At 74.0% G+C, this 112,103-nt stretch carries 111 protein-coding genes, 2 tRNA genes and 1 pseudogene (1 of these 114 only partly in view); 49 read left to right on the top strand and 65 right to left on the bottom strand.

The features are described from left to right. The first annotated feature begins 36 nt into the window (after positions 1-36). Positions 37-110 (top strand) — tRNA-Gly (locus AB0I11_RS13845). Positions 111-216: 106 nt separating this feature from the next. On the opposite strand, the gene AB0I11_RS13840 is transcribed toward AB0I11_RS13845, so the two are convergent. Further along, complete coding sequence (locus AB0I11_RS13840) at positions 217-630, bottom strand: contact-dependent growth inhibition system immunity protein (RefSeq protein WP_357318693.1); 414 nt, start codon at positions 628-630, stop codon at positions 217-219. Positions 631-906: 276 nt separating this feature from the next. On the opposite strand from AB0I11_RS13840, the gene AB0I11_RS13835 reads away from it, so the two are divergent. Further along, entirely contained in the window at positions 907-4,338 is a 3,432-nt protein-coding gene (locus AB0I11_RS13835; protein ID WP_357318690.1) for an Hsp70 family protein, read from the top strand. Between the two features lie 31 nt (positions 4,339-4,369). Here the strand turns inward: AB0I11_RS13835 and AB0I11_RS13830 are convergent, their stop codons facing one another. Continuing rightward, a complete protein-coding gene (locus tag AB0I11_RS13830; protein ID WP_357318687.1) occupies positions 4,370-6,256 on the bottom strand; it encodes a propionyl-CoA synthetase in 1,887 nt (628 codons plus the stop codon). A 548-nt stretch (positions 6,257-6,804) separates the two neighbouring features. Further along, complete coding sequence (locus tag AB0I11_RS13825; RefSeq protein WP_357318684.1) at positions 6,805-7,341, bottom strand: hypothetical protein; 537 nt, start codon at positions 7,339-7,341, stop codon at positions 6,805-6,807. Between the two features lie 98 nt (positions 7,342-7,439). On the opposite strand from AB0I11_RS13825, the gene AB0I11_RS13820 reads away from it, so the two are divergent. Together AB0I11_RS13820 and AB0I11_RS13815 are read left to right on the top strand one after the other, a co-directional pair. Further along, complete coding sequence (locus AB0I11_RS13820; protein WP_357318681.1) at positions 7,440-8,660, top strand: GNAT family N-acetyltransferase; 1,221 nt, start codon at positions 7,440-7,442, stop codon at positions 8,658-8,660. 176 nt (positions 8,661-8,836) lie between these two features. Beyond that, the gene (locus AB0I11_RS13815; protein WP_357318678.1) at positions 8,837-9,265 is read left to right on the top strand and encodes a hypothetical protein; all 429 of its coding nucleotides are present in this window, start codon (positions 8,837-8,839) and stop codon (positions 9,263-9,265) included. Between the two features lie 297 nt (positions 9,266-9,562). Here AB0I11_RS13815 and AB0I11_RS13810 read toward each other — a convergent pair whose 3' ends face one another. The 4 genes from AB0I11_RS13810 to AB0I11_RS13795 all read right to left on the bottom strand — a co-directional run bounded on the left by AB0I11_RS13810 (position 9,563) and on the right by AB0I11_RS13795 (position 12,583). Then, positions 9,563-10,033 (bottom strand): ribose-5-phosphate isomerase, encoded by a 471-nt coding sequence (locus AB0I11_RS13810; RefSeq protein WP_357318675.1) that lies wholly within the window; start codon positions 10,031-10,033, stop codon positions 9,563-9,565. A 64-nt stretch (positions 10,034-10,097) separates the two neighbouring features. Then, positions 10,098-11,306, bottom strand: a complete 1,209-nt coding sequence (locus tag AB0I11_RS13805; protein WP_357318672.1) for a DUF1015 family protein — start codon at positions 11,304-11,306, stop codon at positions 10,098-10,100. A gap of 115 nt (positions 11,307-11,421) precedes the next feature. Further along, complete coding sequence (locus tag AB0I11_RS13800) at positions 11,422-11,796, bottom strand: hypothetical protein (RefSeq protein WP_357318669.1); 375 nt, start codon at positions 11,794-11,796, stop codon at positions 11,422-11,424. Positions 11,797-11,959: 163 nt separating this feature from the next. After that, positions 11,960-12,583: a DsbA family protein gene (locus AB0I11_RS13795; RefSeq protein ID WP_357318666.1), complete on the bottom strand. Its 624-nt coding sequence runs from the start codon at positions 12,581-12,583 to the stop codon at positions 11,960-11,962. 224 nt (positions 12,584-12,807) lie between these two features. Here AB0I11_RS13795 and pepN point away from each other — a divergent pair, with 224 nt between their 5' ends. Further along, entirely contained in the window at positions 12,808-15,354 is a 2,547-nt protein-coding gene (gene pepN, locus AB0I11_RS13790; RefSeq protein WP_357318664.1) for an aminopeptidase N, read from the top strand. A 192-nt stretch (positions 15,355-15,546) separates the two neighbouring features. Here pepN and AB0I11_RS13785 read toward each other — a convergent pair whose 3' ends face one another. The 14 genes from AB0I11_RS13785 to AB0I11_RS13720 form a co-directional block, all read right to left on the bottom strand. Then, entirely contained in the window at positions 15,547-15,960 is a 414-nt protein-coding gene (locus tag AB0I11_RS13785) for a DUF5130 family protein (protein ID WP_357318659.1), read from the bottom strand. Continuing rightward, a complete protein-coding gene (locus AB0I11_RS13780) occupies positions 15,947-16,234 on the bottom strand; it encodes a hypothetical protein (RefSeq protein WP_357318772.1) in 288 nt (95 codons plus the stop codon). The genes AB0I11_RS13785 and AB0I11_RS13780 overlap by 14 nt, the downstream gene beginning before the upstream one ends. Positions 16,235-16,308: 74 nt before the next feature. Then, positions 16,309-17,772: an amidase gene (locus AB0I11_RS13775; RefSeq protein WP_357318656.1), complete on the bottom strand. Its 1,464-nt coding sequence runs from the start codon at positions 17,770-17,772 to the stop codon at positions 16,309-16,311. 98 nt (positions 17,773-17,870) lie between these two features. Continuing rightward, a complete protein-coding gene (locus tag AB0I11_RS13770; RefSeq protein WP_357318653.1) occupies positions 17,871-18,887 on the bottom strand; it encodes an amidohydrolase family protein in 1,017 nt (338 codons plus the stop codon). Continuing rightward, entirely contained in the window at positions 18,887-19,411 is a 525-nt protein-coding gene (locus tag AB0I11_RS13765; protein WP_357318650.1) for a 3-hydroxyanthranilate 3,4-dioxygenase, read from the bottom strand. The genes AB0I11_RS13770 and AB0I11_RS13765 overlap by 1 nt, the downstream gene beginning before the upstream one ends. Continuing rightward, positions 19,408-19,830, bottom strand: coding sequence for a RidA family protein (locus tag AB0I11_RS13760; protein WP_357318647.1), 423 nt, complete (start codon positions 19,828-19,830; stop codon positions 19,408-19,410). The genes AB0I11_RS13765 and AB0I11_RS13760 overlap by 4 nt, the downstream gene beginning before the upstream one ends. Then, positions 19,827-20,600 carry a fumarylacetoacetate hydrolase family protein gene (locus AB0I11_RS13755; RefSeq protein WP_357318643.1) on the bottom strand — a complete coding sequence of 258 codons (774 nt, stop codon included), beginning with the start codon at positions 20,598-20,600 and terminating at the stop codon, positions 19,827-19,829. Before AB0I11_RS13755 ends, AB0I11_RS13760 begins: the two co-directional genes overlap by 4 nt. Further along, positions 20,597-21,712: a 4-hydroxy-2-oxovalerate aldolase gene (gene dmpG / locus AB0I11_RS13750; protein WP_357318640.1), complete on the bottom strand. Its 1,116-nt coding sequence runs from the start codon at positions 21,710-21,712 to the stop codon at positions 20,597-20,599. Before dmpG ends, AB0I11_RS13755 begins: the two co-directional genes overlap by 4 nt. Continuing rightward, entirely contained in the window at positions 21,709-22,695 is a 987-nt protein-coding gene (locus AB0I11_RS13745) for an acetaldehyde dehydrogenase (acetylating) (RefSeq protein ID WP_357318637.1), read from the bottom strand. Before AB0I11_RS13745 ends, dmpG begins: the two co-directional genes overlap by 4 nt. 76 nt (positions 22,696-22,771) lie before the next feature. Then, entirely contained in the window at positions 22,772-23,566 is a 795-nt protein-coding gene (locus AB0I11_RS13740; RefSeq protein ID WP_357318634.1) for a fumarylacetoacetate hydrolase family protein, read from the bottom strand. Positions 23,567-23,685: 119 nt separating this feature from the next. Further along, a complete protein-coding gene (locus AB0I11_RS13735) occupies positions 23,686-25,167 on the bottom strand; it encodes a 2-hydroxymuconic semialdehyde dehydrogenase (protein ID WP_357318769.1) in 1,482 nt (493 codons plus the stop codon). Positions 25,168-25,187: 20 nt separating this feature from the next. Further along, entirely contained in the window at positions 25,188-26,528 is a 1,341-nt protein-coding gene (locus AB0I11_RS13730; RefSeq protein ID WP_357318631.1) for an NAD(P)/FAD-dependent oxidoreductase, read from the bottom strand. A gap of 61 nt (positions 26,529-26,589) precedes the next feature. Further along, positions 26,590-27,882: a kynureninase gene (gene kynU, locus AB0I11_RS13725; protein ID WP_357318628.1), complete on the bottom strand. Its 1,293-nt coding sequence runs from the start codon at positions 27,880-27,882 to the stop codon at positions 26,590-26,592. Between the two features lie 14 nt (positions 27,883-27,896). Further along, entirely contained in the window at positions 27,897-28,775 is an 879-nt protein-coding gene (locus AB0I11_RS13720; protein WP_357318625.1) for a tryptophan 2,3-dioxygenase family protein, read from the bottom strand. A 148-nt stretch (positions 28,776-28,923) separates the two neighbouring features. Here AB0I11_RS13720 and AB0I11_RS13715 point away from each other — a divergent pair, with 148 nt between their 5' ends. The 3 genes from AB0I11_RS13715 to AB0I11_RS13705 all read left to right on the top strand — a co-directional run bounded on the left by AB0I11_RS13715 (position 28,924) and on the right by AB0I11_RS13705 (position 30,899). Next, positions 28,924-29,394 carry an Lrp/AsnC family transcriptional regulator gene (locus AB0I11_RS13715; protein ID WP_357318621.1) on the top strand — a complete coding sequence of 157 codons (471 nt, stop codon included), beginning with the start codon at positions 28,924-28,926 and terminating at the stop codon, positions 29,392-29,394. Between the two features lie 125 nt (positions 29,395-29,519). Further along, complete coding sequence (locus tag AB0I11_RS13710; protein WP_357318618.1) at positions 29,520-30,029, top strand: hypothetical protein; 510 nt, start codon at positions 29,520-29,522, stop codon at positions 30,027-30,029. A gap of 12 nt (positions 30,030-30,041) precedes the next feature. Further along, on the top strand, positions 30,042-30,899 hold the full coding sequence (locus AB0I11_RS13705) for a class F sortase (RefSeq protein ID WP_357318615.1): 858 nt from the start codon (positions 30,042-30,044) through the stop codon (positions 30,897-30,899). A gap of 14 nt (positions 30,900-30,913) precedes the next feature. Here AB0I11_RS13705 and AB0I11_RS13700 read toward each other — a convergent pair whose 3' ends face one another. Then, positions 30,914-31,453: an HNH endonuclease gene (locus tag AB0I11_RS13700; protein WP_357318612.1), complete on the bottom strand. Its 540-nt coding sequence runs from the start codon at positions 31,451-31,453 to the stop codon at positions 30,914-30,916. A 445-nt stretch (positions 31,454-31,898) separates the two neighbouring features. Here AB0I11_RS13700 and AB0I11_RS13695 point away from each other — a divergent pair, with 445 nt between their 5' ends. From AB0I11_RS13695 to AB0I11_RS13680, 4 genes are all read left to right on the top strand, one after another. Then, positions 31,899-33,050, top strand: a complete 1,152-nt coding sequence (locus AB0I11_RS13695; RefSeq protein ID WP_357318609.1) for an epoxide hydrolase family protein — start codon at positions 31,899-31,901, stop codon at positions 33,048-33,050. A 184-nt stretch (positions 33,051-33,234) separates the two neighbouring features. After that, on the top strand, positions 33,235-34,254 hold the full coding sequence (locus AB0I11_RS13690) for a mechanosensitive ion channel family protein (protein WP_357318766.1): 1,020 nt from the start codon (positions 33,235-33,237) through the stop codon (positions 34,252-34,254). 243 nt (positions 34,255-34,497) lie between these two features. Beyond that, on the top strand, positions 34,498-35,859 hold the full coding sequence (locus AB0I11_RS13685) for an MFS transporter (RefSeq protein WP_357318606.1): 1,362 nt from the start codon (positions 34,498-34,500) through the stop codon (positions 35,857-35,859). 76 nt (positions 35,860-35,935) lie between these two features. Next, positions 35,936-36,325, top strand: a complete 390-nt coding sequence (locus AB0I11_RS13680; protein ID WP_357318763.1) for a globin — start codon at positions 35,936-35,938, stop codon at positions 36,323-36,325. 27 nt (positions 36,326-36,352) lie between these two features. Here AB0I11_RS13680 and AB0I11_RS13675 read toward each other — a convergent pair whose 3' ends face one another. The 4 genes from AB0I11_RS13675 to ettA all read right to left on the bottom strand — a co-directional run bounded on the left by AB0I11_RS13675 (position 36,353) and on the right by ettA (position 39,885). Continuing rightward, positions 36,353-36,937 carry a YbjN domain-containing protein gene (locus AB0I11_RS13675; RefSeq protein WP_357318603.1) on the bottom strand — a complete coding sequence of 195 codons (585 nt, stop codon included), beginning with the start codon at positions 36,935-36,937 and terminating at the stop codon, positions 36,353-36,355. A gap of 131 nt (positions 36,938-37,068) precedes the next feature. Then, the gene (locus AB0I11_RS13670) at positions 37,069-37,734 is read right to left on the bottom strand and encodes a hypothetical protein (protein ID WP_357318760.1); all 666 of its coding nucleotides are present in this window, start codon (positions 37,732-37,734) and stop codon (positions 37,069-37,071) included. Positions 37,735-37,751: 17 nt separating this feature from the next. Further along, a complete protein-coding gene (locus AB0I11_RS13665; protein ID WP_357318600.1) occupies positions 37,752-38,195 on the bottom strand; it encodes a thioesterase family protein in 444 nt (147 codons plus the stop codon). A gap of 13 nt (positions 38,196-38,208) precedes the next feature. Beyond that, positions 38,209-39,885, bottom strand: a complete 1,677-nt coding sequence (gene ettA, locus AB0I11_RS13660; protein WP_357318597.1) for an energy-dependent translational throttle protein EttA — start codon at positions 39,883-39,885, stop codon at positions 38,209-38,211. 318 nt (positions 39,886-40,203) lie between these two features. Here ettA and AB0I11_RS13655 point away from each other — a divergent pair, with 318 nt between their 5' ends. Together AB0I11_RS13655 and otsB are read left to right on the top strand one after the other, a co-directional pair. Then, on the top strand, positions 40,204-41,604 hold the full coding sequence (locus AB0I11_RS13655) for a trehalose-6-phosphate synthase (RefSeq protein ID WP_357318594.1): 1,401 nt from the start codon (positions 40,204-40,206) through the stop codon (positions 41,602-41,604). A 209-nt stretch (positions 41,605-41,813) separates the two neighbouring features. Beyond that, positions 41,814-44,378, top strand: coding sequence for a trehalose-phosphatase (gene otsB, locus AB0I11_RS13650; RefSeq protein ID WP_357318757.1), 2,565 nt, complete (start codon positions 41,814-41,816; stop codon positions 44,376-44,378). An 80-nt stretch (positions 44,379-44,458) separates the two neighbouring features. Here otsB and cobA read toward each other — a convergent pair whose 3' ends face one another. The 3 genes from cobA to cobC all read right to left on the bottom strand — a co-directional run bounded on the left by cobA (position 44,459) and on the right by cobC (position 48,088). After that, positions 44,459-45,811 carry a uroporphyrinogen-III C-methyltransferase gene (gene cobA, locus AB0I11_RS13645; RefSeq protein ID WP_357318590.1) on the bottom strand — a complete coding sequence of 451 codons (1,353 nt, stop codon included), beginning with the start codon at positions 45,809-45,811 and terminating at the stop codon, positions 44,459-44,461. 76 nt (positions 45,812-45,887) lie between these two features. After that, positions 45,888-46,961 (bottom strand): nicotinate-nucleotide--dimethylbenzimidazole phosphoribosyltransferase, encoded by a 1,074-nt coding sequence (cobT, locus tag AB0I11_RS13640; RefSeq protein ID WP_357318754.1) that lies wholly within the window; start codon positions 46,959-46,961, stop codon positions 45,888-45,890. Next, positions 46,961-48,088, bottom strand: coding sequence for an Rv2231c family pyridoxal phosphate-dependent protein CobC (cobC, locus tag AB0I11_RS13635; RefSeq protein WP_357318587.1), 1,128 nt, complete (start codon positions 48,086-48,088; stop codon positions 46,961-46,963). The genes cobT and cobC overlap by 1 nt, the downstream gene beginning before the upstream one ends. A gap of 133 nt (positions 48,089-48,221) precedes the next feature. On the opposite strand from cobC, the gene AB0I11_RS13630 reads away from it, so the two are divergent. Then, a complete protein-coding gene (locus tag AB0I11_RS13630; protein WP_357318584.1) occupies positions 48,222-50,354 on the top strand; it encodes a transglycosylase domain-containing protein in 2,133 nt (710 codons plus the stop codon). A 141-nt stretch (positions 50,355-50,495) separates the two neighbouring features. Here AB0I11_RS13630 and AB0I11_RS13625 read toward each other — a convergent pair whose 3' ends face one another. Both AB0I11_RS13625 and AB0I11_RS13620 read right to left on the bottom strand, forming a co-directional pair. Next, positions 50,496-51,065: a GNAT family protein gene (locus AB0I11_RS13625; protein ID WP_357318580.1), complete on the bottom strand. Its 570-nt coding sequence runs from the start codon at positions 51,063-51,065 to the stop codon at positions 50,496-50,498. Beyond that, complete coding sequence (locus tag AB0I11_RS13620; protein WP_357318577.1) at positions 51,062-52,624, bottom strand: cobyrinate a,c-diamide synthase; 1,563 nt, start codon at positions 52,622-52,624, stop codon at positions 51,062-51,064. The genes AB0I11_RS13625 and AB0I11_RS13620 overlap by 4 nt, the downstream gene beginning before the upstream one ends. Before the next feature lie 134 nt (positions 52,625-52,758). Between AB0I11_RS13620 and AB0I11_RS13615 the strand changes: the two genes are divergently transcribed. After that, on the top strand, positions 52,759-53,580 hold the full coding sequence (locus AB0I11_RS13615; protein ID WP_357318574.1) for an SURF1 family protein: 822 nt from the start codon (positions 52,759-52,761) through the stop codon (positions 53,578-53,580). Positions 53,581-53,660: 80 nt separating this feature from the next. Here the strand turns inward: AB0I11_RS13615 and AB0I11_RS13610 are convergent, their stop codons facing one another. The 4 genes from AB0I11_RS13610 to AB0I11_RS13595 form a co-directional block, all read right to left on the bottom strand. Then, complete coding sequence (locus AB0I11_RS13610; RefSeq protein WP_357318569.1) at positions 53,661-55,250, bottom strand: ATP-dependent DNA ligase; 1,590 nt, start codon at positions 55,248-55,250, stop codon at positions 53,661-53,663. Positions 55,251-55,383: 133 nt separating this feature from the next. Beyond that, complete coding sequence (locus AB0I11_RS13605) at positions 55,384-55,590, bottom strand: hypothetical protein (protein ID WP_357318566.1); 207 nt, start codon at positions 55,588-55,590, stop codon at positions 55,384-55,386. Positions 55,591-55,718: 128 nt separating this feature from the next. Continuing rightward, positions 55,719-57,083, bottom strand: coding sequence for a dipeptidase (locus AB0I11_RS13600; RefSeq protein WP_357318563.1), 1,365 nt, complete (start codon positions 57,081-57,083; stop codon positions 55,719-55,721). A 30-nt stretch (positions 57,084-57,113) separates the two neighbouring features. After that, a complete protein-coding gene (locus AB0I11_RS13595; RefSeq protein ID WP_357318560.1) occupies positions 57,114-57,896 on the bottom strand; it encodes a hypothetical protein in 783 nt (260 codons plus the stop codon). Between the two features lie 6 nt (positions 57,897-57,902). On the opposite strand from AB0I11_RS13595, the gene AB0I11_RS13590 reads away from it, so the two are divergent. Continuing rightward, positions 57,903-58,304: a rhodanese-like domain-containing protein gene (locus AB0I11_RS13590; RefSeq protein ID WP_357318751.1), complete on the top strand. Its 402-nt coding sequence runs from the start codon at positions 57,903-57,905 to the stop codon at positions 58,302-58,304. Between the two features lie 292 nt (positions 58,305-58,596). Here AB0I11_RS13590 and AB0I11_RS13585 read toward each other — a convergent pair whose 3' ends face one another. The 3 genes from AB0I11_RS13585 to AB0I11_RS13575 all read right to left on the bottom strand — a co-directional run bounded on the left by AB0I11_RS13585 (position 58,597) and on the right by AB0I11_RS13575 (position 62,249). Continuing rightward, positions 58,597-60,135, bottom strand: coding sequence for a cobyric acid synthase (locus tag AB0I11_RS13585; protein WP_357318557.1), 1,539 nt, complete (start codon positions 60,133-60,135; stop codon positions 58,597-58,599). Continuing rightward, positions 60,132-61,277, bottom strand: a complete 1,146-nt coding sequence (locus AB0I11_RS13580) for a cobalamin biosynthesis protein (RefSeq protein ID WP_357318748.1) — start codon at positions 61,275-61,277, stop codon at positions 60,132-60,134. The genes AB0I11_RS13585 and AB0I11_RS13580 overlap by 4 nt, the downstream gene beginning before the upstream one ends. 111 nt (positions 61,278-61,388) lie before the next feature. Further along, positions 61,389-62,249, bottom strand: coding sequence for a single-stranded DNA-binding protein (locus AB0I11_RS13575; RefSeq protein ID WP_357318554.1), 861 nt, complete (start codon positions 62,247-62,249; stop codon positions 61,389-61,391). Between the two features lie 315 nt (positions 62,250-62,564). Here AB0I11_RS13575 and AB0I11_RS13570 point away from each other — a divergent pair, with 315 nt between their 5' ends. Both AB0I11_RS13570 and AB0I11_RS13565 read left to right on the top strand, forming a co-directional pair. Then, entirely contained in the window at positions 62,565-62,987 is a 423-nt protein-coding gene (locus AB0I11_RS13570) for an HPF/RaiA family ribosome-associated protein (RefSeq protein WP_357318551.1), read from the top strand. Positions 62,988-63,192: 205 nt separating this feature from the next. Further along, entirely contained in the window at positions 63,193-64,221 is a 1,029-nt protein-coding gene (locus AB0I11_RS13565) for an alpha/beta hydrolase (RefSeq protein WP_357318548.1), read from the top strand. Between the two features lie 10 nt (positions 64,222-64,231). Here AB0I11_RS13565 and AB0I11_RS13560 read toward each other — a convergent pair whose 3' ends face one another. Next, positions 64,232-64,972: a hypothetical protein gene (locus AB0I11_RS13560; RefSeq protein WP_357318546.1), complete on the bottom strand. Its 741-nt coding sequence runs from the start codon at positions 64,970-64,972 to the stop codon at positions 64,232-64,234. 167 nt (positions 64,973-65,139) lie between these two features. On the opposite strand from AB0I11_RS13560, the gene AB0I11_RS13555 reads away from it, so the two are divergent. Further along, a tRNA-Arg gene (locus tag AB0I11_RS13555) sits at positions 65,140-65,212 on the top strand. A gap of 108 nt (positions 65,213-65,320) precedes the next feature. Here AB0I11_RS13555 and AB0I11_RS13550 read toward each other — a convergent pair. The 4 genes from AB0I11_RS13550 to AB0I11_RS13535 all read right to left on the bottom strand — a co-directional run bounded on the left by AB0I11_RS13550 (position 65,321) and on the right by AB0I11_RS13535 (position 67,241). After that, positions 65,321-65,731, bottom strand: a complete 411-nt coding sequence (locus AB0I11_RS13550) for a hypothetical protein (RefSeq protein WP_357318543.1) — start codon at positions 65,729-65,731, stop codon at positions 65,321-65,323. Between the two features lie 49 nt (positions 65,732-65,780). After that, positions 65,781-66,107 carry a hypothetical protein gene (locus tag AB0I11_RS13545; RefSeq protein WP_357318540.1) on the bottom strand — a complete coding sequence of 109 codons (327 nt, stop codon included), beginning with the start codon at positions 66,105-66,107 and terminating at the stop codon, positions 65,781-65,783. A 158-nt stretch (positions 66,108-66,265) separates the two neighbouring features. After that, positions 66,266-66,913: a hypothetical protein gene (locus AB0I11_RS13540; protein WP_357318537.1), complete on the bottom strand. Its 648-nt coding sequence runs from the start codon at positions 66,911-66,913 to the stop codon at positions 66,266-66,268. Then, entirely contained in the window at positions 66,852-67,241 is a 390-nt protein-coding gene (locus AB0I11_RS13535) for a hypothetical protein (protein WP_357318534.1), read from the bottom strand. Before AB0I11_RS13535 ends, AB0I11_RS13540 begins: the two co-directional genes overlap by 62 nt. A 162-nt stretch (positions 67,242-67,403) precedes the next feature. Between AB0I11_RS13535 and AB0I11_RS13530 the strand changes: the two genes are divergently transcribed. Next, positions 67,404-68,063: an HAD family hydrolase gene (locus tag AB0I11_RS13530; RefSeq protein ID WP_357318531.1), complete on the top strand. Its 660-nt coding sequence runs from the start codon at positions 67,404-67,406 to the stop codon at positions 68,061-68,063. 97 nt (positions 68,064-68,160) lie between these two features. Next, complete coding sequence (locus AB0I11_RS13525) at positions 68,161-68,349, top strand: hypothetical protein (protein ID WP_357318745.1); 189 nt, start codon at positions 68,161-68,163, stop codon at positions 68,347-68,349. A 15-nt stretch (positions 68,350-68,364) separates the two neighbouring features. Here AB0I11_RS13525 and AB0I11_RS13520 read toward each other — a convergent pair whose 3' ends face one another. Together AB0I11_RS13520 and AB0I11_RS13515 are read right to left on the bottom strand one after the other, a co-directional pair. After that, positions 68,365-68,904 (bottom strand): hypothetical protein, encoded by a 540-nt coding sequence (locus tag AB0I11_RS13520; protein ID WP_357318528.1) that lies wholly within the window; start codon positions 68,902-68,904, stop codon positions 68,365-68,367. Positions 68,905-69,045: 141 nt separating this feature from the next. Then, positions 69,046-69,618, bottom strand: a complete 573-nt coding sequence (locus AB0I11_RS13515) for a histidine phosphatase family protein (RefSeq protein WP_357318525.1) — start codon at positions 69,616-69,618, stop codon at positions 69,046-69,048. Between the two features lie 182 nt (positions 69,619-69,800). Here AB0I11_RS13515 and AB0I11_RS13510 point away from each other — a divergent pair, with 182 nt between their 5' ends. From AB0I11_RS13510 to AB0I11_RS13480, 7 genes are all read left to right on the top strand, one after another. Next, the gene (locus AB0I11_RS13510; protein ID WP_357318522.1) at positions 69,801-70,322 is read left to right on the top strand and encodes a SigE family RNA polymerase sigma factor; all 522 of its coding nucleotides are present in this window, start codon (positions 69,801-69,803) and stop codon (positions 70,320-70,322) included. Beyond that, positions 70,322-71,551 (top strand): hypothetical protein, encoded by a 1,230-nt coding sequence (locus AB0I11_RS13505; RefSeq protein WP_357318519.1) that lies wholly within the window; start codon positions 70,322-70,324, stop codon positions 71,549-71,551. Before AB0I11_RS13510 ends, AB0I11_RS13505 begins: the two co-directional genes overlap by 1 nt. Positions 71,552-71,645: 94 nt before the next feature. Then, on the top strand, positions 71,646-72,266 hold the full coding sequence (locus AB0I11_RS13500) for a class I SAM-dependent methyltransferase (RefSeq protein ID WP_357318516.1): 621 nt from the start codon (positions 71,646-71,648) through the stop codon (positions 72,264-72,266). Positions 72,267-72,396: 130 nt separating this feature from the next. Continuing rightward, the gene (locus AB0I11_RS13495; protein ID WP_357318512.1) at positions 72,397-73,575 is read left to right on the top strand and encodes an ATP-binding protein; all 1,179 of its coding nucleotides are present in this window, start codon (positions 72,397-72,399) and stop codon (positions 73,573-73,575) included. A gap of 85 nt (positions 73,576-73,660) precedes the next feature. Beyond that, positions 73,661-74,905: a hypothetical protein gene (locus AB0I11_RS13490; RefSeq protein WP_357318742.1), complete on the top strand. Its 1,245-nt coding sequence runs from the start codon at positions 73,661-73,663 to the stop codon at positions 74,903-74,905. After that, a complete protein-coding gene (locus AB0I11_RS13485) occupies positions 74,875-75,591 on the top strand; it encodes a response regulator transcription factor (RefSeq protein ID WP_357318509.1) in 717 nt (238 codons plus the stop codon). Before AB0I11_RS13490 ends, AB0I11_RS13485 begins: the two co-directional genes overlap by 31 nt. Positions 75,592-75,665: 74 nt before the next feature. Continuing rightward, a complete protein-coding gene (locus tag AB0I11_RS13480; RefSeq protein ID WP_357318739.1) occupies positions 75,666-76,406 on the top strand; it encodes a hypothetical protein in 741 nt (246 codons plus the stop codon). A 40-nt stretch (positions 76,407-76,446) separates the two neighbouring features. Here AB0I11_RS13480 and AB0I11_RS13475 read toward each other — a convergent pair whose 3' ends face one another. Continuing rightward, positions 76,447-77,199, bottom strand: a complete 753-nt coding sequence (locus tag AB0I11_RS13475; RefSeq protein ID WP_357318506.1) for a lysophospholipid acyltransferase family protein — start codon at positions 77,197-77,199, stop codon at positions 76,447-76,449. A 98-nt stretch (positions 77,200-77,297) separates the two neighbouring features. Between AB0I11_RS13475 and AB0I11_RS13470 the strand changes: the two genes are divergently transcribed. Next, the gene (locus AB0I11_RS13470; RefSeq protein ID WP_357318501.1) at positions 77,298-77,681 is read left to right on the top strand and encodes a VOC family protein; all 384 of its coding nucleotides are present in this window, start codon (positions 77,298-77,300) and stop codon (positions 77,679-77,681) included. Between the two features lie 115 nt (positions 77,682-77,796). On the opposite strand, the gene AB0I11_RS13465 is transcribed toward AB0I11_RS13470, so the two are convergent. From AB0I11_RS13465 to AB0I11_RS13440, 6 genes are all read right to left on the bottom strand, one after another. Then, on the bottom strand, positions 77,797-79,857 hold the full coding sequence (locus AB0I11_RS13465) for a glycogen debranching N-terminal domain-containing protein (protein WP_357318498.1): 2,061 nt from the start codon (positions 79,855-79,857) through the stop codon (positions 77,797-77,799). After that, on the bottom strand, positions 79,857-80,228 hold the full coding sequence (locus AB0I11_RS13460; protein WP_357318495.1) for an SCP2 sterol-binding domain-containing protein: 372 nt from the start codon (positions 80,226-80,228) through the stop codon (positions 79,857-79,859). Before AB0I11_RS13460 ends, AB0I11_RS13465 begins: the two co-directional genes overlap by 1 nt. 187 nt (positions 80,229-80,415) lie before the next feature. After that, on the bottom strand, positions 80,416-80,832 hold the full coding sequence (locus AB0I11_RS13455) for a CBS domain-containing protein (protein WP_357318492.1): 417 nt from the start codon (positions 80,830-80,832) through the stop codon (positions 80,416-80,418). Between the two features lie 126 nt (positions 80,833-80,958). Then, entirely contained in the window at positions 80,959-81,984 is a 1,026-nt protein-coding gene (locus tag AB0I11_RS13450) for an aspartate-semialdehyde dehydrogenase (RefSeq protein ID WP_357318489.1), read from the bottom strand. A 223-nt stretch (positions 81,985-82,207) separates the two neighbouring features. Continuing rightward, complete coding sequence (locus AB0I11_RS13445) at positions 82,208-83,554, bottom strand: pitrilysin family protein (RefSeq protein WP_357318486.1); 1,347 nt, start codon at positions 83,552-83,554, stop codon at positions 82,208-82,210. Between the two features lie 82 nt (positions 83,555-83,636). Then, complete coding sequence (locus AB0I11_RS13440; RefSeq protein WP_357318483.1) at positions 83,637-84,929, bottom strand: pitrilysin family protein; 1,293 nt, start codon at positions 84,927-84,929, stop codon at positions 83,637-83,639. Between the two features lie 81 nt (positions 84,930-85,010). Between AB0I11_RS13440 and AB0I11_RS13435 the strand changes: the two genes are divergently transcribed. After that, entirely contained in the window at positions 85,011-85,775 is a 765-nt protein-coding gene (locus AB0I11_RS13435; RefSeq protein WP_357318481.1) for a phosphodiesterase, read from the top strand. Here AB0I11_RS13435 and AB0I11_RS13430 read toward each other — a convergent pair. Beyond that, a complete protein-coding gene (locus tag AB0I11_RS13430) occupies positions 85,742-85,990 on the bottom strand; it encodes a hypothetical protein (RefSeq protein ID WP_357318478.1) in 249 nt (82 codons plus the stop codon). The two genes, AB0I11_RS13435 and AB0I11_RS13430, sit on opposite strands and share 34 nt — an antisense overlap. Positions 85,991-86,322: 332 nt before the next feature. Between AB0I11_RS13430 and AB0I11_RS13425 the strand changes: the two genes are divergently transcribed. The 3 genes from AB0I11_RS13425 (at position 86,323) to AB0I11_RS13415 (ending at position 88,179) form a co-directional block, all read left to right on the top strand. Next, positions 86,323-87,408, top strand: a complete 1,086-nt coding sequence (locus AB0I11_RS13425) for a 3-deoxy-7-phosphoheptulonate synthase (protein WP_357318475.1) — start codon at positions 86,323-86,325, stop codon at positions 87,406-87,408. A gap of 291 nt (positions 87,409-87,699) precedes the next feature. Further along, entirely contained in the window at positions 87,700-87,924 is a 225-nt protein-coding gene (locus AB0I11_RS13420; protein WP_357318472.1) for a hypothetical protein, read from the top strand. 42 nt (positions 87,925-87,966) lie between these two features. Next, positions 87,967-88,179 carry a hypothetical protein gene (locus AB0I11_RS13415; protein WP_046566178.1) on the top strand — a complete coding sequence of 71 codons (213 nt, stop codon included), beginning with the start codon at positions 87,967-87,969 and terminating at the stop codon, positions 88,177-88,179. Between the two features lie 110 nt (positions 88,180-88,289). Here the strand turns inward: AB0I11_RS13415 and AB0I11_RS13410 are convergent, their stop codons facing one another. The 3 genes from AB0I11_RS13410 to AB0I11_RS13400 form a co-directional block, all read right to left on the bottom strand. Then, on the bottom strand, positions 88,290-88,829 hold the full coding sequence (locus AB0I11_RS13410) for a DUF1360 domain-containing protein (protein ID WP_357318468.1): 540 nt from the start codon (positions 88,827-88,829) through the stop codon (positions 88,290-88,292). 107 nt (positions 88,830-88,936) lie between these two features. After that, positions 88,937-89,260 (bottom strand): hypothetical protein, encoded by a 324-nt coding sequence (locus AB0I11_RS13405; RefSeq protein ID WP_357318465.1) that lies wholly within the window; start codon positions 89,258-89,260, stop codon positions 88,937-88,939. Continuing rightward, complete coding sequence (locus AB0I11_RS13400; protein ID WP_357318462.1) at positions 89,260-89,577, bottom strand: DUF6158 family protein; 318 nt, start codon at positions 89,575-89,577, stop codon at positions 89,260-89,262. Before AB0I11_RS13400 ends, AB0I11_RS13405 begins: the two co-directional genes overlap by 1 nt. A gap of 122 nt (positions 89,578-89,699) precedes the next feature. Here AB0I11_RS13400 and AB0I11_RS13395 point away from each other — a divergent pair, with 122 nt between their 5' ends. Beyond that, positions 89,700-90,119, top strand: coding sequence for a hypothetical protein (locus AB0I11_RS13395; protein ID WP_357318458.1), 420 nt, complete (start codon positions 89,700-89,702; stop codon positions 90,117-90,119). 26 nt (positions 90,120-90,145) lie between these two features. Next, positions 90,146-90,475 (top strand): DUF3817 domain-containing protein, encoded by a 330-nt coding sequence (locus AB0I11_RS13390; RefSeq protein ID WP_357318455.1) that lies wholly within the window; start codon positions 90,146-90,148, stop codon positions 90,473-90,475. 50 nt (positions 90,476-90,525) lie between these two features. On the opposite strand, the gene AB0I11_RS13385 is transcribed toward AB0I11_RS13390, so the two are convergent. Beyond that, positions 90,526-91,050, bottom strand: coding sequence for a DUF6232 family protein (locus AB0I11_RS13385; protein WP_357318452.1), 525 nt, complete (start codon positions 91,048-91,050; stop codon positions 90,526-90,528). Positions 91,051-91,550: 500 nt separating this feature from the next. On the opposite strand from AB0I11_RS13385, the gene AB0I11_RS13380 reads away from it, so the two are divergent. Beyond that, positions 91,551-92,519 (top strand): NlpC/P60 family protein, encoded by a 969-nt coding sequence (locus AB0I11_RS13380; protein WP_357318448.1) that lies wholly within the window; start codon positions 91,551-91,553, stop codon positions 92,517-92,519. Between the two features lie 74 nt (positions 92,520-92,593). Here the strand turns inward: AB0I11_RS13380 and AB0I11_RS13375 are convergent, their stop codons facing one another. From AB0I11_RS13375 to AB0I11_RS13365, 3 genes are all read right to left on the bottom strand, one after another. After that, the gene (locus tag AB0I11_RS13375; RefSeq protein ID WP_357318736.1) at positions 92,594-93,583 is read right to left on the bottom strand and encodes a sigma-70 family RNA polymerase sigma factor; all 990 of its coding nucleotides are present in this window, start codon (positions 93,581-93,583) and stop codon (positions 92,594-92,596) included. Positions 93,584-94,033: 450 nt separating this feature from the next. Continuing rightward, a complete protein-coding gene (gene murQ / locus AB0I11_RS13370; protein ID WP_357318445.1) occupies positions 94,034-94,981 on the bottom strand; it encodes an N-acetylmuramic acid 6-phosphate etherase in 948 nt (315 codons plus the stop codon). Beyond that, positions 94,978-95,892 (bottom strand): MurR/RpiR family transcriptional regulator, encoded by a 915-nt coding sequence (locus tag AB0I11_RS13365; RefSeq protein ID WP_357318442.1) that lies wholly within the window; start codon positions 95,890-95,892, stop codon positions 94,978-94,980. Before AB0I11_RS13365 ends, murQ begins: the two co-directional genes overlap by 4 nt. Before the next feature lie 313 nt (positions 95,893-96,205). Between AB0I11_RS13365 and AB0I11_RS13360 the strand changes: the two genes are divergently transcribed. Next, positions 96,206-96,895, top strand: coding sequence for an SDR family NAD(P)-dependent oxidoreductase (locus AB0I11_RS13360; RefSeq protein WP_357318439.1), 690 nt, complete (start codon positions 96,206-96,208; stop codon positions 96,893-96,895). Here AB0I11_RS13360 and AB0I11_RS13355 read toward each other — a convergent pair. Then, on the bottom strand, positions 96,880-97,611 hold the full coding sequence (locus tag AB0I11_RS13355; RefSeq protein ID WP_357318436.1) for a dTMP kinase: 732 nt from the start codon (positions 97,609-97,611) through the stop codon (positions 96,880-96,882). The two genes, AB0I11_RS13360 and AB0I11_RS13355, sit on opposite strands and share 16 nt — an antisense overlap. A gap of 154 nt (positions 97,612-97,765) precedes the next feature. Between AB0I11_RS13355 and AB0I11_RS13350 the strand changes: the two genes are divergently transcribed. From AB0I11_RS13350 to AB0I11_RS13330, 5 genes and pseudogenes are all read left to right on the top strand, one after another. Next, positions 97,766-98,344, top strand: coding sequence for a nucleotidyltransferase (locus AB0I11_RS13350; RefSeq protein WP_357318434.1), 579 nt, complete (start codon positions 97,766-97,768; stop codon positions 98,342-98,344). 56 nt (positions 98,345-98,400) lie between these two features. Beyond that, positions 98,401-98,610, top strand: a complete 210-nt coding sequence (locus AB0I11_RS13345; RefSeq protein WP_357318733.1) for a hypothetical protein — start codon at positions 98,401-98,403, stop codon at positions 98,608-98,610. A 10-nt stretch (positions 98,611-98,620) separates the two neighbouring features. Then, a pseudogene (locus AB0I11_RS13340) lies at positions 98,621-99,398 on the top strand (metallophosphoesterase). After that, positions 99,389-99,532, top strand: coding sequence for a GPGG-motif small membrane protein (locus tag AB0I11_RS13335; RefSeq protein WP_165435832.1), 144 nt, complete (start codon positions 99,389-99,391; stop codon positions 99,530-99,532). Before AB0I11_RS13340 ends, AB0I11_RS13335 begins: the two are co-directional and overlap by 10 nt. Positions 99,533-99,678: 146 nt before the next feature. Further along, positions 99,679-100,176, top strand: coding sequence for a TspO/MBR family protein (locus tag AB0I11_RS13330; RefSeq protein ID WP_357318430.1), 498 nt, complete (start codon positions 99,679-99,681; stop codon positions 100,174-100,176). A 37-nt stretch (positions 100,177-100,213) separates the two neighbouring features. Here AB0I11_RS13330 and AB0I11_RS13325 read toward each other — a convergent pair whose 3' ends face one another. Beyond that, a complete protein-coding gene (locus tag AB0I11_RS13325; RefSeq protein WP_357318427.1) occupies positions 100,214-100,993 on the bottom strand; it encodes a peptidoglycan DD-metalloendopeptidase family protein in 780 nt (259 codons plus the stop codon). 265 nt (positions 100,994-101,258) lie between these two features. Here AB0I11_RS13325 and AB0I11_RS13320 point away from each other — a divergent pair, with 265 nt between their 5' ends. From AB0I11_RS13320 to AB0I11_RS13300, 5 genes are all read left to right on the top strand, one after another. Beyond that, positions 101,259-102,599 (top strand): ABC transporter substrate-binding protein, encoded by a 1,341-nt coding sequence (locus AB0I11_RS13320; protein ID WP_357318423.1) that lies wholly within the window; start codon positions 101,259-101,261, stop codon positions 102,597-102,599. A 71-nt stretch (positions 102,600-102,670) separates the two neighbouring features. Beyond that, the gene (locus tag AB0I11_RS13315; protein WP_357318420.1) at positions 102,671-103,717 is read left to right on the top strand and encodes a sugar ABC transporter permease; all 1,047 of its coding nucleotides are present in this window, start codon (positions 102,671-102,673) and stop codon (positions 103,715-103,717) included. A 1-nt stretch (position 103,718) separates the two neighbouring features. Then, on the top strand, positions 103,719-104,678 hold the full coding sequence (locus tag AB0I11_RS13310) for a carbohydrate ABC transporter permease (RefSeq protein ID WP_357318417.1): 960 nt from the start codon (positions 103,719-103,721) through the stop codon (positions 104,676-104,678). A gap of 60 nt (positions 104,679-104,738) precedes the next feature. Next, on the top strand, positions 104,739-105,812 hold the full coding sequence (locus AB0I11_RS13305) for a LacI family DNA-binding transcriptional regulator (protein ID WP_357318414.1): 1,074 nt from the start codon (positions 104,739-104,741) through the stop codon (positions 105,810-105,812). A gap of 69 nt (positions 105,813-105,881) precedes the next feature. Beyond that, positions 105,882-107,525: a glycoside hydrolase family 13 protein gene (locus AB0I11_RS13300; RefSeq protein ID WP_357318730.1), complete on the top strand. Its 1,644-nt coding sequence runs from the start codon at positions 105,882-105,884 to the stop codon at positions 107,523-107,525. Positions 107,526-107,579: 54 nt separating this feature from the next. On the opposite strand, the gene AB0I11_RS13295 is transcribed toward AB0I11_RS13300, so the two are convergent. The 3 genes from AB0I11_RS13295 to xylA all read right to left on the bottom strand — a co-directional run bounded on the left by AB0I11_RS13295 (position 107,580) and on the right by xylA (position 111,795). Next, positions 107,580-108,998, bottom strand: a complete 1,419-nt coding sequence (locus AB0I11_RS13295) for an MFS transporter (RefSeq protein WP_357318411.1) — start codon at positions 108,996-108,998, stop codon at positions 107,580-107,582. Between the two features lie 149 nt (positions 108,999-109,147). Beyond that, on the bottom strand, positions 109,148-110,596 hold the full coding sequence (gene xylB / locus AB0I11_RS13290) for a xylulokinase (RefSeq protein WP_357318408.1): 1,449 nt from the start codon (positions 110,594-110,596) through the stop codon (positions 109,148-109,150). 11 nt (positions 110,597-110,607) lie between these two features. After that, complete coding sequence (gene xylA, locus AB0I11_RS13285; RefSeq protein ID WP_357318405.1) at positions 110,608-111,795, bottom strand: xylose isomerase; 1,188 nt, start codon at positions 111,793-111,795, stop codon at positions 110,608-110,610. Positions 111,796-111,844: 49 nt separating this feature from the next. On the opposite strand from xylA, the gene AB0I11_RS13280 reads away from it, so the two are divergent. After that, on the top strand, positions 111,845-112,103 hold the 5' portion of the coding sequence (locus AB0I11_RS13280; RefSeq protein WP_357318402.1) for an ROK family transcriptional regulator. 1,001 nt of this gene lie beyond the right edge of the window; the window shows 259 of its 1,260 coding nt (coding positions 1-259); the start codon lies at positions 111,845-111,847; its stop codon lies off the right edge, out of view.

Genomic DNA, 112,103 nt, shown 5'->3' with positions numbered 1-112,103 from the left:
AGGCTGTCTCGCGCGCCCCGCACCAGCGGGGTGAGCGCGGGCGTAGCTCAATGGCAGAGCTTCAGTCTTCCAAACTGACGGTGCGGGTTCGATTCCCGTCGCCCGCTCCACCGCGCTGCGGCCCAGGCCAGAGGGGCATTCCCCGATCCTGGGCCGGCCGGGGCGACGACCCGGACCCCGGCCGTTGACGTGGGCGGCCCGAATCGCCGGTGTCGCTCAGCGACCGAGAAACCGCACGATGGCGTCGCGAAGACGCCGGTCCGGGTCGCGGGGCTTCAGGTCGAGGTCGGTGAACGGGGGACCGGCGACGAACTCCGCCAGAACAGACTCCAGCCGCTTCCGTTCCGATCGAAGACTCGACCACGCCGAGTCAGGCAACCGCAGCACGTTGGCGAGCAGGTCACCCGGGTAGCAGGCGCCCTCGGCCAACGGATCGCGGACCAGGACCTGTACCGCGAGAGGCAGCAGCGCAGGCACACCGATCTCCTGCCCGAGCATGATGCGCAGGTCTTCGACGGTGAACTCAACCAACGGCTTGCGGCGCAGCTCCGTGCAACGCCTCACGAGAGACGTGACCTCCGGGCCGGGGTCCGGCCAAACGTCCCGTTCAAGCTGCTCGATCGTCGTCACGGCGGTGAGGGTAGTCAGCACCGGCGACGCTGGCCCGCTGCCGCAAGTCTGGCGGGTCGCCCACGAGCCGGTAGCCACCCGGCCCAACGGTCACGAGCGGGCAGGAGACGTCGTCGGGTCGGCCGTTCGCAGCAGGCGCCTGCGCATCACACCGGTTCAGCCCGCGGGTGTCCATCGGGGCGGGCAGGCGTACATCGACCGGCGGGCGAGGCGTACGGCGGCGACTGCGTACGATGCGGGGCCGGACATCCCCTCGTCGGGTGGAGGTAGCGACGGATGTCAGGCCAGCGGGACGGTTTCGCCCTCGGCGTGGACCTCGGCACCTCGAACACGGTGGCCGTGCTGCGCTGGCCGGACGGGCGTACCCGCCCGCTGCTCGTGGACGGGCAGCCGATCCTCCCGTCCGGGGTGTACGCCGACACCGACGGACGCCTGCACGTCGGGCGGGACGCGCTGCGGCTGGCCCACGCCGACCCGGACCGGTACGAGCCGAACCCGAAGCGCCGCGTCGACGAGCCTGAGGTGACCCTCGGCGACCGCCGGTACACCCCGGCCCAGCTGCTCGGCGCGGTGCTGCGCGCGGTGGGCGAGGCCGCCGTCGGTGCGCTCGGATTCCTGCCGCCCGCCGTGGTGACCTGCCCGGCCACCTGGGACGCCGGTCGGCGGCAGGTGCTCGCCGAGGCGCTCGCCCTGGCCGGCTGGCCGTCGGCGGCCGAGCACACCCTCTCCGGTCCCATCCCGCCCGGCACCCGGCTGCTGCGCGAGCCGGTCGCGGCGGCCCGCTACTACACCGAGGTGCTGCGACGGCCGGTGCCGGTGGGCGAGTCGGTGGCGGTCTTCGACTTCGGTGGCGGGACCCTGGACGTCGCGGTGGTCCGCAACGAGGGCGCGGACCCGTGGGGGGACTCCGGCTTCACGGTGATCTCCTGCGGTGGCCTCGACGACCTGGGCGGGCTGGACCTGGACGCCGCCCTGCTGGCGCTGGTCGGCGCGCGGGTCGCCGCCACCCACCCCGCGCAGTGGGCGCGGCTGAGCGAACCGGCCGACACCACGCAGTGGCGGGAGCGGCTGCACGTCGTCGAGCAGGTGCGGGGCGCGAAGGAGATGTTGTCGCGCGCGCTGGCCGCACCGGTCGCGGTGCCGGGCGTCCCGGCCGCCGTGTCGCTGACCCGGGCCGAGCTGGAGGGCGTGGCCGCCCCGCTGCTGCGGCGGGCGGTCGCCGAGACCCGGCGGGTGGTCGCCGCGGCCGGGCTGACCCCGGAGCTGCTCGCCGGGCTGTTCCTGGTGGGCGGCTCGTCCCGGATCCCGCTGGTGGCCCGGCTGCTCCACGCCGAGCTGGGGATCGCGCCGACCGTGCTGGAGCAGCCCGAGCTGCCGGTCGCCGAGGGCGCGCTGACCGACCTGCCGCTGCCGCGGACCCGGTCGGCCGCCCCGCTGCTGCCGCTGGCCCCGGTCGGCGCGGCCCCCGCCGGACCACCGGCCGGGGCGACGCCGGGCGTCGGCCCGGGCGGCACTCTGGTCGACGCCGGTACGCCACCGCAGCCCGGCACGGATCGGCCGGATCCGAACGCCGGCGCACCGGCCCTGCCGGCCACCGGCCAACCCGACCCCGACGCCGGCGCACCAACCCTGCCCGCCAGCGACCAGTCCGACCCCGCCGCCGGCGCACCGACCGTGCCCGCCACCCACCAACCCGACCTCGACGCCGGCGCACCAACCGTGCCCGGCAGCGACCGGCCGGACGCGGCCGAGGTTCCGCCCGACGCAGCGGACCAGCCGGTCGGGTCCGGGCGGCCGGGCCCCACCACGCCACCGCCGGTGGGACCGGACCTGCCGCGGGGACCGGGCGGCACGCTGCCCGGTCTCGGCCCCGAGGGCACGCTGCCCGCCGCGGTGTCGCCCGCCGGCCCCGACACACCAGTCCTCCCGGCCGGCCGCACCGCCTCCGGCGACGGCACGACCGTCGCCGCCGGACCGCCGCGCCCGGCCGCCACCTGGGACGCACCCGGCCCGGCGTTCGCCGCCGGACCGAACGGCACCCGGCTCGCCACACCGCACGGCCCGCCGCCCGCCGCCGCACCGGCGGCCAGCGCCGCGGCCGCACACTCCCCCGCCCCGAACACGCCGACACCCACCCGACCGCAGCACGGCCCCGCCGCCGCACCGGCAGGCACCGCCGTGGCCCCACACTCCCCCGCCCCGGGTACGCCGACACCCACCCGACCTCAGCACGGCCCGCCGCCCACCGGCGTACCCCCGCTGGCCCCCGGGATCCCGCAGCAGCCGGGCGGATGGCCGGGCTGGCCCGGCGTACCCGGGAACGGGACGCCCGGGTCGCCGGCCGCGGCGGCCGTCGGCGGCCGGCGGCGGCGCGCGCTGTGGGTCTCGCTCGGCGCGGTGGCCGCGCTGGCCGGGGTGGCCACCGCGGCCCTGCTCTACCTGACCCGGGACCGCCACCCCGAGCTGGACTTCCAGGGGTTCGGCAAGGGCACCCGGTTCGCGGGCGCCACCGAGCGGCCGGCGGAGATGTTCACGGCCCTGGCCGGCGGCCGGGCCTACCTGGCCTATCCGCGCGAGGACAAGCGGCTGGCGGTGGTGGCCGTCGACGTGGGCACGGGCAAGGAGCTGTGGCGCCGGGAGAGCGCCACCACGACCGACCGGTGGGCCGGCCTGGTCGCGCTGCCCGGCGCGGTGGCGGTGGTCGCCGACAGCGCGGGCGGCAGCGACAGCCGCCAGCTCGAGGTGCTCGACGGCGGCAGCCAACCACGGTGGCGGCACACCATGGACCGCGACGACGAGATGTTCGTTGGCGAGGAGGTGGTGGCGTTCACCGACCACGAGCGGAAACGGCTCGTCGGGCGGAAGCTGAGCAACGGCGACGAGAAGTGGACGCTGCCCGACCTGACCGACGAGTACGGCAACACGCGCGACAGCGTGCACCCGGTGACCACCGCCGAGACGGTGTCCGGCCCCGGGTACGGAGACGGCTCGCCGCGCGACCCCGAGCAGGGCCCGGTCGGGCAGCTCGTGCAGATCAGCGCGGACAAGTCGGTCCGGCTGATCGACCTCGACTCCGGCAAGGAGATCCGCCGCTGGAAGGCGGTGGCCGAGCCGGACGACCTGGTCATCGCCCACGAGGACCGGCTCTACGTGGCCGGTGACGACGGGCGGCTGCTCGCGTACGACCTGGGGAAGCAGGCACAGCCGAGCGTCCTGTACCGCGCGGAGGACGACAACCGGCGGGCCAAGGCGCTGGCGCCCTGCGGGAAGCACCGCGCCTGCCTGCTGGAGGTGACCGGCTCCGACGACAAGACCGCGCAGGTGGTGGCCGCCGGGGAGGGCCAGGGCGCCAAGCTGTGGGCGGCGCCCGGGATGACCCAGCTGGTGCCGGTCGGCGAGCGGGTGCTGGCCCGACGGAGCTACCCGGAACCGGCCGCGACGCTCTTCGCCGCCGACGGCACGCGAATCCTCGACGACGAGGAGGGCGTGGCCGTCCGGGTCGACGCCGGTAACCTGCTGCTCTTCGCCGACGCGCTGGGCAGCGGGGTGGACGACCGCAGCGTGGCCGGGGTGGGCGCCGGGTCGGGAAAACTGGTGCCGCTCGGCGAGCTGCGGGACGTACGGGGCGACTCCTGCTCGTGGAACACCGAGATGATCGCCTGCGGTTCCGAGCAGGACTTCGTGCTCCACCGCTTCGTCAAGGAGTAGCTCCCGAACGTCAAGGAGTAGCTTCCGAACGTCAAGGTGTAGCTCCCGAGCCGAGGTCGCGGAAGACGGTCAGCGCCGCCGGGTCGTCGATGGTCGGCGGCACCGGCTCGTCCCGCCCCTCGACCAGCCCGCGCATGGTCCGGCGGAGGATCTTGCCGGAGCGGGTCTTCGGCAGCGCCGGCACCACGGTGACCCGGCGGAACGCCGCCACCGGCCCGATCCGCTGCCGCACCAGGGCGACCAGCTCACCGGCGAGCGCGTCCCGGTCCACCTCGGCGCCGGCCTTGAGCACCACGTACCCGCTGGGCACCTGGCCCTTGAGCGGGTCCGCGACCCCGATCACCGCGCACTCGGCCACCGCGGGGTGGGCGGCCAGCACCTCCTCCATGGCGCCGGTGGAGAGCCGGTGCCCGGCCACGTTGATCACGTCGTCGGTGCGGCCCATCACGTAGAGGTAGCCGTCCTCGTCGAACCGGCCGCCGTCGCCGGTCAGGTAGTGGCCCGGGAAGGTGGCCAGGTAGGAGCGGAGGAAGCGCTCGTCGTCGCCCCAGAGGGTGGGCAGGCAGCCGGGCGGCAGCGGCAACCGGATGACGATCGAGCCGTCGGTGCCCGGCGGCACCTCCCGGCCGCCGCCGTCGACCACCCGGATGTCGTAGCCGGGGACGGGCACCGACGGGGAGCCGGGCTTGATCGGCAGCGGTTCCAGGCGGCGGAGGTTGGCCGCCACCGGCCAGCCGGTCTCGGTCTGCCACCAGTTGTCCACCACCGGTACGCCGAGCCGCTGCCCCGCCCACTCCCAGGTGTCCGGGTCGAGCCGCTCGCCGGCCAGGAAGAGGGTGCGCAGGCTGCTCAGGTCGTGCCCGGCCGGCAGCGCACCGGCCGGGTCCTGCCGACGGATGGCCCGGATCGCGGTGGGCGCGGTGAACAGGGCGGCCACCCGGTGCTGGGCGACGACCCGCCAGAACGCGCCAGCGTCCGGGGTGCCCACCGGCTTGCCCTCGTAGAGCACCGTCGTCGCCCCGGTGAGCAGCGGCGCGTAGACGATGTAGGAGTGGCCGACCACCCAGCCCACGTCGGAGGCGGCCCAGAAGACCTCCCCGGGCGAGATGTCGAAGACGTTGCGCATGGACCAGCGCAGCGCCACGGCGTGCCCGCCGTTGTCCCGCACCACGCCCTTCGGCCGGCCGGTGGTGCCGGAGGTGTAGAGGACGTAGAGCGGGTCGGTGGCGGCCACCGGCACGCACTCCACCGGCTCGGCGTCCGCCATCGCCTCGTCCCAGGTGAGGTCGCGGCCGGCGACGAGCGGGGCGCGCTCCTGGGGGCGCTGCACGATCACGCAGTGCCGGGGGGCGTGGGTGGCCTCGTCGAGCGCCGCCGCGAGGATCGGATGGTAGGGCACCACCCGGTCGACCTCGATGCCGCAGGAGGTGGCCACCACCACCGTCGGCTGCGCGTCGTCGATCCGGACGGCGAGTTCGTGGGCCGCGAAGCCGCCGAAGACCACCGAGTGGATCGCGCCGATCCGGGCACAGGCCAGCATCGCGATCACCGCCTCCGGCACCATGGCCAGGTAGAGCAGCACCCGGTCGCCCCGGCCGACGCCGAGCCGGCGCAGCGCCCCGGCGAACCGGGCCGTCTCGGCCAGCAGCTCGGCGTAACTGAGGGTGCGCACGGTCCCGGTGATCGGGCTGTCGTGGATCAGCGCCGGCTGGTCGCCCCGGCCGGCCGCCACGTGCCGGTCCAGCGCGTTGTGGCAGGTGTTCAGCTCACCGTCGGGGAACCACCGGTACCACGGGGCGGCGCTCGCGTCGAGGATCCGCTCGGGTGCCCGGTGCCAGTCGAGGTCCGCCGCCGCGTCCCGCCAGAAGCCCTCCGGGTCGGCGAGGCTCCGCTCGTACGCCGATCGATATGCGCCCATGCCGCCATGCTGGTCGGGCGGGCGCGCCGGCACGACGGCCGGCCCGGGTCGGTGCGCCGGAAGCACGCCCCGGCTCGGTGAGCGGCCCGCCCCGGCCGGTGGGCGGTCCCCGTTTCGCCCTGGCGGCCGGGGGTACGGCTGGCCCATGGAGACGAACACGAAGGCGTACCCGACCGGCGGTCCCCGGGACGGCAGCAGTCAGGACGCGGGCGACCAGGCCCTGTTGGAGATCGAGATCGACGGCATGATCCACCGCTAGATCCGGACCACGCAGCAGCACGGCGACCAGGGCACCGTCTACACCTACGACGGGATGGTGGCACCGGGCGGCGGCGAACCCGGGGTGGAGGACCCGGCCGCGCGGGTCGCCTCGCCGAAGGCCGACGCCGAGGGGCACTGACCCCGGCTCAGCCCACCGGGCGACGGATGAAGCAGGCCGGGCCGGGTAATGCGAGCGCCGTCCTGGTGGAGTGACGACCGGCGTCGCGGCGTACCGCGACCGGGCCGCGGGCGGCGGCGACGCGCCGATCCGCCCGCGGCCACGGCGGTCAGTTGCCGGTGACCCAGTTCCAGGCGCTGACCACCCACTCGGTCTGCTGGAGGTAGGCGACCCCCACCCCGGCCAGGAAGAGCGCGGTCAGCAGGTGGGCACCCCGGGCGCCGCGCCGAACCCGGCCGAGCTGCCGCTCCCAGACGATCCGGCCGACCAGCCGGGCCAGCGCGAAGAGACCGACCGCCGTGAGCAGGCTGAGCACGAAGGTGACCAGCGGGGCGGTCAGGTTGCCCCGGCCGGAGATCGCCCAGATGCCCCAGCAGACGAAGGCGAACAGGCCCCCGGCGGCGCTCCACTCCCCGCCCCGCCGCAGCTGCGCCAGGTGCCAGCTCATCGGGCGGCGCGGGGCCGGCTCCCCCGACCAGCCGGTCGGGTCCACGGCGGGGAACTGCTCGGTCCGGGGCGTACGCCGCGCGCCCACCTGAGCGACGCCGCGCTGGAACCCGTCCCGCTGCGGTGGCACCACGCCCACACCGGGCTGCGGCGGCACCTCGACGGTGCGCTCGGCCCACGGTTGTGTCTGGTCCGCCATCTCGTGTCCTCCCCCTCGACCGACGTGGCCTCCGTTCCGAGGGTAGCGAGCCGGCAAATCGGTCGCCGAACCCGCACCTGATGGGCTACACACGGCCGATGACGGACGTGACGGTGCCCCGGGCCGAGGACTTCGACGAGATCAGCGCGCTGCTGTACCTGGCCTTCCACGACGACCCCGACCCCGAGCTGAGCGAGGTCGAGCGCGGCGTGTTCGAGCCCGAGCGCGCCCTCCTGGTGCGCGACGGCGGGCGCCCGGTGGCGCACGCCGCCGCGTACACCCGGGACCTGCAGGTGCCCGGCGCGAGCCTGCCGGCGGCGCACGTGACGATGGTCGCGGTCCTGCCCACCCACCGCCGGCGCGGGCTGCTCACCGCCCTGATGCGCCGGCAGCTCCGCGAGATCCGGGACGCCGGCCGGGAACCGGTGGCGGTGCTCTGGGCCAGCGAGGGCCGGATCTACCCCCGGTTCGGTTACGGGCTCGCCGCGCAGCGCTACCACCTCCAGTGCGACACCGCCGAGCTGCGGCTGCCGGAACCGGCCGCCGCCGAGGGCACCCTCCGGCTGGACCGTCCGGCCGGGCACCAGGCCGACCTGGCCCGGCTGTACGACCGCGTGCGCGCCGACCGGCCCGGCTGGTCCAGCCGCGACGAGCGCTGGTGGGCGTACCTGCTCGCCGACGTGAAGACCCGGCGCGACGGCGCGACCGAGCGCCGGGTGCTGCTGCACGAGGGCGGGGACGGCGTCGACGGGTACGCCCTCTACCGGACCCGGGAGGCGTGGGAGCGGGGCGGGCCGCGCGGCGAGGTCCGGGTCGACGAGGTGGTGGCCGCGACGCCGGACGCGTACCGGGCGTTGTGGCGGATGCTGCTCTCGATCGACCTGACCCGGCGGCTGTCGTTCCGTACCGCCGCCGTGGACGAGCCGCTGTTCTGGCTGCTGAACGAGCCGCGGGCGCTGGGCGCCCAGCTCTCCGACGCCCTCTGGGTACGGGTGGTCGACCTGCCCGCCGCGCTGGCCGCCCGCCGGTACGCCACCGACGTCGACGTGGTGATCGAGGTGACCGACGACCTGCTGCCGGAGAACACCGGCCGGTGGCGGCTGGTCGGCGGCCCGGACGGCGCGGAGTGCGTCGCCAGCACCGCCCCGGCGGCGCTGGCCGCCGACGTCCAGGCCCTGGGCGAGCTCTACCTGGGCGGCAGCGGCCTCGGGGCGCTCGCCGCCGCCGGCCGGCTACGTGAACTGGTCCCCGGCACCGTCGCCACCACCGCCCCCGCCTTCACCTGGCACCGCGCCCCCTCCCCCATGGAAGTCTTCTAACCCCCTGCCCCGCCCCACCCCCGCCCCCCGCCCCCTCCTCGCCCTCGCCCCCGCCCCCCTCCTCGTCGATCATGGAGTTGTGGCGGTGGATGTAAGCCGCAAAGCCGGACAAGCCGGGAACCACAACTCCATGATCGGCGCAGGCTTGGGCGGGGCGGGGGCGGTACGGTCGGGGGGTGGGTGATGCGGAGCGGCGGCGACGGCGGTTGCGGCACCAGGGCGAGTCCGACGCGCCGGAGGGTGCGGGGCACACCGCCAGCACGGCCCCGGTGTACGACGAAGGCACCCGGCCGAAGCCCGGCGCCAGACGGGCCGAGCTGGACCCGTCGGACGACGGCAGCCGGTCACCGCGCGGCGCCAGACGGGCCGAGTTGGAGTCGTCGGAGCCGCGAGGACGCCGGTCCGGGCCGTCGGGCGAGGACGGCGACCGGGGTCTGCGGGGCCTGGTCGGCTCGGGGTCCTCGCAGGTCAGCGTGACCGCGGCGCTGCGGGCGCGGGACGCCGCCCGGCCCACCGAGGACGACCTGGCCGAGGCCGAGGCCCGCGTGGTGATCGTCCGCCGGAACTGGGTTCCGCGCGAGGAACTGCCCCGCAACGGCCGCTGACCCGCCCGGGCAGGACCGGACGCCCCGACCCCGGCCGGCCCTGGGCAACGCGGGACCGGCGCGGACAGCGCGGGACCGGCGCGGACAGCGCGGGACCGGCGCGGACAGCGCGGGACCGGCGCGGACAGCGCGGGACCGGCGCGGACAGCGCAGAACCCGGCGGTGGGAGGACCGGCCCGACGACGACGCAGAGCCGGCCCGACGACGACACAGAACCCGCCCGACGACGCAGGACCGGCCCGACGACGACGCAGAACCCGCCCGACGACGGCGCAGGGCGGGCCGGCGGCGGGGGGGTCAGGCGGGCAGGTCGGGGAGGCGGTGGGTCTGCTCGTACTCGGCGACCTGGGTGATCCGCCGGGCGTGCCGCGGGTTGCCGGAGAACGGCGTGGTCAGGAACGCCTCCACCAGGGCGGTCGCCTCGTCGAGGGTGTGCTGGCGGGCGCCGACGGCGATCACGTTCGCGTCGTTGTGCTCCCGGGCCAGCTGCGCGGTGTCGACGTTCCAGGCGAGGGCGGCCCGTACCCCGGCGATCTTGTTGGCGGCGATCTGCTCACCGTTGCCGGAGCCGCCGATCACCACACCCAGGCTGCCCGGGTCGTCGACCACGCGCTGCCCGCTGTGCAGGCAGAACGCCGGGTAGTCGTCGTCCGGGTCGAAGGCGTGCGGGCCGACGTCGACCACCTCGTACCCCTGCGTGGCCAGGTGGTTGGCGAGGTGCACCTTCAGCTCGAAGCCGGCGTGATCGGATCCCAGGTAGACGCGCATACCGGGCAGTCTGACAGGCCCGCCTCCGGGCCGGCGCGCGGGCGGCGGCCCGAAGGCGGATTCGTCACAAGATCGGCTGCGGCAGCTCCGCGGCGACCAGGCCCGCGCGGGCCTTCGGGGTGAACCAGGTGCTCTTGCGGGGCATCTTCTCCCGGGCCAGGTTCACCGCGACGAAGTCGTCCACGGTCACCGGGGCGATGAGGACGGCCAGCTCGGCCCGGCCCGCGTCGACCTCGCCGGTGAGCCAGCTCGCCGGATAGTCGCCCCCGACGTAGGTGATCCGCTTGTCGCCCGGATCGAGGCCGAGCGCGTCGCGCAGCAGCAGCCGCTCCACCAGCGCGTGGTCGAGGTTCTCCAGCCGGGCCCCGCCGACCTGCGGCAGGCGCACCGCGTACCCCTGACCGGCGAGGTGGAGGTGCACGGTGCCGCCGGTCGCGGGAACCTCGGCCGGCCTCGGCAGCGCGGTGATCTCCGCGCCGGCCGCGCGGAGCCGGTCGAGCAGCTCCGCCGGGGTGGTGGTCAGCTCGCTGACCAGCCGGTTGTAGGGCTGGATGGCGACCGACGCCGGGGTGGTGATGACCGACAGGAAGCGCGGGAAGCCGCCGGTCTGCGCGGCCAGGCTGCGGTGGTTGCCGTCCGCCACCACCAGCTCGCCGCCGCCCGCCAGGTTGGTCAGCTCGTCCTGCTCCGGGCCAGGACCGAGCAGCCAGATCGCGTGCGTCCGCCCGGCCTGGTCCACGTCGGTGGCGGCCGGCGCGCCCGCCCCGTCGGTCGCCGCCGCGAGCGCCGCGTGCAGTTCGTCGCCGCACCCGGTCTGGAGCAGGAGTACGGGCGAGAGCAGGTGCCCGAGCGCCTCCGCCAGGGCGACCCGCTCGCGCACCTTGGCGATGAACACGTCCTCGTTGCGGATCACCAGGCCGGGCTCGTCGGCCCGGGTGGAGATCTGGTCGGTGTCGACCATCGCGAAGAGCCCGTACGCGGTCTCCTCGCCCGGGGCGCTGATCCGGTAGAGCACCACGACCTGCTCGGCCGGGGTGTAGCTGCCGTCGGCCTTGGCCTCGGCGAGGCGGCCCACCGCGTCCGGGAGCGCGTCGAGGAAGGACTTCCCGACGCTCTCCGGCGCCCGGTGGGGCATCTCGATGCCCAGGGCACTGTGCGGGTTCGCCTCGATGATGGCGGTGATTTCCGCGTCGTCGGCGAACTCGTCGTAGTTCTGCGCGCCGGTGCCGCCAGTGGTGATCCAGGCCCGGGCGATCGGATGCACGACCGTCATGCCCGCTGACGCTACCCGCGCCCGCACGGGCCCCACCGGCGGACTCGCCCCCGTCCACCAGATGAAAGGAGCGGGCCCGGCTCGAGCCCCCGGCGGCGCCGACGGCTTCAACCGGTCAGGAGGTGCGGTGCCGGCCGGAGGGACGGCGGCCCGGGGCCGGGGTGGGCGGCCGGGAGGTCGTGGCGGCGGCGGTGGCGAGCCGTACCGTCGTCGTGCCGCCCTGCGGCGGGCGGCCGCCGACGGTGGCGGCGCGGACCGGGGCCGATGTCCGGGCCGGCCCGTCCGGGTCGCCGGGCGGGCTCATCCGGGAGGTGGCCACCACCCGGGCCACCCCGACCACGATCGGCGGGGCCAGCAGATCGACCATCTCGGTGGGCAGGGTCGGCCGGACGTCCGGCCAGTCGCCCTCGGTCACCGACCAGTACGTCGCACCGGACTCCCCGGTGGCCGGCTGCGGCTCGTCGTCGGGCATGCGGCGGTGCTTGGCCATGGAAAACGCCTCCAGGAGCTGCCGGGAGTGCGGCCGGGTGGGCCGCCGGCTGGGACACCCGGTGAAACGAACCCCGCGCCGCCCGGGTGACGGTGGGCGGCGCGGGGTTCGGCGGAGGCACTACGGCACGGGCGGTGTGCGGAAGCAGGCCCGCGCCCGTCCCTCAGTCGAAGATCGGGCCCTGCTCGCGGGTGCGCTTCAGCTCGTAGAAGCCCGGCGTGCCGGCGACCAGCAGGACGCCGTCCCACAGCTTGCCGGCTGCCTCGCCCTTCGGCGCCGGGGTGATCACCGGGCCGAAGAAGGCGACCTGGCGGCCGTCCGGGCCCGGGGCGTGGATCACCGGGGTGCCGACGTCGGTGCCGACCGGCCGCATGCCCGCCTCGTGGCTGGTCCGCAGCGCCTCGTCGTACTCGGTGGAATCGGCGGCGTCGGCCAGCGCCGGGTCCAGCCCGACATCGGTCAGCGCGCCGACCAGCAGCTCCCGGCCGAGCTCCTCCTTGCCGAGGTGGATCCGGGTGCCCAGGGCGGTGTAGAGGCGGGCCAGCACCTCACCGCCGTGCGCCTGCTCGGCGGCGATGCAGACCCGTACCGGGCCCCAACCCTTCTGCATCAGGTCCTGGTACTGCTCGGGCAGGTCCCGCCCCTCGTTCAGCACGGACAGGCTCATCACGTGGAAACGGATCTCCACGTCCCGGACCTGCTCGACCTCCAGCAGCCAGCGGGAGGTGATCCACGCCCACGGGCAGAGCGGGTCGAACCACATGTCCACAGCGACACGTTCGGTCACGGTGATATCCCTTCACGACTTCGCGCGCCGGACCCCGGCGCGCCGCTACTCCGATCCTCACCCCGCGCGGCATCGACCGGTACCGGAATGAGAGCGTGACCTCGGCCACCGCCGCCCGTCCGTGCATGGAAGACTCGGTTTTGGCCGGTCGTCACGAGCTGGCCGGTGAGACGCTGCCGCGGGGCGCGGCGAGACGAGTGGGATGGAGACGAACAGTGCCGGGAGTGCGCAACCTGACCCAGGTCGAGGCCACCGAGCGGGCCCGCCTGCTCGACGTGACCGGGTACGACATCAGCCTTGACCTGTCGACCGCCGTACAGGCCGGGGGCCGGACGTTCCGCTCGGTGACCGAGGTCCGGTTCCGCTGCGCCGAGCCGGGAGCGAGCACGTTCATCGAGACCGCCGCCGACTCGGTCCGCGCCGCGACGCTCAACGGTACGCCGGTGGACCTCTCCGGCTGGTCCGCGGAGAACGGGCTCACCCTGACCGGCCTGGCCGAGGAGAACGTCCTCGTGGTCGACGCCGACTTCGCCTACTCGAACAGCGGCCAGGGCCTGCACCGCACCGTCGACCCGGTCGACGGTGAGACCTACCTCTACAGCCAGTTCGAGACGGCCGACGCGCAACGCGTCTTCGCCTGTTTCGACCAGCCCGACCTGAAGAGCGTCTACACCTGGCACGCCACCGTCCCCGAGCACTGGCGGGTGGTGTCCAACATGCCGGTGGCGCGCGAGGAACCGGCCGGCGAGGCGCTGAAGACCGTCCACTTCGCCGAGTCGGCCCGGATGAGCACCTACATCACGGCGCTCTGCGCCGGGCCGTACCACGAGGTGCGGGACAGCCACGACGGCATCGACCTGGGTGTGTTCTGCCGGGCCTCGATGGCGCGGTACCTGGACGCCGACGACCTGTTCCTGATCACCAAGCAGGGCTTCGACTTCTTCCACGAGCAGTTCCAGGTGCGCTACCCGCTGCCCAAGTACGACCAGCTCTGGGTGCCGGACTTCAACGCCGGCGCGATGGAGAACTTCGGCTGCGTCACGCACGCCGAGTCGCACTACATCTTCCGCTCCCAGGTCACCGACTTCGAGTACGAGCAGCGGGCCAACACGATCCTGCACGAGCTGGCGCACATGTGGTTCGGTGACCTGGTCACCATGCGCTGGTGGAACGACCTGTGGCTGAACGAGTCGTTCGCCGAGTGGGCCAGCCACTGGTGCAACACCCACGCCACCCGCTTCGCCGAGGCGTGGACGACCTTCCTGTCGATCCGCAAGAACTGGGGTTACCGGCAGGACCAGCTCTCCTCCACCCACCCGGTCTACTGCGAGATGCCGGACCTGGAGGCGGTCGAGGTCAACTTCGACGGCATCACGTACGCCAAGGGCGCCAGCGTGCTCAAGCAGCTCGTCGCGTACGTGGGCGAGGAGCCGTTCCTGGCCGGCCTGCGGGCGTACTTCGGCAAGCACGCGTGGGGCAACGCCACCTTCGACGACCTGCTGTCGGAGTTGGAGACGGCCTCCGGCCGGGAGCTGCGCAAGTTCGCCGCCCAGTGGCTGGAGACCGCGCAGGTCAACACGCTGCGCCCCGAGGTGACGATCGGCGCCGACGGCGGGTACGAGCGGGTGCTGGTCCGCCAGGAGGCGCCGGCCGGGTACCCGACGCTGCGGACCCACCGGATCGGGGTGGGCCTCTACGACCTGACCGACGGGCGGCTGGTCCGGCGGGAGCGGGTCGAGGTGGACGTGACCGGCGAGGTCACCGAGCTCACCGCGCTGCACGGCAAGCCGGCCGCCGACGTCCTGCTGCTCAACGACGACGACCTCACGTACACCAAGCTGCGGCTGGACGAGCGGTCGATGGCCACCGTGGTGCAGCACATCTCGGGCTTCGACGCGTCGCTGGCCCGGGCGCTGTGCTGGACCGCCGCCTGGGACATGACCCGGGACGCGGAGCTGTCCGGCCGCGACTACGTGGCGCTGGTGCTCGCCGGGCTGCCGGCGGAGACCGACATCAACCTGGTCACCGCGACCCTCCGGCAGGCGACCACCACGCTCACCTTCTACGTCGATCCGGACTGGGCGCCGACCGGCTGGGCCGACCTGGCCCGGACCGCGCGGACCGCGCTCGCGGCGGCCGAGCCGGGCAGCGGCTTCCAGCTCGCCTGGGCCCGGGCGTACGCCTCCGCGGCCCGCTCCGCCGAGGACCTGGCCACGCTGCGCGGCTGGCTCAACGGCGGGGAGGTGCCGGCCGGGCTGACCGTGGACACCGAGCTGCGCTGGACGGTGCTGCAGTCGCTGGTGGCCAACGGCGCGGCGGGCACCGCCGAGGTGGAGGCCGAGCTGGCCGGCGACCGCACCGCCAGCGGCGAGCGGGAGGCAGCGTACGCGCACGCGCTGGTGCCGACCGCGGAGAACAAGGCGGCGGTGTGGGCGCAGCTCACCGGCCCGGAGGCGCTGCCGAACTGGCGCAACCGGGCGCTGCTGCAGGGCTTCACCCACCCCGCGCAGGTCGAGCTGACCGCGCCCTACCGGGACCGGTACTTCGCCACCGTGGCGCAGGTGTGGGCGCAGCGGGACAGCGAGCCGGCGCAGGAGTTCGTCCAGCTCGCCTACCCGGCGTACCTGGTCGACGAGGACACCGTGACGGCCACCGACGGCTGGCTGGCCCAGGAGGGTCACCCGGCGCCGCTGCGCCGGCTGGTGGCCGAGGGGCGCGACGGCGTCGTCCGGGCGCTCAAGGCCCGCGAGCGGGACGCTCGCAGCGCCTGAGGAAGCGGCACGCGGCCGGGGCCGGCGTGGGCGGGAACCCACGCCGGCCCCGGCCGTTTATCGGGTGGAGAGCAGGTCGACGAGCCCTGGCCGATGCTCCTCGATCCGAGCGCCTGGCCGCGCTGAGTCGAGCACGAGAAAGCCCGGCCCGCGTTGCTCGCGGACCGGGCTTCGTCGTGGCTGCGGGTGGGCTCAGCCCTTGCCGGCGTGGCTGGCGAGCTGGTCGAGGCCCTGGATGACGCCGCCGGCCAGGTCGCCGCCGCCGAAGGACGCCACCATGGAGAGCGCGGCGAGCTTGGCGTAGGTGTCCGGGATGCGCTTGCGGGCGTACCGGCCGGTGACGATCTCCAGCTGGCGCTGGTTGGGCGACACCGCGATCAGCACCGAGCGGTCCGGCTCGGCGAGCTGCCGGTGCAGCCGCTCGGCGTGCTCCCGGATCGGCTCGTCGAGGCCGCCCACGTAGACCGAGAAGACCAGCCCGGTGCCCTTGTCGGCCAGGCGCAGCGCCTCGTCGATGCGGAGCAGCTGGCGGGTCGAGAAGGGCCCGTCCAGCACCTCGGGCGGGTTACCGACCCCCGCCGCCGCCTGCTTCTCACCAACGGTCACTTGCGCCTCCGGTTCCACCGGCCGGCGCCTCCCGGCCGGCCAGTTCCTGCTTGCGGCTGGTCAGCGCCGGCGCCTGCGCGCCGGCGGCCAGTGCGGTGCCGGCCGAGTCGGCCAGCTGCTCCGGACGGCCCAGGAACCAGACCGGAGTGAAGTCGAAGCGCCGGCCCGGCCGGTAGCGCTTCGCGCCGCCACCGCCGCCACGGCCGCTGCCGGCGAACACCAGGCCGGCGATCACCAGCACCACGGCCGTCGGGATGCCGACGAAGACCACCAACGTCTCGGTAACAGACAATCCCAACGCCCCCAGGCGGAAAGAGAGACCAGGAATGTTCCGGGTCGGGTGGACGGTCATTCCGACGCGTACCCGATCCCGCTTGTGATGTTCACGTTAGCGGAGCCGGCCGCCCGCCAGATTGCGGGGTGCTGATCCCATCCGCCACAGGCGTGCTCCACTTGCGCGGCAGCACCGATCAATGTCGCGTCGGCACCGTACCGACCGGTGAGCAGCACCCCGACGGGCAGCCCGTCGGCGGTGCGACCGACCGGCAGCGAAACGGACGGGTCGCCGGTGACGTTGAAGATGGCGCAGTACGGCGAGAACCGGCGCTGCTGGTCGAAATCGTCCGCCGGGTCGAGGCCGGCGAACGCGCCCACGGGCGCCTGCGGGGCGGCCAGCGTGGGGCAGAGCAGCAGGTCGCAGCCGGCGGTGCGGCGGACGCCGAGGCGTACCTGGGCCTGGAGTTCGCCGAGCGCGGCCATCAGCGCGCCGGCGCCGACGGCCGCGCCCCGCTCGCGCAGGAACCGGGTCAGCGGCAGCAGCTCGCTTTCCCGCCCGGCGGGCACCGGGGCGAGCGCCAGCACGTACCAGACGGTCTCGAAGAGCGGCCACGCCGCGGGGCCGAGCGGCGCGGGAACCTCGACCACCTCGTGGCCGGCCGCGGTGAGCAGCTCGGCGGCCCGGTCGACGGCGGCCAGGCAGTCGGGGTGCACCGGCACGTCGGCGAGCATCGGCGCGGTGAAGCGGCCGATCCGCAGCCGGTCCGGGACGGCGTCCCGGGCGGCGGCCAGGTAGCCGCCGGCGGGCGGGACCGGTGGCAGGTACGGCTCACCGGGCACCGGCCGCGCGAGCACGTCGAGCAGCGCCGCGACGTCGGTGACGGTCCGCCCCAGCGGGCCGTTGGTGGGCAGCCCGAACGCGCCGAAGCCGAGCGGGCCGCCGGAGACCAGGCCCCGGCTCGGCTTGTAACCGACCAGGCCGCACAGGGACGCCGGGATGCGCAGCGAGCCGCCGCCGTCGGAGCCCTGCGCCACCGGTACGAGGCCGGCGGCGACCGCCGCGGCCGCGCCGCCGCTGGACCCGCCCGCCGTGTACGCGAGGTGCCACGGGTTGCGGGCCGGCGGCGCCACCAGACCCTCCGAGTAGAGCGAGCAGCCCAGCTCGGAGGTGGTGGTCTTGCCGAGGCTGACCAGTCCGGCGTCGGTCATGAGCCGCACCACGTCGGCGTCGACGGGCGGGACGAAGTCGGCGAACGCGGCCGAGCCGAAGGTGGTGCGTACGCCGGCGGTCAGCGTCAGGTCCTTGATCGCGGTCGGTACGCCGTGCAGCGGCCCGCGCTCGTCCACCGGCACGGCGTCGGCGGCCCGCGCGGCCGCCCGGGCCCGGTCCGGGGTGACGGTGACGAACGCGCCGACGGTGTCGGCGAGCGCGTCGACCCGGCGCAGGTGGTGCTCGACCAGCTCCACGCTGGACAGCTCACCCCGGTGGATCGCGGCGGCCTGTTCCAGCGCGGTCAGGTCGTGCGGCTCGGCCATACCGCCATCCTGCCCGTTGACCGCGGCTTAATCGACTCACCGTGCGGCAAGTCGGCCTGTCCCTGCGCAGGGACATCCCGACTCGCCGCGACTCGGTGTCAACCGTGCAGGAAGCGCAGTGCGTTGCCGCCGAGCAGCTTGTCCCGCTGGTCGGCGGTGAGGAAGTCGGCCTTGTGGACCACCTGCCCCACCGGCCGCTCCCCCAGCGGGTACGGGTAGTCGCTGCCGACCAGCACCCGGTCCTCGCCCATCGTGTCGACCAGCAACCGCAGCGCGGCCGGCTCGAAGACCACCGAGTCGACGCTGAACCGGTTGACGTAGCTGCTGGGCGGGGCGGTGGAGGCGCCCCGGACCAGGTCGCCACGGCGGTGCCAGGCGTTGTCGGCCCGGCCCAGCCAGAACGGGAAGCTGCCGCCGCCGTGCGCGAAGCAGATCCGCAGCGTCTCCGGCACCCGGTCGAAGACCCCACCGAGGATGAGCGCCAGCACGGACAGGTGCGTCTCGGCGGGCATCCCGGCCAGCCAGCGGGCCATCCAGCGGTCCAGCCGGGGGCCGCCCGGCATGTCCCACGGGTGCACGAAGACCGGGGCGCCCACCTCGGCGCAGTGGGTGAGGAACCGCACGATGCCGGCGTCGTCGAGGTCCCGGTCGCCGACATGGTTGCCGATCTCCACCCCGGCGTGCCCGGCCGCCAGGCAGCGGTCCAGCTCGGCGCAGGCGGCGTCCGGATCCTGCAACGGCACCTGGCAGAACGGCACCAGCCGGTCGCCGCCGGCCGCGGTGACCTCCAGCGTCAGGTCGTTGAAGATCCGGGCCACCTTGACCGCCTGGTCGGCCGGGCGGTCGTAGCTGAAGAAGACCGGGGTGGGCGAGACCACCTGCACGTCCACCCCGTCGGCGGCCATGTCGGCGAGCCGGGTGCCGGCGTCCCAGCACTCCGCGCCGACCGGCCGGAACTCCGTCCCGCCCACCATGATCATGGCGGCGCGTTCGGAGTCCACCCGCAGCCAGGGCCAGCCGGACCCGCCGCAGGCCGCGGCGAGGTCCGGCCACCCCTTCGGTACGACGTGCGTGTGCACGTCCACCAGCGGGGGCCGCGCGGCAGGTCCGGTCATCAGCCCTTGCCCGGGTGCAGCGCCCCGCAGTTGGTGCAGGTGCGGGCCTTCTCGTCGGCGTAGAACGCCTGGAACACCGGGGGCAGGTCGGCGGCGATGTCGCGCACCTGGAGCTCCACCTCGTGCACCTGGTGGCTGCACTCGGAGCAGTACCACCGGAACTTCTCCAGGGTGCCCTCCTCGCGGACCCGCTCGATGACCATGCCGATCGAGCCGGCCTCCGGCCGCTGCGGCGAGTGCGGGGTGTTGCGCGGCAGCATCCACATCTGGCCCTCGCGGACGTGCACCGTACGCGGGCCCTCCGGCAGCATCAGGTTGATGTGCATGTTGCCCTTGACCTGGTAGAAGAACTCCTCGTACGGGTCGACGTGGAAGTCGGTGCGCTGGTTCGGGCCGCCCACCACCATGACGATGAAGTCGTCGCTGCCGGGCAGCATCTCCTTGTTGCCCACCGGCGGCTTGAGCAGGTGCTGGTTCTCCCCGATCCAGCCGGAGAAGCTGAACGGCTCGGCGATCTCACTCATGACGGACCTCCCGACGGTAGTAGGGCCACGGCCTGCATCTCGATCAGCAGGTGCGGGTGCGGGAGCTGGTGCACGGCCACCGTGGTCCGGGTCGGACCGGTGGCGTCGAAGAACTCCGCCCACACCTCGTTGTAGCCACCGAAGTCGTTCATGTTGACCAGGTAGCTGGTGACCTGCACCAGGTCGGCCAGGTCCGCCCCGACCGACGCCAGCAGGTCGCCGATGTTCTCGATCACCGCCCGGGTCTGGGCGCGGATGTCCAGGTCGGTGGTGCCGAACTCGTCCACCGTCACGCCCGCGAAGGTGTTGTCCGGGAGGCGCGACGACGTGCCGGACACGAAGACGAAACCGCCGGCCACCTTCACGTGCGGAAACGCCCCCCGCGGCACGGCCTTCCCCGCCACCACCCGGGCGGTCACGACGCAGCTCGCAGCGACGCCGCGCCCAGCTTCTCGACGACGGCGCGGACGTGCGCGCCCGGGCGCAGCGGCACGGCGGCGGTGGCCGCGCCGGCCAGGAACACCCAGCCCTCGCGCAGCCGCACGCCGTGCCGGCCGGCCAGCCGCAGGCCCTCGTCCAGGGCCCGGCGCGGGTCGCCGAGGATCGCCGCCGTCGAGCCGACCTGGGCCACCCGGCCGTCGATCTCCAGCAGCACGCCCAGGTTGTCCAGCCCGTCCGGCACCGGCGACCAGGGGCCGACCACGAACGCCGCGGCCGAGGTGTTGTCGGCGATCACGTCCGGCAGGGAGAAGGTGAAGTTCGCGTACCGGGAGTCGATCAGCTCGATCGCCGGGGCCACCGCGCGGACCGCCTCGGTGAACGCGCCGACCGGTTCGCCGGGCTCGGGAAGGCGGTCCAGCAGGAACGCCACCTCGGGCTCGACCCGGGGGTGGATGAACTCGGCCACGTCGACCGTGCCACCGTCGGGCACCCGCATCACGTCGGTGAGCCGGCCCCAGATCACCTCGTCCACGCCCACCTGGGCCATCTTGGCCTTGCTGGTCAGCCCCATCTTCAGCCCGATCAGCCGCTCACCCCGGTCCAGCCGGCGTTGCAGCAGCGCGGTCTGCACCGCGTACGCGGCGTCGACGTCGAGGCCGGTCTCGGCGGCGAGCTGCGGGATGGCGCTGGCGGTGTCGGCCGCCGCGCCCAGCTTCTCGGCGATGCCCGCGATGTCCGGCCCGATCATGCTGCGCCACCCTTCGTTCGCGGCTCCGGGGCCCGCGGGCCCGGCTCACTCCTGGCGCGCACGGCCTCCGTGCCGGCGAGGTCGAGCGCCACGTCCACGATCATGTCCTCCTGGCCGCCGACCATCCGGCGCCGGCCCAGCTCGACCAGGATCGACCGGACGTCCACGCCGTACTTCGCGGAGGCGCGCTCGGCGTGCCGCAGGAAGCTGGAGTAGACGCCCGCGTAGCCGAGGGAGAGCGTCTCCCGGTCCACCTGCACCGGCCGGTCCTGGAGCGGCCGGACGACGTCGTCGGCCGCGTCCATCAGCGCGAACACGTCGCAGCCGTGCTTCCAGCCGTGCAGTTCGGCGACGGCCACGAAGACCTCCAGCGGGGCGTTGCCGGCGCCCGCGCCCATGCCGGCCAGCGAGGCGTCCACCCGGACGGTCCGCCCGGACGGGGAGCCGAGCGGCCCGGCGCCGAGGATCCGGCCGTGCTCGACCGCCACCACGCTGTTCGCCACGCCCAGCGACAGGTTGTGGTGGGCGTGGATGCCGATCTGCGTCTGCGGCTCCAGCACCTGCCGGTACGCGTCGACCCGCTCGGCCACGTCGGACATCAGCAGCCGGCCGCCGGAGTCGGTCACGTAGACGCAGTGCGCCCCGTACGACTCCATGAGCTTGGCCTGTGCGGCCAGCCCGGCCGGATCGTTCATGTGCGACATCATCAGGAACCCGGCGACGTCCATGCCGTTCTCCCGGGCCCAGGAGATGTGCTGGGCGGAGATGTCCGCCTCGGTGCAGTGGGTGGCGATCCGCACGCTGGTCACCCCGAGCGCCTTCGCCGCCCTCAGGTCGGCGATGGTGCCGATGCCGGGCAGCAGCAGGGTGGTGAGCCGCGCGCTGGTCAGCACCTCGGCGGCCGCGGCGATCCAGTCCGCGTCGCCGGCCGCGCCGTGGCCGTAGTTGACGCTGGAACCGGCCAGCCCGTCACCGTGCGCCACCTCGATCGCGGCCACCCCGGCCGCGTCCAGCGCGGCGGCGATGGTCCGCACCTGGTCCACCGTGTACCGGTGGGCGATGGCGTGCATGCCGTCGCGCAGCGTCACGTCCTGGATGTAGAGGTCGGTCATGCGATCCCCCCGTTGTGCGCGACCGCGGGGCTCCGCTCCGCCGCGCTCCTCGCGCTCACCCCGGCCGCCGTCCGGAGCGCGACCAGCCGCTCGGCGGTGCGTAGCGCGGCCGAGGTCATGATGTCCAGGTTCCCGGCGTACGCGGGCAGGTAGTGCCCGGCGCCGGAGACCTCCAGGAAGACCGAGACCTGGAGCCCGGTGAAGTGCCGGCCGAGGACCGGCGCGTAGGTGTCCACCCGGTCGAACTGCACGTCCTGCTTGAGCCGGTAGCCGGGGACGTACTCCTGCACGGTGGCCACCATGTCGGCCACCGAGGCGGCGATGGCGGCCCGGTCGGCGTCGGCGTCCGGGCAGAGGCAGTAGACGGTGTCCCGCATCAGCAGCGGCGGGTCGGCCGGGTTCAGTACGATGATGGCCTTGCCGCGCCCGGCGCCGCCGACCACCTCGATGGCCCGGGCGGTGGTCTCGGTGAACTCGTCGATGTTGGCCCGGGTGCCGGGGCCGGCCGACTTCGAGGCGATCGAGGCGACGATCTCCCCGTACGCGACCGGGGTGACCCGGCCGACCGCGTGCACGATCGGCACGGTGGCCTGCCCGCCGCAGGTGACCATGTTGACGTTCGGCTCGTGCAGGTGCTCGTCGAGGTTGACCGGCGGGACCACGTACGGGCCGACCGCGGCCGGGGTCAGGTCGACCACGGTCCGGCCGTGCGCGCGCAGCACCTCGTCGTGGCGGCGGTGCGCGCCGGCCGAGGTGGCGTCGAAGACCAGCTCGACGTCGGCGAACTCGGGCATGGCCACCAGGCCGTCCACGCCGTCGGCGGTGGTCGCCACGCCAAGCCGGCGGGCCCGGGCCAGACCGTCGGAGGCCGGGTCGATGCCGGCCATCGCGACCATCCGCAGGTCGGTACTGAGCCGCAGCACCTTGATCATCAGGTCGGTGCCGATGTTGCCCGACCCGAGCACCGCCACCCCGACACTCATGCCGGCACTCCGCTTCGCTTCGTGCCACCATGAGGCACCAGGCGGCTGCGTTGATGATTCGCTCGCTGACGCTCGCTCATCGCGTCTCCTTGGAGAAACAGGTCCGCACCGAGCCGAGCCCGGAGATCCGCGCCTCGTAGGCGGCGCCCGGCGTCACCGGCACCATCGGGCCGAGCGCCCCGGACAGCACCACGTCCCCGGCCTTGAGCGGGTCGCCGGCGCGGGCCATGGTGCCGGCCAGCCACTCCAGCGCGTGCAGCGGGTTGCCGAGGCAGGCCGCCCCGGCGCCCACCGAGACCGGCTCCCCGGCGTGCTCCAGCACCATGCCGGCCAGCCGCAGGTCCACGTCGGCGAGCCGACGCGGCGCGGTGCCGAGCACGAAGAGCCCGCTGGAGGCGTTGTCCGCCACGGTGTCCACGATGGAGATGTCCCAGCCGGCGATCCGCGAGTCGACGATCTCGATGGCCGGCAGCACGTGGTCGACGGCGCGGAGCAGGTCGACGGTGGTGACCCGCTCGTCGGGCAGGTCCCGGCCGAGCACGAAGGCGATCTCCGCCTCCACCCGCGGTTGCAGCAGCCGCCCGATCGGCACCTCGACCCCGTCCGGTACGGCCATGTCGTCGAAGAGCACTCCGAAGTCGGGCTGGAAGACGCCGAAGCTCTCCTGCACCGCCCGGGAGGTGAGCCCGATCTTCGCCCCCACCCGGCGGTAGCCCTTGCCGAGCCGCTGCCGGGTGTAGACCTGCTGCACCTGGTAGGCGGCCTCGATGTCGCCCTCCGGCAGCAACCGGCCGCGCAGCGGCGGGCAGGGCTTCTCGTCCTGCCGGGCCGTGGCCAGTTCCCGGTTGGCGGCCTCGATGTCGACGGTCATGCCGGCTCCTCGCGTTCGCTCACGGCGCTGCGTGCGGTCCGCCGCTCCGGCCCGCTCCGCGCGCTCACGATGCCGGCCATTCTGCCCGCCGCGCGCACCACCGCCGGTCCCCCGGCCGCTCACGACAGGTCCACGCAGACGTTGGTGAGTTCGGAGTAGAAGTCGAGCGAGTGCACGCCGCCCTCCCGGCCGATGCCGGACGCCTTCACGCCGCCGAACGGGGTGCGCAGGTCGCGCAGGAACCAGGTGTTCACCCAGACGATCCCGGCGTCCAGCCGGGCCCCGGCCCGGTGCGCGCGTCCCACGTCCCGGGTCCAGACCGTCGCCGCCAGGCCGTAGTCGGTGCCGTTGGCCAGGGCGTACGCCTCGTCCTCGTCGTCGAACGGCGCGACGTGCACCACCGGTCCGAAGATCTCCTCCCGGTTGGTGCGGGCGTCCGGCCGCAACCCGGTGAGCACCGTCGGCTGCACGTACGCGCCGCCGTCGCGGGCGTCGCCGAAGCGCGGCGTCCCGCCCCCGGCGCGCACCTCGGCGCCCTCGGTACGGGCCAGGTCGTAGTGGCCGAGCACCTTGTCCCGGTGGCTGTGCGAGATCAGCGGCATGTTCACCGTCGCCTCGTCCGCCGGCCAGCCGTACGCCAGCTCGTCGGCGCGCTTGGCCAGCCGGGCGGTGAACTCCTCGAAGACCGGCCGCTGCACGTAGATCCGTTCGGTGCAGAGGCAGACCTGGCCGCCGTTGGTGAAGCTGGACCGGACCGAGCCGGCCACCGCGGCGTCCAGGTCGGCGTCGGCGAAGACCAGCCCGGCGTTCTTGCCGCCCAGCTCGAAGCTGACCGCCTTCACCCCGTCGGCGGCGGCGCGCATGATGGCGCTGCCGGTGGCCGACTCGCCGGTGAAGGTGATCGCGTCCACGCCCGGGTGCCGGGTCAGGTGCTCGCCGGCCGAGCCGGGGCCGAAGCCGTGCACGAGGTTGAACACGCCCGCCGGCACGCCGGCGGCGGCCATCACCTCGGCCAGCAGGGTGGCCGAGGCGGGGGTCTCCTCGCTGGGCTTCACGATCACCGCGTTGCCGCAGGCCAGCGCGGGGGCCACCTTCCAGGTGAGCAGGAGCAGCGGCAGGTTCCACGGCACGATGACGGCGACCACGCCGACCGGCTTGCGGACCGCGTAGTTCAGCGCCCGGCCGCCGGTCGGGGTGACCGTGGTGAACGACTCGGTCGGCGCTGTCGCCACGATCTCGGCGAACGCCCGGAAGTTGGCGGCGCCCCGCGGGATGTCCAGCGTACGGGCCTGGGAGATGGCCTTGCCGGTGTCCGCCACCTCGGCGGCGACCATGTCGTCGAAGCGGCGTTCCAGCTCGTCGGCGACCCGGCGCAGCACCTCGGCGCGCTCCCGCTCACCCATCCGCCCCCACGGCCCGCGCAGCGCCGCCCGGGCCGCGGCGACCGCGTCGTCCACCACGGACGACGACGCCTCGACCACCTCGAAGACGGGTTCGCCGGTGACCGGGCTGCGCTTGGTGAACCGGGTGCCGGTGTCGGTGAACGCGCCGCCGACGAAGTTGCGCAGCAGGCCGGGGCCGTCCGGCGCCTGCCCGGCCATCAGCCGGGGATCCCAGAGCGTCATCGCCGCCTCCCGCGCCCGACCGCCACCACGGCGCCGGCCAGCATGGCCAGCGCGCCCGCCGCCACCGCCCCCACCGCCCCCACCACCTGGTACTGCCGGCGCACCCGGCGGCGCACCTGCGCGTACGGGGTGGTGGAGAAGGAGACCAGTTCGTACTGCGACACGTACCGGCCGGGCAGGGCCCGCTCCAACGCGTGCTCGATCTTCTTGCGGGTCTGGAACACCGGGGAGGCGACTTTGTCCCGCATCTCCACGAAGTTGGCCAGCGCCATCCGGGCGATCGCCTCGGCGTTGGCCTGCCGGCGGTGCTGGAACAGCGGCAGCGCCGACGCCCACTGGTCCCCGCACTCGTCCAGGCAGCGGTCCAGCTCGACGACATCCTCGAAGGCGCAGTTCGCGCCCTGGCCGTAGAACGGCACGATGGCGTGCGCCGCGTCGCCGAGCAGGCCCACCTTCCCGGCCACCTGCCAGGGCGTGCAGCGGACCGTGCCGAGCACACCGACCGGGTTGTGCTGGTAGTCGTCGACCAGGTTCGGGGCGAGCGGCACCAGGTCCGGGTAGTGGGTGGCGAAGTACCGCTCGATGGCCGCCGGGCTGCCCAGCGAGGCGAAGCTCTCGGTGCCGTGGGTGGGCCAGAACAGCGTGCAGGTGAACGAGCGGTCCGGGTTGGGCAACGCGATCATCATCGAGGTGCCGCGCGGCCAGATGTGCAGCGCGCCCGGGTCCAGGGCGAACTCGCCGCCGATCGGCGGGATGGTGAGTTCCTTGTAGCCGTAGTCGAGGAAGTCCAGGCTCTCGGTCAGCACCCCGTACGCGAGCAGCTGCCCACGCACCGCGGAGCCGGCGCCGTCGGCGCCGAGGACGACCGACGCGGTCTCGGTGACCTTGCCCTGCGGGGTCTCGAAGGTCATCTCGCCGCTGGCCGGGTCGAGGCCGACCAGCCGGTGGTCGAAGGCGAGCCGCACGCCGGGCCGGGCGGCGGCGGCGTTGAGCAGCGCGTTGTTCAGCGCGCCCCGGCTGATCGAGTTGATCGCCCGGTCGCCGGAGACGCTGTACGACTGGAACTGCGCCTCCCCCTCGACCGGGTGGATCATCCGGCCGCGCATCGGCAGCGCGTCGGCCATCACCTGCTCGTCCAGGCCGATCCGGCGCAACGCGTCCAGCCCCCGGTCGGAGAGCGCCAGGTTGATCGAGCGGCCCCGCTCCACCGTCCCGGTGCGCGGGTCGGGCCGCCGCTCGTAGAGGGCGACCGGGTAGCCGCGCCGGGCCAGGAAGCAGGCCAGCAGGCAGCCGGCCAGCCCGGCGCCGACGACGGCGATCTCATCGCGTTCGGTCATCGGTAGTGCCTGCCTTTCGTTCGCGACTGCGGGGCTCGCAGCACCGGCTCACTCCTCGCGCTCACCGGATCTCCACCGTCGCGGCCAGCGCGTCGGCGACCCGCCAGCAGTCGTGGTACGTCGAGTAGAGCGGCACCGGGGCGAACCGCACGATGTCCGGCTCCCGGGCGTCGGCGATCACGCCGTGCTCGTGCCGCAGCCGCCGGGTCAGCTCGTTGGCGCCGCCCGGCGCGCTCCCGGCACCCGCCCCGATCCGGACCGAGAGCTGGCAGCCCCGCCGCTCGGGGTCGCGCGGGGTGACCACGGTCAGCGGCCGGTCGGCGGTCACCTCGTCGAGCAGCCGCTCCAGGTAGCCGGTGAGCCGGAGGCTGCGCTCCCGCAGCGCCGGCATGCCGACCGAGTCGAACAGCTCCAGGGAGGTACGCACCGGCCCCATCGCGAAGATCGGCGGGTTGGAGATCTGCCACGCCTCGACGGTGGCCGGCGGCCGGGACACCGGGGTCATCTGGAACCGGGTGGCCGCCTCGGTGCTCCACCAGCCCTCGAAGCGGGGCAGCGTCGGGTCGCCCAGGTGCCGCTCGTGCACGAAGACGCCGGCCAGCGCGCCCGGCCCGGAGTTCAGGTACTTGTAGGAGCACCAGGCGGCGAAGTCGACGTCCCAGTCGTGCAGGGCCAGCGGGACGTTGCCGACCGCGTGCGCCAGGTCCCAGCCGACCACCGCACCCGCGGCGCGGCCGGCCGCGGTGATCGCCGGCAGGTCCATCAGCTCGCCGGTCAGGTAGTTGACGCCGCCGAGCAGCAGCAGCGCGACGGTGTGCCCCTCGGTGGCCAGGAAGTCGAGCACGTCCCGCGTCCGCAGGGTGTCCTCGCCGGGGCGCGGCTTGAGCCGGACCACCGTGGTGTCCGGGTCGAGGCCGTGGAAGCGGGCCTGGCTGCGCACCGCGTAGCTGTCCGAGGGAAAGGCGCTGTCCTCGATGACGATCCGGGTGCGCTCCCCCGCCGGCCGGTAGAAGCTCACCATCAGCAGGTGCAGGTTGACCGTGAGGGAGTTCATCACCACGGTCTCCGCGGGGAGCGCGCCGACCAGTCGCGCGGCCGGCGCGGTCAGCAGCTCGTGGTACGGCAGCCAGGGCCGCTCCGCCTCCAGGTGCCCCTCGACGCCCAGCCGGCGCCAGGCGTCCAGGTCGGCGAGGAGTTCGTCGCGGGTGGCCCGGGGTTGCAGGCCCAGCGAGTTGCCGGCCAGGTACGCCGCCTCCGGGTAGCGGCCGCCGTCGGCGGGCGGCACCAGGAACAGGTGCCGGTGACCGGGGTCGTCGGCGTCGAGCTTGCGGGCTTCGACTTCTTCGGTGTGCATGTCCTGTTCTCCGGTCACATCGCGGTGCGGGCCGACCACAGCTCGGGGAAGACCACCCGGGCCATGCTGCGCTGCAACCATGCCAGGCCGGCGGAACCACCGCTGCCGACCTTGGCGCCCATCGAACGCTGCACGGCCTTGATGTGGTGCCAGCGCCAGTCGCCGAACCCCTCGGCCACCTCGGTCAGCGCGTCGCCGAGCAGCCGCAGGTGGTTCTCCGGGCCGGCGTCGCCGTAGATCCGCACCCAGGCGGCCTCGACGGCCGGGTGCGCCTCGTGCTCGGCCGACACGTCCCGCGCCAGCAGGTCGTCGGGGAGGTCGAAGCCGCGCCGGGCGAGCAGGGCGACCACGTCGTCCCAGAGGCTCGGCGTGTCCAGCGCGGCGGTCAGCTCCGCGTGCACCTCGGCCTGCCGGCGGAACGGCCGGATCAGCGCCGGGTCGCGCAGCCCGAGCAGGAACTCCAGCTGGCGGTACATCGCCGACTGGAATCCGGAGCCCTCGCCGAGCCGGTCGCGGAACCGGTTGAAGTCGGCCGGGGTCATCCAGCGCAGCCCCTGCCAGGCGGCGTTGAGCCCCTCCAGGTGCAGGGCGGCCCGGCGCAACGGCGGCAGCGCCTCCCAGATCCGGTCGGCCCGCAGCTCCCGCTGGGCGTGCCGCAGCTCGTGACAGGTCAGCCCGAAGTACAGCTCCATGATCTGGCTGACCATCAGGAAGGACATCTCGCCGGGGTCGTCGCTCAGCGGCTGCTGGAGCCGGTGCAGCGTGCTCGCCCGCACGTACGCGTCATAGGGCACCCGGTCGCTGAACTCCAGCGTCGGCTCGCCCCCGTTACGCGCCGCCCTGGCCGCCCGCTGCTGCGGGGTGGCCGGACGGACAACCGTGGTCTGTTCCACCCGTCGTCTCCCTCCGTACGCGCGGTAGAGGCCATGATGCCGGGGGTGGATCGGCAGATGGAATGCCTGTTCAACGGCGGTACGGTGGGAGCACTTCTCACTCTGAAGGCTTCTGCCGCGTTCGACTTCACGGAAGAAAGGTCACCGCGTGGACGACATGGACTGGGCGCTGCTGCGCGAACTCCAGGCCGACGCCCGGCTCTCGTACAGCGAGTTGTCCCGCCGGGTGCACCTGTCCCCGCCGGCGGTGGCCGAGCGGGTCCGCCGGCTGGAGGAGTCCGGGGTGATCACCGGCTACCACGCCCGGGTGGACCTGACCCGGGCCGGCCGGACCGTGCTCGCGATGATCCGGATGTCCTGCTACGGCTCGCGCTGCATCCTCAACGACCCCGAGGTGGCGCACTGGCCGGAGATCATGGAGATCCACCGGATCACCGGGGACGCGTGCAGCATGCTCAAGGTGGCGGCCGGGTCGATGGGCGAGTTCGAGGCGGTCATCGACCGGCTCGCCCCGTACGGCCAGCCGTCCAGCACGATGGTCCTCTCCACCCCGCTGGACTGGCACCCGGTCACCCCGCTGCCGCCGGCCGCGCCGCCCCCGCCCGGCCGCCGCCGCTGAGCTGGAGGGACGGGCCGCCCGGGGGTTGGCCGCCGGGCCCCCGTTAACACCTGAACCCCCCGGGAATGCAGGCCCCCACTGCCCGTCAGCAGGATTCCGGTGCACCGCACCGGAAGGGGGGAATCATGCGAGGGCTCCTGTCCCGCCGCGCCATCTCGGCCGTGCTGAGCGTGCTCGGCCTGGTCGCGGCGTTCGTCCTGATCGGTGTCTCCCCGGCCCGGGCCGGGGAGAACGTCTTCGTCGAGGTGACGCCGAACAGCGCCCAGGCCGGCACCCGGGTGAGCATCCGGGCCAGCTGCGACAACAACAACGACCGGCAGGCCCAGGTGAACTCGGACGCCTTCGGTCGGGTCATGCTCCGACCGAGCAACGGCTTCCTCACCGGCGCGGTCACCATTCCGGGCAACAAGGCGCCCGGCGACTACCCGGTGAACCTGACCTGCTCCAACGGCAACACCGCCTCGACCATGCTCACCGTGCTGAACATGGCGCAGCCGAGCAAGGGCCCGGCGACCGGGGGTGGCGGCACCGCGGGCGGCCGCGGCGCCGGCTCGCTGCTGCTGGTCGGCGGTCTGGTCGCGGTGGCGGTGGTGGCGGGCGTGAGTGCCCGGCGCAAGACCGGTAGCCGCTTCTGACGGGGCACGGCCATGGCCCGCTCATCGCGCCGCCACGACCGCCCCCGGTCGCAGCCGGACCGGGGCCTACGCCGGCCGGGCCGGCACCGGACCGGATCGGCGGCCGGGACCGGCGTCCGCCTGGTGTCCCGCGCCGCGCGCCGGTTCGCCCGCGCCGCCGGGCACGCCTTCTCGGCCAGCGTCACCACCACCGAGCCGCCGACCCGCCCGGTCCCGGTCCGCACCGGGGCCGCCGGCCAGCCGCGGTACGCCGGCCAGCGTGGCCCGGGCGCCCCGGTGCTGGTGGTCGCCGCGCTGATGGCGCTGATCGTGGCGATGCTCGGGGTGGAACGGGTGACCGGGATCAGCGTGCTGCCCGAGCAGCTCACCGCCGGGCTGCGCCCGCCGCCGAAGAAGTTCCCCGTGCTGACCGCCAGCCCGCCGACCGACCTCAGCATCAACGAGATCGACCTGCGGGCGCCGGTGCACCGGGTCGGCCTCGCCTCCGACGGCAGCATCGCCGTACCGGACGTCGGACGCGCCGGCGAGGTCGGCTGGTACGACCAGGGCCCCACCCCCGGGCAGTACGGGCCGGCGGTGATCGTCGGGCACGTCGACACGACCACCGGACCCGCCGTCTTCCACGACCTGAAGAACCTCGACGACGGCGACCGGATCGAGGTGACCCGCGAGGACCACTCGGTCGCCGTCTTCGAGGTGACCCGGATCGAGCGCTACGGCAAGGAGCGCCTGCCGGTGGCGGACGTGTACGGCGACTTCAGCCGCCCCAACCTGCGGCTGATCACCTGCGGTGGGCGCTGGGTGGGCGGCGAGACCGGGTACGCCGACAACCTGGTGGTGTACGCCTCGCTGGTGCAGGCGCGGCGCTGAGCGGCGCGGCCGGGTCAGGCCGCCTCGGACTCGGGCTCGCGCAGGTCGAGCCAGTCCGCCCAGCGCGGATCCGGCGCCCGGTGCCCGAGCACCCGCCACGCCGTCCCCTTGGGGATCGCCGGCGGGTTGTGCAGCCGCCAGCCCAGCTCGGCCGGGGTCTTGTCGCCTTTGGTGTGGTTGCACCGGGCGCACGCCGCCACCACGTTCTCCCAGGCGTGCCGGCCGCCCCGGCTGCGCGGGAAGACGTGGTCGATGGTCTCCGCCGGCCCGCGGCAGTACGCGCAGCGCCAGCCGTCACGGGCGAAGATCGCCCGGCGGGAGAGCCCGATGTGGGTGCGGTACGGGACCCGGACGTAGCGGGTGAGCCGGACCACCGAGGGGACCGGCAGCGCATTGCGCGCGCTGTGCAGGATGCCGTCGCCGTCGGCGACACAGACCGCCTTGGCGGAGAGCACGAGGATGGCGGCACGACGCACCGACACGACACACAGCGGCTCGTAGGTGGCGTTGAGAACCAGCGCACCGGAGCCCGCGGTGGGTCGTATGTCAGGCATCGCGCTCACCCTCCCGGTCCAGCCGCTCCTGCCGCTGTCGCGCCGGGCCCGCCCCCGCGGGCAGCGGGGAACGACACCGACGCCGGCCGGATCACCGACGTCCGTTGCGCCCATCGTCCCTGATCGCGCCCCGGATTGCACGCACGAATCTGGCTTCGGGCCGGCGGATCACCCGCATTGGGCGGATCTCCGCTCCGGCCGGGGTGATTCCCGGCGTTGTCTGCCCTCGTTCCACAACCCTTGTCGGTATCGGTTGCGCCCCTGGCGGACGTCCGTCCGATGATCTTCGGGCTGGCGGTGGGAAGGGCGGTGTGGGTAGGGTGATCAAGTCAGCGATGAGGGGAGGTGAGCCCGGTGAACACCCAAGATCACGTCTGGGCGCTCCACCCGGCCATCCCGGTCCGCTGACTTCGCGTCGGGGAGCGCCCTCCTGACCGGAGGAACAATGACCTTCTCCCCGTTCCGTATCGACGTATCCGACGAGGTACTCGACGACCTGCGGGCCCGACTGGCCCGTACCCGCTTCACGGACCGCAGCGGCGATCGGCCGTGGCAGGCCGGCGCGGACCCCGACTACCTGCGGGACCTGGTGTCCTACTGGGCCGACGGGTTCGACTGGCGGGCTCGGGAAGCCGAGCTCAACGCGTTGCCGCATTACCAGGCCCGGATCGGTGGCCGGCGCCTGCACTTCCTGCACCTGCCCGGGGTGCGTCCGGCCGGCGCGCCCGCGCCGCTGCCGCTGATCCTCGGTCACGGCTGGCCCAGCAGCTTCGTGGAGATGTTGCCGCTGGCCGATCGCCTGACCGATCCCGCGAAGTACGGGGCCGACCCCGCCGACGCATTCGACGTGGTGGTGCCCTCACTGCCGGGCTTTCTGTACTCGGAGCTGCCGAAGGGTCCGCTCACCCGGGCCGCGATGGCGCAGACGCTGCACCTTTTGATGACCGACGTCCTCGGCTACCAGCGTTACGGCGCCTTCGGTGGGGACGTCGGCGGCGTAGTCACCGGCTGGCTGGGCGCCCGGTATCCCGAGCAGGTGGTGGGCATCCACATGATCCACCCACCGTTCCCGGCCAGCTTCGACGCCCGCCCGCTGTCCCCGGCCGAGCAGGCGTTTCTCGATGCCGATGCGGCCTACGACGAGACCGATGGCGGCTACAGCGCCATCATGGGCACCCGGCCGGACACCATCGCCGCGGCGCTGGCGGACTCACCGGCCGGACTGGCCGCCTGGCTCGTCGACAAGTACCGGGACTGGAGCGACAACCACGGGGACCTGGCAAGCCGGTTCGACCGGGACACCCTGCTCACGATCATCACCCTGTACTGGGCGACCGGCGCGATCGGCTCCTCGTTCCGGCAGTATTTCGACTACCACCACAACAGTCCACGACCTGACATCACGGTGCCGGCGGCGTTCACGGTGAGCACCGAACCGTCGATGGTCGACTTCCCGCGCGAGATCGCCGAACGCGCCTGCACCGACATCCGGCACTGGAGTGAACCCGGCAGGGGTGGACACTTCATGCCGCTGGAGGAACCGGACCTGCTCGCCGGCGAACTGAGGCAGTTCTTCACGTCGCTGCGCCCGAACTGATCAGCACGGGAGCCGGGTCACCTCGGCCCGGCTCCCGCGCCCGGTTCGACCCACGTCGATCGAGAGGCTCGGCGACAGGCGTGCATGACACGGTCCGCCCCGTGGGTGCCGGTGGGTCACCGATCACCGCCCGGCCGGCGTGCGGTACGAAAGCAGGGTGAACGTCTCCGAGCTGATCGCCACGTTGTTGTCCGCCGTTTCCGACCGGCGCCCGGACTGCCAGGGCAGCAGCTCCTGCGAGTGGGTGTACAAGGTCACCAACTCCGCCTGGTTCGCCGAGAGCAGCTACTGGATCCTGTTCAAGCCGCTGCGGGTGATCCTGATCCTGCTGCTGGCCGTGGCCGCCCGCTGGGCGCTGCACCGGACGATCAACCGGCTGGTCCGGACCACCACCGAGGGCGCCGTGCCGACCATGCTGCGGCCGCTGCGGGAGCGGATCCCCAGCGCCTCGCTCAGCCCGGAGCAGTTCGTGCCGGAGCGCCGCCGCCAGCGCGCCGAGGCGATCGGCTCGGTGCTGCGCAGCCTGGTGACCGCGTTCGTGTTCGGCATCGCGCTGCTGATGGTGCTCAAGGAGTTCAGCTTCGACCTGGCCCCGCTGCTGGCCAGCGCCGGCATCGCCGGCGTGGCCCTCGGCTTCGGCGCGCAGAGCCTGGTCAAGGACCTGATCGCCGGCCTGTTCATGCTGATCGAGGACCAGTACGGCGTGGGCGACACGGTGGACCTGGGCGAGGCGACCGGGGTGGTCGAGGCGGTCGGCCTGCGGGTCACCACGGTCCGGGACGGCCGGGGCGTGCTCTGGTACATCCGCAACGGCGAGATCGTCCGGGTCGGCAACAAGAGCCAGGGCTGGGCCCTGGTGGTGGTCGACCTGCCGATCGGCTTCGCCAGCACCGAGGAGGCCACCGCGGTGCTGCGTACCGCGGCGGCCTCGGTGGCGATGGATCCCGAGTTGTCTACGCGGATCGTCGAGGAGCCGGAGGTGCTCGGCGTGGAACAGATCACGGTCGACGGCTCGGTGATCCGGACCGTGGTCAAGACCACCGCCGACGGTCAGTTCGCGGTCGGCCGGGAGTTGCGCCGCCGGCTGGCCGAGGCGCTGGAGAACTCGGGCATCACCGCCCGGATCGCGGCGGCCCGGCACTACCCGGGGGTGCCCGCACCGGCGTCGACCCGGGGCGAGACGGGCACCGGCGGGGCCACCTGAGCGGCCGCCACACGGCCCGCTCCGGGGGACCGATTTCGGGGGTCGCGCTCCGTGCGGCCCCTCGGGTATCGTCCGTTCGTTCAGTCGGACAAGCGACGATCGATCCGTTCACCCTAGCCGTGGTTCAGACAATCGGGCAGAATCCGGTGAACACGCTTTCCTGAGCGTGCCCGTGTCCTCGCTGATCCGAGATCTGACGACGGTCCCCGGTCAGGCCATCACGAGTGGCCGGCGCCGGGGGCGATGGAGGCGACGGTGTCCGACGAGCGACCCGCCCCGGAGGGCCCGGCGACCTTCCACGACGTGTTCGGTCAGGCCGAGTTCCGCGCGCTCTTCGCCGCCACCGCCCTGTCCTGGATCGGCGACTACATCGCGAAGGCCGCCGTCACCCTCCTCGTCTACCGGCAGACCGACTCGGTGGCGCTCTCCGCCGCCGCGTTCGCGGCGAGCTACCTGCCCTGGCTGGTCGGCGGCCCGGTGCTCGCCGCGGTCGCCGAGCGGCACCGCTACCGGCAGGTCATGGTGACCTGCGACCTGCTCCGGATGGCGCTGATGGTGCTGGTGGCGCTGCCCGGAGTGCCGCCGTGGGCGGTCCTCGTCCTGCTCTTCCTGGCCACCCTGGCCAACCCGCCGAGCCAGGCCGCGCGCTCGGCGGTGATCCCGCAACTCCTGCACGGCGACCGGCTGGTGGTCGGGCTCTCGGTCATCTCCAGCGCGGGGCAGGCGTCCCAGGTCCTCGGTTACCTCATCGGCGCCGCGATCGCCGCGTTCAGCCCGCCCGCCGCCCTGCTGGTCAACGCGGCCACCTTCGCGGCGTCGGCCGCCCTGGTCCGCTTCGGCCTGCGGAACCGGCCGTCCGCGATGACCGCCGCGCACCGCAGCCACCTGCTACGGGAGACCGCCCAGGGCTTCCAGATCGTCTTCGGCCAGCCGGTCCTGCGGGCCATCGCCGTGCTGGTGTTCAGCGCGATGCTCTTCTCCATCGTGCCGGAGGGCCTGGCCGCCGCCTGGGCGACCGAGCGCAGCGGCGGGGCGCTGAGCAACGGCAGCGCCCAGGCGGTCATCATGGCCGCCAACCCGGTCGGCTACATCCTCGGCGGGCTGGCGGTCGGCCGGCTGGTCGGGCCGGCCCGGCGGCTGACCCTGTTACGCCCGCTGGCGGTCCTCGCCCCGCTGGTGCTCGTCCCGGCCCTGTTCGACCCGCCGCCGGTGGTGGTGGCGTTGCTCGCCGCGGCCTGCGGCTTCGCCGTCGCCGGGGTGGTGCCGACGGCCAACGGGCTCTTCGTCCGCGCCCTGCCGGACGGCTACCGGGCCCGGGCGTTCGGGGTGATGGCCAGCGGCACCCAGATCATCCAGGGCGCCGCGGTGCTGGTCACCGGCCTGCTCGCCGAGCGCTTCGCGGTCCCCGCCGTGGTCGGCGTGTGGAGCGCCGTCGGCGTGGTGCTGATGCTGGCGGCGGCGCTGACCTGGCCGCGCCCGGAGACGGTGGACGCCGCGGTCGCGGCGGCCAGCCGCGCCGACTCGGCGGACCCGGAGGGCCACCGACCGCACGTTCCGGCGCGTGCGGCCGGCGACCGGGCCCGGCGCCGGCACGCGGTCACCTGACCCGGCCGGCGGTGGGCGGCGGCCGGCCCGCGACCGGACCTGGCAGGATGGGTGGGTGACTTCCCCAGGCGAGTCGATGACCCTCTTCGAAGCGGTCGGCGGCGAACCCACCTTCCGCAAGCTGGTGGACGAGTTCTACGCCGGTGTCGCCACCGACCCGTTGCTGCGGCCGATGTATCCCGAGGAGGACCTCGGCCCGGCGGCCGACCGGTTGACCCTCTTCCTCATGCAGTACTGGGGCGGCCCGCACACCTACTCCGAGCAACGCGGGCATCCCCGGCTGCGGATGCGGCACGCGTCGTTCCGGATCGGGGCGGCCGAGCGGGACGCCTGGCTGCACCACATGCGGCGGGCGGTGGACCGGCTGGACCTGCCACCGGAGATCGCCACCGCGTTCTGGGACTACCTGGAGCGGGCCGCGTACTTCATGGTCAACGTGATGGAGGATCCGGCGGCCGGGGCCTGACCGCGCCGGGCCCCGACGTCCCGCCGGTCAGAGCAGCGCGCCCTCGTCGTGCAGCCAGTCGACGAACGTGGTCGCCACCGCGGCGCCGCAGTCGAGCATCTCGACCAGCAGCGCGTCGTGGGTGCCCGCGCCGAGCGGGACCTGGAGTTCCGCGTAGATCGGCAACTGGCCGCGCTCGGTCGGGTCGCCGATGTACGCCTTGCAGAACCGCCGGGTGTGGTTCCACTCGTTGACCACCCGGTAGGCCCGGTCGGCCCAGTCCGGCGGCACCGTCGCGTGCGGCCGGGCCCGCATGACCAGGATCTCGTCCTCCGGCCCCTCCAGGGTGACCAGCACGGCGTGCCGTTCCCACATGGCCAGCAGGTTGCCGTCGCCGTCGGCCAGGTAGCGCACGTCGAGCAGGTCGAGCGCCTCGCAGACCCGGCTGAGCGTGACCGGCGCGACGGTGGCCGGCATGTCGGCGATCACCGACCGCTCGGCGGCCACGTCGTCCGCCGGCTGGCGGGGGGTCGGTGGTCCGACCCGGACGTTCTCCTCCACTGTGATCCCGGTTCGAGTTTCCGGATCGCCGCCGCCGGCGGCGGGACCTGGGCGCCATGACCACCACGGCATCGCTCGCGCACCTCACTCCCCAGCGGATCCAGCCGCCTACGGTGCGTTGGATCCGAGGATGGACGGTACCCGGACAGCCGGGTTGAGGCATCCCCCCAACGGCCGCCCCAAACCGGAAGAACGAATAGGGGTCATCCTTTCGGCTGACCCACGGTCGGCCTCAGCGCGAGTTCCGCGACCTTCCGCGACCAGGTCGCTCCGTACGGTCCCACGAGTCCGACCCATCGGCCGGCCACCCGCACCTGGACGTCGCCCGGGCCGAGAAAGCCCATCCGGACCAGCCCCTGGACCAACCGCTGCGACACCTCCACCGGCGCGTCCGGCGCGTCCGGCGCGTCGTCCGGGGTGACCACCACCGCCACGTGGTCCAGCAGCGCGTCCCGCACCATCCGCTGCCCCACCGCGCGGCCACCCACCCCGTGGGCGACGGCCTCGCGCAGCGTCCCGGCGGCCGCGGTGGCGATCCGGCGTACCTCGTCGGCGGGCAGCGCCTCCACCGCCCGGCTCGCCGCCGGCGGCAGTGCCCAGCGCCACCCGTCGTCCCGGCGCCGGGGCAGCGCGGACCCACCCGCCTCCAGTTCGCCGAGCAACTCCGCGGCGGCCACCGTGACGTCGCCGGGGGCCGAGCCCGCGACGGTACGGACCACCAGCACCTCCCACGGCAGCCGGGCCCAGAGGGCGGTCCGGCCCGCGTCCGGCACCGGCCGGAGCCGGACCAGGGCGCCCCGGTCCAGCCGGACCAGCCGGGCCAGGAAGGCGCCCGCGTCGGCCACCCCGGACAGCCCGTGCCCGACCACCGGCCCGGCGCCCCCGGTCACGGCGCCGTCCCGGGGGCGTACCGGAGCAGGAAGGCCCGCTCCTCCGGGGAGATCCGGCGCGGTCGCTGCGCGGCCAGGTCGAACGGGACCAGCACCGAACGGGCAGTGCTGGCCAGCACCTCGCCGTCGTACAGCTCGTAGGCGACGGTGAACGACGCGGCCCGCAACTGCTCCACCCAGAGCTCGATCCGGACCGCCGGGGCGGCCTCCGCGGTGGCCCGGCCCAGCGCGTAGTCGACCGGGCGCAGGTAGTCGACCTCGTGCCGGCGGATGACGACCCCGTCGGCGAACGAGCCCACTCCCCAGGCCCGGCCGCCGGCGAACATCATCGCCACCCGGGCCTCCTCGTAGAGGGTGAGGAAGCGGGCGTTGTTGACGTGCCCGTACGCGTCCAGGTCGGACCAGCGCAGCGCGCAGTGGTAGATGAACCGGTCAGCCAAGGGTCAGCACCGCTCAGTCACGGGTGAGCTTGCGGTAGGTCACCCGGTGCGGACGGGCGGCCTCGGCGCCCAGCCGGTCGATCTTGTTCTTCTCGTACGCCTCGAAGTTGCCTTCGAACCAGAACCACCTGGCCGGGTTCTGGTCGTCGCCCTCCCAGGCCAGGATGTGCGTGGCGACCCGGTCCAGGAACATCCGGTCGTGGGAGATGACCACGGCGCAGCCGGGGAACTCCAGCAGCGCGTTCTCCAGGCTGCCGAGCGTCTCGACGTCGAGGTCGTTGGTCGGCTCGTCGAGCAGGATCACGTTGCCGCCGATCTTGAGGGTCAGCGCCAGGTTGAGCCGGTTCCGCTCGCCACCGGAGAGCACCTTGGTCGGCTTCTGCTGGTCCGGCCCCTTGAACCCGAAGGCCGCGATGTAGGCCCGCGACGGCATCTCGACCTTGCCCACCATGAGGTGGTCCAGCCCGTCGGAGACGACCTCCCAGACGGTCTTGTCGCCGGCCAGGCCCTGCCGGTTCTGGTCGACGTAGGACAGCGAGACGGTGGGGCCGACCTTGACCTCGCCGCCGGTCGGCTGCTCCAGCCCGACGATGGTCTTGAACAGGGTGGTCTTGCCGACGCCGTTGGGGCCGATGATGCCGACGATGCCGTTGCGCGGCAGCGAGAACGACAGGTTGTCGATCAGCACCCGGTCACCGAACGCCTTGGTCAGGCCGTGCGTCTCGATGACGGTGCTGCCCAGGCGCGGGCCCGGCGGGATCTGGATCTCCTCGAAGTCCAGCTTGCGGGTCTGCTCCGCGGCGGTGGCCATCTCCTCGTAGCGGTCGAGGCGGGCCTTGGACTTGGTCTGCCGCGCCTTCGCGTTGGAGCGGACCCACTCCAGCTCCTCGTCGAGGCGCTTCTTCATCTTCGCGTCGCGCCGACCCTCGACCGCCATCCGGGCGGCCTTCTTCTCCAGGTAGGTGGAGTAGTTGCCCTCGTACGGGTAGGTCCGGCCGCGGTCCAGCTCGAGGATCCAGTTGGCCACGTTGTCGAGGAAGTACCGGTCGTGGGTGATCGCGATCACCGTGCCGGCGTACTTGGCCAGGTGCTGCTCCAGCCACTGCACGCTCTCCGCGTCCAGGTGGTTGGTGGGCTCGTCGAGCAGCAGCAGGTCGGGGGCCTCCAGCAGCAGCTTGCACAGCGCCACCCGGCGCCGCTCGCCACCGGAGAGCTGGGTCACGTCGGCGTCCGGCGGCGGGCAGCGCAGCGCGTCCATGGCCAGTTCCAGCTTGGAGTCGATGTCCCACGCGTCGGCGTGGTCCAACTCCTCCTGGAGCTTGCCCATCTCCTCCATCAGCTCGTCGGAGTAGTCGGTCGCCATCTGCTCGGCGATCTTGTTGAACCGCTCCAGCCGGGCCTTGGTCTCGGCGACCGCCTCCTCGATGTTGCCGAGCACGGTCTTGGCGTCGTTGAGCGGCGGCTCCTGGGCCAGCATGCCCACGGTGTAGCCGGGCATGAGCCGGGCCTCGCCGTTGCTCGGCTGGTCCCAACCTGCCATGATCTTGAGGAGGCTGGACTTACCCGCGCCGTTCGGGCCGACCACACCGATCTTGGCCCCTGGCAGGAAGTTCAGCGTCACGTTGTCGAGCACGACCTTGTCGCCGTGCGCCTTGCGCGCCTTTTCCAGGACGTAGATGAACTGGGCCACGGTGCGGGCTACCTCCGTCGGTTGCGATCGCGAGCTTGCGGGGCGCGGGCGCGGACGGCGAGGTCCGCCCGCCGCCGGCCGGCAGCCGGCCACGCGCACGCCATCGTCAATCCTGACAGGTACGCCGGGCTGCGCCCACATCGCCCCGCCCGGGCGGGCCAGCCGGCGGGCCGGGCCGGGCCCGATGTCAACAAGATCACGAGGGGGGTTCGGTGGATCTGGAACGGGTAGGTGACTCCGGCACGGGGGAACAGACGCCGCAGCTACGCTCAGTACGCTCATCGCGGTGGACCCGTCAGCACCCGGAGGTGGCCGATCGTGACCGTCCGTAGCTCCTTTGTCGTAGTGGCGAACCGCCTGCCGGTCGACGAGGTGAGCACACCCGAAGGGCGGCAGTGGCGGCGCAGTCCGGGCGGGCTGGTGACCGCGCTGCATCCGGTCCTGGCCGAACACCAGGGCACCTGGGTCGGCTGGGCCGGGGGCACCGGCGCCGCCCCGGAGCCGTTCGACCTGGAGGGGATCCGGCTGCACCCGGTGCCGTTGAGCGCCGAGGAGCTCGAGCGCTACTACGAGGGGCAGTCGAACGCGACGATCTGGCCGCTCTACCACGACGCGGTGGAGACCCCGGCCTACAAGCGCCGCTGGCGCGAGGCGTACCGGCTGGTCAACGCGCGCTTCGCGGAGGCCGCCGCGGATGTCGCGGCCGAGGGGGCGACGGTCTGGGTGCAGGACTACCAGCTCCAGCTCGTGCCGGCGATGCTCCGCGAACTGCGGCCGGACCTGCGGATCGGGTTCTTCCTGCACATCCCGTTCCCGCCGATCGAGCTGTTCATGCAGATGCCGTTCCGCACCGAGATCCTGCGCGGCCTGCTCGGCGCCGACCTGGTCGGCTTCCAGCAGCGGCTGGCCGCGCAGAACTTCGTCCGGCTGGCCCGGCACCTGCTCGGCCTCCGGTACGAGGGGCAGATGATCCAGGTCGACGGGCGGCAGGTGAAGGCCGGCGCGTTCCCCATCTCGATCGACACCAAGGAGATGGAGCGGATGGCCGCCGACCCGGCCATCCAGGCCCGGGCCAAGCAGATCCGCGAGGAGCTGGGCAACCCGAAGACGATCGTCCTGGGCGTCGACCGGCTCGACTACACCAAGGGCATCGAACTCCGGCTGAAGGCCTTCCGCGAACTCCTCGCTGACGGAAAGTTGACAGTTCCGGACGCGGTTATGGTGCAGGTCGCCACGCCGAGTCGCGAGCGGGTCGAGCACTACCAGGCACTTCGCGTCAAGGTGGAACGCGAGGTTGGTCGGATTAATGGCGAATTTGGACGGGTCGGCGTGCCGGCAGTGCATTATCTGCATCAGTCGTACAGTCGCTCCGAACTCGCCGCGATGTACGTCGCGGCAGACGTGATGATGGTGACCCCGCTGCGAGACGGAATGAATCTGGTGGCCAAGGAGTACGTCGCATCGCGCGCCGACCAGGGCGGCGCGCTCGTGCTCAGTGAGTTCGCCGGCGCCGCCACCGAGCTGCGCCAGGCGTTCCTGTGTAACCCGCACGACCCCGACGCGGTGAAGGACGCGCTGCTGCGCGCCGTGCACGTCGAGAAGCCCGAAGCCCGCCGCCGGATGCGGATCATGCAGCGCCACCTGCGCAGCCACGACGTGGGGCACTGGGCGAAGTCCTTCCTGACCGAACTGGGCGTGCCCGATGCGGAGGCCGCGTGAGCGCGAGGTGTGAGCCGATCCTGCGAGCCCCGCAGTCGCGAGCAAAGGTGATGCCGTGAGCGCGAGGTGTGAGCCGATCCTGCGAGCCCCGCAGTCGCAAGCAAAGGTGATGCCGTGAGCGCGAGGAGTGAGCCGATCCTGCGAGCCCCGCAGTCGCGAACAAAGGTGATGCCGTGAACTCCCCTGCCCCCACCACCGGGCACGTCGGGATGCTGGACCCCGAGCTGCGCGCCGCCATCGGCCGGATCGCGCGCGTCCCGCAGCTCCTGGTCGCCTGCGACTACGACGGCACCCTCGCGCCGATCGTCGAGGACCCGAGCAAGGCCGTACCGCTGCCCGAGTCGGTGGCCGCGGTCCGTGCCCTCGCGTCGCTGCCGCAGACCAGCGTCGCGGTGGTCTCCGGCCGCGCGCTGCGCGACCTGGCCACGCTCTCCCGGCTGCCCAGCGAGGTCCACCTGGTCGGCAGCCACGGCTCCGAGTTCGACATCGGCTTCGTGGAGCGGCTCACCCCCGAGCTGATCGCGGTCCGCGCCCGGCTCCGCGCCGAGCTGCGCGAGATCGCCGCCGCGCACCCGGGCATCCGGCTGGAACGCAAGCCGGCCAGCGTGGCCGTACACACCCGGGGGGTCGACCCGCAGGTCGCCGCGGCGGCCGTCGAGGCCGTCCGCAACGGCCCGGCCACCTGGGAGGACGTCACCGTCACCCAGGGCAAGGAGGTCATCGAGCTGTCGGTGGTGGCCACCCACAAGGGCACCGCCGTCGACCAGCTCCGCACCCAGCTCGCGGCGAGCGCGGTGCTCTTCATCGGCGACGACGTCACCGACGAGAACGCCTTCGGCAACCTGCACGGGCCGGACGTCGGCATCAAGATCGGCCCGGGCGAGACCCGGGCCGACTACCGGGTGGCCGAGCCGATCGAGGCGGCCCGGGCGCTCGGCCTGCTGCTGGAGACCCGGCGGCACTGGCTCTTCGGCGAGCGGGCGGTGCCGATCGAGCGGCACTCGATGCTGGCCAACGGGCGGACCGTCGCGCTGGTCACCCCGGCCGCCAAGGTCACCTGGCTGTGCCACCCGAAGCCCGACTCCGCGGCGATCTTCGCCGACCTGGTCGGCGGCAGCCCGGCCGGACACTTCACCGTGGGCCCCGAGCGCGCCGGCATCCCGCTCGGCCAGCGCTACCGCAGCAACACCATGACGGTGGAGACCCGCTGGTCCGGGCTGACCGTGACGGACTGGCTGGACCTGCCCGCGCGGGAGACCACCCCGGACGGCCCGGCCGTCGTCACCGGCGACTCGACGCTGGTCCGGGTGCTCAGCGGCACCGGCCGGGTCCGGGTCGAGTTCGCCCCGCGGCCGGAGTTCGGCCAGGTGGCCGTGCAGCTCCAGCCGCTCGACGACGGGCTGCTGGTGCTCGGCTCCAACGAACCGGCCGCCCTCTACTCCCCCGGCGTCGAGTGGGAGGTCACCAACGACGGCGGGTACGAGTCCGCCAAGGCCGTGGTGGATCTCGCCGCGGCCGGCGGCCAGGTCGTGCTGGAGCTGCGCTTCGGCACGCACAGCCTGGAGCACCACCGGGTGCCGATCCACGAGCGGCAGGCCGCCGCCGAGCAGCCCTGGAAGGACTGGGTCGGCACGCTGCGGCTGCCGACCACCGCCCGGGACCTGGTGGCCCGCAGCGCGCTCACCCTGCGCGGGCTCTGCCACGAGCCGACCGGCTCGATCCTCGCCGCCGCGACCACCTCGCTCCCCGAGGAACTGGGCGGGGTCCGCAACTGGGACTACCGCTACTGCTGGCTGCGGGACGCCGCGATGACCGCCCGGGCGCTGGTCGACCTCGGCTCCACCGAGGAGGCGGAGGGCCTGCTCCGCTGGATCGACGGCGTCATCGACCGCACCGGCGGGCACCCGGAGCGGCTGCACCCGCTCTACACCGTCGACGGCTACGAGCTCGGCGCCGAGGCGGTCATCGACACCCTGCCCGGGTACGCCGGCTCCCGGCCGGTCCGGGTCGGCAACCTGGCCAACCACCAGCTCCAGCTCGACGTGTTCGGCCCGGTCGCCGACCTGATCGCCGCGGTGGCCGACGCCCGGGGCTCGGTCCGGGAGGACGAGTGGCGGGTGCTGGAGAACATGGTCGAGGCGGTCCGCCGCCGCTGGCACGAGCCCGACCACGGCATCTGGGAGGCCCGGCTGCCGCCCCGGCACCACGTCTTCTCCAAGGTCATGCTCTGGATGACCGTGGACCGGGCGCTGCACGTGGTACGCCAGCACGGTGGCGAGGACCGGCCGGACTGGGTGGAGCTGCGCGACCGGATCGCCGACAACGTGCTGGAGCACGGCTGGCACCCGGAGGCGGAGGCCTACAGCGTCGCCTACGGGTACGAGGAGATGGACGCCTCGTCGCTCTGGATCGGCATCTCCGGCCTGCTCGCCGGCGACGACCCGCGCTTCCTCTCCACGGTGCTGAAGATCGAGGCGGAGCTGCGCAGCGGCCCGGTCGTCTACCGCTACCACTGGGACGACGGCCTGCCCGGCCGGGAGGGCGGCTTCCACATCTGCACGGCGTGGCTGATCGAGGCCTACCTGCGCACCGGCCGGCGCAGTGACGCCGAGGAGCTGTTCACCCAGATGATCGACACGGCGGGCCCCACCGGACTGCTCCCCGAGCAGTACGACCCGCTCGCCGAACGCGGCCTGGGCAACCACCCCCAGGCCTACAGCCACCTGGGCCTGATCCGCTGCGCCCTGATGCTCGACAACATGCTCAAGCAGTGACCCTCAGGGGCGGCCGCCCGCGCCGTTGATCATGAAGTTGTGGTCACCCGCACCGCCGCGGCGTGACCACAACTTCATGATCAGCCCTCGGCGTCCTCCGCCGGGGCGGCGCCGGCCGACGGGGTGAGGGCGTGGACGACGTCGCCGATGACCACGATGGCCGGTGGGCGGAGGGCGGCGGCGGCCACGTCGGCGGCCACCGCGCCCAGCGTGGAGCGCAGGGTCCGCTGGCCGCTGGTGGTGCCCTCCTGGATCACCGCGGCCGGGGTCTGCGCCGGCCTGCCGTGCGCCACGAGGGTGGCGCTGATCGCGGCGAGGTTCTTCAGGCCCATCAGGATCACCAGGGTGCCGCGCAGGCCGGCCAGCGCCTCCCAGCGGACCAGCGAGGCCGGCGAGTCGGGCGCGACGTGTCCGGAGACCACGGTGAACTCGTGCGCCACCGCCCGGTGGGTGACCGGCACACCGGCCACCGCGGGCACCGCGACCGCGCTGGTCACCCCGGGCACCACGGTCACCGGCACGCCCGCCGCGGCGCAGGCCAGCAGCTCCTCGCCGCCCCGACCGAAGACGTACGGGTCGCCGCCCTTGAGCCGTACCACGGCCTTCCCGGCCAGGGCCCGGTCGACCAGGATCCGGTTGATCTCCTCCTGGCTGCGGGACGGCCCGTACGGGATCTTGGAGGCGTCGACCAGCTCGACGTCCGGGCGCAGCTCGTCCAGGAGCAGCCCGGGGACCAGCCGGTCGGCGACCACCACGTCGGCCTCGGTGAGCAGCCGCCAACCCTTCAGGGTGATCAGCTCGGCGTCGCCGGGCCCGGCACCGACCAGCGCCACCCGACCTCCGGCCGTCCCGGCCGGCGCGGCCGAACCACCCGGCGCGGCCGGACCACCCGGCGCGGCCGGACCACCAGGGGTGGCCGGACCACCCGGCGCGGCAGAGCCACCGGGCGCGGCGGGGAGTCCGCTCCGGGCCGCCAGTAGCTCGCGGACCGCGTCGCGGACGGCCATCGCGCGGCGCGGGTCGCCGCCGCCCAGCACGGCCACGGTGACCGGGCCGTGCCGGGTCACCGCCGGGGTCCACGCGGAGGCCGCCGCCCGGTCGTCGGCGCGGACGCAGAAGACCCGGCGTTCGGCGGCGGCGGCGCTGACCGCCGCCGCGGCCATCCGGTCGTCGATGGCCACCTGGACCAGCCAGGCGCCGTCCAGGTCCTCGGGGACGAACCGGCGCGCCGCCCAGTGCAGCCGGCCGGCGTCGGCGTGCGCCCGCAGCGCCGGGGTCAGCTCGGGGGCGACCAGCAGGACGTCCGCGCCGGCGTCGAGCAGCGCCGGCACCCGCCGGGTGGCCACCGCTCCCCCGCCCACCACGACCACCCGGCGGCCGGCCAGCCGCAGCCCGAGGGGGTACGGGTTGCCGGCACCGCCCGGCGCACTCACGCCGCCGCCTCGGGCGAGGCGGGGTGCGGTCGCGAGGCCACACCGTGGGCTGCCCGCGACCAGCCTGCTGCCCCGCTCACTTCTCGGCCACCCCGGCCGAGTCGAAGGTGGCCACCTCGTGCAGCACCCGGACCGCCCCGGTCACCACCGGCAGCGCGAGCAGCGCGCCGGTGCCCTCGCCGAGGCGCAGCCCGAGGTCGACCAGGGGTTCCAGGTCGAGATGCCGCAGCGCCACGGTGGCACCCGGCTCGGCGGACCGGTGGCCGGCGATCATCGCGCCGACCGCGTCCGGGGCGAAGGCGGCGGCGGCGAGCGCGGCGCTGACCGCGATCACCCCGTCCAGCAGCACCGGCACCCGGCGGGCGGCGGCACCGAGGATCAGCCCGGCCAGCGCCGCGTGCTCCAGCCCGCCGACGGCGGCCAGCACGCCCAGCGGGTCGCTCGGGTCGGGGGCGTGCCGTGCCAGCGCCGCCCGCACCACGCCGACCTTCCGGGCGTACGTCTCGTCGTCCACCCCGGTGCCACGCCCGGTGACCTCGGCCGGGTCGGCGCCGGTGAACGCGGCGACCAGCGCGGCGGCCGGGGTGGTGTTGCCGATGCCCATGTCGCCGGTGAGCAGGATGCCCGCCCCGGCGTCGACCAGGTCCCCGGCGACCCGGATGCCGGTCTCCACCGCGGCCCGGGCCTCGTCCCGGGTGAGCGCGGCGGTGCCGGTCATGTCCCGGGTGCCGGCCCTGACGTTCGCCGCCACCAGCCGGGGACCGGCGGCGTCCGGGGCGGCCGGGTCCACCGGCAGCGGGGTGGCCACCCCGACGTCGACCACGGTGACCGAGGCGCCGGCCTGCCGGGCGAACGCGTTGACCACCGCGCCGCCGGCCAGGAAGTTGCCGATCATCTGGGCGGTGACCTCCTGCGGCCACGGGGTGACGCGCTGGGCGTGCACGCCGTGGTCACCGGCGAAGATCGCCACCGCGGCCGGCTCGGGCAGCGGCGGCGGGCAGGTGCCGGCCAGCCCGGCGAGGCGGACCGACAGGGGTTCCAGGGCGCCCAGCGAGCCGGCCGGCTTGGTGAGCCGTCCCTGTAGTTCCCGCGCCGCCGCCATGGCGGCCTCGTCCAGCGGTCGGACCGCCGCGACGGTGGATTCCAGCATCATGCCTCCAGGATCTCGGCCAGCACGTCGATGAACGCGTCGGTCGTCGCCGGATCGCGCACCGCGATCCGCAGCCAGTCCGGGCCCAGCCCGGGGAAGGTGTCGCCCCGGCGGACCGCCCAGCCACGCTCGCGCAGCCGCTCCCGGACCTGGTTGGCGCCGGGCCGGTGGACCAGGACGAAGGCGCTGGCCGGGCGGCCCGCGACGCGTACGCCGGGCAGGGCGGAGAGGCGCGCCACCAGGTGCTCGCGGTCGGCGGCGAGCCCGGCGGCGATGGCGCGCTCGGCCGCGACCGCGGCCGGGGAGGCGCAGGCGGTGGCGGCGGCGAGCGCCGGGGTGGAGACCGCCCAGAGCGGCTGGGCGGCGGCGAGCCGGTCGAGCAGCGCCGGCTCGCCGAGCAGGTAGCCGACGCGCAGCCCGGCCAGCCCCCAGGTCTTGGTGAGGCTGCGCACCACCAGGAGACCGGGCAGGTCCCGGCGGTCGGCGAGGGACTCGGGCTCGCCCTCGACGCCGGGCGCCAGGGTGGTGTCGGCGAACGCCTCGTCGACCACCAGGGTCCGGCCGGGGCGGGCCAGTTCGGCGAGCGCGCCGGCCGGGTGCAGCACGGAGGTCGGGTTGGTGGGGTTGCAGACGATCACCAGGTCGGCGTCGGCGGGCACCCGGGCCGGGTCGAGGCGGAAGTCCTCGGCCGGGTCGAGCAGCACCCGCTCGACGGCGTGCCCGGCGGCGCGCAGAGCGGCCTCCGGCTCGGTGAACTGCGGGTGCACCACCACCGGCCGGCGGGCGTCGCGCAGCGCCCGGGCGACCAGCACGAAGCCCTCGGCCGCGCCGGCGGTGAGCAGCACCTCCTCCGGGGGACGGCGGTGCCGGGCGGCGACGGCGGCGCGGGCCGGCACCGGGTCGGGGTACGCGGCCAGCCCGCCCAGCGCGGCGACCAACGGGTCGGCCAGCCAGTCGGGCATCGGGGCGCGGCGCACGTTGACCGCCAGGTCCACCAGGCCCGGGGTGACCTCGGCGTCCCCGTGGTGGCCGAGGTCCGGCTCGACGGCTGCCGGTCGCGGCGCGCCGCGCTGGGGTTGCCGGACGTCCGGCCCGGCTTCGGTCGTTCCGGTCAGCTGAGCACGCATGTCCGCGATCCTGCCGGGAAGGCGACGCCCGGGACAGCAGGTCCCGGCGTGGGCCGCGTCACCACCGCGCCACCCGGTCGCCCGTTTATGAATTCTTCTCATTTCCGAATCGGAAATGTCATAGCTTGACCCTGTGAGCAACCGACCCCTTGCCTCCGCCGGTCGTGCCATTCCTCTCCTCCGCGCCGGGCTGATCGCCGGCATCGTGGTCGCCGCCGCGGCGTACCCACTCGCCGCCGTCACCGGCCTCGGCGCCAAGGCCACCGCGCACGCCGTGCAGCAGAAGACGGACATCCTGAAGACCGCGCTGCCCGCCGAGACGTCCTACGTCTACGCGCCGGACGGCAAGACCGTGCTGACCATGTTCTACGAGGAGTACCGGCAGTACACCAAGATCGAGGACATGTCGCCGAACATCCAGCAGGCGATCGTGGCCGCCGAGGACAACCGCTTCTACCAGCACCACGGCGTCGACCCGAAGGGCGTCGCCCGCGCCTTCGTCTCCAACGCCCGCTCCGGCGGCGTCTCCCAGGGCGCCTCCACCATCACCATGCAGTACGTCCGGATGGCCCTGCGGGACAGCGCCAAGACACCGAAGGAGGTCCAGGAGGCCACCCAGCAGACCAGCCTGCGCAAGGTCAAGGAAATGCGGATGGCGCTGGACATCGAGAAGCACCTGACCAAGGAGCAGATCCTCGAGCGCTACCTCAACTCGGCCTACTTCGGCCACCGGGCGTACGGCATCTACGCGGCCTCGCAGATCTTCTTCTCCAAGACCCCGGCCACCCTCAGCCCGGTCGAGGCGGCCACCCTCGCCGGCCTGGTCAAGTCGCCCTCCGAGTACGACCCGATCACCTCGGACCAGAAGGACGCCACCGCCCGGCGCAACTACGTGCTCGACAACATGGCCCGCCTCGGCTACCTGTCGCCCAACGCCGCCACCGCGGCCAAGGCCGAACCGATCCGGCTCAAGCTCACCGACCCGCCGAACGACTGCGCCTCGATCGACGACAAGTACCGCACCTGGGGCTTCTACTGCGACTACCTGAAGAACTGGTGGAGCGCCCAGCCGGCGTTCGGCGAGAACCGGCTGGAACGGATGGACAAGCTACGCCGCGGCGGCTACCGGATCGTGCTGGCCCTCGACCCGAAGATCCAGGCGGCGGCCGAGAAGAACGTGGGCGCCAAGGACAACACCGGCAGCCCGTTCGCCAACGGCGTGGTGGTCGCCGAACCGGGCACCGGACGGATCAAGGCGATGGCGGTGAACCGCACCTACTCGCTGGACCTCAGCCAGAACGGGCCCAGCTCCAACCCCGAGGCCGGCCCCAAGGTCAAGGCCAACTATCCGAACACGGTCGCGCCACTGCTCGGCGGCGGCACCCTCCCGGGCTACCAGGCGGGATCGACGTTCAAGATGTTCCCGATGCTCGCCGCGCTCAACGCCGGCATGCCGCTGTCCACCGCGTTCAACTCGCCGTACCGGTACCAGTCCGCCGTGTACGACGGCTGGGCCCCGTCCAACGCCAGCGGCGCGATGACCGGCCGGCAGACCATGTGGTCCGGCTTCGGCAAGTCGGTCAACACGTACTTCGTGCAGCTCGAGGAGAAGGTCGGCGCGGACGCGGCCGTACGCCTCGCCGAACAGCTCGGCCTGCGCTGGCGCACCGACGTGGACCGGGACCAGGCGTCACCGGGCAAGGCGAAGAAGTGGGGCGCGTTCACCCTGGGCGTCTCCGACGCCACCCCGCTGGAGATGGCCAACGCGTACGCGGCGGTGGCCGCCGACGGGCGGTACTGCGAGGCGATCCCGGTGAACTCGATCATGAACCGGGACGGCACGCCCGCCACGTACACCACCCCGGGCGGGGTGCAGCGCGAGCTCGCCAAGCCGCGCTGCCGGCAGGTGGTCAGCGCGGACGCGGCCCGGGCGGCCACCGACGCGGCCCGCTGCCCGACCGGCGACACCCCGGCCAAGGGCAGCTGCGGCGGCTGGTCGACCGCGGACAGCGTCCGGGGCACGGTCGGCCGGCCGGTCGCCGGCAAGACGGGTACCACCGACAGCACCCGGTCCGCCTGGTTCGTCGGCTTCACCCCGGAACTGGCCGCGGCGAGCTTCATCGCCGACCCGGACAACCCGTTCAACGCCGTCGGCGACGGCCAGTCCCAGATCCCGGTGAACGCGGTCGCGATGACCCTGCGGGACGCCCTGAAGGGCCAACCCACCCGCCAGTTCACCCCGCCGTCGGACCAGATCGTCGGCTGACCCACCCTGGACCGCCCGGGGGTGCGCCCGGGTTAGTGGATCAAGAGGTTTGCGCGCGGGATCACCCGATACCCGCGGGCAGACCTCTTGATCAACTCCCGAGGCCGTGAGCGCAGGTCGCCCGTGAGCGCAGGTCGCCCGTCAGCGCAGGTCGGCCGAGACGAACGACCACAGTTCCAGGTCGACCCGGGCGCCCCGGACGAAGCCGGCGTTGCGCAGCAACCCCTCGTAGCTGAAGCCGGCCTTCTCCGCCACCCGCCGGGAGGCCACGTTCCCCGGCGCCACCCGCAGCTCCACCCGCTGGAAGCCGTGCTCCAGGATCAACGCGATGGCCAGCGCGTCCACCGCCTCAGCGGCCAGGCCGTAGCCACGGGCGTCCGGGGCGATCGCGTACGACACCTCGGTGAGCCGGGCACCCCAGTCGGTGCGCCGGGTCCACAGGCAGCCGACCACCCGCTGGTCCTCCCGGCGGAGCACCCCGTAGTGGTCGCCCTCCCCGCTGTCGCGCCGCTGCCGGGCCAGCTCCGTGCACCAGGCCCGGCCGTCGATCTGCCCGGACGACTCGGCCAGCGGCAGCCACCGCTGGGTCTGCCGGTCGGCGAAGACCGCGTCGACCGCGTCGGCGTCGCCCGCCGCCAGCGGGCGGACCTCGGTGCGCGGGGTGGAGACGGTCAGCGCCGGAAAGCGGCGCACGGCGACCTGCCCGATCACGCGGTGGCCTCCGCCGGAACCAGAGCCGCCGCGACCAGCCGGGCCGCGATCTCCGGGTACGCGGCCCAGTGCGGCACGAGCTGCGAGGCGTACACGCCCCGCCAGACGAAGCCCTCCGGCGCGCCACCCTCCCAACTCCACGCGGCCCGCTCGCCGGCCCGCGGGGTGAGCACCGCGGCGTGCTGCTTGTGCCCGACCACGGTGGCCCCGGCCGGCGCCACCACGCTGTCGGCGCGCGCGGTCGCCGCCCGGTAGCCGATCACCAGACCGTCCCGGCTGGCGCCCACCGCGTCCAGCACCCCGCACATCGGCAACCCGTCCAGCTCCCGGGCCAGCCAGAGCAGGCCGGCGCCCTCGGCGATCACCGGCCGGCCGGTACGCGCCAGCTCGGCCACGGCGATGCAGAGCCGACGGTTGGCGGAGAGCCGTTCCGCGTACGCCTCGGGGAGGCCGCCGCCGACGACCAGCGCGCGGGTCCCGGCGGGCAGGGCCTCGTCGCGCAGCGGGTCGACGATGACCACCTCGGCGCCCGCGGCGCGCAGCAGCTCGGCGGTCTCCGGATGGCTGTAGCTGCCGCCCGGGCCGCCGGCCAGCGCCACCACCGGCCGCTCCCCGGCCGGCACTGCTCGGCCGGGCGTCGTCCCGCCGGGCACGGTTCCGGTGTCGGCGGCTGCGGTCGGCGCGGCTCCGTCGGGCGTCATTCCGCCCGGCGCGGCTCCGTTGGACGCGGCTCCGTCGGGCGTCATTCCGCCCGGCGCGGCTCCGTTGGACGCGGCACCGTTGGACGTAGCGCCGGCGGGCGGCGCTCCTGCGGGCGCGGCTCCGGTCGGCTGCGGCGACCACGGCGTGACGGTCAGCTCCGGGGCCGAGCCGGCCAGCGCCAGCAGCCGGTCCAGGTCGACGGTGGCGGTGACCGCCTCGCCGAGCCGGCGCACCGCGCGTTCCGCCTCGGGGTCCCGCTGCACGACCGGGACCATGCCGTGCCGCCGGGCGGGCAGCACCGGGGGCAGCTCGTGGCGGCGCAGCGCGCCGTAGACCGGCACGCCGACGTCGTCGAGCGCCTCGCGCAGCATCGCCTCGTGCCGGGGCGAGGCCACCCGGTTGAGGATCACGCCGCCCAGCCAGAGCTGCTCGTCGTACGCCCGGAAGCCGTGCACCAGGGCGGCCACCGACTGGCCCATCGCGGCCACGTCCACCACCAGCACCACCGGGCTGCGCAGCGCGGTGGCCACGGCGGCGGTGGACTCGGTCTCGGGGTGACCGGAGATCGAGTCGTAGAGCCCCATGGTGCCCTGCACCAGCGCGAACCCCGCCCCGCTCGCGCCGTGCGCGAAGAGCGGCGCGATCAGCTCGGGGCCGACCAGCCGCGGGTCCAGCACCCGCCCCGGACGCCCGGCCGCCAGCCCCAGGTAGGCCGCGTCCACCTGATCCGGCCCGATCTTGAAGCCGGCCACGTCCAGCCCGCGGTCGGCGAGGGCGGCGAGCAGGCCGAGCGAGAGGGCCCCGGTGCCATGCCCCGAGGAGGGGGCACTCAGCACCACGCGCGGCACGACGGTCATCATCGACTCCTGGTCCGGGTGGTTTCCGCCCGCGTGACCATACCCGCCCGAGCCGACACGTGGCGGCCGCCGGCCGGCCCGATTCGGCCCGGCGCAGCTCAGTGGCGCCGCTCATACGGGTAGCCTTGGCCAACGTGTACCGGTTCCTGCTGACCCCGCGCTGGCTTGGCTATCTCGCGCTGACCCTGGTCGCCGCCGCGGTGATGGTGTTCCTCGGCAACTGGCAGCTGGACCGCTACCGGGGCCGCACGGCGGTCAACGAGCGGATCGACGCGGGCGCCACGATGAGCCCGGCCCTGCTGCGCGACGCGCTGCCCGCCCCGACCGGTGGGCCCGGCAGCACCGGCCCGGCCCCCGCCGAGCGGGTCACCTGGAGCAAGGTGACCGCCACCGGCCGGTACGACACCGCCAACGTGGTCCTGGTCCGCGGCCGGACCGTCGACAACAAGGTGGGCTTCGAGGTGCTCACCCCGCTGGTCCTCGCCGACGGCACGGCGGTGCTGGTCGACCGGGGCTGGATCCCAGCGGCCCCCGGTGCCGGCGCCACCGCCCAGCCGTCGGTGCCGGCCGCGCCGGCCGGCGACGTGACGCTCACCGGCCGGGTGGTGCCCAGCGAGAGCGGCGGCACGGTCGGCCGGCGCGACGGCAAGCTGGAGACCCGGCGGATCAGCGTGGCGCGGATCGCGAAGCAGCTGCCCTACCCGGTGGCCGGCGGCTACCTCCTGCTCGACGAGCAGACGCCGGCCGCCGACCCGGCCTTCCAGGCGGTCCCGATCGGGCACACCAACAACTGGCAGAACTTCGGCTACGTGGTCCAGTGGTGGATCTTCGCGGCCATGAGCCTGGTCGGCTACGGCTGGGTGGCCCGCCGCGAGGCCCGCCGGCTGGCCGGCCTGGACGGCCCGCGCCAGCCCGTCGACCGGGCCGCCGAACCGGCCCCCGCCACCCCCGCCTGACGGCCCCGCAGCCGTCCCGGCCGGCCCCTCGACCACCCGCCCCGGCCGACCCGACCACCCGTCCCGGCCGGTCCCGGGGATCAGCCGACCCGGCCGGCGTGGATGGCCCGGACCGCGTCGATCGTGTCCGCCTCGGCGGCGGTCTTGTCGTGCCGGTAGCGCACCACCCGGGCGAAGCGCAGCGCCATCCCACCCGGGTAGCGGCTGCTCGTCTGCACCCCGTCGAAGGCGATCTCGACCACCTGCTCCGGCCGGACCCGGACCACCCAGTCGCCCTTCTCGACCGCCAGGTCGAGGAAGCGCTCGGTCTGCCAGCGCAGCAACTCGTCGGTGAGCCCCTTGAACGTCTTGCCGAGCATGACGAACTCGCCGGTACGCGGATCCCGCGCGCCCAGGTGCAGGTTGGACAGCCAGCCCTGCCGGCGGCCGCTGCCCCACTCCACCGCCAGCACCACGAGGTCCAGGGTGTGCCGGGGCTTCACCTTCACCCAGGCGGTGCCGCGCCGCCCGGCGTCGTACGGGGCGGCCGGGTCCTTGACCACCACCCCCTCCTGGCCGGCGTCGATCGCGGCGGCGAAGGCGGCGCCGGCCTGCTCCAGGCCGTCCACCTCCAGTCGGCCGACCAGCAGGGTCGGGTCGACCGCGCCGGCCAGCGCCGCCCACCGCTCCCGGCCGGGCAGGTCGATCAGGTCGGCACCGTCCAGGTGCAGCAGGTCGAAGAAGTACGGCGTGAGCACCGTGTCGCCGGTGCGCTCGGCGGCGGCGAGCACCGCGGGCGCCACCGGGGTGCGGCCGGTGGTGCTGGGCGTGGTGCGCCGGGCCGCCCGGCTGGACGTCTCCTGGAACGGCAGCGGCCGCCCCTCGGCGTCGAGCCCGATCGCCTCGCCGTCGAGCACCAGCTCCCGCGCGGGCAGCGCGCGCACGGCGGCCACCACCTCGGGCAGCCGGGTGGTGATCTCGTCGAGGCTGCGGGTGAACACGGCGATGTCCTGCCCGGACCGGTGCACCTGGATGCGGATGCCGTCGAGCTTGACGTCGACCACCGCCGGGGTGCCGGTGGCGGTCAGCGCCTCGTCCACGGTCGGCGCGCTCTGCGCCAGCATCGGTGCCAGCGGGCGGCCCACCTGGAGCCCGAACCCGGCCAGCGCCGCGGCACCGCCGGAGAGCGCCGCGACCGCCACCGCGCGCAGGTCACCGGCGAGCAGCAGGGCCCGGCGTACGGCGGTCAGCGGCACCTCGGCGGCCCGGGCCACCGCGTCGGCGAGCAGCCCGGCCTGGGCGCCCTGCCGTAGCTCGCCGCTGAACAGGCCGACCAGCATCCGCTGCTCGTCGGCGGTGGCCGCGGCGAAGAGGCGGCCGACCAGCTCGCGCCGGCGGGCCTGCGAGCCGGCACCCTGGACCGCGGCGATCTCCGCGACGGCCGCGTCCACCCCGGCCACGGTCAGGGTCGCCTCGGCGGCCGGCGGCGGCAGGTCACGCAACCCGGCCCAGCCCACCCCGGTCTGTCGTTGGCGCAGCTCACCGGCGAGGTAGCCGGCACCGGCCGGGACCTCGTCGGGGTCGAGCGAGCGCAACGCCGCGGCGAGCAGCTCCACCTTGGCCCGTCGGCCGCTGGTGGCGCCCACCGCGGCGGAGGTCGCCGCCAGGTCGAGGAACCGCACGTCCCTCATCCTGCCAGCCACCACCGACACGGCGGGCTCTCCCCGGCCGGGCGACGGGTCCCGAAACGCCGCCCGACCGCAGCCACCGCCGACAGGGTTGCCGCCCTCGGACCGGTACGCCCCCGGGTCGGCCCGGCCGGGCTCAGGCCGAGACCGGCTCCTCGATCCGCAGGCCCCGGCCGCGCACCTCCTCGGCGATCCGGCTGAGCAGCCCGTCGAGCGCGACCAGCGCGGCCGACAGGTCGCCGAGCTGTGCCTTGAGCGTGTCCTCGGGCCACGCGGAGACATCGACGTCCCCCAGAGCGCTGACGGCGGCCTGCAGCCGCGCCATCTCGTCATTCGTACGCATGTACGAGAGGCTATAACACCCCGTCGCCCGACACACCGCAAACTCCGACATCGACCGCGAAGTTACGGTTCCGACACCTCAGGGTCGATTTCGCGGTCTCCCGTGGCCCGCCGGTCAGCCGTTCCGGACTACCGGTTCGCGCCCGCCTCGGCGACCTTGGCCAGCAGCAGCGCCTCGGCCAGGCAGACCCGCGCGAACTCGCCCAGGTGCAGGCTCTCGTTCGGGCCGTGGGCCCGGGCGTGCGGGTCCTCCACCCCGGTCACCAGGATCGCCGCCTGCGGGAACATCTCCTGGAAGGTGGCGATGAACGGGATCGAGCCGCCGACGCCGATGTCCACCGGGTCGGTGCCGTCCCAGGCGCCCCGGAACGCCGCCCGCGCCGCGTCGAACATCGGACCGGTGGCGTCGATGACGCACGGTGCGCCATCGTGCTCGAAGGTCACGCTGACCCGCGCGCCCCACGGGGCGTGCCGCTCCAGGTGCGCGGTGAGCGCCGCGTACGCCTTCTTCGGGTCGTCGCCCGGCGCCAGCCGTACGCTCAGCTTCGCCTTGGCCGACGGGACCAGCGCGTTCGGCGCCTCCCCGGTCGTCGGGGCGTCCACGCCGAGGATCGCCAGCGCCGGCTTCGTCCAGAGCCGGTCGGTGATCCGGCCGGTGCCGAAGAGCTGCACGCCGTCGGCCAGGCCGGCCTCGGCGCGGAACCGCTCCTCCGGGTAGTCGACGGTGGCGCCCTCCCGGCCGACCAGGCCCGCCACGGTCACGTTCCCGGCCTCGTCGTGCAGCGTGCCGAGCAGCTTGACCAGCGCGGTCAGCGCATCCGGGACGGCGCCGCCGAACATCCCGCTGTGCACCGCGTGGTCGAGGGTGCGTACCTCGACGAAGCAGTTGACGATGCCGCGCAGCGAGGTGGTCAGCGCGGGCACGCCGACGTCCCAGTTGGCGGAGTCGGCGATCACGATCACGTCGGAGGCCAGCTCGTCGCGGTGCTCGGCGAGCAGCCGCTCCAGCGAGTCCGAGCCGTACTCCTCCTCGCCCTCGATGAAGAGCACCACCCCGACCGGGAGCCGGTCACCGAACGCGCGCAGGGCGGCGACGTGCGCCATGATGCCCGCCTTGTCGTCGGCGGCGCCCCGCCCGTAGAGGCGGCCGTCCCGCTCGACCGGCTCGAACGGGTCCGACTCCCACAGCGCGCGGTCGCCGACCGGCTGGACGTCGTGGTGGGCGTACATCAGCACGGTGGGCGCGCCGGGCGGGGCCGGCTTCGTTCCGATCACCGCCGGCTGGCCACCGGAGCGCACGATCTTCGTGTCGAGGCCGCAGCCGCGCAGCAGCTCGGCCACCGCCTCGGCGGAACGCTCGACGTGCGAGTGGTCGAAGCCCTCGAAGGCGATGCCCGGGATGCGGACGAGGCGTTCGAGGTCGGCACGGACTCCGGGCAGTTCACGCTCGACGGCGGCCCGCACCTCGGACTCGGAGATGATCGGTGTGGTCATGACCGGCATCGTATGCCGGCCTTACCGAGGTCATCCCCCGAGCCCGCCGGCCGGTGCCGCCGGCGCGCACCGCCGAACGTAGTAGCGGGCCGGGTCGTGCGGGAGGTCGGGGGCGCCGTCGACCACGACGTCCGCCGCCGGCTCGGTGCCGTCGGCCGCGAAGTGCGCCCGCTCCCCCGCGTGCCAGCGGCGCAGCTCGGGCAGGATCTCCGCGCCGTCGCGGGCGAGGGCGCGGGCCAGCCGCAGCCCGGCCGGCGCGGTGACGAAGACCGACAGGGTCAGCTCCGGCCGCACCTGGGCCCGCGCGGCGCTCACCCCCTCCACGATCAGCACCGGCCCGGCCGGGACCGGCACCGGCCGGTCCAGGAAGGTGCGGCGCACCCAGCTGTACCGGCGGTAGCCGCCGGGCCGGCCGGCGCGTACCGGCGCGAGCACCCCCTCCTCCAGCCGGGGCCAGAAGGTGAGCTGGTCGTGCCAGCCGTCGAGCAGGTCGTCGGTGCGGACCACCGGCGGCCGCTCACCGCCGGGCAGGGCGGCGACGGCGTCCGCGAGGCGGGTCGCGAACACGCTCTTGCCCGCGCCGCTCAGCCCGTCGACCGCCACCAGGCGGGTACGCCCCAACCGCGCCGGCCCGGCCAGCACCCGCCGGGCCAACCCGGCGTACGCCTCGACCACCGCGACCGTCACCCGGCCGAGGCTAGCCGCCGGGCCGCGTACGCCCGGGGCGTCCCCCGTCCGCTGGATCCTGCGGCGGCGCAGCCCGTTCGCCGGGCGCGGCCGCGTCGCCGCCGTCATCATCGGGTGGTGCTCCATGACGTGATGTGTCCGGGCGTCGACGCCCTGCTGGAACAGGCCCGGGCCGGGCTCCGCCGGCTCACCCCGCACCAGACCGTCGAGGCGGTCCGCACCGGGGCGCTGCTGGTCGACACGCGAACCGAGACGCAGCGCCGCGAGCAGGGCGAGCTGCCGGGCGCGATCGTCATCGACCGGACGGTGCTCGAGTGGCGGCTGGACCCGGCGAGCGACTGGCGGATCCCCGAGGCCACCGGTTACGACCGGGAGATCGTGCTGGTCTGCCGGCAGGGATACAGCTCCAGCCTCGCCGCCGCCAGTCTGCAGACGCTCGGGCTGCGTCGGGCCACCGACATGATCGGTGGCGTGCAGGGCTGGCGGGAGGCCGGCCTGCCGATGTCCGACCGCCCGGCCGACGTGCGGTACTGAAGGCTGGCATGCGCGCCGCGCCGAGCATTCCGGCCGGCAAGGTGCTCTCAGGGCACTACCGATGTGATGACCAAAATGAATCAACCTTGGCGCCTCGCTGATCCATCCAGGTCATCAAGTCGGTAGCGGGCATGAGGCGTGGCCTCGCCCCCGGGCGGGAAGTTGACGTTCCACTGCTGGTTGGACTGAGCCGCTGCAGTTCCAGGCCGGCGGAGGCCGGTGCGGCGAGCCGGGCCCGCGCTGAAGTCCCATCGGCGCGTGCCGGGGCATGACGAAGCCCGATCGGTGGACGCTAGTGGGGTGCGCCGGGCGGGATGAACGGCAGGCCCGGCGGCGGGCCTGCCTCGATCAGCCGCCACAGCGCGTCGGTGTCGAGGTGCTCCTCGACCAGGTCGCCGAGCAGGTCCAGGGTGCGCTCGCGGGCGGCGGCGAACTCGGTGTCGGGCGCGACCTTGAAGCCACCGCGCCCGGCGAGCCGGGCCACCTCGGTGAGGAACCGGCGGCGGAACTCGTCGGACTCGAACGCGCCGTGCCAGTGGGTTCCGTGCACGGCGCCGAGCCGGGCGCCTTCCCCGGTGCCGTCGGCGTGGCGCAGCAGCGGCGGCAGGGCCGGGTCGGCCGCCGAGACGTACCCGTGGTGGATCTCGTAGCCGTGCACCGGGACGTCCCCGTCGGCGGCGCCGCTGGCCCGGCGGACGGTCTTGCGCGGGTCGAAGGTGATCTCGATGGGCAGCAGCCCGAGCCCGGGCACGCTGCCCCGCCGGCTCTCCACCGGATCGTGGATCGCCCGGGCCAGCATCTGGAACCCGCCGCAGATGCCCAGCAGGGGCCGGCCGGCGGCGGCGTGCGCGGTCACGGCGTCGGCCAGCCCGGTCTCCCGCAGCCAGGCCAGGTCGGCGACGGTCGACTTGGAGCCGGGTAGCACCACCAGGTCGGCGGCGGCCAGTTCGGCGGGCTCGACGGTCAGCCGGACCCGGACGCCGGGCTCGGTCGCGAGGGCCTCCACGTCGGTGGCGTTGCTGATCCGGGGCAGCCGGACCACCGCCACGTCGAGCCAGTCGGTGCCGCGTGGCGCGGCCGGCCGGCCCAGCACCCGCCCGTAGGCGAGCGAGTCCTCGGCGTCCAGCCAGAGGTCCAGCTCCCAGGGCAGCACCCCGTAGGCGGGGCGTCCGGTGACCCGGTGCAGCATGTCCAGCCCCGGCTGGAGCAGCCCACGGTCGCCGCGGAACTTGTTGATCACGAAGCCGGCGACGAGGGCCTGGTCGGCCGCGTCGAGCAGGGCCACCGTGCCGAACATCGAGGCGAACACGCCGCCCCGGTCGATGTCACCCACCACGATCGTGGGCAGGCCGGCGTGCCGGGCCAGGCCCATGTTCACGTAGTCGCCGGCCCGCAGGTTGATCTCGGCGGGGCTGCCGGCACCCTCGCAGATCACCACCTCGTACGCCGCGCTCAGCTCGGCCAGGGCCGCGTAGGCCGTCTCGGCCAGCCGGGGACGCAGCTCGCGGAAGTTGCCCGCGGTGACCGTGTCGACCGCCGCGCCGAGCAGCACCACCTGGCTGGCGTGGTCACTGCCCGGCTTGAGCAGCACCGGGTTGAAGCGCAGGTCGGGGGTGAGCCCGCAGGCCGCGGCCTGCATGGCCTGGGCCCGGCCCAGCTCGCCGCCCCGGCCGTCCGGCCCGACCACGACCGCCGAGTTGTTGGACATGTTCTGCGCCTTGAACGGCGCCACCCGCACCCCACGGCGGTGCAGCCACCGGCAGATGCCGGCGGTGAGCACGCTCTTGCCGGCGTCGGAGGTGGTGCCGGCGACCAGCAGCCCGCCGCTCATCGGCCCGGTCGCCCGGGTGCCGTCGCCGGGGCCGGACCGGGCCGGGGCAGCGCGCCCCGGCGGTGGTCCGCGCTCCGGCGGCCCGCCCCGCCGCGCTGGTCCGGGTCGGGGTGACGTTCCGCCGCGCGGCCGGCCGAACGGCGCGGGTGCGCCGCCGCGCCGGGCCGGTGCCGGCGCAGGCCGCGCAGCGCGGCGCGGCCGGCCGCGCCGGCCAGGCGGCCCACGGTCACCGGATACGCCGCGGCGAGACCGAGCGCGGCCAGGCCGACGGCACCGGAGATCCGGGCGGCACGGGTCAGGTGCCGGGCCTCGGGACGGGGGCCGTCGCCGAGGAACGGTCGGGTCTCGGCCCGGCCGAAGTAGACGTTGCGCCCACCGAGCCGGACGCCGAGCGCCCCGGCCATCGCCGCCTCACACTGGCCGGCGTTGGGGCTCGGGTGGTCGTTGCGGTCCCGCCGCCAGACGTGCAGGGCGGCCCGGCGGTCCCCGTGCGCGACCGGCGCGACGGCGATGGTCAGCAGCCCGGTGAGCCGGGCCGGGGCCAGGTTGAGCAGGTCGTCCAGCCGGGCCGCCGGGGTGCCGAAGCGGGCGTACCGGGGTGAGCGGTGCCCCACCATCGCGTCGAGCGTGTTCGCCGCGCGGTAGCCGAGCAGCCCGGGCAGCCCGGCGACCGCGCCCCAGAGCAGCGGCGCGACCACCGCGTCGGAGGTGTTCTCCGCGACCGACTCGACGGTGGCCCGGGCCAGCTCCGGCTCGTCCAGCGTCGACGGGTCCCGGCCGCAGAGGTGGTTGAGCCGGCCCCGGGCGGCGGGCAGGTCACCCCGGCGCAGCGCCCGCGCCATCAGCCGCGACTCGTGGCGCAGGGTGCGGCCACCCAGCACGCTCCAGGTCCCGGCGGCCACCAGCGCCGCGCGGGCCAGCGGCCGCCGCCGGGTGGCCAGGGTCGCGGCGACGCCGAGCAGCACCGGGCCACCCACCGCGAGCGCGGTGAACCCGGCCCCGGCGGTCCGGTCGGGCCGGTAGGCCCGCCGCTCCAGCGCGCCGGCGGCCCGGCCGAAGCCGGCCACCGGGTGCCAGCGGCGGGGATCGCCGAGCAGCGAGTCCAGGGCGTACCCCGCCACCAGCCCCGCCGCGTTCGCCATGGCGTTCGCCTGCCGCACCCGCATCACCTCCGGCCGGCCAGCCTAGTCGTACGGCGGGGTGGCCACGTCGGGCTCGTCGCCACCCCGCTCACGGCAACAGGATCCACCGGCTCAGGCCGGCACCGCCGCCCGGCGGCCGCCGCGCCGGCCCCGACCCGTACGGGTGACGCCGTCGGCGGGAACCGACCCGCCGGGCTCGGCCGCCTCGTCGTCGCCCACCCCGGCCGCGTCGTCGACACCGCCGTCGACACCGCCGTCGCCGTCGCCGCCGTCGTCGCCGCCGTCGTCGACACCGTCGACACCGTCGCCGTCGTCGCCGTCATCGCCGTCGTCGCCGGGACCGCCGAGGAGGCCGTCGCCGCGGTCGGCGGTCAGCTCGTCGAAGGGGTCGGCCGGTTCGCCGAAGGCACCCGAGGGGGACTCGTCCAGGCCGTCGTGGATCGCCGGGCCGGTAGCCGGGCCGCCCAGCTCCAGCGGGTCGAACTCGTCGTCGATCGGCCGGTCGTCGAACGAACTGGGCGCCCGGGTGACCGGTACCGGCTCGGTCGCCTCGCCGTGCACCCGCCGTTCCGCCTCGGCGTCCTCGACGGCGCTGGTCGCCAGGCTCGGCCGGTTGCGCACGAAGCGGCCCCGGCCGCGGGACAGGTCGTGCCCGACCGCGACCGCCTCCAACTCGTAGAGGGTGCGGTGGTTGCCGGCGTCGTCGATCCAGTCGCGGGTGTAGAGGCGGCCGGCGACGACCACCGGGTCGCCGACCGCCACCGAGGCGGCCACCCCCTCGGCCAGCTTGCGCCAACAGTTGACCCGTACGCGCAGGCTGTTGCCGTCGACCCAGCGCCCGGAGTCCCGGTCCAGCCGGCGGGCCGTGGAGGCGACCTTGAAGTTGGCGACCAGGGTGTTGCTCTGCGTGGTACGGCGCCACTCGGGCGCGGTCAGCACGTTGCCGACGATGGTGACGTACGTATCGAACATCGGCCCTCCCAGGGACACTCGCTTGTCCGGCCGAGCCTCGACCCGCGACGTCCCCGCGCACCACCCGCGCCGCCGCCGGCTGTGGACAACCAACCGGCCTGTGGACAACTACCTGATCATGGCCCCGGCTGCTAGGGCGCCGTCGAGGCCCGGGCCGACAGGGCGCCGTCGAGGCCCGGGCCGACCTGCGGCGTGACCCGATCGGGCGACCGGCGCCACAGGGCGGTTCCGGACGGGTCCCGACTGGGTATGGAGTTGATCAACCGAGAGAAAGGGAGTGCCGATGCATCTCCGAGACGTCAGCGAGGTTCGGCGATGAGCGCCGTGACGAATCCCGCGACCGTGGCCGAGTGCCTGCGGGTCGGCGCCGGGTTCTCCCAGGGCGACCGGAACTGGATCGCGGAGCGGTTCGCCACCCTCGACGCCCGGCTCGCGGGCTTCCACGCCGACGCCACCGAGCTGGAGGTGTCGGTCAAGGACCGGGACGCCAAGGGACAGAAGGTCACCCTGGAGTGCTGGATCGCCGGCCGGCAGAAGATCGTCACCACCTCCGGGGAGGAGGACCTGCACGCCGCTCTCAACGACGTCCGGGACGACCTGCGGCGCCGGCTCAACGACGCGAAGACCCGACAGGAGCCGCGCCACAACAAGCACATCCGGGAGCTGCCCGAGCCCGACGCCGGCCAGGCGGCGAACGGCGACGCCGGCCCGGACCGGCTCGACGCCGAGACCGCCTGACCGCCTGACCGCGTGACCGCCTGGCCGCCTGGCCGCCCGACCGCCTGACCGTGCCGACGGTCCGGCCCGGTCGCCGGTGGTGATCCACCCATGTTGCGGCAGGTCGGGGTATCCGCGCTTCGGGACACCCCGACCTGCCGCAACCGGTAAAGGACGGCGCCGCCGGGGCTACCGCCCGGTAGCGTGGCGGCGTACCGTCGCGGTCGTGGAACCCGACGTGCTGGGACCGCCGTACGAGCGGCACACGATCGACCTGGGCAGCGACGACGAGGGACCGGTGGTCGCCACCCTGGTCCGCCGCCGGGCCGCGCGCCCGACCGGCCGGGCCGTGCTCTACGTGCACGGCTTCGTCGACTACTTCTTCCAGACCCACGTCGCCGACTTCTTCACCGAGCGCGGCTGGGACTTCTACGCGCTCGACCTGCGCAAGTACGGCCGCAGCCTGCTGCCGCACCAGACCCCGAACTTCTGCCGCGACCTCAGCGACTACTTCCCGGAGCTGGACGCCGCGGCCCAGATCGTCCGCACCGAGGACGGGCACGACACCCTGCTCGCCATGGGCCACTCCACCGGCGGCCTGATCGTCTCGCTCTGGGCGCACGCCCACCGCGCCGACGGCCTGGTCGACGGGATCGTGCTGAACAGCCCCTTCTTCGACATCAACGCCCCCTGGCTGGTCCGTCGACCCCTCGCGGCCGCCGTCTCCCGGCTGGGCCGCCGGGCGCCGCACCGCATCCTCCCCTTCGGGCTGGGCACCGTGTACGGCGAGAGCCTGCACGCCGACCACCGCGGCGAGTGGCGGTACGACCTGGCCTGGAAACCGCTCGCCGGGTTCCCGGTGCGGGCCGGCTGGATCAACGCGATCCGCTCCGGTCAGCGCCAGCTCCGGGCCGGCCTGGACATCCCGGTGCCGGTGCTGCTCGCCTGCTCCACCCGCAGCTACCGGGGCACCCGCTGGCACGAGTCGGCGACCCTCGCCGACGCCGTGCTCGACGTGGAGCACATGGTCCGCTGGGCACCCCGGCTGGGCCGGCACGTCACCGTGGCCCGCTTCGACGGCGGGCTGCACGACCTCACGCTCTCCGGCCCCGCCGTACGCGAGAAGGTCTTCGCGGAGGTCGGACGGTGGGCGGAGGGCTTCCTCGGGGCGGGGCCGACCGGTGCCGCACCGGACGGCCCGCCGGCGGCGCGGCGGCCGGCCGACGACCGGGCCGGCGCGGCCACCGACGGCTGAACCGGACCGGTCAACCGACGTCGGCGGTCGCCTCGGCGAGGGCGGCCCGGATCCGGTCGAACGTCGCCACCGGGTGACCGCCCGACGTGGCCGGCAGCAGCAGGCCGAGGCAGTGCAGCGCGACCTCCCCGTCGGGGCCCGTCTCGACGCCGAACACCGGTGCGCCCACGTACCCGGCGGGCAGCTCCGTGTCGACCCGCAGCCCGTCGCCGTCCCGGACCACCCGCTCGATCACCGCCTCCAGCGGCCGCGACCCGTCCTCGCCGACACCGAGGGCCAGCACGAACGCCGACCCGGGCGCGGCGCCGACCCGGCCCACCGCGTCGGCCCGCGCGGCCACCGCATCGCTCACCTGCTGGGTACGCCAGCGCCAGCCCTGATCCTCGGCGTAGCCGTGCAGCCCACCAGTGGGCATCGCGGCCACCCCGACCTGGGGCAGGTGCAGCCAGTGATCGGCGAAGCGCGGCAGGACGATCGGCTCCGCCGCCGCGTCGGCCGGCTCGGTCACACTCGGCCGCAGCCCGATCTCGCCGTACGCCGGCCGGGTGGTCACGTCCGCGGTCAACAACCACTCGTGCACCACCTCCCCGTCGTCGGTCGCGCCGACCATCTCGGTGTAGAAGAAGGCGGTGCCCACGGTCTCGCCGGTCCCGCCCGGCCGGTCGTACCCGCCGAGCGGCAGGATGGCCCGCCCCAGCAGCTGGCACAGCTCGTAGACGATCTCGTTCTCGGTTTCCTGATCGAGCAGCACGACGCCGAGGGTACGGACGGGAACCACCGCCGCGACCCGGGACCCGGGTATCCCGGATGCGCCGGCACGGGCGCACCTGGCACGCTGATCGAGACGTGGCCGCGACCACCCGTTCCCCCGGTGGACCACAGCTCGGCGGTACCCTCTTGGCGCGACTGCGTCGCCGCGCGCCCGTAGCTCAGCGGATAGAGCAGGGGACTTCTAATCCCAAGGCCGCAGGTTCGAATCCTGCCGGGCGCACCCTTCCCACCGCAGGCCAGCGGCTTTCCGCACCCGGTCGAGACGATCACCACGGCCTCCGGCCAGCCATTCGTGCAGCCACGTCACCCGGAGGAGAGGCGGAGCCAGCTAGATCAGGCCCGAGTCAAGCAGCTCGTACGCCGACATGACTTGAGGCTGGATCTCTGGCGGCCCGTCGGCACGCAGCTCGTCAAGGACGACGCGAGACCGATGCTTGTCGGTCGACATCAGCTCAAGGATTGTGGTCTGGAGCCCATCCTGGTCGTCGCCAAGGTTTCGCGCGGATGCCGTGATCAACAGCGGCAGCACGTCAATCCCGCCAAGACCCGCCAAGGCATCGGCGATGACATCGCGGCCATAGAAATGACCGGTGTTCAGGAAGTTGTCGAGCTCGACCGCCAGCAGGGGCAGCAGAGAGGTGTCGCCACTCCGCGCGATCTCGTCCACAAGCTGGTAGGCCCGCGTGCTGTCATCGTCCGGATCGTCGATGCAGTCGAGCAACTCTGCCATGGTTGCCACGGGCACGAAGGTACAGCGGGCTCCCCCAGCCCGCCGCCGGCGGCCGGCCTCACAGCTTGAGCCGTCGAGGCGTCCCGGACACCAGATCCTCAGCGCGCCTGCGACGGAACTCCACCACGGTCAACGCCGTGGCGATCAACGGTCCCAGCGGCAACCCGAACATGAGGTAGATCGCCCATGGTCTCTCTACCAGCAAGAAGCCGGCAACCAGCGGCACGATCCAGGACCAGGCGAGCAGGCCCGGTCCCCAGAGTCGCCACGGCGATGCCCCTGGTACGGCCTCGCAGAAGTCAAGCCGGCCGAGGCAGGCACCGATCACACCTGACCAGGTAACGAGCAGAAGCAATATCCCCAGCAGGTAGCCGAGCCCTTCCACGGCGGGATTGTGCGCTTCCGGACGAGCCAGAGACAACCCTCCCGGGGTCAGACAACCGAGCGCCGTCGGCCCACGTGCCGGTAGCCGGTGCCCCTGGGCGGTCAGCACACGGGACGATCGGTCACGTCGACGATGGCGCCACCCGCGCCACGAGGCGGTCAGCCGGTCTCCCGGACCAGGCGGTACAGCTCCCGCCGCAGTACCGGCCATTCGTCGACGATCGGGTACCGCGCGGCGCCCACCGCGTCGACCATGGACATCCCCTTGCCCATCGCCGCGTACAGGGCGTAGACGGCGTCGGTGCAGGCTCGATCGTCGGCGCCCTGCGCCGTGAGGCGGAGGATCCGCGACCGGGTTTCCCCATCCAGGGTCAGGCCCTGCTCGACGGCCTCCACCACCTGCCTCGCCAGGGCGTCGTCGCTGAACCTGAACCGCGTTGTCACCGCCCGCACGGCGAGCGCCAGCGCCGCCCGCCGCACCGACTCCGGCGCGGCCCGCAGTCGCGCGTCGAGGTCGGGCTCGTAGTGACCGAAGGTCGAGGGCGGCCTGGGTTCCCGGGGAAACGACCCCAGCCGCACCGTCACCCACGGCCCGGCCTGCGGGTCGGCGCCCTCGTCGTTCATCCACTCCGCCGGCAGCCGCACTCCGGTCCGCCGCTCCACAAACGCCATCACCGCGGATTTCACATACTCGGTGCCCCGCGCGGCGCGCACGTCGTCCAGGTCATCATCGAACACAGCGGGGTCATCGCCGTGTCGGCGGTCGGGATCGTTCATGTCCATCCAGGCGAGCACCTTGCCGTACACCGCGTAGGTGACGCCGCCGTTGCCGTTGATGGTCCAGTCGACCGTGCACCCGTACGCCGTCGCTGAGCCAACGCAGCACGTCAGGCTGGCCCAGCGCGCAGCCGGCGTCCTGGAACACCACCACGTTGCGGCCGACCTGAGCCAGGTCGGCGAACTCGCCGGTGTGGTTGTCACCCGGCTCGACACGTCTGGCCCGCAGGCGTTTGATGACCCCGTCGATCGTGGCCTCGGCACTCGCCGGCTGGACCACCGCCCAGCTCAATCCCTCGGCGAGCCACTCCCGATCGGTCAGGAAGTCGTCGTAGTAGCGCACCATGTCCGACACCATCCGCAGACAGTACGACGATCGTGGCCAGCGTCGGCGTCCGTGCAGAGCCCACGAGGGCGGTGAAACCAGCGCCACCGAGGCGGACACCCGGCGCGGTCCGTGGGTCGCCGGGGCGCGCCCGCCGAGCAGATCCGCTCCACCCCGCCGGTACGGTTGTCGGTCATGCAGCGGTTGGCGCTCTTCGATCTCGACAACACGCTGGTGGACCGTACGGAGGCGTTCCGCCGCTGGGCGGTCGAGTTCTGCGCCGATCACGGGCTGCCGGACGACGAGGTGGCGTGGCTCCTCGCCCGGGATCAAGACGGGTCCGTGCCCCGCGACTGGTTCTTCGGTGAGGTGACGGCGCGGTTCGGACTGGCATCGGCGGACGACACCTGGCGGCGGTACCGACGCCGGATGCCGGAACTGGTGAGCTGCCGCCACGAGGTGCTGAGCGCGCTGAGGCTGCTGCGTGCGGAGGGCTGGACGGTGGCGATCGTGACCAACGGCCAAGCCGACAACCAGTTGGGCAAGATCAGGCGCACCGGGCTGGACCGCTGCGTCGATGCCTGGGCAGTGTCCGGAGAGCTGGGTGTCCGGAAGCCGGCACGCGAGATCTTTGCGGCGGCGGCCCGTGGCTGCGGCCTGGATCTGCGGCACGGTGGCTGGGCGATCGGTGACAGCCCGCTACTCGATGTCGAGGGTGGCCGCGCGGCAGGGCTTGCCACCCTCTGGGTCAGTCGAGGGAAGGAATGGCCGGCGGAACTCGCGCCGCCGGACCGCACCGTCGCGGACGTCGTGGCCGGTGCCGAGGTACTGCGCGGCTGGGACGCCGCCGGGTAGCGGACGAGGAGATCCGCGGGACAGCCATGCTTGGAGGTGGCGATCCAGTCGGCCCCGCCAAACAGCCACGGTTACCACGGAGGCCGGTTTGCGTAGGGTGCTGTCCATCGTCGGGACCGTCTTCGGCCTGATCATCGCGCTGTACTTCATCGTCCGGGCCGTGGTCGAGCCGTTCATCATCGACTTCTCCGACCCGGCCAGCTACCAGGACGACTGGGGCGGGCCGAGCCTGCCAGGCCGGGTATGCCTGCGTCAGCCGTGGGCAGGCGCGGCAGGCGGGCCGTGAACGCTACAGACGGGTTCAGCACATGGTCATGGCGTCCCGGTGCCATTCGCTCCCGAACAGGGCGACGGGATAGCTGACCTCTCTGGTCCGCGCGTCCCCGGTCTCCACCGAGAGCCGCAGCGACAGTGGATCCGACTGGAAGGCGGTCGTGCAGTCGAACCGCAGCTCGACCACGACCTGACCGGTGCCGCCGGCGGGTAGCAGCCGGGAATCCTCGATGCTGCGCAGCACGACGCCGGGCCGCTCCGCGGTGACCCCACGGACGGTGACCGGCGCGGGTCCGGTGTTGACCACCATCAACAGTCCGGACAGTTGGACGGAGCCCTGGACGGACGAGCCGCCCAGGTTGGCCGATCGGGGCACGGCAACCAGCGCGACCACCGCGTTCCGCTCCCGCTGCGCACGCGAGTCCCGCAGCTGGCTGATGCCGACCCCGCCGAGCACGACGCCGGCCACGAAGGCGGCGACGAGCCCCAGGGCGACCTTCCGACCGTCCGTGACGGGGTCGGCGCCCGGCCGCGCCGGCCGCTGGTCCTGGTCGTCCAGGTCGATCATTGGCTGCTCCGCGACATGGCGTGAGCCTAGGGTGCGCCGCGCCGACGCGCGGCCCGCCGCAACGATGGGCCGGCAGCGCGCGGCCTGCCGCAACGGTGAGCGGGCGGCGCACGGCCCGCCGCGACGACCGGGCGGGCTGGGTCAGAGGTGCCCGGTGTCGTTGAAGCACACCAGCGCGGGCGACCGCTCGGTCTCCCACCGCACGATGGTCAGCCCACAGTTGGCCTGGTTGAGGCCCGCCCACCGCCACGTCGGGGCGTCCAGGACATGCCGGACGAACCAGCCGATCACGAAGTTGTGGGTGACCACGAGTTCGTGCCGGTCCTCCGTGCCGACGGCGCCGAGCTGCTCGACGGCGGCCTGCAGGGCGGTGGCGTCCTCGTCCCGCTCCTCCCCCGGCACCCCGTCCAGCCACGGCAGCAGGCGGCTCGGGTAGTCGCCGCGGCGTGCGGCGGAGGGCACCGGCGTACGGTCTGCGGCGAGGTCGCAGGCGTGTCGGGGAACGTCCGGCAGGTAGTCCGCGATCACCTCGGCGGTCTCGGCCGCGCGGGACAGCGGACTGTGGTGGATCGTCGTGAACGGCACGCCCTTGAGCCGGCGGCCGAGCCGATCCGCCTGGGAGCGGCCCAGCGCGGAGAGGCCACCGGGCGCGGAATGGCCGTGCGCCGGATCCTGCTCACCGTGGCGGACCAGGTACAACAGCGTGCGAGCCATCCATGCCCCCTCGTCGGAACCGGCGTTCCGCCCGATCCTGCCAGACCGCGGCGCCGCCGGCGGGGCCGGACGGTCCGCGCTCCGCTCGCGGACCCCTCGACCGCCGTGCAACCTTTCCCGGGCCGGCACCGACATAAGGACGGCAGAGCCCACCGTCCATGCCGTCTGAACAAGGGAGCAGGATGCGGCCCGACCTCGAACGGGACTACGTCGAGTACGTGCAGGCGCGGCTGCCTCGCCTGCACCGCACGGCGTACCTCCTCTGCGCCGACGCGTTCCAGGCCGACGACATCGTCCAGGCGACGCTCACCGCGCTCTACGTCAACTGGAAGCGCGCCACGAGCGCCGACAACCTCGACGGGTACGTGCACCGGATCCTGGTCCGGCGCTACCTGGACGAACGACGGCGCGGGTGGTCCAGGGTGCTGCTCGGCGACCGCCTGCCGGAGGTGTCCGCCCCGGCCGGTCACGACATCGAGGAACGGGACGCGCTGGTGACGGCCTTGCGGGCGTTGCCGAAGGGCCAGCGGGCCGCGGTGGTGCTGCGCTACCTCGACGACCTGTCGATCGAGGCGACTGCGGCGGCCCTCGGCTGTTCGGCGGGGAACGTCAAGAGCCAGTGTTCGCGAGGGCTCGCCGCGCTGCGCGAGGTGCTCGACGGGCGGCATCCGGTCGCGGTCGCAACGGAAGCGAAGGAGCGCTGATGAACGAGGAACAGGAACTGCGGGCCCGGTTCGAGGCGGTGGACGTGCCGCCCAGCCGCCTCGAGGTCGACGCGCTCGTCCGCGCCGGCCGGCGGCGTGTCTTTCGCCACCGCTCGTTTCAGGGGGCCGGCGGCGTGGCGCTGGCGACAGCCGTGCTGCTCGCGGCGCCGTCGATCCTGACCGACGCGGGGGGCGCGCAGCCGGCCGCGGGGCCGGCCGACCCGTCGGCCGCGACCGGTCCGGCCGCCGGGCCTGCCAGGCCGCCGGCTCCGACCGAGCGGGCCGTGCCGGCGTCGGCTGGCGGCGCCAGCCGGGCGCCGACCCGGCCGGGTGTGAGCTGCCCGGTCACGGAACTGCCCGTGCCGCCCGGGATGACCGACGTCGCGGTCGCCGCGGTGGACCCGACCGGCCGGTACGTCGTCGGCAACAGCACGGTCGGCCAGAACTTCCGGCCGGTGCTCTGGACCGACGGGCAGCCGCGGGCGTTGCCGGTGACCGCCGAGTCGATCCAGGCGACCGCCGTCAACCCGGCCGGGGTGGTGGTGGGCCTCGTCCAGGACGGGCCGGTGGAGTACGTCTTCCGCTACGAGAAGGGCCGGTACACGCGGCTGCGCACCCCGGCGGGCAACTGGCACGTGTACCCGAGCCCGGCGATCAACGAGGCCGGCGACATCGTGATCAACGCGGAGCCGAGCGGGAACGTGGGCGGCAAGGGCAGCATCGTGCTGCTGTGGCGGGCGGGCTCGACGGCGGCGCGGAAGCTCCCCCTTCCCCAGGGCGCCAACGCCTTCGCCGTCACCGACGACGGCACGATCGTCGGCGCGATGTACCGCGACGGCACGGCCGTGGCCGGGTACGCCTGGGACCAGCGCGGCAAGGGCCGGAAGCTGGCGGCGCCGGCGGGCGAGAAGGCGGCCGCCTACGCGGCTCGGGGCGGCTGGGCCACGGGTGGCCTGTGGCCGTCGCAGACCGCCGCGCGGTGGGATCTCCGCACCGGCAAGGTCGACCAGCTGAAGACGGCGGGGCCGGGCGACGCGGTCAACGCGGCCGGCTGGGTGGTGGCGCAGGGTTCGCTCCTGAGCGCCGGTGGGACCGTCGGGCTCGACGTGCCGAGCGGGCAGCAAGCGGTCGCGGTCGCGGTGTCCGACACCGGGCTGGTGGTCGGCCAGGCCCGCAGCGACGACGGCGCCGGGTGGCAGAACCTCGGGCCGCGCGCCTGGCGGTGCTGACCCGGCGCCATGCGGTGGCGGGCCGACCCGGCCCGGAGCCCGGCCGGCCGGAAAACGGCGTGATCCGCCGGCCGGGCTCGGCGACCGTCGACGGATGCCCCACCACCGACCGGCGGAGCCGGACATCCAGCGCTACTACACCGAGGTGTTCGCCGAGGCCGACCGGCGGCACGCGACCCCGCGGGGCCGGCTCGAGGCGCGACGCACCCGGGACCTGCTGGCCCGGCTGCTGCCCGACGGCTCGGCCGACGCCACCCTGCTGCTCGGCCCGCTCTACCACCTGACCGGGGCCGCCGACCGGGTGGCCGCGCTGCGCGAGGCGGCCCGGCTCACCCGGCCCGGCGGGCCGGTGGTGGCGGCGGTGATCAGCCGCAACGCGCCGCTGATCGACCTGACCGCCAAGGGCCGGGTGGACCCGGGCAACCGGCCGCTGCTGCGCGCGGCGTACGCCTCCGGGGTCAACGATCCGGAGACGGGCTTCACCACCGCGTACTTCCACGGACCGGAGCAGGTGGTGGCGGAATTCCGGGCGGCCGGCCTGCCCGCGCCCGCGGTGTACGGCGTGGAGGGTCCACTCTGGCCGCTGCTGAACGCGCTCGGCACCGGCCCGGAGGAGCCGCTCTTCGCCGACGCCGTGGTCTGCGCCGAAACCGTCGAGCAGGACCCGGCGGTGTTCGGGACCAGCGCGCACCTGCTCGGGGTGGCGTTCAGCTGACCGGCGGCGGATCGGCACAGCGACGCGCCGCGTACGGTGGGTGACCGATTGTCGGTCGACATGCTATTCTCCGTCGTCGATCTAGGCCGTGCGGACCCGACCGGGTCGCTGCCGGAAGGACCCTCCCCCGATGCCGGTCGTAGCCGCCACGACCTCGCCGCCGACTCCGCTGGACCGGCCGGCCGGCGGCGCGTTCACGTTGATCTTCACCACCCTGCCGGCGCTGCTGCGGCTGACCTGCGGGGTGGCCTGCGGGGTGGCGGCGCTCGCGGTGAGCAGCCCGCCGGTCCGGGTCGCGCTGCTGTTCCCGGCGGTCGCCGCGCTGACCGCCTGGTCCGTCTGGTACGCGGTCCGCGCGTTCCGGCACGGCATCGGCGGCGCGCTGGTGGCCGGGGACGTCGCGCTCACCACCGCGGCCGGGTTGGCGATGCCGTGGCTGGTCGCGCCGGAGGTGCTGCCCGGCGAGGGAAGCTGGATCGCGGTGCTGGCCAGCACCACGGTGATCAACGCCCAGGCCACCGCGCCCGCCCGCTGGTCGGTGCCGGCCGGGTTCCTGGTGACCGCCGGTTACGTCACCGGCGCGACCGCCGCCGGCAACCCGGCGGAGGCCCGCGCGCACGCGGCCACCCTGCTGGTGCAGATCGCCTGCACGGCCGTGATGACCGCGGTGATGCGGCGCCGGCTCGGCCGCGCCGACGCCGCCTTCGCCGACTACCAGCGGCTGGCCCGCGACGCGGTGGTGGCCCGCACCGCCCGGGAGGCGGAGCGGCGCCAGAACCGGGACCTGCACGACACGGTGCTCAGCACGCTGACCATGGTCGGGCTCGGCGCGGTGGCCGGCCCGTCGGCCGGGCTGCGCGAGCGGTGCGCCGCGGACCTGCGCAGCCTCACCGCCCTGGCCGACGCCCGGTCCGCGCCGGCCGGCGGCGCGACGGCCCTGGACGAGCGGCTGCGCGCGGTCCTCGCCCGGCTGCCCGAGCTGCCGGTCACCGCGACGGTGGCGCCGTGCACGGTGCCGGCCGTGGTCGCCGACGCGCTCGCCGAGAGCGCGGCCGCCGCCCTCGCCAACGTGGCGCGGCACGCGGCGGGCGCGCCCGCCGCGCTGCGCCTGGACCGGATCGCGGGGACCGTCGTGGTCGAGGTGGTCGACGACGGGCCGGGCTTCGACCCGGCCACCGTCCCCGCCCACCGGTACGGCCTGCGCGAGTCGATCCACGGCCGGATGTCCACCGTGGGTGGCCGCGCCGTGGTGACCTCCGCCCCTGGCGCCGGCACCCGGATCCGGCTGGAGTGGTCCGGTGGCGACTGATTCCGGCACGGCGCTGACCCCGGCCGTCCCCGCCGGGGCGGCCCGCCGGGGCGTCCTGCGGCCCTGGGGGTCCGCGCCGGGCACGGTGCCGGCCGCCCGGCCCGGGGCCGCGACGGTGGCCAGCGCCGTCGCCGACGCCTCCGACCGGGGCGCCCGGATCGCCGCGGTCACCATCGCGCTGGCCTGGCACCTGGCCATCAGCCTGCCCGGGGTGCTCGGCGCGTGGCCGCGGCTGGCCGCCCCGGTGGTGGTCGGGGCCGGCTGGCTGGTCACCGCCGGGGTCGGCGTGGCGACCGGCGTACGCCTGCTGCGCGGCGGCCCACCCCCGGCCCGGCGGCTCGCCGTGGTGCTGCTGGTGGTCGACGCCGCGGTCTTCGCGGCGGCCGGCGAGGGCGTCCTGTTCACCTCGGCGAACTGGGTGTGGAGCGGGCTCGCCTGGTTCTTCCTGCTGGTGATCTGGCGGCGGCCGGTGGGGTGGCTGCTCATGCTGCTCGGCGCGCACGCGGTGATCGCCCTCGGCGCGGTGCTCGCCCACGGCGCCACCGCCCCGGCCGACCTCACCCGCTACGCCATGTACGTCTACGGCACCTCCTCGCTGCCGGTGGCGGTCTTCGCCGGCGCGGCGGCGCTCGCCGCGCTCGCTAGGGACCGGACCCGTACCGCGGCGGCGGCCGGCGCGGTGGCGGCGGAACGGGTCGCGGCGGAACAGGCCCGCCTGGAACGGCAGGCCCGGCTCGCCCTGGTCAGTGGCACCGCCGAGGAGGTGCTGGCCGCCCTCGCGGCCGGCGACGCCGACCCGGCCGATCCGGAGGTACGCCGCCGGTGCGTGCTGGCCGCGGCCCGGCTGCGCCGGCTGATCGCCGAGGCGGACGACGTGCCGGACCCGCTGCTGCACGAGTTGCGGGCCGCCGCCGACCTGGCCGAACGCAACGGCCTGCCGATCGAGCTGATCGCCGTCGGCACCCCGCCCGCGCTGCCCGTCGAGGTACGCCGGCGGCTGGCCGACCCGCTCACCGCGGCGCTGGCCGCCGCGCGAGACTGGGCCCGGATGACCGTGCTGGCCGGGCCGGACGAGGTGGTGGTCAGCCTGGTCACCCCCGACCACGACGGCCCTGACCCGATCGGTCTCGATCCGCCCCGGGACACCACCTGCCGGCGGGACGACCCACCGGCCGACGGCCCGCAACCGGTCCCGAGCGCCGCCCGCCGGCGCGGCGGCCAGGTCACGGCCGACGGCCCACCCGAACCGGGCGGCAGCGGCCCGGTGGAACACGTGCACGAGCGGGACGGGGAGATCAGATGGACGCAGACGCGGTGGCGGAGGACGTGACCGGCGGACGGCCGATCGGGGTGGCCATCGTGGACGACCATCCGGTGGTGATCGACGGAGTGCGGGCCTGGCTGGCCAGCGAACCGCGGCTGCGGGTGCTGGCCACCGGCGACGATCCGGACGTGGTGCTGCGGGCCGCCCCGGAGGCCGACGTGGTCCTGCTCGACCTGCGGCTGCACGGGCGGATGGTGCTCGACAAGCTGGCCGAGCTGAGCGCCGCCGGGCGGCGGGTGGTGGTCTACTCCGAACACGGCGACCCGGAGACGATGCTCGCCGCGCTGGACGCCGGCGCGGCCGCCTTCCTGGCCAAGCACGAGGGGCGCGAGCACTGCGTGGCGACCGTGCTGGCCGCCGCGACCGACCGCCCGTACGTGCCGCCGACGCTGGCCGGCGCGATGGTCGGTGACCCCCGCCCGGACCGGCCGGCGCTGTCCGACAAGGAACGCGAGGCCCTGCTGCTCTGGTTCCAGTCGATGTCGAAGGCGTCGGTGGCGCGCCGGATGCGGATCAGCGAGCACACCGTGAAGCAGTACGTCGACCGGGCGCGGATTAAGTACACCCGGGCGGGTCGACCGGCCGCCACGAAGGCCGCCCTGCTCGCCCGGGCGATCGAGGACGGGCTCGTCCGGCCGGAGGAGATCGGCATCTACCGGTCACACGCGCAGACCGACCGGCCGACCCCCTAACGGCTGTCATGACAGCGGCTGTCGGGTGGGCGACGCTCGACGTACCGCCGACAGACTCCGGGGAGGTCGTGACCGTGCTGGAGGACGCCGCTCCCTTCTTCATCGGCCCGCACCGCTTCGACGCGGACGACGAGCCGGCCCTTCCCGTGCTCGACCGGCGCTACACGCTGGTCCCCGAGCCGGGCGAACGGGTGCTGGGGCAGCACCAGCTGCGGGTGACCGGGCACCTGCTCGGGCCGACCGAGCGCACCCGTGTCTGGCGACTCCCCTCGCCGGCCACGGTCACCGTGACCGATCGGCGCCTCGCGTACGTCTGCTCCGGGTCGGAGCTGTCCCTGGTCCCCGGGCGGGGCGGCCGGACGGAGGCCCGGCACCGGCGCCCGGCCCGGCTGTCCCGTCTGGTCAGCGGGCAGATCCGCTGGCAGTGGCCGTCCCGGCTGGAGCTGGTCGACGGCCCGGACGGCGGAGTCGAGCTGCTGGTGGTGTGCGACGCGCTGCGCACGATCCGGCAGCCGGCGCTGGCGCTCACCGGCCCGGTCGCCCAGATCGGCCCGCTCTTCCGGCAGGTACGCCGCGCGGTGGCCACCTTCCGGCTGGTGCACGCCGAGCTGGTGGACCTCTCCCCGCCGGAGCGGGACGCCCTGCTGAGCCGGGTCGACGCGGCCGGGCCGGCCCGCGGCGCGGTGACCCTGCCCGGCGCGCTGCCGGTGGAGTTCCTGTCCCGGGACGACTACTACCGCCCGGCGGCGCAGGAGTCGCCGGCCTGGGCCCGCCCGGGGTCCCCGGCCCGGGACCGTCCCGGTTCGGCCTGCTGACCCCGCCCCGACCGGTCAGGTCCGGGGCCGGGGTCGGCCGTCAGGAGGCGCTGGAGGTGCGCCGGCCCGCCCGGTCCAGCTCGGCGGCCCGCTCGGGGGTGGGCGCGGTGCCACCCAGGTGGGCCGGCTGCCACCAGGCGTCGTCCGGGCCGGCCGGCTGCTCCGGGTAGTCCCGCTGCGCCTGGTCGACCAGCGCGGTGAGCCGGCTGCGCAACGCGGCGGTCATCGCGTTCGCGTCCGGGTGCTCGGCCGGGTCCATCGGCTCGCCGACCAGGATGGTGATCGGGGTGTGCCGCCGGGTCAGGGTGCGCGGCCGGCCCTTGGTCCAGAGGCGCTGGGTGCCCCAGAGCGCGACCGGCAGCAGCGGCACGCCGGCCTCCTGGGCCATCCGGGCCGCCCCGTTCTTGAGGTCCTTGACGGTGAAGGAGCGGCTGATGGTCGCCTCGGGGAAGACGCCGACCACCTCGCCCCGGCGCAGCGCGCTGACCGCCGTGGCGTACGAGCCGGCGCCGGCCGACCGGTTCACCGGGATGTGCTTCATGCCGCGCATCAGCGGGCCGGAGATCTTGTGCCGGAAGACGGCGTCCTTGGCCATGAAGCGGACCAGCCGGCGGGACTCGTGCGCGCCGTACCCGCAGAAGATGAAGTCCAGGTAGCTGACGTGGTTGCTGGCCAGCACGGCGCCGCCGGTGCGCGGCACGTGGTGGCTGCCCCGCACGTCGAGGCGCAGGTCGAGGATCCGGAACATCGTCTTGGCGGCGGTGATCACGGGCGGGTACACGAGTTCCGACATCCACCAACTTTACCCCGAGTAGGTTACGGGACCGTAGGGGCGAGCTGCGTTCCTCGACACCGTCCTGCCGGCCGGCGGGGCCGACTACGGTGCAAGGCATGCCCGAGCTCGCCTCGATCGTGATCCACTGCCGCGACCCCTACCTGCTCGCCCCGTTCTGGAGCGTGGTGACCGGCCTGCCCGTGGTCGACGAGGACCGGGTGAAGCTCGCCGAGCGCTCCCTCGACCCGGACGAGGCGGTGCTGCTGCGTGACCCGGGCGGGCGCCGCCCGGACGTCTGGCTCACGCCCGTCGCGCTGCTGCCCGGCCCGGGCCGGATCCACCTCGACCTGGTCGGCGACGCCGAGGAGCGGGCCGCCGTGCTGGAGGCGGGCGCCACGGTGGTCCGCGAATTGCCCCGCTGGACCGTGCTGGCGGACCCGGAGGGCAACGAGTTCTGCCTGATCCCGCGCAACGAGCCGGACCCACGACCAGCGGACTGACCGTCCCGGGGCGCCACCGACCCGGCGGCACCCCACGACCCGCGGCACCCCACGACCCGCACCGCCCCACGACCGGCGGCGCCCCACGACCAGCGCCACGACCGGCCAGCCCGGGTCAGCCGTCGAGCTTGTCCAGGTCCAGCCGGCCCCGCGCGAAGGCGTCCACCCGGCCCCACCGGCCCGGGATGTCCAGCACCTCGATCCGTCCCATGCCGATCGGCAGCCGCGGGTCGACGGCCAGGTGCCCCTCGTGCGGCTCGAGCCCCAGCATGGTCCGCAGCAGCAGCAGCGGCGCCCCCGTCGACCAGGCCTGCGGGCTGCACGCCGTCGGGTACTCGACGGGGAACTTCGTCAGCTCCCGCTGGTAGCCGCCGAACGCCTCCGGCAGCCGGCCGTCGAAGTACCGCGCCGCGTCCAGGATGCCGCTGGCGATCTGGGCCGCCTCCTCGGTGAAGCCGTACCGGCGCAGGCCCCAGGCGATGAAGGAGTTGTCGAACGGCCAGATCGTGCCGTTGTGGTAGCCGATCGGGTTGTAGCGGATCTCGCCCTCGGCCAGCGTCCGCACCCCCCAGCCGGACCAGAGCCGGGGCCCGACCAGGTGCTCGGCGATCTGGGCGGCCCGATCGTCGGCCACGATCCCGCTCCAGAGCAGGTGCCCGATGTTGGAGCTGAGCACGTCGCACTGCCGGCCGTCGGGGTCCAGCGCCAGGGCGTAGTAGCCGCGGTCGGCGACCCACCAGTCGCGGTTGAACCGTTCCTTGAGCGCCGCCGCCTCCCGCTCCAACTGCTCGGCGTACGCCGGGTCGTCCCAGAACTCCCGGGCCAGCCGGGCGGCGCGCATCTTCGCGTCGTACGCGTATCCCTGGACCTCGCAGGTGGCGCGCGGGAACGGCGGCAGCGTGCCGTCGGCGTACGAGATGGAGTCCCAGGAGTCCTTCCAGCACTGGTTCTCCAGGCCGGTGTCGGTGTTGCGGCGCTCGTACCAGATGTAGCCGTTGCCGAGCAGGTCGGCGTAGGTGTCCACCCAGCGCAGCGCGGCCCGGCACTCCTGCTCCAACTCCTTGACCAGCGCGACGTCCCCGGTCCACCTCTCGTACTCGTCGAGCAGCACCACGAACAGCGGCGTGGCGTCCACCGAGCCGTAGTACGGCGAGTGCGGCTGTTCCTCGAAGGCAGACGTCTCCCCGTAGCGCATCTCGTGCAGGATCCGGCCCGGGTCCTCGTCCCGGAAGTCGTCGAACCGGGTACCCTGGAGGGCGCCGAGTACGCGCAGCGTGGTCTTGGACAGGTCGGGCGTGAACGGCAGCACCTGCAGGCAGGTGAGGATGCTGTCCCGGCCGAACATGGTCATGAACCAGGGCAGGCCGGCGGCGGGGAGGGTCTGGCCGCCGAGGGAGAGCGGCGAGAAGCGCAGCGCCGCCAGGTCGATCAGGCTGCGCCGGTACGTCGAGCCCAGCTCGATGTGCTCGGTGTTCACCTTCGGCGCCCGGCGGATCCACTCCTCCAGGTCGTGCTGGAGCGCCGACCGCTCGCCGCCGTGCGCCCGCAGTCCCATCCGCAGGTCCCGGCCACCCGGTCCGACGGCGAACGTCTGCACGTCGATGGCGGTGTCCCACTGCTCGTTGGGCTCCAGCCGGATGCTGTACGCGAAGCCGTTGCGGTCGTACCGGGCCGGCTCGGAGGACGAGATGACGGTTTCCCGCTTGAAGTTGCCGCGCCGGTAACCCAGCCGCAGCTTGTCCGGCTCGGCCTGGCTGTAGATCTCGCCCTTCTTGTTGAGGATCTCGTCCTTGACCTGGAAGAGGTCGGCGAAGTCGGAGGCGGCGTCCATCCGGATCTCCAGCTCGACCGGCTTCTCGTCGTGGTTGAGGATGGTCAGCCGCTCCCGGAAGCTGCCGCCGACGGCCCGCTCCCGGATGATCGACAGCTTGGCGTCCACGTAGTGCGTGGCCATGCCGGGCACCAGGAAGAAGCGCGCCTCGTAGTACTGGAGGTCGTCGTAGGAGAGGGCGTTGAGTCGCTCACCGTTGACCGTCAGCACCCACTTGGACAGGAAGCGGGTGTCGATGGAGAAGAGCCCGGTCGGCTCGGTCGGGGTGGCCTCGATGTCGCCGGTGTCCTCGGACACCACGAAGGTGTTGCCGTCGAGGATCCGGATCGTGTTCGTGTCCGCCATCAGCGGGCCTCCTCTCGGAACGCGTGGTGCGGACCCTGGGAGTCCGGCGGGCCGGGAAAGAGCCGCTCGACCTGGAGCACCAGGCGCAGGTCGCCGGTGACGGTCATGTCCCCGCGCAGCAGCGCGGCGATGGCGTTCTCCTCGCCGGTGACCAGTTCGCCGAAGAGCCGCGGATCGGCACCGACCACCGTGTCCGCCTCCTGGTCCTGCTGCCGGACCCGGAGCTTGCCCCGATCGATCTCCAGCAGCCAGTGCGTCGTGTGCGCCCCCTCGTGCAGGTCGAACCGCAGGGTGCCGGCGGTCTTCGCCAGCAGGGGCTCGTACCCCCGCCGGTCCATCTCCTCGAAGAACCTCGTGGTCGCGTCCAGCATCGGGTCCACTCCTCCCGCGATCCGCGGCGTTCGACGTCGGAGAAGGGGTCCCCGCCGGGCCCGGCGTCAACCTCGCCCGGTTGGGGTGAGCTGGTCGGGGTGCGCGGCCGGGCCGCTCCCACCCGGGCGGACGGCACGCGAACGCCGGCCCCCGAACCGGGGGCCGGCGTCATCGCGGCGGGTCAGCTCAGTTGTTCGGATCGTCGGCGCTGATGTCGGCCAGCACCGACTGGGGCTCCCGCTCCACGGCCAGGTCACCCACCGAGACCAGCCCGATCAGCCGGCCGTCGTCGACCACCGGCAGCCGGCGGACCGCGTACGTCCGCATCAGGTCGGCGGCGGCCACCGCGTCGTCGTACTGGCTGACCGTCACCACGTCCTTGCTGGTGATCTCATTGAGCCGGGTGGTGTTCGGGTCCAGGCTCTCGGCGACGCCCCGTACCGTGATGTCCCGGTCCGTGACGATGCCGACCACGTTGTCGCCGTCGGTCACCACCACGTCGCCGATGGCGCTGTTGCGCATCTCCTGGGCCGCGGCGGTCAGGGTGTCGTTGCCGTCCATCGTCACCAGCCGGGTCGTCATGAATTCTCCGACCGTTGTCATGGTGCTCCCCTCTCGGTGTCGGCACCGCCGTCTACCCGCCGCCCGGGGCGGGGTAACCGTCCCGGGCTCACCGCTGGCGCGGGCCGCGCGGAGGTGCACCGACGCCGGCCACGGCGCCGGGCGGGGTCAGCGGCGCTCGGCGGCGACCAGTTCGGCGAGCTGCACGGCGTTGAGCGCGGCGCCCTTGCGCAGGTTGTCGTTGGCGCAGAACAGGGCCAGGCCGTGCTCGGCGGTCTCGTCGGCCCGGATCCGCCCGACGTACGTCGGGTCCTGACCGGCGGCCTGCAGCGGGGTCGGCACGTCGGAGAGCGCCACGCCGGGCGCGCCGTCGAGCAGCTCGCGGGCCCGCTCGGGGCTGATCGGCCGGGCGAAACGCGCGTTGATCTGCAGCGAGTGGCCGGTGAAGACCGGCACCCGCACGCAGGTGCCGGAGACCTTGAGGTCCGGGATCTCGAGGATCTTGCGGCTCTCGTTGCGCAGCTTCTGCTCCTCGTCGGTCTCGAAGGAGCCGTCGTCCACGATCGAACCGGCGAGCGGGAGCACGTTGAAGGCGATCGGCCGGGCGAAGGAGCGCGGCGCGGGGAACTCCACGGCCGACCCGTCGAAGGTGAGCCCGGTGGCGTGCTCGGCCACCTTGCGGACCTGCTCGTCCAGCTCGGCCACCCCGGCCAGGCCGGCGCCGGAGACCGCCTGGTAGGTGGCGACCACGAGGCCGACCAGCCCGGCCTCCCGGTGCAGCGGGCGCAGCACCGGCATCGCGGCCATGGTGGTGCAGTTGGGGTTGGCCAGGATGCCCTTGGGGCGCTCGGCGATGGCGTGTGGGTTGACCTCGGCGACCACCAGCGGCACCGCCGGGTCCATCCGGAACGCCGACGAGTTGTCGATGACGACCGCGCCGGCCTCGGCGACCCGGGGGGCCAGCTCCCGGGCGGTGCCCTTACCGGCGGAGAAGAGCGCGATGTCCAGGCCGCGGTAGTCCGCGGTGGCCGCGTCCTCGACGGTGACCTCGCCGTCGCGCCAGGGCAGCGTGCGCCCGGCCGATCGGGCCGAGGCGAACAGCCGCAGCTCCTCCACCGGGAAGCCGCGCTCCGCCAGCACCTGCCGCATCACGCCACCGACCTGGCCGGTGGCCCCCACAATGCCGATCCTCATGCCCGCGAGGCTACCCAGCGGGGCGGCCGGACCGGGAACGCTTTCCCACCGCCCGGGCCGCTCGGGCGCGTCCGGGGCCGGCGCCGGCCGGGCGCGGCACCGGCAACGATCGGGCGGCCGGAGCGCGGCGCCCGGAAGATCGCCCGCGGCCGGCCGGTCCGGCCGCAGCATCCACGGCCGCGACCGGCCGGCCCCGACCATCCGACGCGACCAGGATCACACGTCAGGCGGTGTGGTCGATCACCTCGCCGAGCCCGGCGGCGACCAGCTCGTCGCGGATGACCGCCGCGTCGCCCTCGACCACCAGGGTGAGCGAGTCCGGGTGCAGGTGCGCCGCGGCCGCCGCGGACACCTCCTCGACGGTCGCGGCGAGCAGCGCCTCCCGCAGCCGGGCGTGGTAGTCGTCCGGCAGGTCGTGCACCACGAGCGTGGTCAACGCCGACGCGATCGCCCGCGGGCTCTGCAGCTCGACCGAGAGCTGGCCGGCCCGCCAGGACCGGGCCACCGTCAGCTCGTCCTCGGTCACCCCGGTCAACTGGGTACGCGACACCTCGCCGACCGCCTCGACCAGCGCCGGCGCGGTCACCGCGGTCTGCACCCCCGAGCTGATCCCGAACCGTCCGAACCGGCGGGACGAGGCGAAGTCACCGCGGATGCCGTACGTGTAGCCGCGCACCTCCCGGATCAGGTGGTTGAGCCGGGAGGTGAACGCCCCACCGAGCACCGTCCCGGCGAGCGTCATCGGCACGTGGTCCGGGTGGGCGCGGTGCGGCGACGGGTGGCCGAGCCGGAGCGTGGACTGCACCGAGCCGGGCCGGTCGACCAGGATGACCTTGCGCCGGCCGGCGAGCGGCACCTCGATCGGCTCGCCCTTCACCACCGGACCGCCGCCGCTGCCCGCGAACACCGTGGCGGCGAGCGCGTCCAGGTCGATCCGGTCCAGGTCGCCGGCGACGATCAGGGTGCCCGGCCGGATGAACCACTCGGAGTGGAAGACGGTCACGTCGTCCACGTCCAGGGCCGCGACGCTCTCCGGGTCGCCGTACATCGGCCGGCCCCAGCGGTTGTCGGCACCGAACAGGTCGGCCCGGAGCACCGCGTCGGCCCGGGGGCCCGGGTTGGCCCAGTCCATCCGCAGCGCGGTGGCCTCGTCGTCGCGGACCCGCAGCACGTCGGCCGGGTCGAGCCGGGGCGTCCGGACGGCCTCGGCGAGCAGCGCGACCGCGGCGCTCAGCCGGTCCACCGGGACCTGCGCGCTGACCTGGAACGAGTCCCAGTCCAGCCCGGTCACCAGCTCGGTGCCGAGCGCCTCGATGGCCAGCGCGTACGCGGTGCCGTCCCGCTGCGCGGTGCCCTCCTCCAGGGCCTTGGCGAGCACCCCGCCGAGCCCCTCCTTGCCGACCGGCTCCCGCCCGGCGCCGGCGTCGAGGAGCAGCAGCGCGACGGCCAGATTCTGCCCGGGCAGGTGCGCGGCGACGACCTGGCCGCCGGCCGCGCTGCGGCGGACGACCTGCGGGAACCGGTACGGTCGGGCCGCGCCCGGGCCGGGGCGGGTGGCGATCAACGTCATCGGGGCTTCCTCTCGTTCGCGGCCGCCGGGCTCGCCTGCGGGCCGCGTCGCGTCGCCGGGGCGCGTCGCTCGGCGCCCGCGCTCACCGGTTCTCCTCGGGCAGGTAGGTCAGGGTCGCCCGGTCGGCCGCGCCGAGCAGCTCGGCGGCCTGCTCGGCGATCTGCTCGGCGGTGACCGCGAGCCAGCCGGGCAGCCGCTCACCGATCTTCGCCGGGTCACCGAACTGGGTGGCGTACCGGCCGAGCACGTCGGCGCGGCCGTCCACCGTGGACATGTGCCGCCACCACTGGGTGCTCAGCAGCGCCTTGGCCCGGTCCAGCTCGGCGGCGGTCACCGGCACGGTGGTCAGCTCGTCGACGACCTCGGCCAGCCCGGCGCGCAGCCGTTCGGCGTCCACCCCGGGGCGGGCGGTCGCGGTGGCGATCAGCGGGGCCGGCGCGTACGCCAGGTCCACCCCGTACGCCCCGACCAGGTCCGGCTGGGCGATCCGTTCGCCGTCGGCGAGCCGCTGGTAGAGGCGGCTGCCCCGGCCGGTGCCCAGGACGGTGGCCAGCACGGTGGTCACGTCGTACCCGGGGGTGCCGTAGGGGTGGGTGCGGTGCGCGATGTACACGCGGGGCGCGGGCACGTCGGCGACGACGGTCTCCGTGGCGGGTTGCCCGGTCGGCGGCACGCTGCGCCCGTCCGGCGCGGCGGGGATCTCCGCACGCGCCGGGATGGCCCCGAAGTACTTCTCGGCCAGCGCGAACACCTCGGCCGCCGGGGCGTCGCCGACGACGGTGAGCACCGCGTTGTTCGGCGCGTAGTAGGTGGTGTGGAAGGCCTGGAAGGTGGCCAGGTCGGCGGCGTTCAGGTCGGCCATCGAACCGATGGTGGCGTGATGGTAGGGGTGGCCGGGCGGGTAGAGCAGCGGGAGCAGCCGCAGCCAGGCGTCGCCGTACGGGACGTTCTCGTAGCGTTGGCGGCGCTCGTTCTTCACCACGTCGCGCTGGTTGTCCAGCGTCTCCTGGGTCAGCGCCGGCACCAGGCCGCCCATCCGGTCGGCCTCCAGCCAGAGCGCCAGCTCCAGGTGCTCGGCCGGGACGGTCTCGAAGTAGTTGGTCCGGTCCGGGTTGGTGGTGGCGTTCAGCGAGCCGCCGGAGCCCTGGATCAGCTTCATGTGCTCGGTCTTCGCGACGTTCACCGAGCCTTCGAACATCAGGTGCTCGAAGAGGTGGGCGAAGCCGGTCTGTCCGTCGGGTTCGTGCCGGGAACCCACGTCGTACCAGAGGTTGACCGCGACCGCCGGCGCGGTGCGGTCCTCGCTCACCACCACCCGCAGGCCGTTGTCCAGTCGGGTGGTCTCGATCGGCCAGGGGTAACCGCTGTCGGGCATGGCACCGACGCTATCCGATCTCGCGGGCGGAAAGGGGACACGTGGGAGCATCGTCGGCCCGTGCCGGGGTACCCGCCCAGCATGCCCACCCCCACCTCCGCCGCCCGTCCGCTGCGGGCCGCGGCGCGCCGCCGGGCCGGCGCGGCCGTCGAGCGGGCGGCCGCCGCGCTGGCCCGCCGCCGGCACGCCCGGCTGCTGCATCCGGCCGGCCGCACGTTCGCCGGCGAGGTCCTCGTCTGGGGTACGCCCGGCCCGCCCACCGGGATCGACCTGCTCGACCGGCCCGGCCGCTGGCCGGCCACGGTACGGCTCTCCAAGGGGGTGCCCACCCCGGGGAGCTGGCCCGACGTGCTCGGCCTGGCGGTGCGGCTGCACCGGGACCCGGAGCCGCCGGTGGACCTGCTGGTCAGCTCCAGCGGCGCGGCGCCGGTGCTGCGCCACCTGCCGCTGCCCCGGCGCCGCTTCACCGGGACGTACACCTCGATCATGTCGTTCCGGGCCGGCCGGCGGCGGCTCTACCTGGCCGCGCTGGCCGACCCGGAGTCGCCGGAGCTGGGCCGCGACCTCGCCGGCGTCGCCGCGACGGTCGCCACCGACCAGCCCCGGCTGGTGCTCGCGGTGGCCTCGGCGGCCGGACCCTGGCGGCTCTTCGGCGAGGTACGCCTGGACCGCCGGCGCGGCGCCCGGGAGGACGCCGCGCTGGCCTTCGATCCGATCGGTAACGCGCCTCCGGGGCTGCGCGTCGGGGGCCTGCTGGGCTGGCTGCGGAACACCAGCTACCGGGGCTCGCGGCGGGCCCGGGGCGCGAGCGCTCAGTCGGGCGGCTCGACCGGGGTCACGGTCTGATCGGAGGTGCGGTGCTCCAGCACCGTGTCGGGCGCGACGTTGCGGTGCTCCAGCACCGTGTCGGGCGCGACGTTGCGGTCCTCCTCCCGGATGTCCGATTCGGTGAGGATCGCGTCGGCCTGGGCCTCGGGATCGTCGCTGCCCGCCGCCGCCTCCTCGGGCAGCAGGTGGGCGCGGGACTCGATGCGCTCCTGGTCGCTCTGCTCGTGCGTCATGCCGTTCCCCATACCCCCGCCGGCCCGGCCCGGAACGACCCGGGCGGCGCGGGGGCCGCGTCGGGCCCGCGTCCCAGCATCCGATACCGGTGGCCGGTGTGACCGCCGACGGGGTGAGCGGGGCCGTCGCGTCGGGTACGCTGGCCCCCGTGACGCGGTCGTATCGATGGTTTAGGCAGCCGGCTGGAGGAGCCGGTGACTCGACCATGAACTGACGTCACTTCCTCTTCGAGCCGGCCGGGCAGGGATCATTCCCTGCCCTTTCGCGTACGAGCAGCCGGCTCGACCTCGGGCGCCGGCCCCGGGGCACGGTCGGCGGAAGGAACCCCACCGTGACGACCCCGGACGCCCATCGGGTCATCGACCAGCGGATCGACCGTGTCGTGCCGCTGACCACCCCGGCCCTGCTGCTGCACGAGCTGCCCCTGGACCCGGCGCTCGCCGACGCGGTGCTGGCCGGCCGGCGTGCCGTCGGCGGCGTGCTGGACCGCGCCGACGACCGGCTGCTGGTGGTGGTCGGCCCCTGTTCGGTGCACGACCCGGCCGCCGCCCTCGAGTACGCGGGCCGGCTCCACGCGGCCGCCGACCGGCTCGCCGACGACCTGCTGGTGGTGATGCGCGTCTACTTCGAGAAGCCGCGCTCGACCGTGGGCTGGAAGGGGCTGATCAACGACCCGGGGCTGGACGGCTCCGGGGACGTCAACGGCGGTCTGCGGACCGCCCGGGCGCTCCTGCTCGACGTGCTGCGGCTGGGCCTGCCGGTGGGTTGCGAGTTCCTCGACCCGATCACCCCGCAGTACATCGCGGACACCGTGGCCTGGGGCGCGATCGGCGCGCGGACGGTGGAGAGCCAGGTGCACCGGCAGCTCGCCTCCGGCCTGTCCATGCCGATCGGGATGAAGAACCGTCCGGACGGCAGCATCTCCACGGCGGTGGACGCGATCCGCGCGGCCGGGGTGCCGCACGTGTTCCCCGGCATCGACGTCTCCGGCACCCCGGCGATCATGCACACCCGGGGCAACGCCGACGGGCACCTGGTGCTGCGCGGCGGGGGCGGCCGGCCCAACTACGACGCCGAGTCGGTGGCCGGGGCGCTGGACCTGCTGCGCGCCGCCGGGCTGCCGGAGCGGGTGGTGCTCGACGCGAGCCACGCCAACAGCGGCAAGGACCACCGCAACCAGCCGCGGGTCGCCGCCGACGTGGCCGCCCAGCTCGAGGCCGGCCAGCGCGGCATCGTCGGCATCATGCTGGAGAGCTTCCTCCAGCCCGGCCGCCAGGACCTCGACCCGACCCGCGAGCTGGAGTACGGCAAGTCGGTCACGGACGCCTGCATCGGCTGGGACACCACCGCCGACGTCCTCGACCACCTCGCCACCGCCGTCCGCGCCCGCCGCGCCACGCTGCCCACCCCCGCCTGAGCGCGCCCCCGACGCACAGCGCCGCCCGGCCCCAGAGGGGACGGGCGGCGCTGGGTGTCGGTGTGCAGGTCGCCTCTCGGCGAGTGGCGCGACGCGGCTCCAGCCGGACGGTATTCCGCGAAGGCGAATTGGGTGAGGCCCGGGGACACTGGACACACCGACGCTCTGCACAACGGCGGTACCGGGTCCGGTGTTCCGGCCGGTGCTGTGGCGGCCGTCACCCCTGCCCGGACCCGCTGACCGGGCACGGCGGCGACGTTTGACCGATTCGGGCCCGGGTAGCTGATCGGCGTGACCGACGACGCGCCCGTGACCGAGCAACCGGACACCCGGCAGCTCGACGAACTGCTCGACGACCTCTACCGGGGCCAGGAACGGATCACCCAGGCGATGATCTACCGCCGGGCGGTCGCCGCCGAACTCCCCGCCGAGCTGCTCGCCCGAATCGCCGCGCTCCCCGAGGGCGAGTACGCCGTCGACGAGGCGGCCGACCTGCTCGGCGGGACGGTGGCCTGAGACCCCGGCAGCCCCCGACCGGATCACGGAGAGGACAGTGGGATGACCGACAGCGACGACGCACGGCGGCACCACATCGAGGCGCTCGGCCAGCCACCGGAGGGCAGGGACACGCTGCCGGAACCGGACTTCGCCAACGAGCACGACCGCACCGCGGTGGACCGCGAGGTGATCACCGGGGCGGACGAGGACGAGCGGGAGCCGGAGGCGTCGCGCGGCTGGGCCGGCGAGGACCACGGCACCACCCCCACCTGAGCCCGTACGCCGCCGGTCCGGCGCACCCGGGCCGCCCGCACACCATCCGGACCGGGACCGTACGACCAGGGGCCGGCGCGTTCGCGCCGGCCCCTGGTGTCGTTCGTCGGTTACTTCTCCCGGTGGCCGCCCTCGGCCGCCTGCTGGGCGACGGCGTACCCCATCTGGAGGAAGTCGGAGGCCGCGACCGCGGTGAGCGCCGTGGCGATCAGCCGGGTGAGCCGGGGCGCGAGGACCAGCCCACCGGTGAGCCCGGTGGCCACCCAGACGGCCAGGCAGAACGGGCAGCTGACCAGCTCGCCGACGGCGTGCCGGGTGGGGCTGCCCTGGTCCCGGACCTGCTCCATCACCTCCCCGCTGCCGATCGGGTGGTCGTAGCGGGTGAACGGCGCGCGCAGCGGGCTGGTGATCGCGTCCTTGGACAGCAGCCGGCTGAGCTTGTGCGTCGCCACCGAGAGCAGCACCACGTCGGCCGGGCTGGGCCGCTCCGGCACCGGTCGCCCGGTCGCCCTCACCAGCCCCACCAGCGACGCGGTCACCGTCGCGTACGTGCCCATGGCCACCAGATAGCCGCCCAGCGGCCGCTGCTCGTGCGGCGCGTACGCCTGGCGCAGACGCGCCACCTTCTGCTTCAGGCCACTCCCGGTCACCCGGCCTCCTTGTTGGTCGTCGTGCCGACGCCGGCTCAGCCGGCCGTCAGGATTCGATCGTGGCGCCGGCTCAGCCGGCCGTCAGGGTCGGTCGTCGTGGCGCCGGCTCAACCGGCCGTCAGGTTGTCGGCCACCTCGCGGGCCAGGCTGGCCAGGATCTCGTCGGCCATGCCGTGGTCGGTGCCGGAGAGGTCGAGCCGGACCCGGGCGCCGCCGGCGTCGGCCGGCTCGACGTCGATGTCCGCCGACCAGCCGGCGGCCTCGGAGCTCCACCGGGCCCGCATGTCCTCGGCGTCGACGACCTCCACCCGGTGCGTGCCCGCGCGCCGCAGCTCCTCCGGCAGCCAGGCGGCCGACCGGTCGGGGTCGGTGGCGGTGTTGAACACCACCTCGGGCGGCGCGGACATGCCGCGCTCGGCGTGGTTGGCCATCAGGCGTCCCGCAGCCGGCTCGGGTCGACCTCCCGGCCCGGGTGCCGGGCCAGGTACTCGGTCTCCAACTCGGCGGTGCGGCGCAGGTGGTTGGCGAGCGCCGAGTCGGTGGCGTGCCGCAGCGTGTCCAGCCGGGTCCGGTGCAGGCTCTGCATCTCCCGGATCAGGTCCTCGTCGCCGAGCTCCGCCGGGTCGATGCCGAGCAGCTCGCCGTCGACGTCGGCGGTCACGGTGTCGGTGCGGGCGTGGTCGCCGTCCCACTCGGGCAGCCGCTGCTCCGGGCTGGCGTCGCCGGCACGGCGTACGGATTCGGTCATCGTCGGCCCCCTCGTCTCGTTCGGGCTGGCGTCTAAACGGATGCCCACCCGCGGTGTGGCCAAACCCCGCCACCTACGACACCGCGTCGGAGACGGCCGCAGGCCCCGGTACCCTCGATGGCATGAAACGGCTCTGGACACCGGCGTGGATCGCCCGCCACGTGGCCATGGTCGTGCTGGTCGTGGGCTTCCTCGGGCTCGGGTGGTGGCAGGTCACCCGGGCCGCCGAGGGCAACTCGCTGAGCTTCGGGTACGCGATCGAGTGGCCGGTCTTCGCCGGTTTCGTGGTCTTCGTCTGGTGGCGTGAGGTCCGGCACGCGCTGCGCGGCACGCCCGACGCGGCGGCCACCCCGGCGCCGCCGGCGGCCGCCGGGCCCGAGCCGCCCGCCACCACCCCGGCGGTACGCCGGCCGGTGCGGGTCGGCCGGACGCCGGCCGCCCCGGTCAACGGCGCGGAGGACGGCGACCTCGCCGAGTACAACCGCTACCTGTCATGGTTGAACGCCAACCCGGGCGCGAGGCCCGGTGACTATCCCGGCTGAGGCCGGCTTCGGAAGGACGGACGACGGTGGGCGGAGCCCTTACCCGGTACCGCGTGATCGCCTGGATCGTGGGCGTGGCGCTGGTGGTGCTGGTCCTGATCGGCATGCCGCTGAAGTACTTCTTCGACGACCCGACCGTGGTGGCGGTGGTCGGCACCGCGCACGGCTGGCTCTACATGATCTATCTGGCGCTCACCTTCGACCTGTCCCGCCGGGTGGAGTGGCCGTTGCGGCGGATGCTGCTCGTCATGCTGGCCGGCACGGTGCCGTTCGTGTCGTTCTACGCCGAGCGCCGGGTGAGCCGCTGGCTGGCCGCGGACGACCGGGCGCCGGCCCCGGAGCCGGTCGCCGGCTGAGCCGGCCGGCTCAGCGGGCCCGGCCGCCACACCCCGGCCGGGCCGTCCGGTCAGCGGTTCGGCCGCCACACGCCGGACGAGGCCACCGGGTCGGCCCAGCCGCCGCCCAGCCGCGCCCCCTCCCGGGCCCGTTGCAGGGCCCGGGTGACCTGACCGAACTGCCGCTCGTCGTCGCTGCTGAACAGCAGCACCTCGGCGTCGCGGTGCCGGCCCCACAGCTCGTACGCCGGCGGCCGCCAGCGGTCGCCGGCGAGCACCAGCAGCAGCGGCAGCAGCCCCACCGCGCCGAGCATCAGGTACGCGGTGGCGGTGAGCCGTTGCAGCCCGCCGGTGAAGCCGAGCAGCACCCCGACCCCGCCGATCAGGGCGCCGGAGATCGTGACGGCCCGCAGGGCGAGCCGGTCGTGCGGCCCGCGGGTGGTCCAGACCTGGGTGAGTTCGGCCACCGGCCAGCTGGCCCGGCCCACGCTGAAGCGTTCGGCGGTCACCACGATGCCCGGTTGGGCGTACAGCAGGGTCGGGGCGGCCGGTCGGGTCGACCGGGGTGGGCGGGTGGTGGAGCCATCGGTCTGCACGGCGTCCTCCCAGGGCTCGCGCGCCGGGCTCCCCCACCACCGACGAGCTGCGCCGACGCCGGTGGCGGGATTCCCGGCTCCGCGCTTCATTGTGTTGCCGGCGCGCCACCCGGGCCGGTCGTTTCCCCTGCTCACCGGTGCGCCGCCCGGCCGCCTCGCACGGTTACCAGCGCCCATTTACCGCTTTGTCGATATTTTGCGGCGCGAGGCCTGGCGACATCCGTCCAGAACGACGAATCGGGCCACCCGCGCTATTCACCCAACCGGCACCCGCGCCCGTACCGTCCGCCCGGTAGACGGTCACCGGACGTCACCGGCACCGCCTGCACTTCCTGACACTTTGCCAACATTCGCCCCTGCTTCCACTCCCGCCCCCACCCGTCCCGGGTTAGGTTGGGCGAGCCGGTCCGGTCCACCGCCATCCACCGGGATGGCCCCGGGCGGTGTCGCCGGGCGGCTCAGCGCGGCCCGGGCGACCGTGGGAGAGGAGCCTTCCGCTCTTGTCGTCACTACGGATCCTGCTGCGCAGCCTCGCGGTGGCCGGCCTCTCGGCCGTGCTCCTCGCCCCGGCGTCGGTGGCTCGGGCCGAGCCCACCCCCGCCGAGCTGACGAAGCAGATCGAGAAGTCCTCGACTGAGCTGGAGCGAATCGTCGAGTCCTACAACAAGCTCAACGAGCAGATCAAGGCGAACAAGGCCACCGCGGCCTCGTTGCAGGCCCGGATCGGCCCGCTGCAGGCGCAGGCCGAGCGGAGCCAGGCCGACGTGGGCCTGCTCGCCGCCACCGCGTACAAGACCGGTGGGATGCGCACCGCCCAGGCGCTGCTGGAGCCGGGCGGGTCGACCTCGCTGCCGGAGCGGCTCGGCGCACTGGACCAGTTGAGCCGGCAGCGGCAGCAGACCATCGACGGTTTCACCACCGACCAGCGGAAGCTCATCGATCAGAAGAGCCAGCTGGACACCACGCTGGCCCGGCAGGCCGCGCAGGCCAAGCAGCTCACCGCGGGCAAGAAGAAGATCGAGGCGGATCTCGCCCGCCTCTACCAGCTCCGCCGCCAGGCGTACGGGCGGGCCACCGAGGCGCCGTCCAGCGCCGGCTCGGCCGGCAGCCCGCCGGCCATCTCCGGCTCCGCCGGCACGGCGGTGCGGTACGCGTACGGTGCGGTCGGCAAGCCGTACGTCTACGGGGCGGACGGCCCCAGCGGCTACGACTGCTCGGGGCTGACCCTGGCCGCCTGGCGGGCGGCCGGCAAGTCGCTGCCGCACAACGCCGCCATGCAGTGGGACGCCACGGTCCGGATCAGCCGCAGCTCGCTGCGCCCCGGCGACCTGGTCTTCTATTCGGGCCTCGGGCACGTGGCGATCTACGTGGGCAGCGGCCAGATCATCGACGCGCCCAGCGCGGGCCGCAACGTCAGCAAGCGCGGCATGGGCATCATGCCGATCGCCGGCTACGGCCGGGTCCGCTGATCGCCTCCAGATACGGCGAACGGCCGGCGTCCCCCTATCGGACGCCGGCCGTTCGTGTTGCCATTGTTCCCTGGTCAGGCCGCCTGCAGTCCCTCGGCCCGGGCCAGCTCGCGGAGCCGGCCGAGGGCCTGGATCTCCAGCTGGCGGATCCGCTCCCGGGAGAGCGAGAACCGCGAGGCGACCTCGGTGAGCGAGTGCTCCCGGCCGTCCTCCAGGCCGTACCGGGCCCGCATGATGCCGGCGGACCGGTCGTCGAGGTGGTTGAGCAGACCCTCGATCCGCTGCCGCTCGAGGCCGGTGAGGACGATCTCCTCCGGCGACGGGGCGTCGCTGTCGGCCACCAGGTCGCCGAGTTTGGTGTCGCCGTCGTCGCCCACCGGGGTGTCCAGCGAGACGGTGTCCTGCGACCAGCGGACCAGCTCGTTGACCCGCTCGACGGTGACCCCGAGCGCGGCCGCGATCTGCTCCGGCTCCGGGTCGCTGCCCAGCTCGCGGGTGAGCTGGCGGGCGACGTTGCGCATCCGGTTGACGTCCTCCACCAGGTGGACCGGCAACCGCACGGTCCGCTCCTGCTGGGCGATCGCCCGGCTGATCGCCTGGCGGATCCACCAGGTGGCGTAGGTGGAGAACTTGTAGCCACGCTCGTAGTCGAACTTCTCGACCGCCCGGACCAGGCCGGTGTTGCCCTCCTGGATCAGGTCCAGCATGGGCATGCCCGAGCGCACGTAGCGGCGGGCGATCGACACGACCAGTCGCAGGTTGGCGCGGATGAACAGGTCCTTCGCGCGCTCCCCCTCGACGACCAGCCGCTCCAGCTCGTCCCGGCCGACGCCGGCGGGCACCCGGTCCTCGCCGAGCAGGTGCTCGGCGTAGAGGCCGGCCTCGATCGCCTTGGAGAGTTCGACCTCCTTGGCGGCGTCCAGCAGCGGCGTCCGGGAGATCTCGTGCAGGTAGACGCCGACCAGGTCCCGCTCCTCGGCGACCTCGTCGGTACGCATGCCGATGTTCTTGTCCACGATTGCCACGGTCCCCTCGCTCGCGCCGGTTGCCCGGTTCCTTGCCATCCCCACGTTCATCAGCCCTCCCCGTAACCTCCGCTGTGCCCGTAGGTGCTGACACCTACACAACAGATGAGACGCGTCGGGGATTCCATGTCGTGAGTCGAAACTGTCACGAATGCCTGAGTAGTAGCTGAGAGCCCGATCCATGTTCCCTGTCAGGACCCCTGCTCGGACGACTCGCGTACACCCCGCTGAACCGGGTGTCGGAGCTGCGGAATCGTCGTCCGCCCATGGAACCGCACCATTGCGAGATCCATGAGCCCGCCCGACCCGCGTCACCGGGCACTGCGATCCTGGTCACTGCGAGATACGCGTCCGCGGACCGGTCGGTTCAGCCTCGGGAGAGGATTACCCCACGCCTGGTTGAACAATCCGCAGGGCCGCGGACGTCCCCCCGTACGAGTGATCCGCGTCGCACCCCGCGCCGCGGGCGGCCCGGCGGGCCGGGGCGGCTCAGGAGGCGAGCAGGGCGAGCGCGCCGCGGACCTGGTCGGCGGAGCGGGCCAGGGCGGCCCGGGCAGCGGAGATCTCCGCGCCGGAGACGAGTGCGACCAGCGCGGTCTTGAGGTCGCCGTCGGCCTCGTGCAGGGCCGCCTGGCAGACCTCCTCGGCGCAGCCGGTGGCCTCCATCAGAATCGAGATCATGCGGCCACGGAGTTTGGCGTTGGTGGCCACCATGTCGATCATCAGGTTCGAGTAGACCCGGCCGAGTCGCACCATGACGGCCGTGGAGAACGTGTTGAGCACCAGCTTCTGCGCGGTGCCCGCCTTCATCCGGGTCGAACCGGTGACCACCTCGGGCCCGGTGTCCACCCCGATGAAGACGTCGACCGACGAGGCGGCCTCGGCCTCCGGATTGGCGCAGAGCAGCACCGTCGAGGCACCCTGGGCCCGGGACGCGGCGAGCGCCCCGAGGACGTACGGGGTGCGCCCGCTGGCCGCCAGGCCGACCACCAGGTCGCCGGGGCCGACGCACTCGGCGGCCTCGGCGGCGCCGCCGCCCTCGGCGTCCTCGGCGTCCTCCACGGCGTGCCACATCGCCTCGGGCCCGCCGGCCAGGTGGGCGCAGAACCAGTGCCGCGGCGAGTTGAAGGTGGGGGCCAGCTCGGCGGCGTCGAGCACGCCCAGCCGGCCGGACGTGCCGGCGCCGAAGTAGTGCACCCGGCCTCCGCCGCGCAGCGCCGCGACCGCCAGGTCGACGGTCTCGGCGATCTCGTCGAGCACGGCGGCCACCGCGGCCGGCACCCGCCGGTCCGCGTCGTTGATCACGGTGAGCACGTCCCGGGTCGACATCAGGTCGAGATCGACGCTGTGCGGGTTACGCCGCTCGGTGGGGGCCCCGACGCGCACCACGGGCCGCACCGTGGCCACCTCGTCCGGCTCCACCCGACCCGCCGTCATGCCCGCCTCCGCCCGGCGCCCACCCGGTGCGACCGGACGGCCTCGGCCGTCGCCTCCAGGGCCTTGCGGGCCTTGGCCCGGTTGCGGGCGGCCACCCCCACGAAGAGGCAGTCGACCACGGTCAACTGGGCCAGCCGGCTGGCCATCGCGCCGGAGCGGTAGGTGGTCTCCCGGGCGGCGGTGGTGAGCACGAAGTCGGCGACCTCGGTGATCGGCGAGCGCGGGAAGTTGGTCAGCGCCACCGTGGTGGCACCGCGCGCCCGGGCCTGCTCCAGCACCTCGATCACGTCGGAGGTGGTGCCGGTGTGCGAGATGCCGACCGCGACGTCGCCGCGGCCGAGCAGCGCGGCCGAGGTCAGCGCCGTGTGCACGTCGGGGAAGTAGAAGGCGGTCCGGCCGATGCGGTGCAGCTTCTGCTGGAAGTCGGAGGCGACGAAACCGCTGGCGCCGGCGCCGTAGACGTCGATCCGTCCGGCCGCGACGATCGCCTCGACCACCTGCTCGCAGGCCGCCGGGTCGAGTTGCTCCGCGGTCTCCTCGACGGCGCGCGCGTCGTTGAAGGCGATGGTCGCGATGATCTGGGCGAGGTCGGCGCCGGGCGGGATGTCACCGCCGACCACCCGGGCGTCCGGCGGCTCGATCCGGCGGGCGGCCTCGGCGGCGAGCCGGATCCGGAGTTGCGGGTAGCCGTCCATGCCGACCGACCGGCAGAACCGGATGACGGTGGCCTCGGATGTCTCGGCGGCGGTGGCGAGGTCTGTGATGGTGCGCCGGGCGGCGTCGGCCGGATCGGAGACGACCAGCCGGGCCACCCGCTGCTCGGCCGGGGACAGCGAGGGGAGCAGCCCGCTGATGTGGACGATCAGTCCACCGGGCTCGTGACTCGCAGAAATCTTCGGACTCTTCGCCACGGATGAAACTTACTTTCACGAGCGCGGACCGTCAACCATGACGCCGCGTATCGGGAAAAGTACCGCCTTCCGCACGCGGCCCGCCCGGCAAGGGTCCCATTCCCGCAGCCCGGCCGCCTCCTCCGGACCGGTGGACTCGACCGCCCCGGCCCACCCGCGGCTCGGCTGTCGTGCACGCGACGCAGACCGGACGGCCGGGTCCGGGTCACCGGACGGTGTGGGCGGACCCGGCGGCGCCCGCCAGCCCTCATCGATCGGCGCAAATCCCGCCCCGCGCACCCCCGGGTCCGGGCCGGCCGCTAGCGTGGGCCCCATGGCGGAACGCACGGTGCTGGTGACCGGAGGCACGGGCGGGCTGGGCGGTGCGGTCACCGCGGCCTTCCTGACGGCCGGCTGGCGGGTGGTCGTACCGGAACGGGCGAGTGCGGGGCCGGCGCCGGCGGGCACCGCGCCCGTCCGGGTGACCGCGGACCTGCTGGAACCCGCCGGGGCGGCCCGGGCGGTCGAGGCGGCCACCGCCGACCCCGCGGCGCCGCTGCGCGCCGTGGTCAACCTCGTCGGCGGGTACGCCAGCGGCGGGCTGGTGCACGAGACCCCGGTCGACGAGTTCGACCGGATGCTGCGGCTCAACCTGCGCCCGACGTACCTGGTCACCCAGGCGGCGCTGCCGCACCTGGTGGCGGCCGGCGGCGGCGCGGTGGTCTGCGTGTCGGCCCGGGCCGCGGTGGCGCCGTTCCCCGGCGCGGCCGGCTACGTCACCGCCAAGGCCGCCGTGCTCGCCTTCGCCAACGCGGTGGCGGTGGAGTACCGGCAGCGCGGCGTGCGGTGCAACACGGTGCTGCCCAGCGTCATCGACACCCCGGCCAACCGGGCCGCCCAGCCGGACGCCGACCACCGGCGCTGGGTCCCGCCCGCCGAGATCGCCACGGTGATCCGCTTCCTGGCCTCCGACGACTCCGCGCCCACCAGCGGGGCGAGCATCCCGGTCTACGGCCGGGCCTGAGCCGGCACCGGGCCACCCCGGTCCGCACCGCCACCCGGCGGCCGGGTGCCGGCCGGCGACGGTCCGGGCGACGCCGGTGGATCGTCCGGGAACCACTCGGTGAGGTGGGCGCGGATCCGGTGGGAGACCTCCTCCGGGCTGCCGTTGGCGTCGACCACCACGAAGCTGGCGTACTCCGGCAGGGTCCGGTAGGCGGTCGCGGCGGCGGTGAGCCAGCGCATGCTCTCGTGGTCCGTGCCGCGCCGTTCGATCCGCCGGTACGCCTCGACCGGATCGACGGCGAGCAGGAAGGTGACCTGGGGCGCCGGGAAGAACCGGTAGCCGGCCCGGGCCAGCCGCTCCCAGCGCTGCCCGCCGTGCGCCCGGATGCTGGCGTACTGGCAGGCCGCGTAGCGGTCCATCACCGCGGTGCGGCCGGTCACCAGGCAGCTCAGCAGGGCCAGCGCGATGGCGAGCCAGCGCAGCACGGACTCGACGGCGAGCAGGCCGTCCCGCCCGACGAGGCGTTGCGCGTCCGGCCGGCCGAGGCGGTGGGCGAGCCGGCCCAGCCAGCGGCGACCGCCCGCGTTGCGGTGGTAGGTGGCGGGGTGGCCGGCGGCGGAGAGCGCCGCGGCGAGCCGGTGCGCCTGGGTGGTCTTGCCCGAACCGTCGATGCCGATCAGGGCGACGGCGCGCAGTCGGGCCCTGCCGCGCCGCACCCGCAGTGACCTGGCCACCTCCCCGAGGTTATCCGACCCGCACACCACATCGCCGATTTGTCCGCTGCCGTCCCCCTCCCGCACCTGCGGGGCGGGGACAGGTGTGACCGACCGGTACGCCGGGTACGCAAGTTCATTCCCACCGCCACCCACGACGACGGGAGAACCAGACATGGCCGAGCGCGGGGACGAGACCCTGGTGCACACCTTGAAGAAGGTCGCCGCCGTGCTCAAGCAGACCGACATCCCCTTCGCGCTCGGCGGCAGCTTCGCCGTGTACGCCCACGGCGGCCACTCCAGCGACCACGACGTCGACTTCCTGATCCGGGAGCAGGACGTCGACCAGGCGCTGGAGGCCCTGGTGGCGGCCGGTTTCACCGCCGAGCGCCCGCCCGAGGACTGGCTGGTCAAGGTCTATGACGAGGGGCGGATGGTCGACCTGATCCACCGCCCGATCGAGACCCCGGTGACCGAGGAGACCTTCGCCGACACCATCGTGCGGCCGGTGGACGCCATCCACATGCCGGTCCTCTCGGCCAGCCAGCTCATGGTGCACAAGCTGCTCAGCTTCTCGCAGCACTACTGCGACTTCGCCCGCGCCCTGCCACTGGCCCGTTCGCTGCGGGAACAGATCGACTGGGACCGGGTACGGAAGGAGACGCAGCACTCGCCGTACGCCGAGGCGTTCCTGGTGCTGCTCGACCGCCTGGACGTGCTGCCCGGCGCGTCCGCAGGAAGGGAGACCCCGTGACCGGACCGCACGGCGACGCCCCGCCCGACGAGTACCTCGAGGCGGAGATCCAGAGCATGCTCGCCGAGGACCCGTCCGTCGCCGAACAGGGCATCACCGTGGTGCACCGCGAGCGCGGGCTGGTGATCTACGGCGAGGTGGAGAGCCCGCACCGGCGGGAGGAGATCCTGCGCCGGGTCGCCGAGCGCTTCCCCCACGTGCCGATCACCAGCGACATCGGGGTGATCCGCACCCAGGCGCCCAGCCAGGTCGAGGAGCTGCCGTGAGGGAGGTTCGATGGTGATCCGGATCGCCGCCGTCGGAGACGTGCACCTGGACGAGGACGTGGTGGGCCGGTTCCGGCCGGCGCTGGAGGAACTGCCCGACTGCGCGGACGTGCTGCTGCTGGCCGGGGACCTGACCCGGCACGGCACCGAGGCCGAGGCGCGCTGCGTGGCGCAGGAGTTCGGCAACCTCGGGGTGCCGGTGATCACGGTGCTCGGCAACCACGACCACCAGTGCGACCAGGTGCCACAGGTGGTGAAGGTGCTGGAGGACGTCGGGATCACCGTGCTGGAGGGGACCGGGATCGTCCTCGACTGCGCCGGCGGGCGGCTCGGCGTGGCCGGGGTGAAGGGCTTCGGCGGCGGCTTCGCCGGCCGCTGCGCCAGCGACTTCGGCGAGCCGGAGATGAAGGCGTTCGTGCGGACCACCCGGGAGAGCGCCGACGCGCTCGCGGCGGCGCTGCTCGGGCTCGACTGCGACCGGCTGGTCGCGTTGACCCACTACTCGCCGGTGCCGGACACGCTGGCCGGCGAACCGCTGGAGATCTATCCGTTCCTCGGCTGCTACCAGCTCGGCCAGGCGATCGACTCGGCGCCCACCGCGCTGGCCCTGCACGGGCACGCCCACCACGGCAGCGAGCGCGGCACCACCCCCGGCGGGGTGCGGGTCCGCAACGTCGCCCACCCGGTGATCAAGCAGGCGTACAGCATCTTCCACCTGGGAGATCAGCTGGACTGACGGGCAGGTTTCCTGGATCGGACCACCGGGTATTCAGCCGCCATGGAGCTGATTCTCTGGATTCTCGCAGTCGTACTGGTGGTCGCCGGCATCCTCGCGCTGTTCCGCCGGCAGATCCTCTGGGGCATCGTCCTCATCATCGTCGGTCTGCTCGTCGGCCCGGGTGGCGTCAGCATCTTCAATTAGCCGACAGGTCGTTTCCACCCCTGACCCGCCGGGGTCGTCGGGCCCGGATCTCCGTCCTCCCAGACAGGAGCTTCCGGCCCCGGCGACCTCGGCGTTCGGCGTGTCCGGCCCGGTTTGCCGACCGGTCGGCCGGGGCATGCCGGGGTATGACGATCTCCGGGAGCATCCGGCGCGCCGGCCGCGGCGCGCGGCGGTGGTGGGCCCTGCTCGGCTTCGGCGCGGCGGTGACCGCGGCCGCGGCGGTGGGTGGGCTCGGCGTGCGGGGCACCAGCGAGCAGTACGCGGGCCTCGCGCAGCCGTCCTGGGCGCCGCCGTCCTGGCTCTTCGGCCCGGTCTGGACCGTGCTCTACGGGCTGATCGCGGTCGCCGGCTGGCTGGTCTGGCAGCGGGCCGGTTGGGGCCCGGCGCTCTGGGCCTGGGTGGTCCAGCTGGTACTGAACGCGATCTGGACCCCGCTCTTCTTCGCCGCCGGCCGGTACGGCCTCGCGTTCGCCGAGATCGTGCTGATGTGGCTGGCCGTCGGGGCGACCGTGGTGCTGTCCGGGCGGGTCTCCCGGCCGGCGGCTGGGCTGCTGGCCCCGTACTGGGCCTGGGTCACCTTCGCGGCCGCCCTCAACTTCACCATCTGGCGGCTGAACAGCTGAGCCCGTGGGGCCCCGGGTCGGGGCCCCACGGCCCGGGTCAGCAGCGGGGCACGCCCGGGATGTAGCCGTCGTAGCCGGTGTAGACGTAGGCGTCGGAGATGAACCGACCGGAGCCGATCCGATCCCAGATCGTGCTGGTGCCGTAGGTGCCGCTGACCGAGGTGCCGCTGGTCTGGCAGTAGATGGTCACCTTCGCGCCGTCGGCCACCGTGCCGACCGCGCTGTAGCCGGTGCCCGGGCCCGAGCGGACGGTCAGCGCCACACCGGAGGTCGTGTTCACGGTGCCGGCGCCGGTGTTCGCGCCGGAGCAGCCGTTGTCGCTGGTGTAGGTCTTGGTGCCCCAGTAGAGGGCCAGGGCCCCGTTGAACCGGACCTGGACGTCGCTGCCGTTGAGCCGCTGCTCGTAGTGCAGGTGCGGGCCGGTGGAGCCGCCGGTGCTGCCCACGTACCCGATCACCCGGCCGTAGCCGACGGTCTGCCCGACCGAGACGTTGAAGCTGCTCAGGTGCGCGTAGTAGGTGGTGTAGCCGTTGCCGTGGTCGATCCGGACGTACTTGCCGTAGCTGGTGCCGCCGAGGTCGGTGACCCGGTCGACGGTGCCGGGGGCGCTGGCCACCACCGGGTCACCGAGGTCGTCGGTGCGGTTGAAGTCGACGGCGTACGCCGGGCTGTGGTCGGACCGGGTCTGCCCGGACCAGGACTGGTTGCACGGGAACGGGACCTTGAAGGTCGGCGCCGCCATGGCCGGGGCCGCCGGCACCAGGGTGGCCGCGAGGACCGCGCCCACGGTTGCGAGGCTGAACCACCGCTTGCGCATCCACTGCCTCCTATGTCGAATTCTTTCGATGGGATAGGGACAGGGTGACAGAAACCTCCATCGATGGGAAGGGACCGCCGGTGATGGCTCGATGGGCGGAGTGTGGGAGCGTGTCCAACTGCCGGTGGGCGGGTTTCTGGATTGTTACCGGGCCGTGTCCGCCAGGGGGTGGACCTGGGCGGATGCAAGCGCTTACATGTGGGGACGACCATCGGACCGGCGCGGGTTCGATTCCCTCCACGCGCCGGCTAGGAAGGAGATCGGCATGGCGTTTGCCAGATCGCGCCAGGCTCTCGCGATCGCCGGCGTGCTGGGCCTGGCGCTCGGCATCACCGCCTGCGGCACGGGCAACGACAAGAAGAGCAGCAAGGCGGGCTCCGCCGAGTGCGCCGCATACGAGAAGTACCAGGGCCACGACGGCAAGAAGGTCAGCATCTACTCGTCGATCCGGGACATCGAGGCCGACCGCCTCAACGAGTCCTGGAAGCAGTTCGAGGAGTGCACCGGCATCGACATCGACCACGAGGGCAACGCCGAGTTCGAGGCGCAGCTCCCCGTGCGGGTCGACGGCGGCAACGCGCCGGACCTCGCCTTCATCCCGCAGCCGGGCCTGCTGAAGCGGTTCGTCGACGCGGGCAAGCTCAAGCCGGTCGGCGCCGACACCAAGGCCATGGCGGAGCAGAACTACTCCCCCGACTGGCTGAAGTACAGCACCGTCAACGGCCAGCTCTACGGCGCCCCGCTCGGCTCCAACGTGAAGTCCTTCGTGTGGTACTCGCCGAAGACCTTCAAGGAGAAGGGCTGGACCGTCCCCACCACGTGGGACGACATGATCAAGCTCTCCGACCAGATCGCGGCCAGCGGCACCAAGCCGTGGTGCGCCGGCATCGAGTCCGGTGACGCCACCGGCTGGCCGGCCACCGACTGGATCGAGGACGTGCTGCTGCGTACCGGCGGCCCCGAGGTCTACGACCAGTGGACCACCCACCAGATCCCGTTCAACGACCCGAAGGTCGTCGACGCGGTCAACCGGGCCGGCACCATCCTGAAGAACGAGAAGTACGTCAACGGTGGCTTCGGCGGCGTGAAGAGCATCGCCACCACCGCGTTCCAGGAGGGCGGCACGCCGATCACCACCGGCAAGTGCGCGCTGCACCGGCAGGCGTCCTTCTACGCCAACCAGTGGCCGCAGGGCACCAAGGTGGCCGAGGACGGCGACGTCTTCGCGTTCTACTTCCCGGCCATCGACCCGGCCAAGGGCAAGCCGGTGCTGGGCGGCGGCGAGTTCGTCGGCGCGTTCAACGACCGGCCCGAGGTCCAGGCGGTGCAGACCTACCTGGCCTCCGGCGAGTACGCCAACAGCCGCGCCAAGATCGGTGACTGGGTGTCCGCGAACAAGAAGCTGGACCTGAACAACGTCCCGAACCCGGTGGACAAGCTCTCCGTGGGCATCCTCCAGGACGAGAAGACGGTCTTCCGCTTCGACGGCTCGGACCTGATGCCGGCCGCGGTCGGCGCCGGCACCTTCTGGAAGGGCATGGTGGCCTGGATCAACGGCAAGGACACCAACTCCGTCCTGAACGGCATCGAGGGTAGCTGGAAGTGAGCTGAGCAGGTGGCCCGGTCCGCGTCGTGGACCGGGCCACCGCTCACAACCGAACCCTTGAAGGAGGGTTGATGGAGTTCGACTTCGCGGCGGAACAGCCGAAGTTCCTCATGCTGATGTACGGGCTGATCGCTTTCGTCGCGGTGGTGGGCGGACTGCTCCTGCTCCTCGACGTGGTGCCGAGCTGGTTCGCCCGGCGCCGGGAGGCACAGCTGGTCGCCGCCTCGATGGCCGGCGTGCCGCTGCCCCGCCGGCGCAAGCAGCGCGAGGGCGCGTTCGCGTTCTTCTTCCTGCTGCCGACGCTGCTGTTGCTGGCCATCGGGCTGGTGGTCCCGGCCATCCGCACCACGCTGCTCTCCTTCATGGATTCCAGCAGCACCAACTGGGTGGGCCTGCAGAACTACGCATGGATGTTCTCCGAGGAATCGATCGTCCGGGTCCTGACCAACACCCTGATCTGGGTGATCCTGGTGCCACTGGTGGCCACCGGGTTCGGCCTGATCTACGCGGTCCTGGTGGACAAGGCCCGGTTCGAGGCGGTCGCCAAGTCCCTGATCTTCCTGCCGATGGCGATCTCGTTCGTCGGCGCCTCCATCATCTGGCGGTTCGTCTACGCCTACCGCGGTGAGGGCGACCAGATCGGCCTGCTCAACCAGATCGTGGTGAGTCTCGGCGGCGAGCCGAAGCAGTGGCTGCTCGAATCGCCGCTCAACACGTTCCTGCTCATCGTGATCATGGTCTGGATCCAGGCCGGTTTCGCGATGGTGGTGCTCTCGGCCGCCATCAAGGCCATCCCGGCCGACATCGTCGAGGCGGCCCGGCTGGACGGGGTCAGCCCGTGGCAGATGTTCTGGCAGATCACCATGCCGAGCATCCGGCCGGCGCTGGTCGTCGTGGTGGTCACGCTCTCCATCGCCACGCTCAAGGTCTTCGACATCGTCCGGACCGCCACCAACGGCAACTACGACACGAACGTCATCGCGACCGAGATGTACAACCAGGCGTTCCGCTACCAGGAGAACGGGCAGGGCTCGGCCCTGGCGGTGTTCCTGTTCGTCCTGGTGATCCCGATCGTGATTTACCAGATCCGCAACCTGCGCAAGCAGCGGGAGGGCTGAGATGACCACCGCCACGCCCACCGTCGGAGTCGGCGCCCAGGCCACCGAGCCGATCACCCGGGCCGCCCGGGTCCGCAAGCGCCTGAACAGCCGTACCGCCACGCTTGTGTCGATCGTCATCGCGGTGCTCTGGACGATCCCGACCTTCGGCCTGTTCATCTCCTCGCTCCGGCCGGAGGACGAGATCAAGACCACCGGGTGGTGGACGTTCTTCAGCAACCCACAGGTCACCCTGGAGAACTACCAGGAGGTGCTGTTCAGCACCGGCTCGTCCGGGCAGCTGGCCAGCTACTTCATCAACTCGCTGGCGATCACCATCCCCTCGGTGCTCTTCCCGCTCGCGTTCGCGTCGCTCGCGGCGTACGCGCTGGCGTGGATGAACTTCAAGGGGCGGGACTGGGTCTACATCGGGATCTTCGCGCTGCAGATCGTGCCGCTGCAGATGGCCCTGGTGCCGCTGCTACGGTTCTTCTCCACCGGCGTCACCCTCGGCGGCGTGCAGATCCTCCCGGCCTGGGACCTGGTCGACGAGCAGAAGTTCGCCCAGGTGTGGTTCGCGCACACCTGCTTCGCGCTGCCGTTCGCCGTGTTCCTGCTGCACAACTTCATCTCGCAGCTGCCCGGCGACCTGATGGAGGCGGCCCGGGTCGACGGGGCCACCCACCCGAAGATCTTCCGCACCATCGTGCTGCCGCTGATCGCGCCCGCGCTGGCGGCGTTCGGCATCTTCCAGTTCCTCTGGGTCTGGAACGACCTGCTGGTGGCGCTCATCTTCGCGGGCGGCGGCAACGAGACCGCCCCGCTCACCGTGCGGCTGGCGGAGCTGGCCGGCACCCGGGGCAACGAGTGGCAGCGGCTGACCGCCGGCGCCTTCGTGTCGATCGTCGTACCGCTGATCGTGTTCCTGTCCCTCCAGCGCTTCTTCGTGCGAGGTCTGCTCGCCGGCAGCGTCAAGGGTTGATCCGCGCCGCCGCCGCCGGCCTCCGGCGGCGGCGGTCGCGGACCGGAGGCGGGAACACCGATGACCAAGATTGACGACGTCGCCCGGCTGGCCGGGGTCTCCACGGCCACGGTCTCCCGGGCGCTACGGGGCCTCCCGACGGTCTCGGCCGCCACCCGGCACCGGGTGCTCGCCGCCGCCGAGCAACTCCAGTACGCGGTCTCGCCGAGCGCCTCCCGACTGGCCGGCGGGAAGACCGGCACCGTCGCCGTGGTGGTGCCCCGGATCACCCGCTGGTTCTTCGCCACCGTGGTGGAGGCGGTCGAGGCCCACCTCCACGAGCACGGTTACGACCTGCTGCTCTACAACCTGGGCGGCCGGGAGCAGACCCGGCGGCGCGTGCTGCGCACCGCCAGCCTGCACAAGCGGGTCGACGCCATCGTGCTGGTGGCCACCCCGCTGCGCCCCGCCGACGTGACCGCGCTGACCAAGCTGGAGCTGCCGGGGGTGACCGTCAGCTCCGGCAGCGGGGTGCCCGGCTGGCCCTGCGTACGCATCGACGACGTGGCGGCCGCCCGGACCGCCACCCGGCACCTGCTCGACCTCGGCCACACCCGGATCGCGCACATTTCCGGCGACCCGGACGACGAGCTGGCCTTCACCACCCACCTGGACCGCCGGCGGGGCTACCAGGCGGAGCTGCGCGCGGCCGGCATCCGGCCCGACCCGACCCTCGACGTCGAGTCGACGTTCACCATCGACGGCGGCACCCGAGCCACCGCCGAGCTGCTGGCCCGGGGCGAACCGCCGACCGCGATCTTCGCCGCCTGCGACGAGATGGCGATGGGCGCGCTGACCGCGCTGCGCGACGCCGGGCTGCGGGTGCCGCAGGACGTCAGCGTGATCGGCGTCGACGACCACGACGTGGCGGCGGCGCTCGGGCTGACCACCATCGCCCAACCGGCGGCCGAGCAGGGGCTGCTCGCCGCCCGGATCCTGCTCGATCCGCTCGGCGTCGGCGCTGCCGAACCGTACCCGGGGCTGGTGCCCGCGCCGCGCGGCGCGGCGGCCACCGGCGACCCGCCGACGCCCCCGGTGATCCTGCCCACCCGGCTGGTGGTGCGGGAATCGACCGCGCCGCCCCGGGCACACTGAAGGATCCGGCCGCCCGCGCGACGGCCGGGAACGACCGAGACGGTCACCGCACGACACAGGGAGAATGCTCTGAACACCGACGCGACGCAGCAGGAACCGGCCACCGGCTGGTGGACCGAGGCCGTCATCTACCAGATCTACCCGCGTTCGTTCGCCGACTCCAACGGCGACGGCATCGGTGACCTCCCCGGCATCACCGCCCGCCTCGGTCACCTCGCCGAGCTGGGCGTCGACGCGGTGTGGCTGTCGCCGTTCTACCCGTCGCCGCAGGCCGACGCCGGGTACGACGTGGCCGACTACCGGGACGTCGACCCGCTCTTCGGCACCCTGGCCGACGCCGACAAGATGATCGCCGAGGCGAAGGCGCGCGGGCTGCGGGTCATCGTCGACCTGGTGCCCAACCACACCTCGTCCCGGCACCGCTGGTTCGAGGCCGCGCTCGCGGCCACCTCCGGCAGCGCCGAGCGGCAGCGGTACGTCTTCCGGGACGGCAGGGGCCCGCAGGGCGCGCAGCCGCCCAACGACTGGCAGAGCGTCTTCGGCGGCCCGGCCTGGACCCGGGTGCCGGACGGGCAGTGGTACCTGCACCTGTTCGACTCCGGCCAGCCCGACCTGAACTGGGACAACCCCGAGGTGCGCGCCGAGTTCCTGGACATCCTCCGGTTCTGGCTGGACCGCGGGGTGGACGGCTTCCGGGTGGACGTGGCGCACGGCCTGATCAAGCAGGCCGACCTGGCCGACTGGCAGGAGCCGCAGGAGATCCTCTCCGGCCAGGAGGTCGACCAGCCCCGCCCGCCCATGTGGGACCAGGACGGCGTGCACGAGATCTACCGCGAGTGGCGCCGGGTGCTCGACGGCTACGACGGCGAGCGGATCCTGGTCGCCGAGGCCTGGGTCGAGCCGGCCGAGCGGCTGGCCCGCTACGTCCGCCCCGACGAGATGCACCAGGCGTTCAACTTCGAGTACCTGCTCGCCTCCTGGACCGCCCCGGCCCAGTACGCGGTGATCACCCGCTCGCTGGAGGCCACCGACTCGGTCGGCGCACCGACCACCTGGGTACTCTCCAACCACGACGTGGTCCGGCACGCGTCCCGGCTCGGCCTGCCGGTCGGCGGTGGCCGGCCGAACGGCATCGGCATCGGCGACCCGCAGCCGGACGCCGCGCTCGGCCTGCGCCGGGCCCGGGCGGCCAGCCTGCTGATGCTGGCCCTGCCCGGCTCGGCGTACCTCTACCAGGGCGAGGAGCTGGGGCTGCCGGAGCACACCACGCTCCCGGACGAGGCCCGGCAGGACCCGACCTGGGAGCGCAGCCTGCACACCCAGCGCGGCCGGGACGGCTGCCGGGTGCCGATCCCGTGGGAGGCCGACGCCCCGTCGTACGGCTTCGGGCCGACCGACGCGAGCTGGCTCCCCCAGCCTCCGAGCTGGGCCGAGTACGCGCTCGACCGGCAGCAGGGCGTGCCCGGCTCGACCTACGAGCTGTACCGCACGGCGCTGCGGCTGCGCCGCGAGCACGGCCTGGGCCGCGGTCCGCTGCGCTGGCTCTCCTCCGGTGACGAGGTGGTCATCTTCACCAACCGCGACCTCACCGTGCTGACCAACTTCGGCGCGGAGCCGGTGCCGCTGCCGGCCGGCGCGGAGGTGCTGGTGGCCAGCGCCCCGCTGGAGGGCGACGCCGTCGGCACCGACGTCACCGTGTGGTACCGCGGCTGAGGTGTGCGGCGGGCCCCCGGTCCACGCCACGCGGCGTGGACCGGGGCCTTTTGCTCACAGGCGGTCGGCGCGGGTGTGCAGGAGGTCGTGGACCGACTCGATGTCCCCCGGCGAGGTGCGGGCGGCCAGCCAGTACATGACGCCGGTGGGAATGAAGAAGAGCTGGAACGCGGCCAGCCCGACGGCATAGTTCAGCGGCGGCGGGAACGCCGCCCGCAGCCCGGCGAACGCCACCCCGACCAGCCCGTTGCCGGCCGCCCGGCCCACCCCGTTGACCAGGTTGCCGAGGCTGTAGACGGTGCCCCGGTGCTCGGGCGGGTTGACGTCCGCGATCAGCGCGAACCAGTTCGGCGAGTTGGCCGAGGTCAGCGCCAGGGCGAGCACGGCGGTGAGCAGGCTCAGCCCGACCGTGGGCTCGGTGACCACGCTGCGCAGCACCGCGCCGATCACCGCGCCGGAGCTGCCGCCGTCCGGCACGTCGATCCGGATCGGCACGAAGAACAGGACCAGGTAGAACGGCACCGCCACGAGGATGCCCACGGCCGCGACCAGGGCCCGCCCGCTCGGGGTACGCCGTTGCAGCGCGTCGCCGGCCAGCCCGCCCACGATCGACAGCACCCCGCCGAGCTGGAACAGGGTGGCGAAGACGCTGCCGACCACCACGGCGGTGGCCGCCGAGTAGCCCTGCGCCTCGGCCCGCTGGCTGAACAGCACCGGCAGCCAGACCAGCGAACCGAACGCGGCCTGCGCGGTCAGCCCCTGCAGGATCAGCCAGCGGTTGGTCCGCCGGGCCAGGATCCGGGGCAGGTCGGCGCGGCTGATCCGGTAGTCGTACTCGCCGCCCGCGTCAAGCGCCGCGGCCAGCTCCGGCTCGCTCTGCCCACGCCGGATGTCGTAGGTGAACAGGTACGCCATGGTGGCGGCCAGCCCGACCACGGTGAGCACCAGGAACGGGCGCCGCCAGTCGACGGCGCCGAGGATGCCGCCGGCCAGCGTGCCGGCCAGCGTGCCCACCCCCTGCGACAGCCCCCAGAAGCTCATCACCAGGCCCCGGCGGCGGGGCGAGATCAGGTCGGTGACCACCGAGAAGCCGACCGAGCCGACCGCGCCCAGCCCGACCGCCGCGACCAGCTGCGCGGCCAGGAACGTCGGGTAGTGCTGGGCCAGCGCGCTGCCCCCGGTGCCGGCCGCCCAGATCAGCGTGCCCACCATGAGCAGCGGCTTGCGGTTGGTCCGGTCACCCACGTACGCCCAGCCGACCGCGGCGACCGCGCTGACCAGGAAGCTCACCGCGGTGACCAGCCCGAGCAGCCGCTGCGGCACGCCGAGCGCACCGGAGATCGGCCCGTACAGCGGGGGAACCAGGCCGATCGCCACGTTGTCCAGGGAGGCCAGCAGCACGAACACGACCACGCTGTAGAGCCGGTGGGTCGCTCCCCCGCCCCGGGTGGTGCGCTCGGTGCCCAAGGTCATGCCTGGCACCCAACCAGGATCGGCCGCCGGCCGCCACCCGTCCCGGACTATCGCCGAGCACTCGCCGGCGGTCGCCGGGACATCGCCCCGGGGGGCCGGGCCGGGCGGGGCGCCGCCGGCGGTACGGGACCGCCGGCGGCGCCCGCGACTCAGCCCGCTACCCGGTCGACGACCAGGTCCCGGGCGCGCGCGTAGCGCTCCCGGATGGCGGGCACCGGCTGCGCCGCGTACTCCTCGGTGTCGGCGAGGGTCCACGACGGCGGCGCCGCGCCGCCGAGGGCGACCCAGGCGGCCTGGCGGGCGGCCCCGTCGGCGACGTACTCGCCGGGCGGCGGGACCACCACGGGGCGGCCGAAGACCTGGGGCGCGATCCGGCGTACGGCCGCGGAGCGGGCCCCGCCGCCGACCAGGATGATCCGGTCCGCGCGGGCCCCCTGCGCGGTCAGCGCGTCGAGGCCGTCGGCGAGCGCGCAGAGCATGCCCTCGACGGCGGCCCGGGCCAGGTGGGCCGGGCTCGACGTGCCCAGGGTGAGGCCGTGCAGGGCGCCGGTGGCGGTGGGCCGGTCCGGCGTCCGCTCCCCCTCCAGGTACGGCACCATGACCAGCCCGTCCGCGCCGGGCGGGGCGGCCAGGGCCAGCTCGCTCAGCTCGTCGTGGCCGACCCCGAGCAGCGCCGCGGCGGCGTCCAGCACCCGGGCCGCGTTGAGCGTGCAGACCAGCGGCAGGAACCGGCCGGTGGCGTCGGCGAAGCCGGCCACCGCGCCGGTCGGGTCGGCGGCGGGCGTGTCGGCCACCGCGAACACGGTGCCCGAGGTGCCGATCGAGACGACCACGTCGCCCGGCCCAGCCCCCACGCCGAGGGCGGCGGCGGCGTTGTCCCCGGTGCCGGGGCCGAGCAGGACGGGTCCGGCCGCGCCGTCGGATCCCGGCAGCACCGCCGGGTCGAGCCGGCCGGCCGGCTCCGCCGGGCCGAGCACCTCCGGCACCCGCACCCGCCGCCCGAGGGCCCGCTCCAGCAGGTCCAGCCGGTATCCGCCGGTTCGCGGTGACCAGTAGCCGGTGCCGCTGGCGTCGCCCCGGTCGGTGCGCAGCGCGTCCAGCCCGGGCGCGCCGGCGAGCCGCCAGGTGAGCCAGTCGTGCGGCAGGCAGACCGCCGCCACCCGCTCGGCGTTCGCCGGCTCGTGCCGGGCCAGCCAGCGCAGCTTGGTGGCGGTGAAGCTGGCCACCGGCACGGAGCCGGTCTCGTCCGCCCAGAACCGGCGGCCGGCCTCGCCGGCGCCGGCCTCGGCGACCAGGTCGCGGGCGGCGTCGGCGGACCGGGTGTCGTTCCAGAGCAGCGCCGGCCGGACCACCTGGCCCGCCTCGTCCAGGCAGACCATGCCGTGCTGCTGGCCGGCGACCGCCACGGCGGCCACGTCGGCCAGCCCGCCGGCCTGGCCGACGGCCGCCAGCAGCGCGTCCCACCAGGCGTGCGGGTCGACCTCGGTGCCGTCCGGGTGCGGCGCGCGGCCCTGCCGGACCAGCGCGCCGGTCTCCGCGTCCCGGACGACCACCTTGCAGGACTGGGTGGACGAGTCCACCCCCGCGACGAGCGGCATGGCGGCCGGCCTCAGCGCGCGCCGAGCAGGTGCTCGACGGCGAGCTGGTTGAGCCGCACGAAACCGAAGCCCTTCGCCCCGGCGGCCGCCGGGTCGAACTCCTCGAACGCCGAGCGGTCGGCGAGCAGCTCGGCGTAGCCCTCACCGTCGCCCAGGGTCGGCGTGGCCAGCTCGCCGACCTTGCTGGCGGCCAGCGCCTCGGCCACCTCCGGGTCGGCCCGGAACGCCGCGGCCCGCTCCTTGAGCAGCAGGTAGGTCCGCATGTTCGCGGCCGCCGAGGCCCACACCCCGGTCATGTCCTCGGTCCGGGACGGCTTGTAGTCGAAGTGCCGGGGCCCGTCGTACGCGGGGCCGCCGTTCGGGCCGCCGTTCTCCAGCAGGTCGACCAGGGCGAACGCGTTGATCAGGTCGCCGTGGCCGAAGACCAGGTCCTGGTCGTACTTGATGCCGCGCTGGCCGTTGAGGTCGATGTGGAACAGCTTGCCCTGCCAGAGCGCCTGGGCGATGCCGTGCGCGAAGTTCAGCCCGGCCATCTGCTCGTGCCCGACCTCCGGGTTCAGCCCGACCAGCTCCGGGCGGGCCAGGGTGGAGATGAAGGCGAGCGCGTGCCCGACGGTGGGCAGCAGGATGTCGCCGCGCGGCTCGTTCGGCTTCGGCTCGAGGGCGAAGCGCAGGTCGTAGCCCTGGTCGACGACGTACTGGCAGAGCAGGTCCACGGCCTCCCGGTAGCGGTCCAGGGCCGAGCGGACGTCCTTGGCCAGGTCGTACTCGGCGCCCTCCCGGCCACCCCACATGACGAACGTCTTCGCGCCCAGCTCGGCGGCGAGGTCGACGTTGCGCAGCACCTTGCGCAGCGCGTACCGGCGCACGTCACGGTCGTTGCTGGTGAAGCCGCCGTCCTTGAAGACGGGGTGGGTGAAGAGGTTGGTGGTGACCATCGGCACCACCAGGCCGGTCTCCTCGAGGGCCTTGCGGAACCGGGCGATGTGCTGGTCCCGGGTGGCCGCGTCGGACCCGAACGGGACCAGGTCGTCGTCGTGGAAGGTGATCCCGTACGCGCCGAGCTCGGCCAGCTTGTGGACGGCCTCGACCGGGTCCAGGTCGGGCCGGGTCGCGTCGCCGAACGGGTCACGGGCCGGCCAGCCGACCGTCCAGAGCCCGAAGGAGAACTTGTCGGCAGGGGTGGGACGGGGTGCCATGGCGGACCTCCGGTGGTGTTGTCGCCAATTTGTTCAACGGTTGAATTAAATGACCGCGGTGTGGCAGTGTCAAGGGGTGACCAGCACGAGCACCGCCGGGGCGGTCCGGCAGGGCAGCCTCCGCGAGCTCAACCTCGCGGTGGTCCTCCGGCGGATCGCGGCCGCCGACCGCCCACCCTCGCGCGCCGAGATCGCCGCCGCGACCGGGCTGACCCGGGCCACCGTCTCCGCCGTCGTCGACGACCTGATCGCCGGCCGGCTGGTCGCCGAGGCGGACCCGGCGCCGCGCAGCGGGGCCGGACGGCCGG

The sequence above is a fragment of the Micromonospora sp. NPDC050495 genome (assembly GCF_040655175.1).
Taxonomy (GTDB): domain Bacteria; phylum Actinomycetota; class Actinomycetes; order Mycobacteriales; family Micromonosporaceae; genus Micromonospora.
This window is presented reverse-complemented; position numbering and strand designations above follow the sequence as displayed.

Coding starts and splice junctions, on each gene's coding strand:
- AB0I11_RS13330 (WP_357318430.1), top strand. CDS start 99,679: ATGACGATCTCCGGGAGCATCCGGCGCGCCGGCCGCGGCGCGCGGCGG.
- AB0I11_RS13485 (WP_357318509.1), top strand. CDS start 74,875: ATGGACGCAGACGCGGTGGCGGAGGACGTGACCGGCGGACGGCCGATC.
- AB0I11_RS13500 (WP_357318516.1), top strand. CDS start 71,646: ATGCCCCACCACCGACCGGCGGAGCCGGACATCCAGCGCTACTACACC.
- AB0I11_RS13575 (WP_357318554.1), bottom strand. CDS start 62,249: ATGTTCGATACGTACGTCACCATCGTCGGCAACGTGCTGACCGCGCCC.
- AB0I11_RS13460 (WP_357318495.1), bottom strand. CDS start 80,228: ATGCTGGACGCGACCACGAGGTTCTTCGAGGAGATGGACCGGCGGGGG.
- AB0I11_RS13735 (WP_357318769.1), bottom strand. CDS start 25,167: ATGGCCGGGCAGGCGCCGGACGGCCCCGGCCTGCTGCGCAACTTCGTC.
- AB0I11_RS13320 (WP_357318423.1), top strand. CDS start 101,259: ATGGCGTTTGCCAGATCGCGCCAGGCTCTCGCGATCGCCGGCGTGCTG.
- AB0I11_RS13455 (WP_357318492.1), bottom strand. CDS start 80,832: ATGACAACGGTCGGAGAATTCATGACGACCCGGCTGGTGACGATGGAC.
- AB0I11_RS13440 (WP_357318483.1), bottom strand. CDS start 84,929: ATGCCCGACAGCGGTTACCCCTGGCCGATCGAGACCACCCGACTGGAC.
- AB0I11_RS13755 (WP_357318643.1), bottom strand. CDS start 20,600: ATGATCGGGCCGGACATCGCGGGCATCGCCGAGAAGCTGGGCGCGGCG.
- dmpG (WP_357318640.1), bottom strand. CDS start 21,712: ATGACCGACCTCTACATCCAGGACGTGACGCTGCGCGACGGCATGCAC.
- AB0I11_RS13765 (WP_357318650.1), bottom strand. CDS start 19,411: ATGAGTGAGATCGCCGAGCCGTTCAGCTTCTCCGGCTGGATCGGGGAG.
- AB0I11_RS13400 (WP_357318462.1), bottom strand. CDS start 89,577: ATGACCGAATCCGTACGCCGTGCCGGCGACGCCAGCCCGGAGCAGCGG.
- AB0I11_RS13520 (WP_357318528.1), bottom strand. CDS start 68,904: ATGATCGACCTGGACGACCAGGACCAGCGGCCGGCGCGGCCGGGCGCC.
- AB0I11_RS13530 (WP_357318531.1), top strand. CDS start 67,404: ATGCAGCGGTTGGCGCTCTTCGATCTCGACAACACGCTGGTGGACCGT.
- AB0I11_RS13620 (WP_357318577.1), bottom strand. CDS start 52,624: ATGACCGTCGTGCCGCGCGTGGTGCTGAGTGCCCCCTCCTCGGGGCAT.
- AB0I11_RS13295 (WP_357318411.1), bottom strand. CDS start 108,998: ATGACCTTGGGCACCGAGCGCACCACCCGGGGCGGGGGAGCGACCCAC.
- AB0I11_RS13585 (WP_357318557.1), bottom strand. CDS start 60,135: ATGAGCGGCGGGCTGCTGGTCGCCGGCACCACCTCCGACGCCGGCAAG.
- AB0I11_RS13475 (WP_357318506.1), bottom strand. CDS start 77,199: ATGTCGGAACTCGTGTACCCGCCCGTGATCACCGCCGCCAAGACGATG.
- AB0I11_RS13595 (WP_357318560.1), bottom strand. CDS start 57,896: ATGGAGCACCACCCGATGATGACGGCGGCGACGCGGCCGCGCCCGGCG.
- AB0I11_RS13415 (WP_046566178.1), top strand. CDS start 87,967: ATGACCGACAGCGACGACGCACGGCGGCACCACATCGAGGCGCTCGGC.
- AB0I11_RS13805 (WP_357318672.1), bottom strand. CDS start 11,306: ATGACGGTCGTGCATCCGATCGCCCGGGCCTGGATCACCACTGGCGGC.
- AB0I11_RS13730 (WP_357318631.1), bottom strand. CDS start 26,528: ATGACCGAACGCGATGAGATCGCCGTCGTCGGCGCCGGGCTGGCCGGC.
- AB0I11_RS13360 (WP_357318439.1), top strand. CDS start 96,206: ATGGCGGAACGCACGGTGCTGGTGACCGGAGGCACGGGCGGGCTGGGC.
- AB0I11_RS13515 (WP_357318525.1), bottom strand. CDS start 69,618: ATGGCTCGCACGCTGTTGTACCTGGTCCGCCACGGTGAGCAGGATCCG.
- AB0I11_RS13825 (WP_357318684.1), bottom strand. CDS start 7,341: ATGGCGGACCAGACACAACCGTGGGCCGAGCGCACCGTCGAGGTGCCG.
- AB0I11_RS13710 (WP_357318618.1), top strand. CDS start 29,520: ATGCGAGGGCTCCTGTCCCGCCGCGCCATCTCGGCCGTGCTGAGCGTG.
- AB0I11_RS13745 (WP_357318637.1), bottom strand. CDS start 22,695: ATGAGTGTCGGGGTGGCGGTGCTCGGGTCGGGCAACATCGGCACCGAC.
- AB0I11_RS13350 (WP_357318434.1), top strand. CDS start 97,766: ATGGCCGAGCGCGGGGACGAGACCCTGGTGCACACCTTGAAGAAGGTC.
- AB0I11_RS13590 (WP_357318751.1), top strand. CDS start 57,903: ATGTGTCCGGGCGTCGACGCCCTGCTGGAACAGGCCCGGGCCGGGCTC.
- AB0I11_RS13605 (WP_357318566.1), bottom strand. CDS start 55,590: ATGCGTACGAATGACGAGATGGCGCGGCTGCAGGCCGCCGTCAGCGCT.
- AB0I11_RS13810 (WP_357318675.1), bottom strand. CDS start 10,033: ATGCGCGTCTACCTGGGATCCGATCACGCCGGCTTCGAGCTGAAGGTG.
- AB0I11_RS13430 (WP_357318478.1), bottom strand. CDS start 85,990: ATGACGCACGAGCAGAGCGACCAGGAGCGCATCGAGTCCCGCGCCCAC.
- AB0I11_RS13465 (WP_357318498.1), bottom strand. CDS start 79,857: ATGGCGGACACGAACACGATCCGGATCCTCGACGGCAACACCTTCGTG.
- AB0I11_RS13395 (WP_357318458.1), top strand. CDS start 89,700: ATGAAACGGCTCTGGACACCGGCGTGGATCGCCCGCCACGTGGCCATG.
- AB0I11_RS13695 (WP_357318609.1), top strand. CDS start 31,899: ATGACCTTCTCCCCGTTCCGTATCGACGTATCCGACGAGGTACTCGAC.
- AB0I11_RS13445 (WP_357318486.1), bottom strand. CDS start 83,554: ATGACGTTGATCGCCACCCGCCCCGGCCCGGGCGCGGCCCGACCGTAC.
- AB0I11_RS13685 (WP_357318606.1), top strand. CDS start 34,498: ATGGAGGCGACGGTGTCCGACGAGCGACCCGCCCCGGAGGGCCCGGCG.
- murQ (WP_357318445.1), bottom strand. CDS start 94,981: ATGACGGCGGGTCGGGTGGAGCCGGACGAGGTGGCCACGGTGCGGCCC.
- otsB (WP_357318757.1), top strand. CDS start 41,814: ATGCTGGACCCCGAGCTGCGCGCCGCCATCGGCCGGATCGCGCGCGTC.
- AB0I11_RS13495 (WP_357318512.1), top strand. CDS start 72,397: ATGCCGGTCGTAGCCGCCACGACCTCGCCGCCGACTCCGCTGGACCGG.
- AB0I11_RS13375 (WP_357318736.1), bottom strand. CDS start 93,583: ATGGCAAGGAACCGGGCAACCGGCGCGAGCGAGGGGACCGTGGCAATC.
- AB0I11_RS13335 (WP_165435832.1), top strand. CDS start 99,389: ATGGAGCTGATTCTCTGGATTCTCGCAGTCGTACTGGTGGTCGCCGGC.
- AB0I11_RS13505 (WP_357318519.1), top strand. CDS start 70,322: ATGAACGAGGAACAGGAACTGCGGGCCCGGTTCGAGGCGGTGGACGTG.
- AB0I11_RS13675 (WP_357318603.1), bottom strand. CDS start 36,937: ATGCCGTGGTGGTCATGGCGCCCAGGTCCCGCCGCCGGCGGCGGCGAT.
- cobC (WP_357318587.1), bottom strand. CDS start 48,088: ATGCGTGCTCAGCTGACCGGAACGACCGAAGCCGGGCCGGACGTCCGG.
- AB0I11_RS13405 (WP_357318465.1), bottom strand. CDS start 89,260: ATGGCCAACCACGCCGAGCGCGGCATGTCCGCGCCGCCCGAGGTGGTG.
- AB0I11_RS13305 (WP_357318414.1), top strand. CDS start 104,739: ATGACCAAGATTGACGACGTCGCCCGGCTGGCCGGGGTCTCCACGGCC.
- AB0I11_RS13775 (WP_357318656.1), bottom strand. CDS start 17,772: ATGGCCGAGCCGCACGACCTGACCGCGCTGGAACAGGCCGCCGCGATC.
- AB0I11_RS13325 (WP_357318427.1), bottom strand. CDS start 100,993: ATGCGCAAGCGGTGGTTCAGCCTCGCAACCGTGGGCGCGGTCCTCGCG.
- AB0I11_RS13535 (WP_357318534.1), bottom strand. CDS start 67,241: ATGGTGTCGGACATGGTGCGCTACTACGACGACTTCCTGACCGATCGG.
- AB0I11_RS13315 (WP_357318420.1), top strand. CDS start 102,671: ATGGAGTTCGACTTCGCGGCGGAACAGCCGAAGTTCCTCATGCTGATG.
- xylA (WP_357318405.1), bottom strand. CDS start 111,795: ATGGCACCCCGTCCCACCCCTGCCGACAAGTTCTCCTTCGGGCTCTGG.
- AB0I11_RS13700 (WP_357318612.1), bottom strand. CDS start 31,453: ATGCCTGACATACGACCCACCGCGGGCTCCGGTGCGCTGGTTCTCAAC.
- kynU (WP_357318628.1), bottom strand. CDS start 27,882: ATGCACACCGAAGAAGTCGAAGCCCGCAAGCTCGACGCCGACGACCCC.
- AB0I11_RS13570 (WP_357318551.1), top strand. CDS start 62,565: ATGAGCGCCGTGACGAATCCCGCGACCGTGGCCGAGTGCCTGCGGGTC.
- AB0I11_RS13435 (WP_357318481.1), top strand. CDS start 85,011: ATGCCCACCCCCACCTCCGCCGCCCGTCCGCTGCGGGCCGCGGCGCGC.
- AB0I11_RS13835 (WP_357318690.1), top strand. CDS start 907: ATGTCAGGCCAGCGGGACGGTTTCGCCCTCGGCGTGGACCTCGGCACC.
- AB0I11_RS13310 (WP_357318417.1), top strand. CDS start 103,719: ATGACCACCGCCACGCCCACCGTCGGAGTCGGCGCCCAGGCCACCGAG.
- AB0I11_RS13705 (WP_357318615.1), top strand. CDS start 30,042: ATGGCCCGCTCATCGCGCCGCCACGACCGCCCCCGGTCGCAGCCGGAC.
- AB0I11_RS13770 (WP_357318653.1), bottom strand. CDS start 18,887: ATGACCGGACCTGCCGCGCGGCCCCCGCTGGTGGACGTGCACACGCAC.
- AB0I11_RS13450 (WP_357318489.1), bottom strand. CDS start 81,984: ATGAGGATCGGCATTGTGGGGGCCACCGGCCAGGTCGGTGGCGTGATG.
- AB0I11_RS13740 (WP_357318634.1), bottom strand. CDS start 23,566: ATGACCGTCGACATCGAGGCCGCCAACCGGGAACTGGCCACGGCCCGG.
- AB0I11_RS13510 (WP_357318522.1), top strand. CDS start 69,801: ATGCGGCCCGACCTCGAACGGGACTACGTCGAGTACGTGCAGGCGCGG.
- xylB (WP_357318408.1), bottom strand. CDS start 110,596: ATGCCGCTCGTCGCGGGGGTGGACTCGTCCACCCAGTCCTGCAAGGTG.
- AB0I11_RS13600 (WP_357318563.1), bottom strand. CDS start 57,083: ATGACCACACCGATCATCTCCGAGTCCGAGGTGCGGGCCGCCGTCGAG.
- AB0I11_RS13830 (WP_357318687.1), bottom strand. CDS start 6,256: ATGGGCGCATATCGATCGGCGTACGAGCGGAGCCTCGCCGACCCGGAG.
- AB0I11_RS13680 (WP_357318763.1), top strand. CDS start 35,936: ATGACCCTCTTCGAAGCGGTCGGCGGCGAACCCACCTTCCGCAAGCTG.
- AB0I11_RS13580 (WP_357318748.1), bottom strand. CDS start 61,277: ATGGCGAACGCGGCGGGGCTGGTGGCGGGGTACGCCCTGGACTCGCTG.
- AB0I11_RS13820 (WP_357318681.1), top strand. CDS start 7,440: ATGACGGACGTGACGGTGCCCCGGGCCGAGGACTTCGACGAGATCAGC.
- cobT (WP_357318754.1), bottom strand. CDS start 46,961: ATGCTGGAATCCACCGTCGCGGCGGTCCGACCGCTGGACGAGGCCGCC.
- AB0I11_RS13800 (WP_357318669.1), bottom strand. CDS start 11,796: ATGGCCAAGCACCGCCGCATGCCCGACGACGAGCCGCAGCCGGCCACC.
- AB0I11_RS13610 (WP_357318569.1), bottom strand. CDS start 55,250: ATGAGGGACGTGCGGTTCCTCGACCTGGCGGCGACCTCCGCCGCGGTG.
- AB0I11_RS13470 (WP_357318501.1), top strand. CDS start 77,298: ATGCCCGAGCTCGCCTCGATCGTGATCCACTGCCGCGACCCCTACCTG.
- AB0I11_RS13345 (WP_357318733.1), top strand. CDS start 98,401: ATGCTCGCCGAGGACCCGTCCGTCGCCGAACAGGGCATCACCGTGGTG.